The organism is Marinithermofilum abyssi, assembly GCF_014641195.1.
GTDB lineage: Bacteria > Bacillota > Bacilli > Thermoactinomycetales > DSM-45169 > Marinithermofilum > Marinithermofilum abyssi.
The window spans coordinates 57,672-173,014 of sequence record NZ_BMHQ01000006.1; the positions used below are offsets into that span (position 1 = coordinate 57,672).

Consider the following 115,343-nt stretch of genomic DNA (forward strand, 5'->3'; position numbering starts at 1 on the left):
ATCTGTTGCACCTGCCGCTGCCCGATCTTTTGGAGGCGCGTTATCGCTTAGAGGGAGTGGGCCTTCTCCATACATATGAGATGATGGAAGACGGACGGCGGGTGTATGAGTACGAGTTGGTTCCGCCTCTTTCTCCCGGCCAGTTTTTTCAAAGCGATGTGCTGAGCATTACCTTATTAAACCGTTTGGGAAGAGACGGTTACCGGGCGCTGCGAAAAGACTTGGATACCCGCACAGAGGCGGGAAGCCGAGAAAAAGGCAAAGAAGTGACCAAGTCGTTTCAAGAAGTATATGGATCACTCTCTCCGGTGGATATGGCATCGGTCGATGATTTGGAGGAGGAGATCGGTACAGCTTGGCAAGAAGGGTCGTATTCTCCTGATGTAGAAGGTGAGCTGCCGGTATTTGGCCAGGAGGAAGATGACCTGTCCATGGTACGGACACGGTTGGAGCCTCTGTTGGAAAAAGGGGCTTGGACACCGGAAGTGGAAAAGCAGCTGCGCGAGATCCGGTTTTTGTACCAATTGGATGATTGGGATCTGATTCGTGCGCTGCAAAATCCGTATGTTACGCAAAACGGACGGATTGCCGTCGAACGGTTGCGTTCGTTTGTCAAAAGCGAATACCGGATGCGCTTCGGTCGGCCCCCGGTAGTGGTGGAGCGAAAGCGGTTGGAGAAGCCGTCTGCAGCCAAGGTACATGCGTCCAATTCAGCTGCTTCCGTGGCTGAAGGGAATGGGGCTGCGGGTGAATCAAGCAAAGAGGAGCAGCATTTTCGGATGCTGGCTCAAGTATCTCCGTTGGAACTGTTGTCCCGCTTTCAAAACGGGCGGCAAATTCCCAAGGCCGACATGGAACTGATCGAGGATCTGATCCATCAGTACGGATTGCCCCATGGTGTCATCAATGTGCTGTTGGAATACGTCCTGTATTCTTATGATTACAAGTTGCCCCGTCCTTTGGTGGAGAAGATTGCCGGTCATTGGGCACGAAAAAATGTACAGACGGTGGAACAAGCTCTGGAGATGGCACGGAAAGAGAAAGAGCTTACCCGGGGCAGGTATACTCCGGATGGTGCAGCCTACAGCAAGCGAAAAAGTCAGAGGAGAGAAAGAGAAGATCAGCTTCCGTCGGCGGTGCGCCAAGGGATGGAAGAGCAGTCCAAAGAAGAGCGAAGTAAAGACTGGGAAGTGGATCCCGTTGCGGAACAGAGGCTGCGTGCGAAGTTGCAGCGAATGAACGAGCGGTTGAATCGGAAAAAGGGGAGTTCATGATGGAGCGGATTGAACGGGTCTTGCAACAATGGAAAGAGCGTCTACCCATTCAGGGCGACAAAGAGCAGCTATTGCAGAGAATATTCTCAGCTCCTCCTGTTCAGGCGTTTAGAAGCAAGCATCCCGACATTCCCCGTGAAGTGTATTTACATTCCTTGGTTCCTTTGCGGCAATACGTGAAAGAGCAAGCCAATTGCGGACGATGTCCCGGCTTGGAACACTGCCCCAACATGGTCCAAGGTCACCAGCCTGAATTGGTTCCTTACAGCGGATTATTGGAATTGCGCATGCAGCCGTGTGACAAACTAAAAAGACAAGAAGAGCAAAAGCGCCGTTCCTCATTGATTCGTAGTCATTATATTCCGAAGGACATCTTATCTGCTACATTCAACTCGCTTATTCTTAACCAGGGCCGCATCCCCGCCATCGATGCTGCTGCGGAATTTTGCGAGCAGTTCGCTGAGGGGCGCCCCCGGAAGGGATTATACTTTTATGGGGATTTCGGTGTAGGCAAGAGCCATATCGCAGGAGCAATCGCTCAGCGGCTGGTGGATCATGGTGTCGATTCCCTCATGGTATATGTGCCGGATTTTATCCGTGAAGTGAAGGATTCCATTCGAGACGGACAGGTGCAAGAAAAGTTGGATGCCCTAAAAAAAGCAACGGTGTTAATCCTCGATGACATCGGAGCGGAAAATTTGACTCCCTGGGCACGGGACGAAGTCTTGGGAACGATTCTCCAATATCGGGTGACACAAGGATTGCCTACCCTTTATACATCCAATCTGAATCTGGATGAGTTGGAAAAACATCTCGCCTACTCGGAAAAAGGCGGGGTCGAACGGACCAAAGCCAAGCGGATTATGGAACGGATTCGTCACCATGTACAGGTATTCCATGTGAAAGGCCCCAATCGGCGCGGGATGTAGGTTCTGAAGAAAAGTATCGCCGGTTGAAATTTTTTTGGAATAGCTGTTGCCATCCCTATACCAGCGTGCTATAATAGTCTTCGTCACCGCATAAAGCAAGTGGTTCGGTAGCTCAGTCGGTAGAGCAGAGGACTGAAAATCCTCGTGTCGGCGGTTCGATTCCGTCCCGAACCACCATTCTCGAGCGGAAGTGGCTCAGGGGTAGAGCACCGCCTTGCCAAGGCGGGGGTCGCGGGTTCGAATCCCGTCTTCCGCTCCATTTTTATACCTTGCCGGGGTGGCGGAATTGGCAGACGCACGGGACTTAAAATCCCGGGGTGGGTGATCCACCGTGTCGGTTCGAGTCCGACCCTCGGTACCAGCGACCTCCTGAACAGGAGGGTTTTTTTATTTTTAAACGTCCCCATCATTTTAGGGGACGTTTTTTTTACGATGAAATGTCCAAAGTTCCCAAGTATTTTGAACAAAAACTTAAGGGACAACTTCAGTATTTTTTGATACCATAAACACATGGAAATCTTGTGTATCTGCGGAGAAACATGCTGATGCCGCCGGTGAAATCGACACCGGTATTTTTTGTCTGAAGGACCCAAACGTATGTTGTTATTAAAGGAGGATGATTATGACGGGGAACACACATATGTCACTTGGCGTAGCTGCCGGTGCTGCCGCTGCTGCTATTACCGGCGTAGGCGCCGATCCGGAAGCGATGGCATGGACAGTGGTGGCGTCGTCGATAGGGGCCATGTTGCCGGATATTGATGAAGACGGAAGTATGCTGAACAACCTGCTGTTCAAATCCATCCAGTACCGTTCGGCTGCGCTGACGGTTTTGGGCGGCATTATGGTATTGCTGTATTTTCTGAAGCATGTCCCCCTTTGGACTTGTCTGGCCGGGATGTATGCGATGAGTGTCGCCTTTGTGCCCCATCGCAGTATTACGCATTCATTGCTTGCTTTGGGTATTGTGACGGGGATTACCTATCTGGCTGCCCCCGATTATTCCGTGGCGATAGCAGCCGGATATATTTCACACTTGTTGGCGGATGCGGTAACTACAGGCGGCGTGCCATTTTTCTGGCCCTGGAAAAAGCGGTGGGGGTTGAAAGACCTGGGCATCAAGGTGAGAAGCGGGGACAAAGTGGATCAGGTGACGGGAAAACTGGCCATGTACGGTGGTTCCCTGGCGATTTTGTGGATGCTGTTTCAAGGGGCGTCACCGGATGCCTTTTTGTCAGGGGCTGCAGATCAGGTGAAAAGCATAAAAGGGTTGTTTTGGGGATAACGGGAAAAAGGAGCGGATAACATGAATCTCCTAAGGTGGGCAGTGGGGATATTTTTCTTGGTAGTAGTAATGGCGTGTCAAGCCTATACAGTAGATGCTCCCGCTTTGCCGGAATCGGAAGTGACGGATGGGAAAACGTCAGTGTCAGCATAAACGGGACTCCTGTAAATGAGTACTTATCCAATAAATAAAAGGCCAGGGGCGTATTCCTCCTGGCCTATATTGGTTAAACCGCTTTCTTTTCTTTTAAAATTCGTTTCTTTTGCTCGTTCAGCTCATCATGGGTGAGGATGCCTTGTTCTTTTAAACGGGCCAAGCGCTCTAGCTCATCGAGATAGTCATCCGAGTCACCGGAACCCTGTTTGACTTCCTCCACTTTTTGTTTCAGATGGCGGCGAATCTTTTCGACGAAGGGCAGGATTTGGGTTTTGTCCACTCCGCTGATTCTTCCTTCAGAGCCGATGGAGATGATCTCTACCGCACCAAACAACAGGCCTGTTTCAAACCGCAGGGAGGTGATTTGATTGTAATCGAAGGACTCCACAAAGAGTGAGATCAGACCTTTTTCCAAGAATATCAGTCGTTGATCGGTTGCCACTACAACGCCATGGCGGTTTCGATACCGTCCATAGACCAACCCTTCAATGTGTTCGTGTTCCAACAGGATGCGAGGCAATTCGTTGATCTCCCGACGGCCCAGTACGCGACCTACCCGGTTTAGGTTCAGCTCCTCAATCTGCTGACGCACTTCCGTTTTCGAAACCATGGCCCGACCTCCTTGCAGGAAGTTCTTATTTCCCATCTTACAGGAAGGTGAAATAAAGTGTCTATTGTCTAAAGGTATTATTTTTCCGACAGTTCGGTACATTCCAATGGTGTACGTATACCCGGTCGGCAACGCCCATATACTAGGAACAAACGATGGACAAAGGAGAAGTTGGGCATGGGTGCGTACCAGATCTCGGTTCCCGGACATAATTCGGAAGAAGTAAACCATTTGCGGCGTTTGTTACAAAACAAACTGCAACATTGGGATCCCGTCGGTCAAACCATCCGGTTGGAAGAGAAGTGGGTGGGGGACCGGACAGTGTTTCGATTGTCCCATTTGCGGATGGGGAAACAGCCGGAAAAAAACCTGCGGCTGTGCCTGGGCACTGCAGTGGCCGAATACATCCTGACCGTGGATGAGCCGGAGCTGATTCGCGGGATTATCTCACGGGAATTCCATCCCAAACACCGGGAAGAGATGGATCAGGTCACCGAGTATACCTTTCATTTGCTACATGAGAACGAAACGGACGAGGGAGATCGATCCTTTGATCAGCGTAAGGAAAAAATGGTGCGTACCGTGGTACGCTATCTTTCCCAACATCGCAATCTTGCCGTGGACGGTTTTGTCCGGTTTCGGCTGAAAAAATATCATCGGGTATTGGTCAAACTGGTGGAGCATGCGATTGACGAATATCTGCTGGATAAGGAATACCAAGAATTCATCGATCTGTTGAAGTACTTTGTATTGGTACAAAAAAGCAAAGTTCCCATGGTTCATGTCATTCATACGGGCAAGCGTAAATTTCAGGTACTGGAGGCGGATGGCCGTCCGCTCCGGTTGAAGGAAATGGACGTCGTCGTTCAGGAGATGATGGATCACTCCTACTCCCAGGAGGATCTGATTGTCAGCACGTTGTTGACGGTGGCGCCGGAGCGGATCATCTTGCATACCCGCCACGATAAAGAAAATGTGATCCGGACATTGATGCAGATTTTTGAGGGGCGGGTGGTTGTCTGCCATGGTTGTCCGGAGTGTCGTTCCCGCTCTCATTCGCAATAGATCTTGACTCCGCCTGCCAGCGTTGGGTATAATACAACCAAATTTTTTATGAAACAGCGATGAAGAGGACACCATCGATCACACACGGCTTCCAGAGATCGAAGGCCGTCGGCTGCAAGCCTTCGAAGCCCTCTGGTGACCGATGACCCCCTCCCAGCTGCCGTCGGGAACACCGCAGGTCAGTATCGACGGCCGGTTGCACACCGTTAATGTGTGAGAGGGCTGCAGTGAGATGCCGAATGAGCGGCTTTCCCTGGCAGCTGAATAAGGGTGGAACCACGACGTAAACGCTCGTCCCTTTGGGTGCGGGTGTTTTTTTATTTTCTAAAGAAAAAGGAGTGAAGATGTTGAGTGTAGCGATTAAACTGCCGGATGGGTCAGTCCGTGAATTTGAACAGGATCAGGTGACGGTTGCCGAGGTGGCCCGATCCATTTCCAAAGGGCTGTACAAAAAAGCTGTGGCGGGGATGATCGACGGCAAACCGGTCGATCTGTCCCGGGAAGTACCGGATGGAGCAGAAGTGCGCATTTTGACCCTTGACGACCCGGAAGGGTTGGAAGTGTACCGGCATAGTGCCGCCCATTTGATGGCGCAGGCCGTCAAACGGTTGTACCCCGATGTGAAGCTGGGGATCGGTCCGGTGATCGAAGACGGATTCTACTATGACATGGACTTGTCCCATCGGCTGACCACCGAAGATCTGCCGAAGATCGAAGAGGAAATGAAAAGGATCGTGAAAGAAGACCTGCCCATTCGGCGCAAAGTGGTTTCCCGGGAGGAAGCCTTGAAGATTTATGAGGAAGTGGGTGATCATCTCAAACTGGAATTGATCCGGGAATTGCCGGAGGATGAGACCATCACCATTTATGAGCAAGGGGAATTCTTCGACTTGTGCCGCGGTCCCCACATGCCCTCCACCGGCCGGTTCAAGGCATTTAAGCTGCTGAGCGTGGCAGGGGCCTATTGGCGCGGGGATTCCGACAACCAGATGCTGCAGCGGGTGTACGGTACCATCTGGCCGAAGCAGTCGCAATTGGATGCGTATCTAAAGCGGCTCGAAGAAGCGAAGAAGCGGGATCATCGCCGTCTCGGCAAGGAGCTTAAAATTTTCACCACCTCCAAAGAGGTGGGACAAGGTCTCCCTTTGTGGCTGCCCAACGGGGCTACCATCCGCCGGGTGATTGAACGTTATATCGTGGACAAAGAAGAGCGGATGGGCTACCACCATGTCTATACTCCGCATCTGGCCAGCGTGGAATTATACAAAACCTCCGGCCATTGGGACCATTACCAGGAGGATATGTATCCGCCGATGAAGATGGACAATGAAGAGCTGGTCCTCCGTCCGATGAACTGTCCGCATCACATGATGTTGTATAAAAACGAACTGCGCAGTTATCGGAACCTGCCGGTGCGGATCGCTGAGCTGGGCATGATGCACCGCCACGAGATGTCCGGCGCCCTCTCCGGATTGCAGCGGGTGCGGGCCATGACCCTGAACGATGCCCATATCTTCTGCCGTCCCGACCAGATCAAAGAAGAGTTCACCAAAGTGGTGCGCCTGATCCAATCCGTTTACAAGGATTTTGGCATCAAAGACTTCTGGTACCGGCTTTCCTACCGGGATCCCGCAGACAAAGAGAAGTACGTCCAAAACGACGAAATGTGGGAAAAAAGCCAGCGCATGCTGAAAGAAGCGATGGACGACTTGGGTCTCGAGTATGTGGAAGCGGAAGGGGAAGCTGCCTTCTACGGTCCCAAGTTGGACGTGCAGGTGCAAACCGCTTTGGGAAAAGACGAGACCCTTTCCACGGTACAGCTGGATTTCCATCTGCCCAACCGGTTTGAGTTGGAGTATATCGGTGAAGATGGACAGCCGCATCGTCCCGTGGTGATTCACCGAGGCATCGTTGGCACGATGGAGCGTTTTGTCGCCTTCCTGCTGGAATACTATATGGGGGCGTTGCCGGTCTGGCTCTCCCCGATCCAGGCCCGGGTGATGAACATTACCGACGCTTCTCTCGACTACGCGAAGGACGTCGTGGAAAAACTACAAGCGGCCGGGATTCGCGCCGAGCTGGACGGCCGGAGCGAAAAGATCGGTTACAAGATCCGGGAAGCCCAGCTTCAAAAAATCCCTTACATGCTGGTTGTTGGGGAAAAAGAGAAGGAGCAGGGAGCCGTTGCCGTCCGCAAGCGTTCCGAAGGCGACCAGGGTGCCCAGCCGGTGGATGAAGTGATCGCAGATATTCAACAGGCGATTGAAGAGAAGAAGTGAGTAAAGGGTATGGCTAGCCGGGTAAAGTATGAGGGAACCTGAGGTTCCCGTAACGAAAGGCGGAGAAAGAGTTTTCCCGTGAAAAGACCGGCTAGTTTCCTTGACTGACTGCTTGACAGCCGGCAAACTACGTGATAACATACTTTGAGTAGCAAAGCAGAAGCGCCCCGCTTCTCACCTGATCGACGCACGGGCAGTCGGCAGGTTGCGATTCTGGATGACGGGATCTACAGGTGTGGGCGTGTGCCCGCACCTTTTTTATTAGAAATCTCCTTCGGAGGTGGCAGGTTATTAGCAAGGAACAGCAGCAGGTAAACGAAGCGATCCGTGCGCGGGAAGTCCGCCTGATCGATGCACAAGGCAACCAGCTGGGCATTAAGCCGTTGCGGGAGGCGCTTCGTTTGGCCCAAGAGGCGGAGCTGGACTTGGTCAATGTGGCGCCCCAGGCAAAGCCCCCGGTGTGCCGGATTATGGATTACGGCAAGTACCGCTATGAACAAAGCAAGCGGGAAAAAGAAGCCCGCAAGAAGCAAAAAACCATCCAGGTGAAAGAGATCCGCTTCAGCCCGTCCATCGAGGAACATGATGTGCAGACCAAACTGCGCAATGTGAAAAAGTTCCTGAAAAAAGGGGACAAAGTGAAACTGTCCATCCGTTTCCGCGGTCGGGAGATCACTCACCAGGAGTTGGGCCGTTCCATTTTGGACCGGATGGCGGAAGAAGTGAAAGATCTTGGAGAAGTGGAGCGCAAACCTAAGCTGGAAGGGCGCCACATGATCATGATCTTGTCGCCGAAACAGCAATAAGCTAGGAGGATGTCGTTATGCCGAAAATGAAAACTCGTCGTGCCGCTGCCAAGCGGTTCAGCAAAACCGGAAGCGGGAAAATCAAGCGCAACAAAGCCTTCACCAGCCATTTGCTGGAACATAAAACGTCCAAGCGCAAACGCAAACTGCGCAAAAGCGCCATTATGGCCAAAGGGGACGTTAAGCGCACCAAACAATTGATCGCTTACAAATAAAAATTCTTAAGTACGTTTGAAGTTGGGAGGAATTTGTCATGGCACGTGTAAAAGGCGGGACTGTGACTCGTCGTCGTCGGAAAAAGGTACTGAAGCTGGCCCGAGGTTACTTCGGTTCCAAACACACGCTGTTTAAAACCGCGAAACAACAAGTGATGAAGTCCTTGATGTACGCTTACCGTGACCGTCGTCAAAGAAAGCGGGACTTCCGTCGCTTGTGGATCACCCGGATCAACGCTGCGGCCCGCATGAACGGCTTGTCCTACAACAAGCTGATGCACGGTCTGAAGCAAGCCGGCGTGGACATCAACCGCAAAATGCTGGCTGATCTGGCCGTCAACGACGAAAAAGCCTTCGCTGAACTGGCCAAAGTAGCCAAACAAAAAGTGAACGCTTAAATAGATCAAAACCGACCCGTTCCCTGATGGGAGCGGGTTTTTGTATGGAATATAAACACATTTTCAACCGGAATGCATCTTTGCGATCCCTCCAACATATATCAAAAAGGAGGATGAGGAGGGAGTAGGTTGCACAAAGGGTGGCTGGCCAGTCTGACGATGGGCGTTTTAATCGTAACGGGAATGGCAGTGGTAATGAACCTAAAAGACGGGGAGTGGAAGCGGGAGTATCCAGTGCAAAATGGATTGCTGTTGGAGCATTCCAAGGATCAGATGCGACAGGTACATAATCCCGGCAGGGGAAAGTAGGTCGATGCGCGAACAAAACCGACAATCTGTCGGTTTTTTGTTTTCTTCGATACAATAGCCATAGAACCACCACGAAAAGGAGGAGTCGTCCATGAACGGACCTGTCCGGCAAACCCTGCGGTCCGTCTGTCCCTTGGATTGCCCAGACACTTGCGGTTTGCATGTGACTGTGGAAAATGAAAAGGTTACACGGGTTACGGGAGATCCGGAGCATCCCATTACTCAGGGTGCGATTTGTCACAAAGTGCGTCATTATCCTTCCAGAGTTCACCATCCCGAACGCTTGCTGCATCCTTTAAAACGGACGGGCAGAAAAGGCGAAGGTCGTTTTGAACGGATCTCATGGGACGAAGCTTTGGACATTATCGTCCGCCGCTTTAAAGAAACCCGGGAAATGTACGGAGCGGAAGCGATTCTTCCCTACAGCTATTATGGGAACATGGGGATCGTCAACAACGGCAGCATGGATCGACGCTTCTTTCACCGCCTGGGTGCTTCCCGCCTTGAACGAACCATTTGCAATACCGCCGGTAATCAAGGTTTTCAGTATACGATGGGGATCAAGGGAGCGATCGATCCCGAGGATACCGTACACAGCCGCTACATATGGGTGTGGGGCGGTGACATCGTTAGCACCAATATGCATCAGGTGATGTTATTTGAAAAAGCTCGAAAACAGGGGGCCAAAGTCGTTGTCATTGATGTGCGGCGGACCTGGACGGCTCGGTGGGCGGATGAGTTCGTTCAAGTATATCCAGGGACCGATGCCGCCTTGGCGATGGGCATCATGCAGGTCTTAGTTGCCGAAAATCTCACCGATGAAGCATTTTTACAGACCTATACGACAGGGTGGGATGCTCTTAAAGAGCGCATTCACTCCTATCCTCCGGAAAAAGTGTCCCGCATCACCGGTGTCGACCCGGAAACCATTCGTCGTCTGGCGCGTGAATTTGCGGCGGGAAACCCTTCACTGATCCGGATTGGCAACGGATTGCAACATCATGACAATGGGGGCATGGTCGTGCGTACCATTGCCTGTCTGCCCGCATTGACGGGAGCTTGGCTGCAACGGGGCGGCGGTGCATTAAAAGAAAACGGGCTGTCGTTCGTCGATAAGGAAAAGCTGGAGCGTCCGGATTTGCTGCCCGATCCGAATGTACGCAGCTTCAATATGATCCAGTTGGGGGACGCCTTGCTGGAAGCGGATCCCCCCGTACGCTGTCTGTTTGTCTACAATACCAACCCCGCCGCTGTCGCACCCTCTCAAGACAAAGTGGTCCGGGGATTAAAGCGGGAAGATTTGTTTACTGTCGTCCATGATTTGTTTGTTACGGAAACAGCCAAATATGCGGATTTGGTTCTCCCGGCGACTTCCCATATGGAAAATTGGGATGTATACAAATCCTACTGGCATTTATATATCCAAATGGCCCGTCCGGTCATTCCGCCTCAGGGGGAATCTTGGTCCAACTACCGTCTGTTTCGCACCCTTGCCAAACGGATGGGCTTTACGGAATCTTGCTTTGATGACAGTCCGGAGGAGATCATCCGCCAAGTGTTGGACAACCCTTCTAATCCGTATATGGACGGCCTGTCCTTTGAGGAGTTGGAGCGAAAAGGGATCATCAAGCTGAATCTCTCCAAGGCCGGGGTTTTTCCGGAATTGTTGCAGACACGCACAGAAAAGATCGCCTTATACAGTGAATCCATGAAGCGACAAGGATTGGATCCGCTGCCGGGACACGTACCGCTGAAAGAAGGACGGGATGCACAAACCTGCTTGGATGCCGATCACCCGTTGATGTTGATCTCCCCGCCCAACCATCAGTTCCTCAATACCAGCATGGGGAATATTGAAAAGCTGAAGAAAATGGAGAAGCAGCCCCAAGTGGAGATCCATCCGCAAGACGCCATGGATCGGAATATCCGAGACGGGGACTTAGTGTCGGTGTTCAATCGCCGCAGCACTGTTCATCTTCATGCGAAAGTGACGGAAGATGTCCCGCCGGGTGTCATCGTATCCCCGGGTGTCTGGTGGCCGGAAGCCTACCCTGACGGCAAAGGGATTAATGCCCTCACCCCCGACCGGGAGGCGGATATGGGTGGGGGTGCGGTCTTTTTTTCCACAGCCGTTCAGGTGAAAAAATCGTGACAAAAAAAAAAGAGCCGCCAACGCGGCTCTTTTTTCATGTTCCGAGCAGAAGGTTTCGGATAGGAACGACAGTTGGTCTCACCGACCCTTCGTCCAAATCCTTTTTGTGTACCCAAGGGAACAGGTTGCGCTATGGCTCGTTTTTTTTTTGCCTCGGTCCCACTTATCAAAGCTGGGTACGTTGTTCAAAGGTCGCTTCTTGTGAGGAAAAAGGCCCGACCCCTGGTAAGGTCGGGTTCGTGTGGCTGATTAGTTTTGGGGTGCTGTTTCCCCCATCTGCTCCTGTGAATCCCCCGCGGGTTGAGGTTCCCGGTTGCTGGTGCGAAGCGGAATCTCCTTGACAAAAAAGGTGAGCAGGAACGCCAGGATCATGAACAGTGCTCCCATGAAGAATACGCCTTCCAGGGAATAGCTCATCGCCTCCCGCAAGGCATGGATGATGTGGTCAAACATACCCGTCATCTGCGGGGGCAATCCGGAACGGATCTGCTCCAGCTTGTCAGGATTCAGGAGGGCTTGCGGATCACGGAGCTGTGAAAGTTTTTCCATTACTCCGGGGTTGGCGGCTGCGGCACTGCTTTTGGAGGCCAGGAGGCTCATTTTTTCTTCCATGCGATTAAACATCAAGGTGCCCATGATGGATACGCCCACCGTTCCCCCCATTTGCCGAAACAGCTGGGTGGAGGAAGTGGCTACTCCCAAATAGCGGTGATCCACGGCATTTTGCACGGTCAGGTTGAAAATGGGAAAGGCGATCCCCAGTCCCAGACCGACAATGGCCAGGTTGATCACAACCGTCCAGTTGGAAGTGTTCAGCCCCATCAAGGACATGGAATACATCCCGCCGGCCATCAACAGCAATCCAAACAGTGCCAGGTGTTTGTACTTCCCTGTCCGGGTGATGTACTGACCGGCAATCGTGCTGGAAAACACCATGCTCAAGGTCATGAACATCATGATAAACCCGGTTCTGGACGGGGCGGTTCCAAGCACACCCTGGATGAAAAAGGGGGTATACATCACTGCGCCGAACATCCCGATTCCCATGATGAAGCCGATCACATTGGAGAGGCTAAAGATGCTGTTTTTAAAAAGGTGTAAAGGCAATACCGGGTTGGACGTCCGGCTTTCGATCCGGATAAAGATGAGCAGGGAGGCTGCAGAAAAGGCGAACAAGCCCAAAATGCGGGCAGATGTCCAACCGTAATCTTTGCCTGCCCAGGTAAAGGCCAGCAACAGCGGAATCATCGTCAATACTAGAAACATAGATCCCCAGTAATCGATGCTTTTCTTCTCACCTTGAGCCGTGTGCGGAAACAGGCGCCAGATGAGGAAGAAAGCGATGAAGCCGAAGGGGAGGAAAATCCAGAAAACCCAGTGCCAGTCAAAATGCTCCACAATGTAGCCGCCCAGGGTGGGTCCCAATACACTGGCCAGGCCGAAGACGGCTCCCATCAGTCCTTGCCAGCGTCCCCGTTCCCGGGGAGAGAACAGGTCGCCCACGGCGGTGAAGGAGGTGGACATGATCATGCCGCCCCCCAATCCCTGAATCCCCCGATAAATGATCAGTTGAATCATGTCATCGGAGGTGCCGCAAAGGAAAGAACCGGCCATAAAGACGGCCAGACCTGATAAAATGAAGGGCTTTCGTCCATAAATGTCCGACAATTTGCCTACCAAGATGGCGGTCACGCTGGAAGTCAACATGAAAATGGTAAAAACCCAGTTAAAATATTCCATACCCCCTAATTTGGCAACGATACGGGGGAGGGAGGTACCGACGATCGTTTGATTGAGTGCTGCAAACAACATGGATGCCATGACCGCAAACATGATGGTCATCTTTGTCCGCTTATCCAAGTGCTCCATCGATGTACTCCTTTCTGATCAATGATATCGGGAGAGAGCAAGAATTCAGCAACCTCCGTCGTCTTTGCCCGATATCAGCTTTTGGAACAGCTTCAGTAAGGTTTCCATTTCGTCCGTCGTGAATGGATCAAATCGTTTCCGGAAATATTCCTTCCGTTTTTTCTCCATCTTGTAGAACATCTCTTTTCCTTCAGGGGTCGCTTTCAGAACGACGACTCGTTTATCTTTTCGGGACCGCTCCCGTTGCACCCATTTTTTCTCCACCAATCGGTCCGCTACATTGGTCACATGACTGACGGCCACCCCGAATTTCTGGGAAAGGGCGGAAACCTTTTGGGGCCCCTCGCAAGTAAGGTAACGTAAAAAGTTAAATTCTGTTGCGTTCATCTCGTCTCCCAAGGTGTCGTTCACTTCTTTTTTCAGTGTGCGAAAGACTCGGCGCAATGTATGTTCCAGTTCCTCGATGAACTGATGTCGTTTCGTCAAGGCAGTACCTCCTTTGGGAGGAAAGTGTTTGTCCATATATTTAATCAAGTGAAAGTTTTATAAACCGAATTGTATACCTGGTGAAATAAAGTGTCAATGACTGGGTGATAAAAAGCTTTTTTGTAAGGGTTTTCAATAGTTGTCAGGGTGCTTTAAACTGCGACAGGACTAGGGATTTGTCCTATTTTATCCTTTTTTTATCATTTATCAGCTGACGGAAATAAACAAGGATACCGGTAAGAAAGAGGATTCAATGGATCAGAGATTTCGTAGGAAATAATGGGGAAATGGGGATCCGGAGAAAAGCGTGTGGGATTGCCTGTCCCTCCCGCAGATACGGAAGATATTGAAAAATGAAAAAAGGGGCGTGACAATTGTTAAAATCTATTATACACTGGTTGGCAATATCGCCAAGGGGTAAAACATAAGGAGGGGCATACCATGACAGTCGATACCCAACAAGATTTGCGCATCAGAAGCCACGTGATCAGTGAAGGGGCCAATCGTGCTCCCAACCGTGCGATGTTGCGCTCCGTCGGCTTTACGGATGAAGATTTTCAAAAGCCGATGATCGGGGTGGCCAGCACATGGAGCGAAGTGACACCTTGCAATATGCACATCGACCGGCTGGCTGCCAGTGCCAAAGAAGGAGCCAAGGCAGGCGGGGGAGCACCGCTGGTGTTTAACACGATCACCGTTTCCGACGGGATCTCCATGGGTCATGAAGGCATGCGGTATTCCCTGCCGAGCCGGGAGGTGATTGCAGACTCCATCGAGACGGTAGTCGGTGCGGAAAGGCTGGACGGCTTTGTGGCCATTGGCGGCTGCGACAAAAATATGCCCGGGTGTATGATGGCCATTGGCCGCTCGGAAGTGCCAGCCGTGTTTGTGTATGGTGGAACGATCCAGCCGGGCCGGTTAAACGGCAAAGATATCGATATCGTGTCCGCCTTTGAAGGTGTGGGTCAATACAACAAAGGGGACATCGACCGGAGTGAACTGCACCAGATCGAGTGCCATGCTTGTCCAGGGGCCGGATCCTGCGGCGGCATGTACACGGCCAATACCATGGCTTCGGCGATTGAAGCGATGGGTATGAGCTTGCCCGGCAGTTCCTCCAACCCCGCCGAAACCGAGGCCAAACTGGAAGACTGCCGAAAAGCGGGAGAAGCTGTTGTCCGGCTGCTTGAAAAAGGCATTTATCCCAAGGACATCATGACCAAAAAAGCGTTTGAAAACGCGATTACCGTGGTGATGGCCCTGGGCGGCTCCACCAATGCGATTCTGCATTTGTTGGCGATCGCCCGTTCCGTCGATGTGGATCTGACCATAGACGATTTTGAGCGGATCCGGCAGCGGGTGCCGCACATTGCCGATTTGAAGCCCAGCGGTCGCTTTGTCATGAAGGACCTCTGTGAAGCTGGGGGCGTTCCTGCGGTGATGAAACGGCTGTTGGAGGCCGGATTGCTGCATGGAGATTGCCTGACAGTGACCGGCAAAACGCTGGCGGAAAACCTGGCTGAGTGGCCGGAGCTGAAAGAAGGGCAAGAGGTAATCCGTCCGCTGGATCAACCGTTCCGGGAGACGGGTCCGCTGGTCATCCTGAAAGGAAACTTGGCACCGGAAGGAGCGGTGGCCAAAGTGTCCGGTCTGAAAGTAAAACGGATTACCGGTCCTGCCCGGGTTTTTGACACGGAAGAGGAAGCGACGGAAGCGGTGCTGTCCAATCGGGTGAAAGCAGGAGATGTGGTGGTTATTCGGTATGAAGGGCCCAAAGGAGGACCCGGCATGCCGGAGATGCTGTCCATTACCGGGATTTTGGTCGGTAAAGGCTTGGGAGAAAAGGTGGGCCTCATCACAGACGGCCGTTTTTCCGGGGGATCTCATGGATTGGTCGTAGGCCATGTGGCACCCGAAGCCCAGGTTGGCGGACCGATTGCTCTGCTTCGGGAAGGAGATAAGATCACGATCGACAGCGAGAAACGGGAACTTTCCGTCGATTTGTCGGAAGAAGAACTGGAAAAGCGGAGACGAGCTTGGGTAGCTCCGCCGCTGCCCCGTTCCAAAGGCGTCCTGGCCAAATATGCCCGGTTGGTTTCCTCCGCTTCGGAAGGAGCCATCACGGATTATTAACATTTTGTTAAATGCAAAAAATCGGTTGACATCGCTTGTGAAGAGAGTATAATAGCATCTAAATCATTCAACAATTCATCCAAGTGTTACTTTTGGTGGGAGGGTGTCTAGGGTTCCGCCCGAAGATTTCGGGGATTGCGACCGAGTGACACCAGCACCGCGTAAGGCGGTGTACACCGTGAGGATAAAAGCCTCTGCGGCAGGTCCCTATCTTGTTCAAGTCGGAACAGGGAGACGTATGCCTTAGAGGCTTTTTCAATTCCGTTGGAGACAAGTGGATAATCAAGGCTAAGAAGAGGACTTGCGCCGACATCGACCCGTCTCACAGAGAGTTCCGGCACGGCTGAGACCGGAATGGCGGAATGGCGGCGTTCTCACCTCGGAGCTGAGCGTTGAAAGGCGAAAGCCGAGTAGATCGCTTCCGGAAGTCACCGTTATCGATGAGAGTGCCCGGAATCCCGGCGCACTCGCCGAGGCCGTTCACCGCGAGGGAACGGTGAAGTTGGGTGGTACCGCGAACCTTTCGCCCCAATCGTTACCGAAAGAGTGTCTCAAACGAGAGATGCCTTTGGACAGGTTGGAAGCGAAAGGTTTTTCATTTTATCAGAGAGGGAGGTTCGCTTGTCATGCCAGATACGGCGACGATGGAAAAAATGGCGGAGCGCCTGGCGGAGGCGAAGGGTGAGAAAAAGGAGTTTAGCGGTTCAGAAATATTGTTGTTGAGTTTGTTGAAAGAGGGAGTGGAATGCGTCTTTGGTTACCCGGGCGGAGCGGTGCTGCCCATCTATGATTCACTGTATTCGGGCTCCCTTCGGCATGTGCTGGCCCGTCACGAGCAGGGAGCCATTCACGCGGCCGACGGGTATGCCCGGGCAACAGGGAGAGCAGGGGTAGTCATTGCCACTTCGGGTCCCGGAGCGACCAACTTGGTGACAGGGATCGCCAACGCGCAAATGGATTCCATCCCGCTGGTGTGTATCACGGGAAATGTCGCGCAAAGCCTGATCGGAACCGATGCGTTCCAGGAAGCGGACATTATGGGAATCACCATGCCCATCACGAAACACAGCTATTTTGTCAGCGATGTGAACGATATCCCCCGTGTGGTGAAAGAAGCGTTTCACATCGCGACGACGGGGCGTCCCGGTCCCGTCTTGATCGATATCCCGAAAGATGTATCCAATGCCAAGGCGCCCTTCCATTATCCTGAAACGGTATCCATCCGGGGATATCAGCCCCACTGCGATCCGCATCCGATTCAGGTGCAACGGCTTCACCAAGCAGTAAGGGAAGCGAAAAAGCCGGTCATTCTCGCGGGCGGCGGCGTGGTGACAGCAGGGGCGGAAGAAGAGTTGATCGCCTTTGCGGAACAGGCTCGTATCCCGGTGACCACCACCTTGATGGGGCTGGGCGGATTTTCAGGGGAACATCCGCTGTGGCTGGGAATGCCGGGGATGCACGGCACCTATGCTGCCAACCATGCTTTGCTGGAATGTGATTTGCTAATCGGGATCGGGGCCCGTTTTGACGACCGGGTAACGATGGGACGGCTCGATAAGTTTGCTACGGGTGCCAAGATCGTCCACATCGATATTGACCCGGCGGAAATCGGCAAAAACGTCGACACCTTTATTCCGATTGTGGGAGATGTCCGGAAGGTGCTGCAGGCAGCCAACCGAGGAGTTCCCTGCAGCCAGTCGGAAGAATGGCTGCAGCAAACAGCAGAGTGGAAAAAACGGTATCCCTTAAAATTCCAAGATTCCGAAGAATCTGTGAAGCCCCAGTGGGTGATTCGCCACCTGTATGAAACCACTCACGGGAAAGCGATTGTTACAACGGATGTCGGACAGCATCAAATGTGGGTAGCGCAATACTTTCAATTTGCCAAGCCCCGGTCTTTTATCAGCTCCGGCGGTTTGGGCGCGATGGGATTCGGATTCCCCTCGGCGCTTGGGGCGCAGCTGGCCCGGCCGGACGAAACCGTCATTTGCGTGACAGGGGACGGGGGATTCCAGATGACCAACCAGGAGCTGGCCGTGGCCGCACTGATGAACATTCCGGTGAAAACCGTCATCATCAATAACCGTTGTCTCGGAATGGTGCGCCAGTGGCAGGAGGTCTTTTATCAAGAGCGATATAGCGAAGTGGACCTCACCGCCAGCCCGGATTACGTCAAACTGGCAGAAGCCTACGGGGTAAAAGGATTCCGCGCCAAGACGAAAGAGGAAGTCGTTCAGGTTTGGAAGGAAGCAATGAGCCATCCGGGGCCTGTGGTTCTCGATATCTGGGTAACCCCCGAGGAAAATGTATACCCCATGGTGGCTCCCGGCAGCGGATTGGATGAGATGATCATGGGAGATGAAAAGCAATGAGACACATTATTTCGGTGTTGGTGAATGATCAGCCGCGGGTGCTGGCCCGGGTGGCCAATCTGCTCGGGCGTCGCAACTTCAACATTGAGAGCATCAGTGTCGGAGAATCGGAGGAGCCGGGTTTATCCCGCATGGTGATCGTTACCAATGGGGATGAACGCATGATGGAACAAGTGTCCAAACAGCTCCACAAGCTGGTGGATGTCATCAAGGTGCAGGATTTGAGTGAGCATCCGTCAGTAGCCCGGGAGCTTCTCCTGGTCAAGGTGGAGGCGGGGCCGTCCGTCCGGCATGAGATCAGCGGGATTGTGGAACCCTTCCGGGCGTCGGTGGTGGATGTAGGGCCTCACTCGATGATGGTGCAAGCCACCGGAGAGCGAAGCAAACTGGATGCCTTGCTGGAGCTGCTTCGTCCCTACGGCATTAAGGAAATGGCCCGTACTGGCGTAACCGCCCTTTCTCGGAGTGTGGCCCGGGCGGGAGTGTAAAGCCGTTTGGCAGAAACCTGCTGAACAGGCGCGAAGCATCTATTGTGAGTAGAAATCTCAAAATGGAAGGAACCGTTTCGTTTTTCTGATTTGACTGGCAAGAAAATGAGAGGGGAAAACGACGGACCGAGTAATCCGAAAATCCTGAGGAGGAATGATTGATGGCCAAAAAATTTTACGAAAAAGATGCAGATCTGGGTTACCTGAAAGGAAAAACCGTAGCCGTTGTGGGATATGGCAGCCAGGGACACGCTCAGGCGCAAAACCTGCGGGAGAGCGGAGTCGAGGTAATCGTCGGTCTGCGTAAGGGCAAGTCCTGGGAACAAGCGGAGAAAGACGGTTTTGCTGTCTACACGGTAGACCAGGCGGTAAAACGGGCAGATGTGGTGCAGCTCTTGATGCCGGACGAAGTGCAGGCCAAAGTGTACCGAGAGCAGGTGCGACCCCATCTCAAATCCGGTGCGGCCCTCTTTTTCTCCCACGGTTTCAACATCCACTTCGGACAGATCGTGCCGCCGGAGGATGTGGATGTGGTCTTGGTGGCACCGAAAGGGCCGGGCCATCTGGTGCGCCGGGTGTATGAGGAAGGGTTTGGCGTCCCGGGCTTGATCGCTGTCCATCAGGATGCCACCGGACAGGCGAAGGAACTGGGGCTGGCTTATGCCAAAGGAATCGGAGCCACCCGGGCCGGGGTGATCGAAACCACCTTCAAAGAAGAGACGGAAACGGATCTCTTCGGCGAGCAGGCTGTGCTGTGCGGCGGAGTGAGCGAACTGGTGAAGGCCGGCTTCGAAACCCTGACCGAAGCGGGGTATCAGCCGGAGATCGCGTACTTTGAGTGTCTCCATGAATTGAAACTGATTGTTGATCTGATGTACGAAGGTGGTTTGAAAGGGATGCGCTACTCCATCAGTGACACAGCGGAGTTCGGCGACTATGTGAGCGGCAAACGCGTGATCGGGGAAGCTTCCCGTGAAGCGATGAAACAAGTGTTGAAAGAGATTCAGGACGGTACTTTCGCCAACCGCTGGATCCGGGAAAATGAAGAAGGCCGGCCGGAATTTAACCGGATCGCGGAAGAGGAAAAGGCTCACTCCCTCGAAACCACCGGGGAAGAACTGCGGAAAACGATGGCCTGGATCAACAAGGGTGCCAAAGAATCCGTCACCCAATGAATAAGTGAAAGGGAGGCAGCGGCTATGCGTACGGTACAGTTTTTTGACACCACCCTGCGGGACGGGGAACAATCTCCGGGAGTCAATCTGAGCACCGGGGAGAAAGTGGAGATCGCCCTCCAGCTGGAAAAGCTGGGCGTTCATGTGATCGAGGCTGGATTTGCCGCTTCCTCCCCCGGAGATTTTCAATCCGTGCAGGCGGTGGGCCGGGCTGTGAAAAAACCGGTGGTGGTTACCCTCGCCCGCGCGGTGGAAAAGGACATCGAAGCAGCCTGGGAGGCGCTGAAGGATGCGGAACACCCGGGGATTCACATTTTCTTGGCAACATCGCCGATTCACCGCAAGTACAAGTTGAATATGACCAAAGAGCAAGTGCTGGAGCGGGCGGAATATGCCGTCCGCCTGGCCAAAAAGAATTTCCCCCATGTGGAATTTTCCACCGAAGATGGGGGCCGGACGGAGAAAGAGTTTTTGGCCCAAGTGGCTGAGCGGGTGATTGAAGCCGGGGCGGACGTGTTGAACATCCCGGATACCGTCGGTTATATGACGCCGGAGGAATATGCGGGGATCTTCCGCTATTTGAAACAGCATGTTCCCAACATCGACCGAGTCCGTTTAAGCGCCCATTGTCATGACGATCTGGGGATGGCGGTGGCCAACTCCCTCGCAGCGATCGAAGCCGGGGTGGAACAGGTAGAAGGCACCATCAACGGCATTGGTGAACGGGCGGGGAACGCCGCTCTGGAAGAGATTGCGATGGCTCTGAAGACCCGGGAATCCTACTATCAGGTACAGACGGATCTGGAATTAAAAGAAATCGCGAAAACGAGCCGGATGGTCAGCAAACTGACGGGGATGCTGGTTCCCGGGAACAAAGCGGTGGTCGGTGCCAATGCCTTTGCCCACGAAGCCGGTATCCATCAGGACGGCATGCTGAAAAACCGCTCCACCTACGAGATTATGTCTCCTGAAACGGTGGGACAGACCGCCAGCCAACTGGTGATGGGGAAACATTCGGGGCGGCACGCTTTTCGCGACAAATTGACCCAGATGGGGTATCAACTCAACGATGAGCAAATCAATCAGTTGTTTATCCGGTTTAAAGAGTTGACGGACCGGAAAAAGCGAATTGAGGATGAAGATCTGATCTCCTTGGTGGAAGAAAAGTGGGGCGAATCCCAGGAGGTTCTCACTTTTGAAGCCGTCCATCTTTCTTACAGCAGCCAGCTTCTCCCCACCGCATCGATCCGTATCCGTGATGCGCGGGATGGGCAGGTAAAAGAAGAAGCTGCCTGCGGCAACGGATCGGTGGATGCGATATTCAAGGCGGTAGACCGGGTTGTCGGAGAGTCGATGGAGCTGGTGGATTACAAGATTCACTCGGTTACCCATGGCACCGATGCGCTGGGCGAAGTCTATGTTCGTCTCCGTCAAGGAGACGTCACCGTTCAAGGGCGCGGCGTCAGTACCGATGTACTGGAAGCCAGTGCACGGGCTTACGTCAACGCGGTGAATCGGGTACTTCTCCGTCGGGACAGCCGCCAGGAACAGTTGAAGAAGGAATTGACTCCTGCCGGCTCGTGATAACACCGTTTTGTGACACAGCGAAGACATTGCTGACAAGGTCCCTAACCTAGGAAGCAAAAAGTACTGCTGCCAATTTGAACGGTGTTACTCAAGTGGAGGCTATGTTGGTTAACGGGTGTGGCGGTACCGTTTTTCCCATCGAGCTCCTTTGACATCGGCAAGGGAGCGAGAGTGGAAAGCGACCCATCCAAGGGATAAGGCTGATGTGGTGAGGGAGACACGGTAACGCCGAGCTCAGTTGGTCAAAGCAGAAAAAGGAGGGGTTGGACCATGGCCAAAACCAAAAAAGTAGCGGTCCTTCCGGGGGACGGCATCGGTTTGGAAATCGTAGAGGAGGGGGTGAAGGTCCTTAAACAAGCAGGGGAGCAATTCGGTTATCACTTTGAAGTGGAGCATGCATTGATCGGAGGCGGTGCGATCGACCGCCTCGGCACACCGTTTCCGGAGGCAACCAATCAGTTGTGCCGGGAGTCGGATGCCGTTCTCCTCGGGGCGGTAGGCGGTCCGAAATGGGATCAAAACCCGCCGGAGCTGCGTCCGGAAAAGGCACTGTTCGATTTGCGGCAAGGACTGGGGCTCTACGCCAACTTGCGTCCTGCAAGTCTGTTTCCGGGTTTGGAGGGCAGCTCCACATTGCGTTCCGAAGTGCTGAAAGATGTGGACCTGTTGGTCGTGCGGGAGTTGACCGGCGGCATTTACTTTGGAGACAAGTGGACGGAAGAGAAGGAAGGCGGAGCCACAGCTACCGACACGTTGGTTTATCACGAATATGAGATCGAGCGGATCCTCCGGCGTGCCTTTGAACTGGCTCGGGGACGCAGACGAAAAGTCACCTCTGTCGACAAGGCCAATGTGCTGGAAAGTTCCCGCCTGTGGCGCAAAGTGGCGAAGCGGGTGGCAAAGGATTATCCGGATGTGGAACTGGAACACATGCTGGTAGACAATTGTGCCATGCAGATCATCCGTCGCCCCAAGGATTTCGACGTCATCGTAACGGAAAACATGTTTGGCGACATTTTGAGTGATGAGGCCGCCATCTTGACAGGTTCCATCGGGCTGTTGCCATCTGCCAGCCTTGGAGAAGGGTCCCGCGGCCTGTATGAGCCGGTACACGGTTCCGCACCGGATATCGCGGGGCAAGGGGTGGCCAACCCCGCAGCCACCATCTTGTCGGTAGCGATGATGTTCCGTCACTCCTTCCATGACGAGGAAGCGGCCCGGGCCATCGAACAATCCGTTCGTCAGGTGCTGGCTGAAGGTGCCCGGACGGCTGACCTAGCAACCTCGGACGAACTTGCCCTGAGCACGGATCAATTCGGCGACTGGGTTGTGGAAGTGTTGAAGCAGCACAACCCGGACCCGTCCGTGCCGATCGATATGATGGTGTAAGGAAAAAGCCCGGTTCAGGATGATCTGAACCAGCCGAGTTACTGACAAACTCGCTCTCGGAAAGAAGCACATCTCACAATAATACGAGCCATAGCGTGACCCAGAGGAAAGGGCTAGGGCACAACCTGTGCCCTATAAGTCCTTGGGCCTGGTGGGTTGCTCATAGTCTTTTCCTAATGGCTCGCACCTCGGTCATCGCACTTAGGGAGCACAATTCCTGCTCTTTGTCGCTTCGCTCCAAAGTCACGTGATGTGTCGGAGCGGACAGAATCGCATCTGTGACGGCGGAAAGGGAGCGACGGCCAAAAGAGTGAAGCCATCATACAGGTTTGTCATTCATCTGCCCGGTTCTCATGAACCGGGCTTTATTTTATAAGTATCTTATTCCACCACCAACAGGGCATGGTGGTGCTGCCAACGATAGGCTTCTTTCCAAGGGATGTTCACTGGTACCCAGGAACGGCCGCTATCTGTGGAACGACAGAGCCCGCGGTTGGAAAGGGCATAGAAGCGTCCGGGCTGGGAGGGATGCGCCGTCAACGTCGGGATGACCGTCCCTTCCGGAGCGGGCAGTCCCTGGTCTACTCGTTCCCAAGGGTGGTCCCCTTCTTTTCGATAAAGATAAGAACATGCATCCACGGGGTCGTGGGCATGGTGAGGACTTTCTGCCGCCGATACCAGTCGCAGATCTGGATTAACGGCATCCACAGCCAAGCCGTACAAATAGTGATGTTCCAATCCCTCACTCATCGGTTCCCAGGTTTCTCCTGCATCCCGGCTTTCCGCATACTCCCGTCCCGGATTGCGAAACCCATCTCCTGCTGCTGCATACAGCCTTTGCGGCGCGGCAGGGTGGGTCAACAATGTGTGGACATCGATGGGACCGCCGGACTTACGATCTTCCCAGGAGTGACCATTGTCCAGCGTGCGGATCACCGCTCCGGCTTCGATGGAGACATGGATCCGCTCTGCCTGTTTAGGTGCAGGGGCAATCCAACGGACATGGTGGGTATGGGGTCGTGGCGGGAAACTCCATGAAGAGGCGGAAGGAAGGGTGCGCAGCTCTCTCCATTCCCGCCACGTATCCCCGCCATCCCGGGAGACAAATAACCCGCTCGGTTCGGTTCCGGCGTAGACGGCTCCGAGATCCTGTCGGGATTCCGCTTTACCGACGGCGACCGCCATCACATGGGGGTGCGTGATTCCCCCTTCTGTCACCGGTTTCAACGATAAGCCGGGATCTCCAACCGGCTCCCAGGTATCCCCGCCATCTGTACTCCTCCACAGTCCTCTCCCAAACGTACCGCAATAGATCCGCTCCGGATGAAAGGGGTCCGTTGCCAGGCTGACCGGTTGCATGCCGGATAAACGGGACCAAACCGCTTCCGTTTGCTCATCCACGATCAGCAATTCCTTCTCCATCGCCAAGTACAGTTTTGTCATCGCAAGATCCGTCCTTTCCGGGGAATGCGGTTTTCATTATATCGAATATCAGAGCAGAAAAAATCGGACCATGGTCCGAGAAGGGACTCAAAATGGTCCGATGATCAAGATGTTCACTCCGATGTGATTTCTTCATATTTTGCCGCAAGTTTCTTCCGATTCACTTCACTTTCCAGTTCACCGATGCCTTTGTTCAGTGCCATGGCTGCCAGAGCCAACACGGAATCGGCGGCAAAAGCACCGACCTGCCGCGCTTCTTTCAGCAGGATTTTCAGCCGTTTGATGTCTTCCTCGGGAACGATGACGGTCCCGTCTTTTTTCATGTCGATCTTCATCTGCGGACGCCTCCACAATTTTCTCCAGTATGGTGCCTATTTTAGCATGCCCCAAGGGCTATGAGCGCCGGTAGAAAAATCGGAAAAGGACATGAAAAAACATTTCGCTAGCAAAAGGGTAGAAGGTCAGGTAGAGGTTGGAAGGTCAGGAAAAAGGGGATGGGGCGGGCAAAAGAACCGGACATACCGTTTGTGTCACAGAATCAGCCGGAAGTGAGGCGGGGAAATAGTGAATCAGGTAAGCATGATTTTGTTGTCCGGCGGCATCGGCACCCGAATGCGGCTGAATACGCCGAAGCAATTTTTAATGATCGGCGGCAAACCGATGATCGTACACGTGTTGGAAAAGGTAGAATCGATTGATGACATTGCCGAAATTATCATCACTTCTCCGCGGGACTACTTAGATCAGACAGTGGAAGTGATCCATGACCATCAGTTTCTTAAACCGATCAAAGTGATCGAAGGCGGAGCAACCAGGCAGGAGTCTGTTTTTAAGGGGTTGCAGCTGGTTACACGGGAGCTGTGGTGATTCACGAAGCGGTCCGGCCTTTTGTATTGCGGGAAGAGTTTGAACGGTTAATTCACTGTGATGAACCGAATGCCACCTATGGCTTGGACGTCCCTTTTACGGTCTTGGAAGGGGAGGAATCCATCGAGCGCAACTTGGACCGCGACCGGTTGATCGATATTCAACTTCCGCAAAAGCTGGATGCGAAGAAACTGTTGGCAGCCCATCAGTTGGCGGCCGCAGACGGCACCCGGTTTACCGAAGATGTGAGCCTCTATTTTCATTACAACCATGAGCGGATCCGGGTGTTGAGAGGGACGGAATACAATATAAAGATCACCCGGCCCATCGATCAGAAAATCGGAGAAATCATTTACAAGGATTACATACTGGGAGGAGAATGGGGATGACCACTTGTTTGATCAGCGGGGCCAGCCGCGGGATTGGCCGTGCCATTGCCGTCGCTTTGAGCCGGCGGGAAGATATCAACCAATTCGTGCTATTGGCTCGGGACAATGAAGGGATGGAGCAAACCAAAGCGCGGATGAACCCTGGAAAGCGGGTCGAAATCTATGCGATCGACTTGACTGATGCCAAAGAGGTTCAGCGTGCGGTCCAAGCAATCGGCACTACCTTCGGCACGATCGATTATTTGCTCAATGTGGCGGGATACGCCGAGCCCAAGTCCCTGCTGGAAGCCACTCTGGACAATCGGGAAACCACTTACCGGGTCAATGTGCATTCCCTTTTTATCATTACGCGGGAAGTTATTGTCGCAGGGTGAAGGATGCATGTTCCGGTTGAATATGGTCGTCTACAGATATCCCTTGTGAGGACGGCTTTCAAAACTGCAATCACGGCAAAAACAAAAGATACTCTGACAATTTTATCCTAGCGCCGGGATGAAAAGAGAAGATGAACCCCGTGTAAAGCTTTGATAAAGTTTACAAGAAATGAGGTTTGGGAGCGGTGGGGAAGCTGACTTTTATGGAGAAGCTTTCGCTTTTGCAAACGGCTTTTTTATTTTTGATTTTCAAACACCTTCACTTACAAAGCACTCCATGAAAAGAACCCGATCCGCCGGTTTTTCAAGGGCTTCGTCGTTCGCACGTAAGTGGCCGGAGAGTCTTATGTCATCTCTACCAGTGAAAAGGTTTCTTCCTACTATCCGGAGACCTTTCTTGTGAACAGGGGGAACGTTTGGGAGCTGGGCCAAGCCCGAAACGATTTGTTTTTTACAGAAACCGACGAAGAAAAGCACTTTCCGAACTGGATCAAAGAGCGAAAAATCATCACCTATATGCCTACCCACCGCAATTTTGGCCAATTGGATAAAGAGATTCATCAGGTATTGGACCTCAAGCGATTGGATGAATTTTGCCGGCAGTACGGTTGTACCTTTTTGATCAAACGTCATATGTTCAGCAAGGGAAAGCTTCCCCGCGGGCTGGAACATGTGGTGGATATCAGCCAGGAGAAACTGGAGCCCCAGCTGCTCCTGAAATACACCGATATCCTGGTCACGGATTATTCCAGCTGTTATACGGATTATCTACTGTTGAACCGACCGGTGCTGTTCTACTGTTATGATTTGGATGAGTATCTGACGAAATCAAACGAGATGTATCACGACTATGAAGAAGTGACACCCGGGCCGAAAGTAGAGACCTTTGATGCACTGCTGAAGAGTCTGGCGGCTGCCGCTGAGGGTCGGGACGCTTACGAAGCGGAGCGGAACCGGGTGCTCCATATATTCTATGCCCGAGAGAATCAGGGGCCGGTGGCGGAGAAGCAAGTGCGTCATATTTACAAGCAGATTTTGAGGATGGACCCGTCGTTTTTGGAAAGAGAGGGCGTACAAAAAGACCGGTTGGAATCCTCCGCATCGGATGTGTCCGAAGGCCGATATGTGGGTTAAAGAGACCGGTCACTTCGACCGGCTAAGGCATCGTGGGGATAGAAGAGAGCACAGCTGAACGAGTTCCTATATAAAACAAGTTGCCGGTCTTATGACCGGCAACTTTTCTGTTTAACGGTCCTGTCCGACCATGGATTGGACGGAGCCGTTTTTCTGTCTGATCAAAGTCAAGCCCATCCCGGCGGAGATGGCCAACAGTCCTGCCGCCAGAAAATAAACGGCGCGTATTCCCCATGCATCTGCAGTAGCACCGATGAGGAAGACGGACAGGCCGAAAGTAGCGTTAAGCAATGTACTGTGAGCAGCCATTACTTGTGGGAGATTTCGTTTGGAGATCATTCGCTGAAAGAGTGTACGCTGACTTACATCCCGGATTTCGTAGGCAGGTCCCATCAGGACAGCCAGTAGCAGGGAAAGCCAGGGAACCGGGACACTGGCAAATACCAAGGTGAGGAGACTGGTTGTGATGGAACCGCACGCCATAGCAGCATACAAGCGTTTTTCCAACACGCGGGAAAAGAACAGGACCAAGGCTCCTCCCAAAATGGTGCCAAGGTAGTAGCTGGCATTTAAATATCCCCACCAAGCCTCACTCTGGTGCAAAATTTCTTTGACAAAGACGAGTATAATCGCACCGATCCAAACGGTACCAGCGAGATATTCGATTATATCCATCAGCGTGATCGTGCGTAATCGCGGATCTTGCCACAATAGTATCCAGCCTGCGCCCAGGGTTGTTTGTGTACGTGGTGGTTGCTTTGTTTCTTCTTCTGTTGGAAAAGAGACAGAGGAAGAAACGAATGAAAGGGCCAATGCAGCTGCTATATACAGGAGACTGGTTAGGGCCAGGCTGCAGGGGATACCCCCAAAAGCGACAATCAACCCGCCCAGGGACCAACTGGCGAGTAACACGACTTGATCTGTAGCGGCCAACCATCCATTGGCACGGATTAACTCTTCATCAGAAACCAGCCGGGGAACCATCGCGTTGCGGGATGGGATCATCCAGCCATCCACCATGGAAGTAAACAGAAGGATCACGAGCAAGGGATAAAAAACCATTCCCGTTGGAGCCCATAACAGAACAGCCGTCAATATGGCGAGCCAGATTGCCTGGGCCCAATGGGAGAACTGCAGCAATCGAATCAAGGGTATCCGCTCCATCAGAAGAGGAGCGAACAAGCCGCTTAACATTCTGGCTCCCACACGGATGAAGGGGACCATGGCCGCAAAGGTTGCGGAATGGGTTTCCCGGTATAACCAGGTGATGGAGGCCATGATGTAAAAGCCGTCCCCCAATGTAAAAGTGGCTTGCCCTAACCACATGAATCGGAAGGAAACAGGCAATTTCATCCGATTCACCTCTCGGTGTTATTTTTTTAACCGCATCTTTGATCGGATGAATCACATCCTGAATTCCTCCCTGTACTGTTTGATGTTAGGCATTGAGCTATTTTATTTTATTACTATTATTTTCATTGAAGCAACAGTATTTCGAATATACTCGTTGGGGTGTTTTTGATTTTTTGTTTATGGAATAATGATTTATCCGGAAGTTTTTCCTTCGATGAGAAGGGAAAACGATAAAAATAGGGAACCATATATTGAAACCTACAAAATTTGGAGGGAGATTACACGATGGCAAAAGTATTGATTCTTACTGGAGATGCAGTGGAAGCTTTGGAAGTTTTCTATCCTTACTATCGTCTGTTGGAAGAAGGACATGAAGCTGTCATTGCGGCACCGAAGAAGAAGAGGCTGCAAACGGTGGTTCACGACTTTGAGGAATCGATGGACACCTTTACGGAAAAATGGGCTTATGGTTTGGATGCCCATACCGCTTTTGCCGATGTGGATCCGTCCGAATTTGACGGTTTGATCATCCCGGGCGGACGTGCTCCCGAATATATTCGGATGGAAAAAGAAGTCCCGGGAATCGTCAAGCATTTCTTTGAAAACAACAAACCGGTGGGAGCCATTTGTCATGCTACCTTGGTATTCAGTGTGGTGCCGGAGGTAGTGAAAGGCCGCAAACTGACTGCCTTTACCAACTGCCGTCCGGAAGTGGAAGCTGCTGGGGCACAATTTGTCGAGGAAAATCTTCATGTGGAGAACAACCTCGTGTCCGGGCACGCTTGGCCGGACCTGCCGGGCTTTATGAGGGAATTTCTCAAGCTGTTGAGCAAATAATGTTTTTCGCTGATGACGATATGCAGTGATTTCTCAGACCCCGCAAGGGGTTTTCTTGAGGTTGCTAATAGAGTCTTAGCACGGCAAAAAGCCCTTCTGCCGAGTCAGAAGGGCTCTCTGTTTCTATTTGTAAAGTCTGTGATGAAGGGAATTCGGTTGCGCAGCAGTCAATCCGGACTTTCGCAACCGGGCATTCGTCCACACCGGGTATACGGAGAGCTCATATCCTGTATAGAGAGCAAAAGGTAGATGGAAGGAGGTCCCCACGTGGCTAGAGCGACAACAAGCAGTTTTGTCAATTTCTTTGGATTCGGATCGTGGATTTGGATTGCCATTGCCGTGCTGGTTATTCTCTTCTTGTTCTTCGCCTTTTTCTGGTGGTGGAGCGGCTCCTTTGACGGGCCCTACTTTTAAACAAACCGGGTACTTCATTCCACCTCCTGCCTGGGAGGTCTTTTTTTGTAGATGATGAGTGACCAAGTGTTTCCCGTTGCATATGGATAAGGATAAAACGGGAGGAGAACGAGTGATGGGGTTGCGGGGAAGCTGGTTTGAGCGGATGTTGCAGGAGGAGATGACAGACTTTATAAAAGAAATGAACCGGCTTGTTCAGATGTTTCTGGCAGGAGATATTCGTAGCGATCTGTACCAAACGGCAACGGAAGTGGTGGTCACGATGGAGATTCCCCGCTTGAGTCCGGAGCATGAATTGAACGCTTGGGTCGAGTCCCAACGCATCCTCTACGTGAGTGGAGTGATTCAGGAATCGGATGAGGGTGAAGGGATGATGCGGGTCAGTAAGACCACGTTCACTACCAATCTGTTATTGCCTGTCCTTGTAGACGGGTCTCGGCTTCAAACCTCCTTGAACCAAGCGAAAAACCTACTCACCATCCGTCTGCCGAAAGTCAAGGAAGGAAGTTGATTGGGTTTATAAAGGAGGAGGAACACCCGACGGAGTGTGTTAAGATGATGACAGGATGGTTGCACTAATGGAAAGAGGTGTACATATGTCGCAAAATACGTTTCGTGATCTGTTAAAAGAATTGACGGAAGCGGCTGGACCTCCGGGGCATGAAGGTCCGGTCCGGAAAGTGATGCACCGCTGGGTAAAATCCGCAGCCGATAAGGTCACATCGGATCATCTGGGCGCGCTTATCGCCAAAAAAGAAGGATTGGCTGATGGCCCCCGGATCATGGTAGCAGGACATTTGGATGAAGTCGGCTTTATGGTGACCCGGATCACCGAGAATGGGTATCTGAAGTTCCAGCCGCTCGGGGGCTGGTGGAGTCAAGTGGTGTCCGCACAGCGGGTAGAGGTCCACACCCGCGATGAGGTCATAGTGGGTGTCGTCGGTTCAAAACCGCCCCATCTTCTTTCCCTGGAACAACGGAAAAAAGCGGTCCCGCTGGAGGAGTTATTTATCGATGTGGGGGCCGCAGACCGGGAAGAAGCCGAAGCCTGGGGGATTCGTCCAGGGGATGTCGTAGTCCCTCAATCCCCTTTTACAGAGATGAAAAACCCGAAATACTGGCTGGCCAAAGCAATGGACAACCGGATCGGCTGTGCCGTGGCGGTAGAGGTACTGCGGCGGCTGCGGGACGAAGAGCACCCCAATGTCGTGTATGGTGTGGGAACCGTGATGGAGGAAGTGGGCCGCCGAGGAGCATATACCGCAACAGCAGCCATCCAGCCGGATATCGGCTTTGCCATCGATGTGGGAATTGCCGGCGATACTCCCGGCGTTAACGGGGATCAGGCCCCTTGTCGAATGGGACACGGTCCCCAGCTGGTCCTGTATGATGCCGGGCATGTGCCTCATCGCGGGCTGGTTCGTTTGGTGGAGGAAACTGCGCAAGCAGAGAATATCCCCCTCCAGTATGAATGGATAGCACGCGGGGCGACGGATGCCAGCCATATCCACCTTCATGGAAAAGGAGTCCCTACGGTGACGATGGGTGTGGCTGCCCGTTATATTCATAGTCACACATCCATGATTCATCAGGATGATGCAGAGCAATTGGTGAACTTGTTGGTAGCGGTGATTCGCCGTCTGGACCGGGTTACCGTTCAAAAGTTGTGTAGGGTGGAGACTGCTGACAAACCATGTTTTCAGGAGTGAAGAGAACGCATCTCGCAAGTAGCGACCTTTGAACGACGTACTCAGCTTGGATCAAGGGGGACCGAGGCAAAAAGCGAGCCTTATAAAGGTTTTCCATTGGCTCGTACCACGGTCGTCGCACTCAAGGAGTACAAGTTGTGCTTTTTGTCGCTTTGCTCCAAAATCACGCTATGTTTCGAGCGATACCGAAAAGGCGACGATAGACAGAAGCGCTTTCTGTGAATAAAAGACTGCGCCCCTTGTAACAAGGGGCGGTTTTTGTGGGAAAATGAGCTTAGGAAGGGGAGACAGGCGGAGCTGCTTTCTCCCGAGGCAAATGCTCATGAAGCGTATGAATCATTTGCTTGCGTGAGTTGTCGTCGCTGTTTTCCCAGATAACCTCAAATACAACGCCAAGTCCGGGAAGCAGCTTTTCTTCCCCGCGCTGGATCGAGTCATTCACCATCTCACGCAGTTCTTGTTCACTCATATTTTGGATGTTATGATAGACAGCTCCACGAATCGGAAAGTTCACTTTGGGATAACCTCCTTTTAGTTGTAGTTTGTTCCGACATTGCCAGGTTATCCGTGAGGTCTAAAATTTGTGGTATAATAAGCTCCAATTGTCCATGGATGAGGAGGATTCGCATGAGCAAACAGTTTGCAGTGATCGGTTTGGGCCGCTTTGGCGGGAGCGTGGCGCAAACCTTGCACGATATGGGATATGAGGTGCTGGCAATTGATCGCGATCCGCAACGTGTGCAGGATTACGCACAAATTGTCACCCATGCGGTAGAGGCGGATTCCACGGACGAAAATGCGCTTCGTGCTTTGGGCATCCGCAATTTTGACGTAGTGGTCGTCTCCATCGGGGAAGATATGCAATCCAGCATTCTGACGACCTTGATTTTGCTGGAGTTGGGCGTGAAAAAAGTGGTTGTCAAAGCACGTAACGACCTGCAGGGCAAGGTGTTGTACAGGATCGGCGCCCACAAAGTGATTTACCCGGAGCGTGATATGGGTGTCCGTGTGGCACATAACTTGATCTCCCCCAATATTTTGGATTATATCGAGCTGGCGGATGATTACAGCATCCTGGAGATCAGCGCCGGCGAGTTTTTCAGAGGAAAAACACTGGAGGAACTGGATATCCGCGCAAAGTTCGGATGCAACGTTATGGCTATCAAGAGCGGGGATCGAATCAATATTGCTCCCATGGCCAATGATGTGATTCATGAGGGCGACATTCTAGTCGTGATCGGTCACAATGACGACCTGAAAAAACTGGAGGAAAAGGCATAGCAAAATGTACATACGACAGATTACCTCGTCCCGAAACGAAAAAGTGAAACGGTGGCGCAAACTGGGGACTCGAAAAGGCCGGGAAGAGTACGGCTCGATCCTCATTGAGGGGGAACACCTGCTGGAGGAAGCTTTTACTGCGGGATGGACCATTCATGCCGTGCTGGTTTCAGAAGAGGGACAAGAGGTGTTGCGTCGTTTTCAAGGGATTCGGGATGTTCCGGTTTATTCCCTGCCCACGGCAGTTTTTGCTCAACTGGTGGATACACAGTCACCTCAAGGTATCGCTGCTGAAGTGGCTGTTCCCCGTGCATCGGAGTACCGTCCCTCCGGGTCAGCTAGGCTGTTGCTCCTCGATGCGATACAGGATCCCGGCAATTTGGGCGCTATTATGCGGACGGCAGAAGCCGCAGGAGTGGAGGAAGTGTGGCTGGGAAGCGGAACCGTGGACCCTTATAATCCGAAAGTGGTTCGGTCAGCGATGGGCTCCCTGTTTCGCTTGCGTCTGCGCAGGGTCCATTTAAAGCGGGCGATCCCGGAGTTGAAGCGGAAGGGTTTTACCATCGTAAGCACGGAGCCACGGGCGGAACAGGCTCATTTTGCCGTCACCTATCCGAAACGCACAGCCGTATTGTTGGGCAATGAGGGCCGCGGCGTGTCCGAAGAGCTGGCCAAGCTGGCGGACCTGCGGGTGAGGATTCCCATGCCCGGAAAAGCAGAATCCTTGAATGTCTCCGTTACGGCTGGAATTTTGCTGTTTGAGATGGTACGGCAAGTTTGGGAGACGGAAAAAGGGGTTTGTTGACTCTGGAAAACGCGCAAAAATTGTTGTAAGATGAGGGTAAACTTTTGCTGAAGCGGTAAAGCTTTGGGTCTGGAAAACCGATAGGCTGTGATGGAGAAAAGTAGGCCATTGTCGCTCTTACAGGGAGGAGGCGCCGCGACTGGAAGCGCCTCTAAGGCTGCGAATGGCTGAAGTTCGCTCCGGAGCCGTTCTCCCGAACCGTCCCGCAAGTTGGGAATGCAAGTAAGGAGAACCGGGCGCGTCCGTTATCGCGTTTTGAGTGGGGCTGTATGCCGCTGATCGGCATCAGCTCAATAAGGGTGGTACCACGGAATCTCTCGTCCCTTGGACGCGGGATTTTTTTATTTTTACGAGGAGGGATTAAAGCATGAGGGATCGGTTGGAAGCGTTGCGGGAAGAAGCGGCTTCTTCCATCCAGGCGGCGGAAAGTCTGGAACAGCTGAAAGAGCTGCGCATCAAATATCTTGGCAAAAAAGGCGAGCTGACATCCATTTTGCGCGGAATGAAGGATGTCGCTCCCGAAGAGCGTCCAGTGATCGGCGGGCTGGCCAATGAGATCCGGTCGGCCATGGAAAAACAGCTGGACGAAAAGGAAAGCGATTTGCAGGAAGCCGCGCTAAAAGCCCGCCTGAAAGAGGAAACCATTGATGTGACGCTGCCGGGTAAACAGGCGCCGCTGGGAACGATTCATCCCATTCAGGCGGTGATCGAGCAGATCGAGGATATTTTCATCGGGATGGGCTTCGAAGTGGCAGAAGGGCCGGAAGTGGAATCGGACTACTACAATTTTGAAGCGTTAAATCTGCCCAAAGAGCATCCGGCTCGGGATATGCAGGATTCGTTCTATATCACGCCGGAAATTTTGTTGCGAACCCATACTTCTCCGGTTCAGGTGCGAACGATGGAAGCAAAGGAAGGGCAGGTGCCGGTGAAGATTATCTGCCCGGGCAAAGTATATCGCCGGGACGACGATGACGCCACTCACTCTCATCAGTTTACCCAAGTAGAAGGCTTGGTGGTGGACCGGGGTATTTCCATGAGTGAATTAAACGGGATTCTGCTGTCGTTTGCGGAGCAGTTTTTCGGCATGGAACTGGAAACCCGCCTCCGTCCCAGCTACTTCCCCTTCACGGAACCTAGTGTGGAGATGGATATCTCCTGTGTGATGTGCGGTGGTAAAGGATGCCGGGTGTGCAAGCAGACCGGTTGGATTGAGATTTTGGGAGCCGGTATGGTTCACCCCCGGGTATTGGAACATGGAGGGTACAATGCTGAGCGGTACACCGGCTTCGCCTTTGGGATGGGGCCGGAACGGATGGCGATGCTGAAATACGGCATCGATGATATCCGCCATTTTTATACCAACGATTTGCGGTTCCTGCGTCAATTCAAAACGTTGTAAGGGAGGGGATTCCATGAAAATTTCCTATGAATGGCTGAGTGAATATGTGGATCTGGAAGGCGTTACCCCGGAACAGATTGCGGAGGAGCTGACCCGGGGCGGCATTGAAGTGGATATCGTGGAACAGCGGGATGCCGGAGTGGAAAATGTGGTGGTGGGCTATGTGATGGAAGCCAAACAGCACCCCAATGCGGACAAACTCCGGGTATGCCAGGTGGACGCCGGCCGAGAAGAACCGCTGCAGATCGTATGCGGCGCGCCCAATGTCGCTCGGGGTCAAAAGGTACCGGTCGCGCTCCACGGGGCTAAGCTTCCCGGTGGAGTAAAAATCAAAAATACCAAGCTGCGGGGAGAGAAATCCCAAGGGATGATCTGTTCCGCTAAAGAACTGGGTCTGCCGGAAAAATTGCTGCCCACGGAGCAGACAGAAGGCATTCTGGTGTTACCGGAAGAGGCGGAAGTGGGCAGCGACGTGCGACCGCTGTTGGGGTTGACAGATACGGTGTTGGAGCTGGATTTGACTCCCAACCGTTCCGACTGCCTCAGTATGTGGGGTACAGCTTATGAGGTAGCGGCTCTCCTGGACCGGGAAATCTGGTTGCCGGAGGCTCCCGCCGCCCATCCGTCAGGCAAAACCAAAACGGTGGCCATCGAGCTGGATGCGGAAGAGGATTGTCCCTTTTATGCGGCGCAAGTGGTTGATAATCTGAAGCTGGCCCCTTCGCCCCAATGGCTGCAAAACCGCTTGGTGGCAGCGGGGATTCGCCCGATCAACAACGTAGTCGATGTGACCAACTATGTCATGTTGGAATACGGGCAGCCGCTGCACGCTTTTGACTACGACAAAGTGACCGACGGAGAGATTGTGGTGCGCCGCGCACAGCCCGGTGAGCAGGTCAAAACGTTGGATGGCGTCACTCGGGCTTGCGACGGGGAAACCTTGCTGATTACTGACGGCACCCAGCCCATCGGCATCGCCGGGGTGATGGGAGGAGAAAACTCGGAAGTGACCGAATCCACCACCACCGTGTTGCTGGAATCCGCCTTTTTTGCGCCGCCGTCCATTCGCAGCACGGCACGTAAACTGGGTCTTCGCTCGGAAGCCAGCAACCGTTTTGAAAAAGGGGTGGATCCCGAACGGATTGTCCCCGCTTTGCAACGGGCGGTGCAACTGTTGCAAGAGCTGGCGGGAGGTGAACCGGCATCTGAAGTGACCGTGGAAAAGATGGGGGATGTGGAAGATGTCACGGTACAGCTCCGTCATGATCGATTGAACAATGTGCTGGGAGTACAGGTGAAACCGGAAACGGTGCGGGATGTTTTCCGCCGCCTCCGGTTTGAGATGGAAGAGAGAGACGGCGTTTACCGTGTTCGGGTTCCTTCCCGCCGCCCGGACATTTCCATCGAAGTGGACTTGATTGAGGAAGTGGCCCGTATTTACGGGTATGATAAGATCCCGACAACGTTGCCCTGGGGACAACAATCTCCCGGTGCATTGACCCGGGAACAAAAACTGCGCCGGGTGGTGCGCCATACCTTGCGGGATGCCGGTTTCAACGAGGTGCTCAACTACAGCCTGACCTCTCCGGACCGGCTGAAAGAATTGCCGCCACTGGATAAAGGGATTCGTCCAGTCCGCCTGAACATGCCGATGAGTGATGAACGGAAAGTGCTCCGGACCACTTTGCTGCCGCAATTAGTGGAATCGGCGGAGTACAATGTGCATCGCCGACAGGAACAATTGGCCTTCTTTGAGTTGGGGCGTACCTATATCACGGAAGAGAAAAAGCTGACCGAGCTGCCCCAGGAACGCTGGGAGCTGGCCGCGCTGGTAACGGGGCCGTTGGCTGCGGCTCATTGGCAAGGGAACAACCAACCCGTCGATTTCTTCACTGTCAAGGGGCAGTTGGAGATGTTGCTGACCCGGCTGGGTGTCCAAGGCATTGCTTATCGGGCGGCTGAACTGGAAGGATTCCACCCGGGACGGACGGCGGAAGTGTTGTTGAACGGTCGGGTGATTGGATGCATCGGTCAGATTCATCTGCAAGTATCGGAAGCCCATGACTTGGAAGAGACCTATGCTTTCCAGGTGCAATTGGCTCCACTGTTTGAAGCCGCAGTGACCGATCCGAAATATGCGCCGATTCCCCGCTATCCCTCTACGACGCGGGATCTGGCTTTGGTAGTCCATCAAGATGTACCGGCAGCCGAGTTGGAATCCGCTATCCGTCAAGCCGGCGGAAAGCTGTTGGTCGATGCGACGCTCTTTGATGTGTTTACGGGGAAACAGGTCGGGGAAGGAAAGAAAAGTGTAGCCTATACTTTAACGTATCGGGCAGAAGACCGCACATTGACCGATGAGGAAGTGAACGAGGTTCACGGGCGTATCGTGGAACATGTGGAAGCTGCCTTTAGAGCGGTTTTGCGTCAATAAGCTGCTTACATGGAAGAGATCAGAGGCATGACAGAAGCCGTTTTTCCGCCAAGGGGTGAAAACCGCCTCAGGGAAGGACGGTTTCCCTTTTTTCTATCAAACCATGTCGATTTTTTGGGGGGTTGCAGGAGTTTGGCCCTGCAGAGAGAATAGGGTGTAGTAGCCTTCACGGGGTGAAGGAGGGAAACAACATGAGCAAGAATAAGCTGAGTGTGGAAATTTACGGACAACAGTACAACATCATCGGGAAGGCCAGCCCAGGCTACATGCGGGAAGTTGCCAGGCAAGTGGATGAAAACATGCGAACCATTGCCCAGGGCAACCCCCGCTTGGATACCACCAAACTGGCCGTATTGTCGGCGGTGAACATTACCGATCAGTATCTGAAACTGAAACAAGAGTACGAAGAGATCATGCACTTGATTGAAGACGATCAACCGTGAGGGATCTAAGGATGAATATGTTGGATCTGATCATTGTCGTGCTGGTTGCAGGCGGAGTATTTCGGGGTTATCGCAGAGGTTTCATCCTGGAAGTGGCTGCATTGGCCGGAGTCTTCCTCGCGCTGTTTCTGGCTTATCAGTTCCGTGACGAAATGGCACCCGTACTACAACAAGTAGTGCCTCTTCCGAAAGATGTCAGCGGCAATGCCTTGGTCAGCTTTTTTAAAGTGGAAGAGGCCATCTACAGCGTGATGGCCTTTGTCGTCGTCTTTTTCGGTGTGAAGTTGTTGTTGTCGCTGGGGGCTTCTTTGCTGACTTCTGTAGCCCGTCTGCCTGTACTGAACAAGATCAATCAGATTGGCGGTGCGGGGGTCGCCTTGATCAAGGTGGTATTGGTTTTGATGATTTTCATCAATTTGATGCATCTTTTGCCGATGGAGACCAGCCGGCAAGCCGTGGAGAACTCCGCGCTGAGCCAAGGTATTTTGTCCATGACCCCGGATATGAAGGAGATCCTCAAAGAATTGGTATCTCCTTCCCAATCGGCTTAAAGCCGACAAGCCTCATCAGTTGTATAGGAAGAGCGGGAAGCCTTTCTGCCAAGAGAAGCGACCTTTGAACGACATACCTGCTTTGATACGTAGGACCGAGGTAAAAAGCGAGCCTTACAAAGTATTTCCTTTGGCTCGCGCCTCGGTCATCGTACTTAAGAAGCACAAGTCGTGCTTTTTTGTCGCTCCGCTCCAAAGTCACGCTATGTTTTGGAGCGGACAGTATCACTCTCTGTTACGTCGGAGAGGGAGTGACGGGTAGAAGGGCTCTCTGCTTTCCTTGTGATGTTTTGACATCAACCTCGCACTTCTCAAAAGAGACGGGAAGCTGCTGACAAAGTTTCTCAAATTGAGCGGCAGGTTTTCATCATCCCGGAGAAGGTTTTTCGTCGTTCTTGACGCAAAATTGGACGATGAATTTATCATCGGTTTATGATAAAAGGAAGAGAGTTGGATGGAGAAAGGGAGAAACCGATGAATAATAAACAGGTGGCTTCTGTGTTGAACCAATTGGCCGATATGATGGAAGTGAACGGGGATAACCCCTTTAAAGTAAATGCTTACCGCCGAGCTGCCCGGGCGGTGGAGAACAGCCGCGCTTCCTTGACAGAGTTGGACGGAGGTCCTGAGGCGTTGTCGGGGGTTGGAAAAGGGACGGCTTCTGTCATAAAAGAAATCTTGGAGACGGGATCTTGTACTCCGTTGGAGGAGCTTCGGCAAAAGCTGCCGGAGGGATTGCCGGAGCTGCTTCAGATCCCGGGCATGGGACCCAAGACGGTGCATGCGGTCTATCACCAGCTGGGAGTCACCGACTTGGAAGCACTGGAACAGGCATTAAAGGAGAAGCGCCTGCGCTCCTTGTCGGGATTCGGTCCGAAAAAAGAAGAGAAGATCCTGGAAGGGATTCGCCGTTACCGGGAGCGGCCGGATCGGATGTTGTTGGGGCATGTGCTCCCGGTGGCGGAAGAAATTCTGAAGCGGTTGCGGGAGCATCCCGCTGTGGAACAGGCGGAGACAGCGGGTAGCTTGCGGAGAATGAAGGAAACGGTCAAGGATCTGGATTTCGTAGTGGCGACCCGCCATCCGGAACAAGTGGCGGATGCAATTGTCTCAATGCCAGAAGTGACCCGGGTGATCAATCACGGGGATACCAAAGTGAGCGTGATGTTTCACCAAGGATTTGAGATTCAGGTGGATATACGGCTGGTGTCACCGGAGCAGTTCGTTGCCGCCCTGGTCCATTTTACCGGGTCCAAGGAGCACAACGTCCGTTTGCGGCAGCGTGCCAAGGAATTCGGGTGGAAAGTTAGCGAATACGGGATTTATGATGTAAAACGGGATGAAGTGTTTACCTTTGCGGATGAAAAGGAAGTATATCAAAAGTTGCAGCTACCCTATGTCATTCCGGAAATGAGGGAAGATCGGGGAGAGCTGGATGTGGAAGAGGAGCATCCGGAGCGGATTCGGCTAGAGGATTATCGCGGCGACCTTCATATGCATACGAGATGGAGTGACGGGGCCCATTCAATACGGGAGATGGCCTTGGCTGCCGAAGAACGGGGCTATGAGTATATCGCGATCACCGATCATTCTCAATCCCTGAAGGTGGCCAGCGGACTGACTGCTGACGATTTGCGGCGTCAGCGTGAGGAGATTGCCCGGGTGAATGAAGAAGTGGATGGCATTACGGTGTTGGCTGGCATCGAGATGGATATCTTGCCCGGCGGGGAGCTGGATTTTCCGGATGAGGTCTTGGTGGAGTTGGATCTTGTGATCGCTTCTATTCACAGTGCTTTTCAGCAAGACCAAGAGACGATGACCAAACGCATCCTGCAGGCGATGGAAAATCCCCATGTGCATATCATCGCGCACCCCACCGGCCGGTTGATCCATCGGCGGGATCCGTATGCAGTGGACATGCATCGTATTTTTCAAGCAGCCAAAGAGACGGGAACGGTGTTGGAACTGAATGCCAACCCCCACCGGCTGGATCTCAATGATTACTGGCTGAAGCTGGCCCGGGAGGAATACGGGGTCGATTTCACCATCAATACCGATGCGCATTCCACTGAAGGAATGGGCGTAATCCCGCTGGGGATTGCCACCGCTCGCAGAGGGTGGCTGGAAGCGGATCACGTGATCAATACCTATTCCCTGGATCGACTCCTGGCTCGATTAAAATCGTAAAGATGAATAGAGGCAACAAATATCGGGATAATAACAGAAGAATTCCAACCTCGAAGGGCAGGTTGACGAGGCATGTACAAGCGATATTTGTTGCTCTTTTGCATATGTGCACTGGTAGCGACGCCAATGACGGGGTATGCTGCTCAAGCCCGGTCTTCCTTTGGAAAAGGTGTCCTTAAAGTAGGTGCGACCGGAGGCGATGTCTATGAGCTGCAAGGTCGCCTGAAATTTTTAGGGTACTATACAGGACCGGTGGATGGAAAGTTCCGTGACCGTACCTATCGGGCGGTTCGCCTATTCCAGTATGCCTTTGGCATCGATGTCGACGGCACGGTAGGTCCCCTTACCAAACGGAGGCTGTGGGAAGCCACGCGGGTTTGGGTTCCAGGACTGGAAAACCGCATCTACAAAAAGGGAGATGAAGGCGGGTATGTCTGGGAGTTGCAACGGCGATTGCGATTCATCGGATTTTACACCGGAAAAGTGGATGGGAAGTTCCAGGACCGAACCGAGCGAGCTGTACGTCTGTTCCAGTACGAATTTGGATTGAAAGTGGATGGACGTGTCGGCCCGGAAACCAAGCTGAAGCTGTGGAAAGCCACCCGTTATTGGAGGCCGGGTGCTAAAGTCGGGCCGGGTAAAGTCCGTAGAGCTCCGATGACCCGGATCAAACCCATGAGCAAGGTTCCTCAAAGCAATGCCGGGTTGTCCAAACAAGATATCCGCATGATGGCCCAAGCGGTCCATGCGGAAGCACGCGGGGAAAGCTTTATAGGAAAAGTCGCAGTGGCAGCGGTCATCTTGAACCGTATGGAAAGCGAAAAGTTTCCCGACACCCCATCGGCAATCATTTTCCAACCCATGGCATTTACAGCCGTGGCAGATGGACAGATTTGGCTGGAGCCGGACAAAGAATCGGAAAAAGCGGTACACGCTGCCTTAAACGGGTGGGATCCCAGCGGCGGAGCCTTGTATTACTTCAATCCGGCCACCGCAACATCGGATTGGATCTGGTCCCGTCCCCAAATTAAACGCATCGGACAGCATATCTTTACTCGATAAAAAAACTGCCGTGGAATTCCACGGCAGTTTTTTTATTTTATTTAGCTTCTCTGGGACGTATCACCCGGGAGCGAGTCGGTACAAACAAATCGACGAGACCGATGATCAATGCACCGATCAAGGCGCCGAAAATGGTTACCCGCATGCCGGGAACAAAAAACTGGGTCAAATACAACACAAATGCACTGACCAAAAAGCCGACGATGCCCCGGGCAAAAGGGGAAATATCCCGGCCGAACAGCGCTTCAATAATCCAACCGAGCACAGCGATTACCACGGCTGCCAACAGGGCGCTCCAAAAGCCGGCGACCTGAAACCCCGGGACCAATGCAGCCACAATCAAAATGACGACAGCTGCTACAATCAGACGTACCAGATGACGAAAAATGGTCATGGCAAACCCTCCTTTTTTCTTTTTAGTTTGTATGCTTTGCCGCGATGTTATTCCAGGCAACTCTCGTTTCAGCCTTTCATGGTATAATATGTGAGGATTGTTTGCGGAAAAAGGAGTGTCGTTGTTGGAGACACATATGCTGAAAACACTGGAGTATCCTCGAGTGATCCAAATGCTGGAGGATCAGGCTTCCTCTGATTTGGGCAAAGGGGAAGTCCGTCGGCTGCAACCTGCCGATGATTGGATAAAAGTGAAGGAATTGCTGGATGAAACGGCAGAGGGGATGGATTTGCTTCGTTTGAAGGGAGATCTGTCCCTGGAAGAGTTAAAAGACATTCACTCTGCTTTGCGACGTTCCGAAATCGGAGGAGTGCTGTCTGCAGGGGAATTATTGGATGTGGCTGCCACGATCCAAGCAGGCAAAAAAGTGAAACGCACAATGGAGAGCCTGAGTGAAGAAGAGGCAGAACTCCCTCTGTTGCGGGGGTTAAGCAGCCGCCTCCATGATTTTTCTTCTCTTAGAAAGGCGATTATTTCCGCGATTGACGAAGAAGGACGGGTAATGGATGAAGCCAGTCCCGAATTGGCTCGTATTCGCCGGAGCATCATGCAAATTCAGCAAAATGTTCGTGCTGCGCTGGAAAACATTTTACGGAGTCCCCATTATCAAAAAATGTTGCAAGAGGGGATCATTACGCAGCGGAACGACCGGTATGTATTGCCCGTCAAGCAGGAATACCGGAGTGCATTTGGAGGTATTGTTCACGATCAGTCGGCCTCCGGACAGACCGTGTTTATTGAGCCGGCTTCCGTTGTAACGCAAAATAATCGGCTGCGGGAACTGGAAGCGACGGAAGCCAAAGAAGTGGAACGGATCTTGGCAGCATTGACGGAAAAGGTAAGGGAGGCAGCAGATGATTTAAGGGCGGACGCAGAGGTGCTGACCCAGTGGGACGTTATTTTGGCCAAAGCTCGTTTTGGACAGGTGGTGAAGGGAGTTTGTCCCAAGTTGAACCAAGAAAGGTTCGTCCATCTGAAACAAGCGCGCCATCCGTTGATTCCTGCAGAGGAAGCGGTGCCGATTGATGTGGAATTGGGGAAAGACTACCGAGCGATCGTGATCACCGGTCCCAATACCGGGGGAAAAACGGTTTCTCTTAAAACCATCGGTCTGCTGGCTCTGATGGCCCAGTCAGGAATGCCGATTCCTGCGGAAGAAGGGAGCAGTGTCCCTGTATTTTCCGGCGTATATGCGGATATCGGGGACGAACAGAGCATTGAGCAAAATTTGAGTACCTTTTCTGCTCACATGACTCATATTATTCGTATTCTACAAAAGATCGACGAGCGAAGCCTGGTGTTGCTGGATGAGCTGGGAGCAGGTACGGACCCGACTGAGGGAGCGGCATTGGCGGTTGCCATTTTGGAGTACTTGCTGGATCAGGGCTGTCGAATCGTGGCTACCACCCATTATAATGAGCTGAAAGTGTTTGCCCATGCGCGGCCCGGCGTCATCAATGCTTCTGTGGAATTCAATGAAGAAACCCTGCAGCCGACCTATCGATTGCTGATCGGTGTACCAGGCCGGAGTAACGCGTTCAATATTGCATCCAAGTTGGGTCTGCCGCAACAAATTGTGGAACTGGCCAAAGGTCAGCTGTCCACCGAAGAAAGCCGACTGGAGGAGATGATCGGCTCCCTTGCATCGGATCGGAGGGCGGCTGAAGAGGAACGGCGGCGAGCGGAAGCCCTGCGAAAGGAAGCGGAAGCCCTTCATCGGGAGCTGGAAGGTAAGCTGGAGGCTTGGGACCAAGAGAAAAGCAAGATGCGGGAGGCAGCACGGCGGGAAGCGCGCACCATCGTGTCCCGTGCCCGTCGCGAAGCGGATGAAGTGCTGCGCCAGTTGCGTGAGTGGGCGAAGGAGCGGCAAGGCAGCATTAAAGAGCACCAACTGATCGAAGCAAAAAAACGGTTGGAAGACGCGGTTCCGGATATGGAACTGCCCCGTAAAACACCAAAAGACACCGCTCAATCTGCCCGCAAATTGCAGCCCGGAGATGAGGTGCTGGTAAAAACCATCGGTCAGAAGGGGCAGGTGGTAGAGGACTTTGGAAACGGCGAATATCAAGTGCAAATCGGCATGTTAAAGATGAAAGCCCGTCGCGAAGACTTGGAATGGAAGGCCTCACCTGCTGTTGAGAAAGCGGCTGCCACGGGAATCAGCTCTTTTTCCCGGTCCCAAAGCCATGTGAAGCCGGAGTTGGATCTTCGCGGGAAGATGGTGGATGAGGCTTTGGCAGAGATCGACAAGTATTTGGATGACGCTTTATTGGCAGGGTTTCACCAGGTATCCTTGATTCATGGGAAAGGAACCGGTGCGCTGCGAAAGGGAGTTCACCGCTTTTTGGATCGCCACCAGTCCGTGAAAGAGTACCGTCTGGGCGGTCAGGGTGAAGGCGGCTCGGGAGTCACTGTTGTTTCACTGAAATAAGCATGCTGAAGGCGGAGGGTGAATATGCTGGCGCGATTGGCACTGATTTTGGCTTCCATTGCCTTGGTATTCTTTGTGATCGGCGGCATTTGGTTTTATTTTTACGCTACCTGATCCACTCTGGTAAGGCATACTGCTTGGTTGTGACGAAAACAACAGCATAGAATGAGTGTAGAAAGATGGATCACCCAATCGATCCTGACAAACGGGAGGAGCCGGCATGGCATTTTTACAGACGGCGGCGGGTACGGGTTTGTTGGTTTTTTTGGCGGGTATGCTTCTGGTGACAGAGAGTTTGGTGAAGGCCCGCGGGTTGGCAGCCTTTTTGGGGCTGAGCTCCCTCTCTCTGTATGTGTACACGCAGAGCAGCGGCTGGGATTGGTGGATGATGGGTTTGTTGCTGGGAGGTTTGGTCCTGGTCATTTTAGATGGAAAGCTGATCCAGGATGGAACAATGGCAGGATTGGGATTGCTGTTGATACTGGTGGCGCTGGTTATGCCCACCGGAAATTGGTTAACGGGCACGTTGGTCGGTTTGATGTGGGTATTGGGAATTGTAGTCGGATTCTTCTCCTTAAAAATACTGCCCCGGCGGGAGATCTGGGACAAGTTGGTGTTGAAAAGCAGTTTTTCTAAAGAAACGGGGTACAGCTCCATCAACGAAGAATATCGGGAATTGGAAGGGAAGGAGGGGATTGCCGTCACCGATATGCGTCCTTCCGGTACAGTGGAAATCGGCGGGAAGCGTTACAGTGCGATCAGCAACGGAACCTGGGTGGAAGCAGGATCCTCCGTTCACGTCATTTCCGTGAATGGTACCCGAATGATGGTGGAAAAAACAAAACAGTCCTCATAAAGGAGAGTAGAAAAACACCGGGGCAACATAATACACCCGGTGTTTTGCAATGCAAGAAAAGTTGTCACGTTCCATTTTCAGTACCGAACGGCATCTTCTGCGTTAAGTAGCCCGTGGGACCAATAAACTCCGGTCCCGGCGACGGTGGTATCCGATGTACTTTCGATCGCTTTGCGGATTTCATCATTGTCACGTCCCTGTGCCGCCAGAAGAGCGGCAACACCCGCTACATGGGGAGCAGCCATGGACGTACCCGATTCACTTTTGTATTTGCCGTTCAAGTAGGTGGAAGTGATGTCCGTTCCCGGAGCCGCTATATCCACCCAGCTGCCGTAATTGGAAAAGCTGGCTTTGTCGTTGTTTTCATCGGTGGCCCCCACAGCGATCGCTTTCTCATAATAAGCGGGATAGCTGGGGTCGGAAGAACCGTTGTTTCCTGCGGCAGCCACTACGACCGAACCCTTGTCCCATGCGTAGTTTACTGCGTTTTTCAGAGTGGAGGATCCGGAGGAAGCACCTAGGCTCAGGCTGATCACTTGAGAGCCGTGATCTGCTGCCTGCATGATTCCTTCAGCTACATCAGATAACTTGCCGCTGCCGTTTTGGTCCAAGACCGGCACTGCGTAAATCGAAGCATTGGGGGCCATACCGGCAACACCTGCATGATTGTTGGTTTCAGCGGCAGCTACACCTGCGCAATGGGTTCCATGGCCGTTTTCATCCATCGGATCCCAGTCGTCTTCGATGTAGTCATACCCTTTTTCCACCTTATCATCCAGGTCAGGGTGGCGATAATCCACACCCGTGTCTACGATGGCGATGCTGACATCCTTGCTGCTGCGGGTGACATCCCATGCCTTGGGAGCATCGATCTGGGGCAGCGACCACTGTTCTGTGTAGTTGGAGTCATCCGGGGTCCAATAAGCATGTACATAGTAGTTCGGTTCAGCAAACTCTACCAGCGGATTGTTCCGGTATTCCTTCAACACTTCGGGTAACAGTTTCTCGTCCACACGAACGACGTCAAAGCCCAGTTTGGTATTGCGGCTGAGCAGCTCGGAGCCGAGGGTGTTATGTAATGCAGTTACCACCTTATCGACAATACCAGGTTTGAACTTAACGATGATTTCCCCGGGTGCGTGTGCCTGCTTAATGGAAGCAGGGGGGGTGGATTGCGCACCGGAAACAGAAGACACCACGACGGCAACCGCCAGTACAACAGTTCCTATTGCTGTAAGCCAACGTTTTTTCATGTGCATCCCTCCTTTTCCCATACCGCTTATAAAGCAATTTTACATCAACTTGCATCACCGTTCTACATCCTTTGTGTAAAAATCACCTAGGCTGCCGTGTTGGTCGGTTTCTGTCTATTGAAACGGATAAACACGAAGGAAGGTTGCATCATGACAGCGAAATGCCCGCCGCGGTTGCTTCGCAGCGGGCTTTTGATTGCCCGATCCATTCGGATTTTTAAGAGGGATGTTGGTATCAGTAACGAACGGCATCGTAGGCATTAATACGGCCGAAACGCCAGTAAGTACCAGTACCGGGAGTGGCATCCGCCGTGTTTTCAATGGCTGCCCGGATGTTGCTGTTGCTCCGTCCTTGGGAAGCGAGCAGACCTGCCAAGCCGGCTACATGAGGAGTGGCCATGGAGGTGCCGGACAGGGTCGCATAGGTATTGGTCGGATAGGTGGAGTAGATGCTGGATCCCGGAGCGGCTACATCCACCCAGGTGCCCCAGTTGGAAAAGTAGGACTTGTTATCGGAAGAATCAGTGGATCCCACCGCAATGGCGTTGCTGTAGTAAGCGGGATAATTGGGAGCACTGGTGCCGCTGTTGCCTGCAGCCGCCACTACGACAGCACCTTTATTCCAAGCATAGTTAACGGCATTTTGCAGGTAAGAGGCACCAGTGGTAGCACCCAGGCTCAGGCTGATGACTTTGGAGTTATTGTCGGCGGCATGGGTAATACCGTCGGCAACGTCCGTCAGGGTGCCGCTGCCGTTGTTATCCAGCACACGCACGGCATAGATGGAAGCGTTGGGAGCCATGCCTGCGATCCCCGTCGAGTTGTTGGTCACAGCCGCCGCGATCCCGGCGCAGTGAGTTCCGTGTCCGTTGCCATCCATCGGATCCCAATCGTTGTTGACAAAATCATACCCTTTGATCACTTTTCCGGACAGGTCCGGATGGTTGTACTGAACACCAGTATCCACAATGGCAATCCGGACGCTGCTGCTGCCCCGGGTGATATCCCATGCTGCCGGAGCCTGCACTTTTTGCGGACCGTACTGTTGGCTGGAGAATGCCGGGTCGTTGGGAGTCCAGTTGGCTTTCACGATGTAGTTCGGTTCGGCATATTCCACATGGGGATTGTTGCGGTAAGCTTTCATTGCTTCCTGAACAGACTGATCTTTCAGCTTAATCACTTCAAAGCCGAGATCGCTGTTGCGGGAAACCACTTTGGCATTTTCCTGGCTGTGCAGCGACGACTTGGCTGTTGTGGATGTATCCGATTTAAACTTAACGACTAATTCATCGGGAACATATTTGGCTGACGGCTGAGCCGCATCCGCCATCGGAGCCATCGGTACCACCAGTGTGACGACCAACAACAACGCAGCAAACAAAACCCACAAACGCTTCACTCAACATCCCTCCTAAAATGAACTCGTTACAAATATTCGCTGTCACAGTGGACATTCCTGCCTTTTTTCATGAAAATTTTAATAATTAAAATGAAAAATGTATGGCAAACCGGTTGGATATCCTGCAAGTCTTATTGACTATGTTTTGAAATTAATCATTAAATCGAGGATGTTAAATAACTCTGTTTAATCAATAAAGTGGGTTATATTGGTATTGAGCGGCAGTAATGACGGGCGGGTATCGAGGAGTTCTTGGTTTTAGGGCTCATGATCACGACGGATGAATATGTTTAATATTTTATCATACAAATCAAACATTTTTGTAAGTGAAAAAACCTCCACCATGGGTGAAGGCCGTACATCCCGCTATTTTCGCCCCCGGATCGTGATCTTGACGGGAGTCGCGGGTGTGGACGTCGGAGACGATTTTGGAGCCGAAAGAGCTTCTTTTTCCTCTCGGAAAAGGTGATACATCACTAGCCATTCGGGTTGGATGAATCCCATGGCCAATGGGGGGTATAGAGAAAAGCGGGGGTATCGAATATCTTTACTGAGTGACTTTGAAAGTATGGAGAACCCTCCTATTTTTCTAACCCAACCATTTGTAATGTATGGTGAAGGCTGTTGGCTCATGTCACTGCCTGTGGACAGGAAAAAAAACAAGCCCTTCCACTTTGTAAAAGGGAGGGCTCGTTCTTAGGCTGAATCTAACGGAAAAAGTTTTCGTCCCAACGCAGCCATTTGGGATAGTGGTTTTTTAACAGACCGCCGGATACTTTGCCCCAGCCCAATGAGAAACCGTTGACGGTTACCAATGTCCATCCTTTCGCCAAGTTGACGGGGATGGCTTCTCCTTGCAGATAGCGGTATAGATCAGGGTCTTCCACTTCAAAATTCAACGAGCGTTGCACTTCCTCCGGGGATAGGGCGAGGGCCCAGGCATGTGAGGGGATAAAGTGCTTTCCTTTTAGCTGCCCCAGATAAAAGCCCGGACGTTCCACTTTGATGCCCTTCACCGGCGGGAGCTCGTCCAGCATGCGGTACAGGTGATTGCCGAACAAGGTCCACTGTTCGTGGTCAGGCGGGCTGGTTAAAGTTTCTTTGATAAACGCTCGATAGGCTTGTACAGCTTGGTTGTGAACGGGAGGCAGTTTTCCGGCCCGTTGTTTGGTTCCCTCAGGACCGCCGATTTTTTTCAAAACTGCGACGAAGTGACCTTCTCCACGCAAATGATGCGGCCATAAACGGGCGGCCTTTGATAGATCGGAGGGGGCATCTGCCCACTCCGGGCGCGCGGGTTGATAGTGTTCTGCCCCGGGGACGTTCTGGACTTCAAATTCGGGATGCTGTTTCAGAAAGCGGGACAAGACTCCCTCGTTTTCCGAGGGATTAAAGGTGCAGGTCGAATAGGTTAAGATGCCGCCGGGCCGAAGCATGGGGGCGGCGGCATCCAATATTTCCAACTGAAGATCGGCGCACTGGTCGGTGGCCTTCGGGCTCCACCGTTCACAGGACTCCGGATCTTTCCGGAACATGCCTTCTCCCGAGCAAGGGGCATCAATCAGGATGCGGTCAAAGAAACCGGCAAAGCGATCCTTCAAATGGCGTGGATCTTCCCCCAGCACCACGGCGTTGGGGACGCCGCATCGCTCCAGGTTTTCCACCAGAGCCTTTCGGCGTTGGGGGCTGATTTCGTTGGAAACCAGCAAACCCCGTCCTTGCAGTTTGGCAGCAATTTGCGTCGACTTCCCGCCGGGAGCGGCGCACAGATCCAATACCTTTTCACCGGGCAGGGGAGCCAAAGCTTCCACCGGTGCCATGGCGCTGGGATCCTGGATATAATAAAGGCCCGCGGCGTGGAAAACATGTTTTCCAGGCCGGTCCCGGTGGTGATCGTAAAAATATCCGGTTTCACACCAAGGGATCGGCTCCAGGTGAAAGGGAAGAAGCGCTGCTCCCTCGGCTGCAGGCACTTTCAGGGTATTGATCCGGAGACCTCGTGCGGGCGTTTCCCGGTAGGTCCGGATAAAGTCGGTATATTCCGTTCCAAGCAGCTTCTCCATCTGCTCGAGATATTCGGAAGGAAGATGGTTCACCGAAAATCCTCCTCGTTCGTTTTCCATATCCCATTATTGTAGCAGAACTTCCTCGGGAAAGGAAAAAAGGAAAAATGGGGGTACATGGCACTGGTCAGGGGGTATTATAATAAGTAGACATACTCAATACTTGTTCATAGAGGTGATTATCCATGGAGAAGACCTACAAAGTCAGCATTGAATTTTGCATGAAATGAAACTACGCCCCTTATGCCGCCCGTGTGGCGGAAGAATTGTTCTCGGAGTTTCGCCATCAAATCGAAGAGATGCGTCTCATTCCCTCCGGGGGAGGCGTATTTGAAGTGGAAGTGGACGGTCAATTGATTTTCTCCAAAAAGAAGCTGGAGCGTCATGCCGAAGAAGGGGAAGTCGTCCGCCTGATGAAAGAAGCCGTTCAGTAAATAAGGGCTGCCGGAAACGGGAAGTGAGGCTGCTGACAAAGAAAGAAGGTCAGCAGCCTTTTTTGTTGAAGTAGTAGAAAAGGCTTCAACAAGAGGACGGATCGCCTGTTTGAAACCAACCCCAACGCCAGGTACGGGAAGAAAGTGTCCTGTTGGTTAAGTTTGTCCAGCCGAGATCATTCATTGCCGACAAATATCTAAAGCTGTTTCATGGAGTCATGCAATAGGTTTTACTTGGATCTGCCCGGTTGTGAGGCCTCACGTTGTCGTGCCAGTACCTGCTCAGCTGCACTCTTCCCCGCCGTATAGCCCGTGCTGAAGGCAGCGGTGATGTTGTACCCCCCGGTATAACCGTGAATATCCAGAATCTCTCCGGCGAAGTACAACCCTTTTTTCAGTTTGGACTCCATCGTTTTCGGCACGATTTCTTTCAGATGAACACCGCCCCCGGTGACAAAGGCTTTCTCCAAAGGAAGTGTGCCGTTCACGCGGATGGGGAATGCCTTCATCAGACGGCACAGGTTGGTAAAGGCTTCTTTCGACAGGTTGGCAAAGGTGAGAGAATGATCCACCCTGGCTTTATCCAGCAAAATCGGAAGGATGCGTTCCGGAAGCAGCTGGGTCAGGGCGTTTTTGACGGTTTTTTTTCGATGGGTTTGCAGCAGGCGGAATGTTTCTTCCTCCACTTGTCCCGCATGCTTGTCCGGAAACAGATCCAATTGGATCAAGACGTGATCCGTTTGGAATTTTTGCAGGGTCTTGACGACAAATTGACTGCATCGAAGTGCGATGGGGCCAGACAATCCGAAGTGGGTAAAAAGCATATCCCCCCGATGGGTCACGAGGGTTTTCCCCTTGGGATGGATGACGCTTAACGTTACGTCCCGCAAGGAAAGGCCCTGAAGTTGCTTTTCACGAATAAAGGGTTCCTGGGATGTCAGGGGTACTTCTGTAGGAAACAGAGGAGTGATCGTGTGACCCGCAGCTTTTGCCCAGGGATATCCGTCACCTGTGGAACCGGTATGAGGGACCGACTTTCCGCCGACGGCCACGATAACGGCCCCGGCTTTCAAGGTTTCACCCGAAGAAAGGCGTACTCCCTTCACCCGCTCTTCGTCCATGCACAAATCTTGAACCGGAGCATGGGTCCGGATCTCTACACCCTCCTCGCGAACTTTCCAGATCAACGCATCCACTACTGCTTGGGCTTTGTCCGATACAGGAAACATCCGGCCATTGTCTTCTTCTTTAAGCGGAACTCCCAGCTCTTCGAAAAAACGGATGATGTCCCGGTTGTTGAATACGGAAAACGGACTGTAGAGAAACCGGCCGTTTCCGGGGATGTGTCGGATGACTTCTTCCGGTTCCTTATTGTTCGTCACGTTGCAGCGGCCTCCGCCGGAGATGGCCAGTTTTCTTCCTAAGCGATTTCCCTTATCCAGGAGAAGTACCCGAGCTCCGTGAAGGCCGGCGGCGGCACTGGCCATTAAGCCGGAAGGTCCACCACCCACAACGATTACATCATATGGCATAGAATAACTCCTTTTTTGCATTGAACTCCGTGCTTTATTGTACCGCAACCAGCTGGATATAAAAAAAGGCAGCTTTGTTACACAAGGAGCTTGATGAAAAAGTCCGCCTCTGGGAAAGAAGAGTTTTTTACTGGATTCCGGAGGATGGTCATCAAGCTGATTTTGTTAAAGCTTCCTGAACGATTTATAGAGGATGAATCGCTGTACCGAAGGCCATACTGATTAAGAAGCATAGTTCAAGGGTGGATGGCTTGTGGACCAAAAGGAACGCCAAGAGTTAAAGAAGATGAAAGTGGATCGCTCCCTGCAAAAAAATATCCAGTATTTGAACCGGGTGTTGGGAGTGAAAAAGAGTTTCGATGTGATATGCCGGGAGCTGACTTACGGGGGAAAAAAATTTGCCCTGTACTTTGTGGACGGGTTTGCAAAGGATGATATTCTGAACCGGATTATGGACCATTTGGCGGAACTGGACCGAAAGGATATTGTTCCGGATCCGGTGCAGCATTTGCTCCATACCCATATCAGTTATTTGGAAGTAGAAACCGTCGAGGAGATGGACAAGATTGTGACGGCGGTGCTTTCCGGCCCACTTGTCCTGTTGATCGAGGGGGAAGAGCAAGCTTTGCTCATCGATGCCCGTACCTATCCCGCCCGCAACCCGGAAGAGCCGGATAACGAACGGGTTGTACGGGGCTCTCGGGACGGCTTTGTGGAAACATTGATTTTCAATACGGCACTTACCCGCAGACGGCTGCGGGATCCTTCCCTGCGGATGGAATACCATCAAATCGGAGAACGTTCCAAGACGGATATCTGTATTTCGTATTTGGAAGATGTGGCAGATCCGGATCTGGTGAAAGTGATTCGGGAATCGGTGGAACATGTAGAAACCGACGGGCTGCCGATGGCTGAAAAAAGCCTGGAAGAATTTCTGTTCAAGCGGCACTGGAACCCCTATCCCATGGTACGTTATACAGAACGTCCGGACGTGGCTGCGGTTCATCTGTTGGAGGGGCATGTGCTCTTGTATGTGGACACCTCTCCCAGTGTGATGATCACCCCTACCACCTTTTTTCATCATGTCCAGCATGCAGAGGAATACCGACAAAAACCAGCAGTGGGAGCCGTGCTCAGATGGGTACGGTTTATCGCCATGTTTTCTTCGATCTTTTTGTTGCCGCTGTGGTATTTGTTCGCGATACAACCGGAAATCGTGCCGGATTTTCTACAGTTTATCGGTCCGAAAAAAGCGGGAGAAATCCCGCTGTTACTGCAATTGCTCATTGCTGAGGTGGGAATTGAGGTATTGCGGATGGCCTCCATTCACACTCCGTCTCCCCTCGCTACGGCGATGGGGCTGATTGCAGCCATCTTGTTGGGAGAAACGGCGGTGCAGGTCGGTCTTTTTACCCATGAAGTCATCCTGTATCTGTCGGCGGCAGCTATCGGAACGTTTGCTACGCCCAGTTACGAGATGGGAATGGCGAATAAACTGGTGCGGGTGGGGTTTCTGCTGTTGACCGCGGTATTTCATGCGGGCGGGCTGATCCTTGGCATGGTGATCTGGTTCATGGTGCTGGCCGCGACCCGTTCGTTGAATACGCCCTATCTCTGGCCGCTCGTTCCGTTGAATCTTAGAGCTCTTTGGGATGTACTGGTGCGCTCTCCTATGCCGCTCAAAGACAAGCGCCCCCACATCCTGTCTCCCGAAGATCCAGACCGTAGTCAAAAATAAGAAGCAGATAGCTCCCCTTCCTGCAAGCAGTGAGTCGAAAAAGGCCGTTTAATGTCAAAAGCGGAGAACTAGTCCTTTATAGATAGATAGAAGGGGGCTTTCTATTGCTTTTTGCTCTACAGGCAAACGAATGATGATTCAAAAACAATGAAAAGTTCGGTAAAATAGAGGAAACCAATATTGCTCTTGGTCCGTTTGCCAATGAATGATTACTCATTCATGGATAGGAGGGATATCATGACGGAAAAAGAAAAAATATGGTTGCGGCAATATCCGAAAGCGGTTCCAGCGAACCTGGATTATCCTGACAAGCCACTCACCGACTTTTTGGCAAGGTCTGCCGCCGATTTTCCGGACAAAGAAGCGATTATCTTTATGGGCAAACGGATAACATTCCGCGAGCTGTTGGAGGAAGTCTGCCGCTGTGCCAATATGTTCAAGGATTTGGGAATCAAACAGGGAGACCGTGTTTCGGTGATGCTTCCCAACTGCCCTCAAGCTGTTATCGCCTACTACGCAGCCTTGTGGGTTGGAGCGATCGTGGTGCAAACGAACCCGATGTATGTAGAGCGGGAATTGGAACATCAGTTGGTGGATTCCAAAGCGGAAACCATTGTCTGTTTGGACATGGTCTATCCCAAAGTGGCCAAAGTGAAAGATCGGACCCAGTTAAAACGGGTGATTGTGACCAGTATCAAAGATTATCTGCCTTTTCCAAAGAATTGGCTTTATCCATTAAAATTGATGAAAGACGGAATCAAGGTGCAGATTCCCTATGATACAGGGGAAGTGCACCGTTTTTCCAGTCTGTTGAAGAAAGCGCTTCCGACCCCGGTGGATTCCCCGGTGAAATCCATGGACGATGTGGCGTTGCTGCAATACACGGGGGGAACCACTGGGCTGGCCAAAGCGGCGATGTTGACCCACCGCAACTTGGTCGCCAATGTCGTTCAATGCAGTGCTTGGATGTACAAAAGCGAGCGTGGGCAGGAGAAGATGTTGGGAATTGTGCCGTTTTTTCATGTCTACGGCATGACAACGGTGATGAACTATGCCATCTACCAAGCGGCTACGATGGTGTTATTGCCCCGGTTTGAACCGGAGGATGTGCTGAAGACGATCAGCCGGGAGAGGCCGACATTGTTTCCCGGAGCCCCCACCATCTATATCGGGCTGTTAAACCATCCCAATTTGGAGCGATATGATTTGTCCTCCATCAAAACCTGTCTCAGCGGATCGGCCCCCCTGCCTTTGATGGTACAGGAGAAGTTTGAGCAGGTAAGCGGAGGGCGATTGGTGGAAGGGTACGGGCTGACAGAATCTTCTCCGGTTACCCATGCCAACCCGATCTGGGAACGCCGAAAAAACGGAAGTATTGGATTGCCTTGGCCGGATACGGATTGCCGAATTGTCGATCCAGCGACCGGAGAAGAGCTTCCCCCGGGTGAAGTTGGGGAGATCCAGGTGCGGGGACCTCAAGTGATGAAAGGATACTGGAATCGGGAGGAAGAAACGGCTCAGGTATTGCGGGACGGTTGGTTGAGCACGGGGGACATCGGAACCATGGATGATGAGGGATACTTTTACATTATGGACCGGAAAAAGGACATGATTATCGCCAGCGGATACAACATTTACCCTCGGGAAGTAGAGGAAGTGTTGTATCAGCATCCTGCCGTGAAAGAAGCAGCTGTAATCGGTGTTCCCGATCCCTACCGCGGCGAGACGGTGAAAGCGTTCATCGTGTTGAAACAAGGGGAAGAAGTCGGCGAAGCGGACATGAACACCTATTGCCGGGAAAAACTGGCCAGTTATAAGGTGCCCCGCTTGTATGAATTCCGGGAGGAACTGCCGAAAACCACCGTGGGCAAAATTTTGCGCCGTGTGTTGGCAGATGAAGAACGGAAAAAGGCGGCACATTCCAATACCAAAAACGGATCATAAATAAAGGTTGCTGACAAGTTCCAGACTTGAATGAAGAATCGCCCCTCTGCCAAGAGTGATAGATCCAGCGACAAAACATGGGACGAGCCAAGCAACGAACCCTAGTACAAACGGGGAGAAAAGCGATGTGACATGTGCTTGCGGCGAGCCGAATTTTCTTTGGAATTCGGCAGGAAACAACCTCGGGGACGGGACGATTCCTGGTATAATACAAAAGGAAAATGGTTCGCTTCCCCTTCGGGTTATTCCCGCAAAAAGTTGACAGCTTCCGTCTAAACATCATACACTAGATATTGAATGAATGGTCATTCAATAGAGGATCTAATCTTGGACAGAAAGGGACACACATCATGGCCAAACGAACAGGGGAAAAGTATCAAGCTATCATTGATGCTGCTGTTCGGGTGATTGCCGAATACGGATATCATCATGCGCAGGTTTCCAAAATCGCCCGCGAAGCAAAAGTGGCCGACGGGACGATATACCTTTATTTCGAAAATAAAGATGATGTTCTCATCTCCTTGTTTAACGAGAAGATGGGCAATTTCATCCGAGATGTGAAAACGACTCTCGCCAACATCGCTTCTCCGGCGGAACAGTTAAAAGAGCTGATCCGTCTGCATTTTGAATATCTGGAAAAAGACCATCAGCTGGCGATTGTAACCCAGATTGAGCTGCGTCAATCCAATCCGGAAGTCCGGCAGCAAATCGGGATTATCCTGAAAAAGTATTTGGATGTGATCGATTCCGTTGTGCAAAAGGGTATCGAGGAAGGTATCTTTCGCCCGGATATTGATATCCGGACTGCTCGCCGCATGATTTTCGGGACGATCGATGAGACGGTTACTTCCTGGATCATGAAAGATTGCAAGTACAGTCTGATGGAACAGGCGGAGGCGATTCACCAATTGTTTTTACGAGGCATTGCCCGGTGACGGGCTTGCCTTTTACAACTTCATACATGACCTGATTACAGGAATAAAAGGAGGAACCGGCATATGAACATTTTGGTGTGCCTCAAACAAACCTTCGACACCGAGGAGCGCATCGTGATCGAGGATGGGCAAATCAGTGAAGAGGGTGTTGAATTTGTGATCAACCCCTACGACGAGTATGCCGTAGAGGAAGCCATCAAACTGAAAGAAGAGCATGGAGGAGAAGTGACGGTGATCACGATCGGTCCCGACCGGGCGGAACAAGCCCTGCGTACGGCCATGGCGATGGGGGCAGACAAAGGAATTATCGTGGACGATGAAGATTTGGAATCTGCTGACGAATTCACGATTGCCGAAGTTTTGGCCGCAGTGATCAAGGACCTGGATTATGACATCATCCTGGGCGGATATATGGCGGTAGATGACGGGTCGGCTCAAGTAGGTCCCCGTTTGGCAGAATTATTGGATATTCCGCACATTTCCACCATCACCAAACTGACGATTGACGGCGATACCGTTGAGGTGGAAAAAGATGTGGAAGGCGATGTGGAGTACATTCAATCCAAACTGCCGATTCTGGTGACGGCGCAGCAAGGATTGAACGAACCCCGCTATCCCTCGTTGCCGGGAATCATGAAGGCCAAGAAGAAGCCGTTGGAGCGATTGGACATCGACGACCTGGATCTCGATGAAGATGAAGTGGCTGCCAAGACAGAAACGCTGGAAGTCTTCCTGCCGCCGGAGAAAGAAGCGGGCAAGGTCTTGGAAGGCGACTTGGAAGATCAGGTAAAAGAATTGGTCGATCTGCTCCGAAACGAAGCCAAAGTGGTCTGAAGACGAGAGAGTGAACAAGGGGGAGAACCATCATGAGCAAAAATGTGCTGGTACTGGCGGACGTACGAGACGGAGAACTGCGCAACGTATCCTTTGAATGTCTGGCAGCGGCGCGCCGGGTGGCAGACGGGGGAATGGTGACGGCGGTGGTTCTGGGAAGCAAAGCCGCGGGGTTAGCGGAACCGCTGGGGCATCACGGTGCGGACAAAGTGATTGTTGTTCCGGGAGAACATTTGGACCAGTACACAACCGATGCCTATTTCCAAGCCTATAAAAAAGTGATTGAAACGGTAAATCCAGATGTGATCTTTACCGGACACACCGCGGTGGGACGGGATGTGAGTCCCCGATTGGCGGCCCGTTTGCAGATCGGTTTGGTTTCGGATTGCACCGATGTACAGCTGACAGATGGTAAGGTGGTCTTTACCCGACCGATCTATGCGGGGAAAGCCTTTGTCAAAAAAGTAGTCAAAGAAGGATTGATCTTTGCCACGCTTCGGCCGAACAATATTCCCGCAGATGAAAGCGATACCAGCCGCAGTGCCGAGGTTGAAGAGCTCCATGTGGAAATCCCGGCGGACTCTCTGCGCACACTGGTGAAGGACGTGGTGCGCAAGACTGCAGAGGGTGTGGACCTTTCTGAAGCTCGGGTGATCATTTCCGGGGGCCGTGGGGTGAAAAGTGAGGACGGCTTTAAACCGCTGCAGGAGTTGGCAAATGTCCTGGGCGGAGCCGTGGGTGCATCCCGGGGAGCCTGTGATGCGGGCTATTGCGACTATGCCTTACAAATCGGCCAAACGGGGAAAGTAGTGACCCCGGATTTGTACATCGCTTGCGGTATCTCCGGTGCCATTCAGCATTTGGCGGGGATGTCCAACTCCAAGGTGATCGTAGCCATCAACAAAGATCCCGAGGCCAACATTTTCACCGTGGCCGACTATGGCATTGTGGGCGACTTGTTTGATGTGGTGCCGCTGTTGACGGAGGAATTCAAAAAAGTACTGGCCAACAAGTAACTAACGTCTTCCCATGGCAAAAAAGGGCGGCAATGAAAGAAATGCCGCCCTTTTCGGCGTCTATATACCCTCAGGGGTATAAAACGACTTATTTCGGTAGCCGAAACGCTTGGAACTTTTTCGGTGTGAGTGGTATACTGTGTGTGTGACATTTGGAGATATTGAAGGAGGAAGAAGCGTATGGCCATCCAAAATGTAACCGACCAGACCTTTGACAAAGCAGTCTCCGAAAATCTGGTCTTGGTCGATTTTTGGGCTCCATGGTGCGGACCGTGTAAAATGATCGCTCCGGTGCTCGATGAAATAGATCAAGAAGTCGGGGATAAAGTGACCATCGCCAAGGTGAACGTGGACGAAAACCCGGACACCGCCGGCCGTTACGGCGTGATGAGCATTCCGACGCTGATGATCTTCAAAAACGGTGAAATGGTTGATAAACTCCACGGATTCCAGCCCAAGGAACAACTGATGGAGTGGCTGAACCAACACATGTAATCGTACAAAAAAAGAGATGCCCATGCAGCATCTCTTTTTTCATTAGATGGGTTCAATTCCAGTGCGGATCCTGCGGGAATTGAGGATAAGCACCCTTTGCCTGGTTGGATGGGGGGATGTCCTTTGCATCTGCATCCGGAAACAAAACCGGGCGTAAGTACCATTTATACCGCAAGAACTGGATCAGCAAGTTAGCTGCGGTTACGTAGAAAATAGCCAGGAAAAAGGCCAATGTAGTGATCAGCTGCAGGGAGGCGCCTAATGCTCCTGGTTTGTCACTGGCGAAATCCGGTACCAGAATGGTGATCATTCCGCCGATGAGGAAGCTGACCGCAATAAAGCCGAAAAAGATAAGCAGATTGTACAACAGGGTCATAAACACGGTCCCGAAACGGCGGAAAACCAGTTTATGAGACAAAAGAATCGATCGAAACGCTCCTACATTATCCGTTACCATGATCACCGGAGAGTACATGGTAAAGAAGGCATAAATCAGCAACAGCACGTAAGTGCCAATCAGAAAAACAATGCCAAGCGTCGTGTCCGGGTTTTGTTCGATCAATACCAATCCGATGACAGCCGGGATAAACGTCGGAAGGGCGAACAGGGCAACGAGGAGATGCCACCAAAAAGCCCGGAGCCAAAAGCGGAACCCTTGGGTAAAGAAGGTTGTAAACCTTGTTCGGTTATCAAAGACCGTCTCTCTAACCATCCCGTACATACCTGCATAATAAAAGGCTGACGGCATCATCATGACGATGAAATAAACGATGAACAGCAACACGAGAGCGACAATAATAGCCACTCCGGAATCGGCCAAACTGTTCATTGCTGCTTCCGGATCCGCCTGAGTCAGAGCCAATCCCAATCCGCCAAATGCTCCCAGCAATACTCCTGCGATGACAAACAGGAGATAGATGACGATTGAAATAGCAATGTGAATTAAGACCCCTAGTAAAAACGTCCCCCATAACTTTAGACCGTGACGGGAGAAGAGCAGATTAAAAAAGGTCCCCATCCAACAGCCTCCTTATCACATAATTTCTTACACTTCTACTACTATATAAGAAAATGATGCAAAATGGGCGGAGAATGACAAGATTTCCGCCGAAAGCATTAGAAAAGCACAGGTCATTGGAATGACCTGTGCTTATATGATAGATCTTTTGTTTAAAAGGTGCGGGATTTTCGCTCCCAATTCCGTTCGTTTCGTTCGACATCTTGGCGGTCTTCTCCATGCCAATTTTCCGAGTCCCAATCCTCTTCGGGGCGCGAAGCCTTCTCGGGATACGAATTTTCTTCTTCATACCAATCGTCTTCCAGTGTAGGAGCAGGCTCTTGATCCCGCCAATCATCATGAAAAGCCGATTCTTGCGGCTCCCAATGTTCATCTGGTACCGGTTGGGGACGGGTGTTCTCTTCCGGAAAAAGATAGGGTTGGATTGCGATAATGTACTGGGAAAAGAGTACCCCCAAAGCCAACAGAGGCGGAACCATGGAGAATACACTGTAGAACAAAGCACCCAAGGCGGCTCCGACGATCAGTGCCACCGCTCCATCCTCAAACCATTGCAGGAGGAACCATGGAAACATGGCGAGGAAGCCGACCAATGCTGCACTGACGATACTGATCAGGACTGCGCCGAGGAAAGCGGTCATGGACTGCACAGGTTTCACGATTGCTGCCTGAAAACCGTATCGAAGACCTCGAAACAAAGGGAACTCTTCCGTGTACAATACGATCAGCGATTGTGTGACGGCGGACAGCCAGATCAATCCGATCAACCCGCCTGCAATATACAGCACAATATCCACACCGGTCCCGGATTGCAGGGCACCCCAGTAAATCAAGCTCCCGGACAAAGCAATTCCCAGACCTTTGACGATGCCCAGTGCCATGATGCGCATCATAAAACGGATGCCAAAAGAAAAGAAAGCACCCAAGGAAACTTTGTCTTCCACAACGGCTCCACGGACCGTACCGATAACCCCTGCTGCGAGGAAAAAACCGGAAAGCAGGGTGATAATCATGATGCCAATCATATACACGAGGGCAAACCCTTGAGCCTCTGCGAAAATATGGCCCGCCAACTGAAAGAAATGGGTCATTTTTTCCGTCAGGGTGGGGAGGGTGAGCAGACGGGACGCCTCGCTTTGGTAAGGAGCCAATTGGGGCGCCAGCATCATGCCGATGAATAAGTGCGGGACCAACAGCAGTGCTGCCACGATCAGACCGCCGATGACATTGGTAAACCATAGCTTGATCCCGTGCCGTTTAAGCAGTCGGAATGATTCTTCCAAGGAATACCCCCCTTATGTAAAAGTGAAGGACATGCGGTCTTCCCCATTAAGTATAACGTATCAAGGGTGTTTGCGTTTCCCGTTATTTCGACAGAAGCGAAAAATCAGATAGAAAGTGTTGTTGCAGATCCCTGTATTTCAACTTACTGGATGAATTTTCATCGATCGGTGGTTTGCTTATAAGGGGTTGGACAGATGTGGTAACATAATGAAGGGAGGGAAGATGGATGAAAAAAACAATCCGGGACAAGGTCTCTCTCCTTCCGGATCAACCAGGTTGCTATTTGATGAAAAACAAGCAGGGAGACATCATTTATGTAGGAAAGGCCAAAAGTTTACGGAACCGGGTGCGTTCCTACTTCACGGGAAGTCATGATGGGAAAACCCTGCGTATGGTATCGGAAATCGAGGATTTCGAATACATCGTTACGCAAAATGCAACCGAAGCATTGTTGTTGGAATGCAATCTGATCAAAAAACACCGGCCTCGATACAATGTATTGATGAAGGACGACAAGTCTTATCCTTATATCCGGCTGACCAAAGAGAAGCACCCTCGTTTGGAGGTTACGCGCAATGTGAAAAAAGACGGGTCCAAATATTTTGGGCCCTATCCCAATGCCATGGCGGCCCAGCAGACGAAAAAGCTGTTGGACAAGTTGTATCCGTTGCGCAAGTGTCGTACACTGCCAAAGCGTGTTTGTCTTTATTATCATATGGGGCAGTGCCTGGCTCCTTGTGAATTTGATGTCGATCCTTCCCAATATGAGGAGATGACGCGGAAAATTGCCCGATTTTTGGGAGGCGGCTACAAAGAGGTGCAAAAAGACTTGCGCCTGAAAATGGAGCAGGCGGCAGAAGCGCTCGACTTTGAGCGGGCCAAGGAGCTGCGGGATCTCATCCGTCATATTGAATCGGTGATGGTGAAGCAGAACATCACGTTGAATGACAATACCGACCGGGATGTATTCGGCTACGCGGCGGATAAGGGATGGATGTGTGTGCAGGTCTTTTTTGTCCGTCAAGGCAAACTGATGGAGCGGGATGTTTCCATTTTTCCGCATTATGGTGAGGCGGATGAGGACTTTTTATCTTTTGTGACCCAGTTTTATCACGAAAAGCCTGCATTGCCCAAAGAAATCAACCTGCCCGAGGGTGTCGATGCGGATCTGTTGGAGAATTGGCTGACGGCCGTGCACGTTCATATTCCTCAACGGGGGTTGAAGAAGCGGCTGGTTGAGATGGCGGTGGAAAACGCCCGCATCGCCTTGACAGAACGGTTCCAACTGATGGAACGGGACAAAGAGCGTACATTCGATGCCGTCCGTAACTTGGGGGAAGCGTTGAACATCGGGCATCCCCGCCGGATCGAAGCCTTTGATAACTCCAATATTCAAGGTGCAGATCCTGTGTCGGCCATGGTGGTCTTTACCGATGGAACACCGGACAAAAAAGAATACCGCAAATTTAAGATCCGGACGGTGAAAAAGCCGGATGACTATGAAACGATGCGGGAAGTGATCCGGCGTCGCTATACACGTGTACTCAAAGAGGATCTGCCCCTGCCGGATTTGATCATTGTGGATGGGGGACGAGGGCAGATGTCGGCGGCGATCGATGTACTGGAAAATGAACTGGGTTTGTACATCCCAGTGGCGGGCCTAGTGAAGGATGAGCGCCACCGGACGGCGCGTCTGTTAATGGGCGAACCGCCGGAAGTGATTGATCTCCCCAGAGGAAGCCAAGAGTTTTATCTCTTGCAGCGGATTCAGGAAGAAGTTCATCGGTTTGCTGTCACGTTTCACCGGCAAACCAGGGGAAAATCCATGGTCAAGTCCGTGCTGGACGATATTCCGGGAGTAGGACCCAAGCGGAAGCAACAACTGTACAAGCATTTCGGCTCAGTGGAAAAGATGCGGCAAGCTTCTGTAGAGGAGTACCGGAAAGCCGGGGTCGGTGATAAACTGGCCCGGGAAATCCTTCGCGTGTTGCGCGGCGAAGCTTCTCAGACGGAGAAGGACACTTGATGGATTGGGGATTGATTTTGCTGGCAGGAGGAGCGTCTCGAAGGATGGGGCAGGATAAGGCGCTCCTTTCCTTCTGCGGTGAAACGTGTATAGAACGCATCCTCCGCCGTCTTCCTGGAGCCGCTTACCGTTGCCTGGTTGTGCGTCAACCCGAGGAGTATGAAAGGTTTCCCATCCCGAAGGCGGTAGACCGTTTTCCAGGGAAAGGACCGTTGGCCGGGATTCAGGCGGGATTGGAGGTTTCTCCCTGCGCCGTTAACCTGGTGGCAGCCTGCGATATGCCGTTTGTGTCGGAGGATTTGGCGATGCATCTGCTGAATCAAATAAAGCACTGGGATGCGGTAGTCCCTCATATCCGGGGACGAGCCCATCCTCTGTTTGCTGTTTATGACCAAAGCTGCCTTCCTTGGGTGGAAGAAGCTTTGCGAAGCGGAGACTTGCGCGCAGGCAGCCTTCTCAAACGGCTTCGCACCCGTTATGTGAAGGAGAATGAGATCCCGCCGGCGGTGGATGTGGATCAAGCCCTTTTCAATATGAATCATCCGGCGGATTACCAAACGGCGCTTCGCTGGTTGAAGGAAAAGTCGTAAGAAGAACCTCCTGTGTCCGGATTTCCCACTCCTTGCTGACGACTTGGAATATGAAACCTCTCGAAGCTGGCATTCCTTTGCTTAGACATTACGTATTTTCCCCTATAAAAATATCCCCTTTGAGTGAACAAGGTTGACATCTTCCTGTTCGCCTAAAGGGGATTCTATCAATAAAGCCGGCATCAATTTTTGGTGTCGTTCTTTTCTTCTTTTTCATCCTTGCCCGATACGGAGTCCTTAAACTCCCGCAAGGTACGGCCGGCAGCCCGGCCCAGCTCAGGCAGCTTGTTGGGTCCGAACAAGATCAGGGCAACCAGCAAAATCAGGATCAAACCCGGGATTCCGATATTTGCAATGGGGTATCACACTCCAAACGACTTAGCCCATCTTAGGTTGTCTTCATTATACTTCTTTCTCCAAGTTTCTGCCAAGCGATCTCTGGTTGTGGCCCTGCTTTTTTCTGCTCGTTGTCTCGAAAATGGATAGTTCAGTAAAAAGCAACGGGATCCCCAAGCCCAATATGAGGGAGTACAGGGGAGTGTAGCCTGAGTACTGACCACGACGATGAACAGCATCCCTACAAGAAAGGCCAGCAGGGAGGAACGGGGCAACCGCATTAAGGTTTGCAGTCCTTCAACGACAAAACGATATTATCACGAACTTCACTTCATTGTTCGAATCATGGTGTTTTTCCACTTTTGGGGGATGGCCGCTCACGGCCAGGTGCGGAGTGGGAATCCGGCTGTCCTCCGCAGTTTTCTGCCTTAAGCAGACTACGCGCACAGCACAGATTGGAGGATGGCCAGATTGGCCTGTTCGTTCAGTCGGAGTTGATCGGCGTAACGCCAAGTGTCAGCAGGGGGTACCGGCAGTTCTCCGCAGACGTCGATACCAAGGACGTTCTTCTGACGGACGAGTGTTTGCAGTGCTACGAGCAGTTCCCGCAGATGCATGTTTCCATGATCCCAGTTGGTTACGGCAAACTCACGATCCAATACATCCTTGTCGATACTGATGTAAACGTCTTCGGTCGGGATTACGGAAAGCAGCTTCTGCGGTTCACCTGTGTTTGGCCAAAGGACGATTTTACTATGCGATTCAGAGGGATAGAGATTTTGCTCCGCGCAAACCCCGACGATCAGCACTTGCCGTAGATGCGGAAAGCGCGCTGCTGCCTCGGCCACCCACGATCCGCACGACAACAGCCCGGACATGCCGTCCGAAAGCTTCGCATCGGTGTGGTTGTCAAACAGCACGAGGCTGAACGGCCGGTTGATTTCGCTGAGCAAAAGATATGTGACATAGTGATAATTTCCGTTTCCGATAAACGTAATCCCGTGACCAGTCCGGCCGGACAGCCTGTGGCCAATTTCTGCCAGCGCCTTGTGCGCGCAAAAGAGATTGGCCTCTGTGATGTCCGTAAGCTCGATCCATTCGTCGGCAAAGCCAGACAGCTTACGTTGCCAGGGATAAGCGTCTCCAAAGTTCAGCAACGTCACGTCATGATGAAGGAGTCCCATGATCATCAGTTTCCTTTCCTTGCGAAAACGAAATGAACGATCTGGTTTCCTTTCATTATAAACTTTGGTCAATATTAATATACCAATATGACGCAAGGGAGTTAAGAGAAGGTGGGCAGACTAGTGAGAGGCAGAGAAGAGATCTCTTTTTTCTTCTACACACTTCCAGAACCGTCCTATGCGGGTTCGTCACCAGGGTGAATTCACATGAAAAGTGGTTGGATATCGCCAACGCAGGAAAATCATTTGCTTCAAGGATTTAATGAGGCTGGAAGAGGCACAGGAGGATCTGTAAGCGGTACGGTAACCAAAAGCGAAAAGAGGGCATAAAAACAACCCAGCAAAAAAGCTGGGCAATTAAAATCCACAATGTGGTGTCCAATCCCTCTACTATCTTAACAGTAGTAACAGACAGTGCCTGTTACCCACCCAAGCGAACCAGCTTCAAACAACAAGGATGCCCCCTGCTCTCATGTAATCAAGCCATTCCTCCAACCCTTAAGTTCAAAATTCCCTCTGCTTGTCTTGTCAGTAAAAATATTTTAACATCCATGTTGTCGAAGCGCATCCAGTTGGAGATCCAAGTTTTGTTCATGTGTCGAGATCCGTGCGTATCCGACGAGCATTTTATCCTACCTCCCCTTGTTGATTCTTCCCTTACTGTCTAATAACTCATCACAATAGTCACCAATGAGACTTTGATTTTGATAGTGTATTTCGAAAAAGGGGCAAAATATTCTGTTCGTTTTGGTCAGGAGTTTAAGTTGAAAACACATTATGTTTTCCCATGAAAATAAAGACCGCCCTCCCATTTCCACAATATAGTCGCGCATCGAATCTTCACAATACCCTTGCGCCCTCCCATGTCTCACGGGGTCTTCGCCCTTACATTCCTTCGTTCAACCTGTCAAGGGGTGGAGGCCAGGGGGATGCTTAGCGACAGGGTCGTGCCCGTATGACTGAATTGGTCCCGACTCTCGCGCTTCGTTTGTCCATAAAATACGGAACGATCAAAGCTCAGCAGCAGTTTGTAACTGTGAACGACGAATGTTTCCCAACATCCTGTGGGCATCATAGGTTCTCTGCTTTTTCCCTAAAGTGAACAACATTCGAACAAACTTACAACACAGAGCAATCAGGGATTGCATCTTCTTCAGTGGGTTTTCCGGTCGGGTCGTTAGATACCGGTGGAGTGCCCGAAATTCCGGATTGTGGGCCGTCAGCGGCAGAAGAACCACATGGCTTTTCACCCCCAAATATCGGAGAAAACCACCCTGGCTCTTCCTTACGTTTTTCCTCTCCCTTTTTAGTAAGGGAAAAACGCCTGCCTGAAATTGCCCCAAGTCTGACCGTAATTCATCCTATTAGGGAAAGGCTTCAGCCTCCCCGACTTGCGGGTTTGGACTATGCATCCGGGTCTTCAAACAACTTCTCTCCCCGATGGAGACGCCAGGCGATCCGCGCGGTGTGGGGCAGCTCCCGGGAGGTGGGAGCGTGGGCCGCCAGGTAACGGGTGGTGGCCAGAATCATGGTTCGTGCCGCATCTTCCGCCAAGGGAGTATTTTCCTCTGCCCAGCGATCGTGTTCCGCCAACGCCGCCTCCACCATCTGAAAGGAATGAAACTCGGCATCCTCCCTGAGCAATGCATGCCCCAAGGTATTGAACAACGCTTCTTTATCCCCGCCCCGGTCCAGATAGACAGCCACCCAATCCGCCGCCTCCGCGACCTGTTGTTGTTTATCCAGTATCGTGAGAAGTTCATTTGGATCCCTGGGTTGACCGTTCATGTCCGCATCCCCTTTGGGTCCTTTGGCAGCGGGAATATTGAGGAACCGGTCCAAATAAACGCTCATCGCCCCGTGAAACACGCCGCGGACCAAATCCCGTGAAGGAGATCGGCGCAGGCTTTCATGAACTGCGTGAGCGTGGGTGAAAGTGTGCAGCACGGTGATCCAGTCCCCGAAATCGTTTTGCACATGGAACCGCTCCACCCGTTCTGCGGCGGCGAGAGTAACCAGTTGCGCCAACCGCACCGGAGACATCCCCTTTTCAAGAGCCGCCGTCATCTCTTCCACCGTTCGAAGGGGATCATCCCCCAGGATGCGATCAACCAGCACCCGTTCGTTTGTTTCCCTGTTTCCTTCACCAATCGCCATCTCCTTCAGCCGGGAAAAAGCTGTCTGGAGAGGCGTCACCAGATCGACAGGTGACTGCCAGTTGTGAAGCTCTTCGCTCCGTTCTGCCCCCGCCAGCTGCGGCAGCAACGATGTCAGGGTTTGCTCTCGTAAATCCGGACCGATCCGTTCCAGCACTTCAAAGGCTTTGTTATGAAAATCCAACACATGACCGGTATTCATGTAAAAATGGTCCGTCACTGCCGCTGTCATTAAGTCTGCCAGCTGTTTCTCCGTTGCACCGGCGCGAATGGCGGTCAATAGGATCCGCTCCGCTCCCCGCACATCCCGAACCTCCACCGATTGCCGATACCACCGGGCCAATTGCTCCTGGTCCGCTTCCTCTCCCGGGAGGGCATCCAGCAGAAAACGGGTTCCCGCCCCCACGCTTTCCCGCGCCACATGAACTAAGCCATGGTACAGTGCGAGCACTTGCCCGCGCCGGTCCAGTCGGGGCAGCAAGTTCAACATCGCCGTCAGGATGGTGAGGCCCGACTGCCAACCTGCCTTCCGGTGCCGGGTACCGAATTCCACACCGATCCGGGCGATGGCTTCCGGGTTTTCCCCGCCTTCCAATAAGGCCACCACCGATTTGGCGATCACCAGGCTCAGGTTTTGTTCCAAACCCTCCCGCAACCGCTGCCGGTATTTTTCCACGCTGCGATCCTGTCGCGGGACCGTCTCGACCCAGACTTCCCCTTCCCGAACCTCCGTCCGGTAAACAGGCACGTCATCCGCCCAGGGATCCAGGGTTCCCCCGGTTTTCACATCAAAGCGGGCATGGTGCCAGTGACAGGTGAGGATCCCGTCACACAAACTCCCCGAGTGAAGGGGAAAGCCCATATGGGGACAGCGGTTATCCACCGCCCGATATTCCCCGTCATGATAGAAAACCACAATTCCCGACCCTCCCCCTTTTACCACACGGGGGCGTTCCCGCAGCTCTTCCGTTACACCCGCACTTATCCATTCGGACATGAAGCCTACCCCTTTTCTTTGGCTTAATGCATAAAAACTTTCCTGTCCGTCGCCGTGATTTCTTATATTTTCCTTGGCGAAGGGAAACTGATCTCACCGACTTTACCACCTAATTGCCTCCCGCTTTGCGGTTACATCTTCATTTTACCGGAAGAAGAACGCATTCTCTTCAGCAACGGGGCCGAAATCCTTACAGAAAAAGTCCCACTCTTGAAGTGGGACCCGACCTAAGACTTTCGTCTGATTTCAGCTTTCCAAAATCTCCAGGTACCGCTCCGCCGAGGACAGGGCGATTGACTTGCCATCCCCCCAGATCGATTTTCCTGACCAGGCTGCGTGAATGTTAGCAAAATCCCATGTTTCCAATACCGAACGAATCCGTCTAAGCTCCCGGGCAGGGAGGGGAATGAGGTTGGGAAAGCTGTACATGAAACTAACCCGGTCATTGCCAGCGGTCACGTAAAGGGTATCCCCGGTTAAAATGGCTCCCTCTCCCCCAGCGCCACCCTGCCAGTGGAGAAAGGCGCTGCCTGGAAAATGACCGCCCAGACGAACCGCGGTCACTCCTGGTACCACCTCTAACGTTTCCCCGGACCAAAGCCGGACACTCGTGCCGGGACCCATCACCCATTTCCGGTCCGCTTCATGCAGATAGACAGGGCAATCGAAAGCCTCCGCCCATTCGTGGAAATTGCTGTAGAAATGGGGATGGGAGATGACGATAGCTTTCAGTCCGCCCCGATCCCGAATATACTCCACGGTTTCTTCATCCAGATACGTGATGCAGTCCCAGAGAATGTTCCCTGCGTCCGTCTGGAGTAGCATCGCCCGCTGTCCGATGCCGAACCTCGGAATCGTCACGATTTCGTCCAAACCCGGCTCCACTTCACGCCAGAGGTTTTTGTACCCCTGTTGTTTCAACTCCTCCAAGGTAGTCCACTGCTGTCCATCGGGATGGATATACTGACGATCGTCCTCGCACACCGGACAAGACTTGGGGGTGGATGCCGAAGACTGGTAACGGGTGCCGCAGGTGACACAAATGTATGTGTTCATACTCACTCTCCTCCCTTTCTTTTTCAATGTACCAAAAAGCGGAGGAATCCACCTCGGGCAATAGACCGGTTTTCTATACACCTGTAGGGTGCCTATTTCGTTTGGAGGAAATCGGCGGTGGTTTGGTATCCTTCCGCATCCCTAATCCCTACTTCCTGTTCTTGATTCTCTTCCTCTAGATTTTCTCCGGGTTTTATCTCATGATCAGACATAAAAAACTCCATTATGATTTGATATCCGGAGCCATTTCAGTTGTCAATGCAAGGGATCATAACCGCCAGAATGACGAATTCCACAATCAGATCAGGAGTTGTACTCTTTACAAATCGGCGGGCAGACACTATGGTAATGATGAATGAACAATCATTCATATACTGGGAGGAACGACCATGAGCCGAGTGATGGATGCTCTTCAATCGTTGAAGAAAAGAATGGACCTCGATCCCGAGAGGATTTCCGGCAGTCCCGCGGTGTATCAGTTTCATGTCAGTGGGGAAGAAGGGGGAACCTTTCAAGTCCGGCTGGAGAATCAACAGGCGGAGATCAGTGAAGGGACACCCTATAAGCCGGATTGTACCTTGGAAATGTCCGCCGAGCATTTGATTCAATTGATCAAGGGCAAATTGAATCCGACCACTGCTTTTATGATGGGCAAGCTGAAAGTGAATGGGAGCTTACAAACTGCAGGGGATTTTGAAAACAGTACAGTATGTGAGCGAGCAATGTTCCGAGAAGCCGCGGCTGAAACCGTGGAAGAAGTCACCCAAGGTCCTACCCGGCTGAATATTTGCCAATCCAAACGTATATTTTTGCTTGAGCTTTCTCTGTGATTGTGCTAAGATCGTTATCAAATATTCACCGGAAAGAAATTTGAACAAAAAACACGTTTAAATGACTCTTTCCAAAGGTATATCCTCACTGAATGCATGTGAATAGAGGCGCAGGAGATCATGAGTACCTGCTGGAAGGTGCGGTGCCGTTGACCAGCAGCAAAAGGGATCCCTGCCGAAGTTTTTCCGTCTGCCGCGGGCGGGAAAGCTGGGCCCGTATCCGAACAGGGGCGGGACTGTCACGAAAAGCAGCAGCTTTTCGTGGAGCACTATCACAGGGGGCGAGTGAGGCTGAGATGTGCCGTCAAGGCCGCAGCTGGAACCTTCCTGCTGTGGCCTTTTCTGTTTTTTTCCTGAACCGGGTACAACCAAAATTATGGGAGGCTTACCAATCACAATGGGACTTGTTGTTCAAAAATTCGGCGGAACCTCTGTGGGCAGTACGGAACGGATCCGCAAAGTGGCTGATATCGTTGCTCGGACCCAAGCTGAAGGAAACCAGGTGGTGGTGACAGTATCAGCGATGGGGAAGACCACGGATCAGCTGGTTTCTCTCGCCAATGAGCTAACGACCAAGCCGCCGCAACGGGAAATGGATGTGCTTCTCACAACGGGTGAGCAGGTATCGGTGGCGCTGTTGACAATGGCTCTGATGGAAAAAGGATTAAAGGCCCGTTCCATGACCGGATGGCAGGCGGGGATTCTGACGGATAAAGTTCACGGTAAAGCCCGAATTGAAGAGATTGACACGACACGGTTGCGCCAATCCCTGGAAAACGGGGAGATTGTGGTGGTTGCCGGTTTTCAGGGAGTGTCCTCCAGCGGAGAAATCACGACGCTGGGCCGCGGGGGCTCTGACACGACAGCCGTGGCTTTGGCGGGATCGTTGCAGGCGGATCGCTGCGAGATTTACACCGATGTGACCGGTGTCTTTACCACGGACCCGCGGGTGGTGCCCAAAGCGCGTAAGTTGGCTGAAATCTCTCACGAGGAGATGCTAGAGTTGGCCAACTTGGGAGCGGGTGTTCTCCATCCGCGCTCAGTGGAATGCGCGATGACGCACAAAGTGCCCTTGGTAGTTCGGTCCAGTTTTGTTGAGGAAGAAGGAACCTGGGTGAAGGAGGCCGACAAAATGGAAGAAGAACGGAATGTACGCGGAATTGCCCATGATATGCAAGTGGCGCGGATAAAGGTTTTGGGCCTGCCGAACAACACCGAATCCTTTACGCGGCTGTTCGGCATTTTGGCTAAAAAACACATCAATGTCGATATGATTGTGCAGAGCGAACACGAAGACGAACGGATGGATGTGGCTTTCAGTGTGCACGAAGATGAGCTGGACCAGGCGCGGGAAGCGTTGCAGGAACATGAGGAAGAGCTCGGGTATATCAAGGTGTTGTCCGAAACCAACCTGGCAAAAGTCTCTGCAGTGGGCGCCGGCATGGTGACCAATCCGGGTGTGGCAGCGAAAATGTTTACCACATTGAGCGAAGCGGGTGTACGGATCAAAATGGTTTCCACCTCCGAGATCAAGATTTCCTGCGTCGTGCCCAAGGATCAGGCGGCCGAAGCCGTGCGGGAGCTGCATACCGCATTTGACCTGGATGTAAAAGAGCCCGCTAAGGAAAAAGCATTGGTGTAGGGTGAATCGTTTCTTCGTCGAAGGAAAAACGTGCTGTTTTCAAAGAAAGCCCGGCAGGCCGGAATGTTCCGGTCGCCGGTTTTTCTTTTTGGTTAGAAATTTTGGACTTTGGAAATTGAGGAAAAATTACTTTATCAAGCAGGATTTTTTGAATGGAAGCGGAATATAGTTTAAGTGGTATAAGCTCTAGTCGTCCGAAAGGGTTAGTACATTATCTTTTTCCTCCTATTCGGAAGGCGGACTATAGCTTAGCCGGTTTTCGGTTTAGATCAACCGGAAAGAATACAGAAAGCTCAGGGGGGGTTATTGGATGAAGAAGTCCAAATGGATGCCACGGGTGGTGGCTGTGTTCACTGTACTTAGCATGGTGTTCCTGGCTGCTTGCGGTGGTGGAAGCAATGCCGGCGGTGAACTGGCAGATAAGCAGGTTCTGACAATTGGAAACGTTGCATCAGAACCGCCGGGTGTGGATCCGATGAAAGCTCAGGACAGCCAATCCGGTCTGCTCGTCAACCAGCTGATGGTGGGGCTGGTGAAGGTGGATAAAGAGGGGAACCCTCATCCGGCCTTGGCTACCAAATGGGAGAGCAACAAAGAGCAAACCGAGTTCACCTTCCATTTGCGGGATGCCAAGTGGTCCAACGGTGACCCGGTAACCGCGCACGATTTTGAATATGCTTGGAAGCGGATGCTGGATCCCAAAAATGCAGCGGTCTACGCTTACCAGCTGTTTTACCTGAAAAACGGGGAAAAATACAATGCCGGGAAGGCCAAGGCAGAGGACGTCGGCGTCAAAGCTGTCGACGACAAAACGCTGAAAGTGACTCTGGAGCGGCCTACGCCCTACTTTGTGAACCTCACCAACTTCTACGCATTGTTGCCGGTGCCGAAGAAAGTGGTGGAAAAGAACAAAGATTGGGCCACCGAAGCCAAATCCTTCGTCTGTAACGGTCCGTTCAAGTTGAAGTCTTGGGAACACGACTCCAAGATGGTCCTGGAGAAAAACCCGCATTATTATGATGCCAAGAAAGTGAAACTGGACGAAATCAATGTACCCTTTGTAAAGGATCAGCAAACCGGCTGGCAAATGTACCAAGCAGGCGAGCTGGACTTTGGTGACAAAAACATCATTCCGTTGGATTTGGTTCCCAGCAAGTTGAAATCGGGAGAAATTACTGCTCCGAAGCAGATTGCCAGCTACGGGGTCGAATTCAACACCAAGAAAAAACCCTTTAACAACAAAAAGGTTCGTCAAGCCTTCTCCCTGGCGATCGACCGGGATTCCCTGGTGAAAAATGTGACCAAAGGCGGTCAAGCACCCGCTAACGGCTGGGTTCCCTGGGGCATGTACAACCCGGTAACGAAGAACGAGTGGATCAAAGAGCACGGCAAATATATCGATCCGAAACCGCAAGTAAACGAAGCGAAGAAGTTGCTGCAAGAAGGTCTGAAAGAGGAAGGGCTCAAAGAGATGCCGGAAGTGACCTACATCTACAACACCGACGACGGTCACAAGAAAATCGCGGAAGCCCTGCAACAAATGTGGAAGAAAAACCTGGGTGTTGATGTGAAAGTAAACAACATGGAGTGGAAAGTCTTCCTGGAGAAGAAACATTCCGGAGACTTCGACTTCTCCCGTACGGGATGGCTGCCGGATTATAACGATCCGATGACCTTCCTGGATATGTATCAAACCGGCTCCGGTCAAAACGATCCCAAATTCAGCAACAAAAAATATGACGAACTACTCAACAAAGCCAAAAATACGGGTGACCAAAAAGTACGCTTCGACGCTATGCACAAAGCGGAAGACATCCTGATGGATGAGCTGCCGGTGGCTCCGCTGTATTGGTATACCGACCTTTCCGCGCAAAAAGACAATGTGAAAGGCGTTGTACAGTTGCCGGATGACAACACCTACTTTGAGCACGCCTATATCACGGAAGAATAAAGGCCGAACCAAGGCTCGGCGATAGGCAGGCAAAGTCACCCTTTGGGGTGACTTTGCCATGCCTTCCTTTTGACAAGTCAGGGGAGGTGGGAGAAATGCTGCGTTACATTGGAAAACGATTTGTTATTATGCTTGCTACTTTGTGGTTGATCGCCAGTTTGACGTTTGTTTTGATGCACTCCATTCCCGGTGATCCCTTCACATCGGAAAAAAAATTTCCCAAAGCAACCCTGGAGAATTTGAAGAAAGAGTATAACCTGGACAAGCCGATTCCGGTGCAGTATCTGCTGTATTTGAAAAACCTGGCTACCTTTGATTTAGGAATTTCTATCAAAACTCCCACCCGCACGGTAAATGAGATGATTGAGGATGGTTTTCCCAACTCTGCGCAACTGGGTGTACAAGCGCTGGCTATCGCTGTGAGCGCGGGAATTTTGATGGGAATGGTGGCGGCCATTTATCAAAGCCGTATGCCCGACTATATCATGATGGTCTTGGCGGTGATCGGGATTTCGGTCCCCAACTTCGTGCTGGGTCCGCTCTTTCAGAAATATTTGGGATTGGAGTGGGAAATATTCCCCATCGCCGGTTGGGGCGACTTTGAACAATCGGTAATGCCGTCGATTGCCTTGGCCTTCTTGCCTTTGGCTTTGGTGACCCGGTTGATGCGGTCCAGTATGTTGGATGTTTTGGGGCAGGATTATATCCGTACGGCCCGAGCCAAAGGGTTGCCTCCCTTCCGCGTGTTGTCCCGCCATAGCTTGCGAAACGCCATTATTCCGGTGGTGACGATTATTGGTCCCTTGTCCATCGGGATTTTAACGGGAAGTTTCGTGATTGAAAAAATTTTCTCTATTCCCGGAATCGGGAAGTATTTTGTGGAGAGCGTGACCAACCGGGATTATTCCGTCATTATGGGAGTAACCATCTTTTACGCCGGTTTGCTGATTTTCATGAACTTCCTGGTTGACTTGGCATACGGGTTAATTGACCCGCGGATCAAACTGGGCAGCAAGGAGGCGAGATAACATGGCGATTCCCGCACACAAATTTGAACGGGTGGAACGGAAGGTTGAACAAGCGGAGACGATTCGCAAACCCAGCATTTCCTACTGGAAAGATGCTTGGCTCCGTCTGCGGAAGAACTGGCTGGCTATGCTGGGGCTGGGATTAATCATCTTTTTAGTCATCATGGCCATATTTGGGCCGGTGTTTTCGAAATACACGTATTACCAGCAAGATTTGGGCGCCGGGCAAAACATGGAGCCCTCCAGCGAGCATTGGTTCGGGACGGATGACCTGGGCCGGGATGTATTTGTCCGTACCTGGGAAGGGGCTCGCATCTCTTTGCAAATCGGTTTTTTTGCCGCGCTGATCGACCTCGTGGTCGGAGTGCTCTACGGGGGTTTCTCCGGATATAAAGGCGGACGCACCGATGAGGTTATGATGCGGATCGTCGACGTATTGTGGGGACTGCCCTACTTGCTGGTCGTCATCCTGTTTTTGGTGGTTTTTGAACCGGGGATGTGGACGATTATTATGGCGCTGTCGGTGACAGGCTGGCTCAACATGGCCCGACTGGTCCGGGGACAGGTGCTGCAATTGAAAGAACAGGAGTATGTCATGGCAGCCCAAACGTTGGGGGCTTCCACCAAACGGCTGTTGTTTAAACACTTGATACCGAATACGATGGGCCCGATTCTCGTCATGCTGACCTTTACGGTCCCCAACGCCATTTTCGCCGAAGCATTCCTCAGCTTTCTGGGCTTAGGGGTGCAGGCACCTGTTGCCAGCTGGGGTACCATGATCAACGATGCTTTGGTTGTCGTATTGTCTGAAGAATGGTGGCGCCTCTTTTTCCCGGCCTTCTTCCTGAGCTTGACCTTGTTGGCGTTCAATGCCTTTGGTGACGGGCTGCGGGATGCGCTGGATCCAAAGATGCGGAAGTAAGGGGGGAACCGAACATGAAAACGATCTTGGAAATCAAAGATTTGCACGTAAACTTCAAAACCTACGCAGGAGAAGTGCATGCGGTCCGGGGTGTAAACCTTTATCTGAACAAAGGGGAAGCCCTCGCGATTGTAGGGGAATCGGGAAGCGGAAAAAGTGTGACGGCGCAATCGATCATGCGGTTGCTTCCTTCCCCGCCTGCGGAAATCAAACAGGGAGAAATTTTGTTTGACGGCAAAGACATTCTGAAGCTATCGGAAAAAGAGATGTTTCAAATCCGCGGTTCGGAAATCGGGATGATCTTTCAGGATCCGATGACCTCCCTTAACCCGACGATGACGGTTGGGAAACAGATCATGGAAGGGTTGAAATGGCACCAAAAGCTTTCCAATACAGAAGCGCGTCAACGGGCGATCGAAATGCTGCGGCTCGTGGGTATTCCCACGCCGGAAAAGCGGGTGAATCAATATCCCCATGAATTCAGCGGCGGGATGCGTCAGCGGGCCATGATCGCCATCGCTCTTGCCTGTAATCCCAAGATCCTGATTGCCGATGAACCCACAACAGCGCTGGACGTGACCATTCAGGCGCAAATTCTGGAATTGATGAAAGAATTGCAGCACAAAACGGAGACAGCGATTATCCTGATTACTCACGATTTGGGTGTAGTGGCGGAATTCGCTCAGCGTGTCGCCGTGATGTACGGAGGCAAAGTAGTGGAAACGGGAAAAGTGGACGATATCTTCTATCGTTCCCGCCATCCGTATACGTGGGGCTTGATGGGGTCCATGCCGCGTTTGGATCTAAAGCAGGAGGACGCCCTTACTCCCATTCCGGGTTCGCCGCCTGATCTGTTTGATCCGCCGAAGGGATGTCCGTTTGCCGACCGGTGCCCTCATGCGATGCATATTTGCCATGAGGAGATGCCGGAAGTGATGAATGTATCCGACTCGCATCAGGTCTCCTGCTGGCTGGAGCATCCCCAAGCGCCGTCTGTTCATGAGGGTGTGCGTGTCAATTTGACGACCAAAACGGTGTGAAACGGTTGACAGAAGTTTCAGTTCATCATAAGATAAGACCAATCACAATGGAATACGAACAACTTCTTCTTATCCAGAGCGACGGAGGGACTGGCCCGATGATGTCGCGGCAACCACCCGGTTGAGGGAATGGTGCCAATTCCTGCAGGGGAGAGCCCTGAAAGATGAGAAGAGGTGTGAATGAATAACAGGTTGACAGGCCTGTCTGTCAAATCACTCCTCTTCACTGGATAGGGGGAGTGATTTTTGTTTTGTGATAACTTTTGTACGGGAGGCGAATGTGGATGCCGGCAATCGTACACACCGCGGCCAAACAAACGGTGGACATCGGCCCTTTCACATTGGAATGCGGAGATACACTGCCTCAAGTGGAGATAGCGGTGGAGACCGCCGGCACGTTGAATGCCGCTAAAGATAATGTGATCCTGGTTTGTCATGCATTGACGGGCGATGCACATGCGGTGGGAGATGAAGAACAGCCGGGCTGGTGGGACGGTCTGATCGGTCCTGGTCGGTTTGTGGATACCAGCCGCTATTTTGTGGTGACGATGAATACTCTTGGCGGATGCCACGGCAGTACAGGTCCTGCTTCCATTTCACCGGATACAGGCAAGCCCTATGGGGGAGACTTTCCCTTGGTCACGATCCGGGATATGGTAAGAGCTCAGCGACGATGTTTGGATCGGTTGGGTTTGGGTGAACTGCACACCGTGATCGGGGGCTCCATGGGCGGGATGATGGTACTTGAGTGGGCGGTGATGTATCCCGGTCATGTGAAAAAAGTGGTGCCGATCGCCACTGCCGCCGCTCTGACTTCTGTCGCCGTCGGATATAATGAGGCAGCACGCCATGCGATCCAGTCGGATCCCGGATTCCAAGGAGGCCATTATTATCCGGGACCAGGTCCTGTCAACGGGTTGGCAGTAGCCCGGATGATCGGCATGATTACCTATCGGACAGAGGCGTTGTTTGAAAAAAAGTTTAGCCGTCGATTGCAAGAGGGAACGAATAGCGACATTCCTTCACTGGATTCCCTTTTTCAAGTGGGCAGTTATCTTCGCTATCAAGGGGAAAAATTGGTCCATCGTTTTGATGCCAACAGTTATCTTCGTTTACTGAAGGCAATGGATACCCACGATTTGGCACGAGGGAGAGGCAGCTTGGAGGCGGCTTTATCCCGTGTAAAGGCCGAAGTCCTGACAGTAGGGATTCGGGAAGACCTTTTATTTCCCTATCGGCAGCAGGAAGAGCTGCATCGGGAGTTGGTGGCAGCGGGGAAATCCTCCCGTTTGATCGGCATTCATTCGGATTATGGTCATGACGCCTTTCTGGTGGAATATAGCGATTGGGGTCCACAGTTGCAACAGTTTTTGGAGGAATAAAGGAAATCGATGGCCGATGCGCTGTATTCACTTGCGACCGTAAACGCCTTTGGAGACACGTTTGCTCCCATACTTGCCGCGGTTCGGTTTTTTGCCTCGGCCATCCGGTTCGTCTCTGGGTACATCGATCGGGGCTCGCGATTTGGAAAAAACGCATAGAAAGGTTGTAAGCGGCTCGCTTCGTCCCAGACGAGCCCATTTTTTATGTCTGAATGGTTTGTCTTCATCCCAAGCGGATTGTGAAAAGTTCAACAATAGGAAGAAACGCCGCTTTCAAATACCTCCTCCCGCTTAGTTCTTCCGTAATAAGGAAGCGCTGTCATTAGGTCAACTTGACGCTTTGCAAAGCTTGGGAGTACAATAGTTGTGATCATACAGTGAAACTTCTTTCCGCAAAAATATTCAAACTTTTTCCAGCATACCGGCGTCAGCCGGTACTCCTTTTGGGGGAAGAAGAGACATTACCCTTGAATTCCTAGGGATATGGGGGGCAAAAAATGGGCAAGCTCGACAATTTTTTCAACAGGCGGCTGCACTCCCTCATGGGCGTCATCCCGGTCGGCTTTTTTTTGCTTGAGCACCTTTACACAAACTATCATGCGACCAAGGGTGCAGGCGCTTTCCAAGAGCAGGTGGAGTGGATCTGGAACATCCCGTTCCTTGTGGTACTGGAGATTTTCTTTATCTTCCTTCCGCTCTTGTACCACGGCATTTATGGACTTTACATTGCATTTATGGCCGAAAACAATGTGAATCGCTTCAGCACCCAGAACAACATTCGGTTTCTGCTGCAACGGATCACCGGTGTCATTACGTTGATTTTTGTCACCATGCACGTATGGGAAACCCGGGTCCAGGTAGCACTTCGGGGCATGTCGATTCAAGATATGACCCAGCATACCGCTGAAGTATTGTCCAACAATCTCACCTTTGCCTGGTACATCATCGGTATCCTGGCTGCGGTCTTTCATTTCTCGAACGGGATGTGGTCGTTCCTCATCAGCTGGGGGATTACGGTCGGTCCTCGGGCGCAGCGGATTTCTTCTTACGTATGGCTGGCTGTATTCCTGTTGGTGTCTTATATGGGGATCAGCGCCTTGTGGGCATTTCACGATCCGCAATTTATCAATCAGTTGGCTCAACGCTAAAGGAGGGCACTGCCAGATATGAAGGAAAAAGTCATCGTAGTGGGCGGCGGCCTTGCCGGCTTGATGGCCACGATCAAAGTGGCGGAAGCGGGAGCCGACGTCGACTTGTTCTCAATTGTACCTGTCAAACGTTCTCACTCGGTTTGTGCACAAGGTGGTATCAATGGAGCCGTAAACACCAAAGGGGAAGGGGATTCTCCTTGGGAACACTTTGATGATACCGTTTACGGCGGCGACTTTCTTGCCAACCAGCCGCCGGTGAAAGCGATGTGTGAAGCGGCTCCCGGAATCATCTATCTGATGGATCGGATGGGGGTTCCTTTCAACCGGACCCCGGAAGGATTGCTGGACTTCCGACGTTTCGGCGGAACCAAACACCACCGGACGGCTTTTGCCGGCGCCACCACCGGACAGCAGCTCCTGTATGCTCTTGACGAGCAGGTACGTCGCTGGGAAGTGGCGGGCCGTGTGAAAAAATATGAGCAATGGGAATTTACTTCCATCGTTCAGGACGATGAAGGGCGTTGCCGCGGGATCGTAGCCCAGGATCGGCGGAGCATGGAAATCAAATCATTCCGGGCGGATGCGGTGATTTTGGCTACCGGGGGACCGGGGATCATCTTCGGTAAATCCACCAACTCCATGATCAACACCGGTACGGCAGCCAGTGCGGTGTATCAGCAGGGTGCCATTTATGCCAACGGAGAATTTATCCAAGTGCATCCCACGGCCATCCCCGGCGACGATAAACTGCGCCTGATGTCCGAATCGGCCCGCGGGGAAGGCGGCCGCGTATGGACGTATAAGGACGGAAAGCCCTGGTACTTCCTCGAAGAAATGTACCCGGCTTACGGCAACCTTGTGCCCAGGGATATCGCCACCCGGGCCATCTTCAAAGTTTGTGTGGACATGAAGCTGGGGATCAACGGCGAAAACATGGTCTATCTCGACCTGTCTCACAAAGATCCGAAAGAGTTGGATATCAAACTGGGCGGGATTATCGAGATCTATGAAAAGTTCATGGGTGAAGATCCGCGGAAAGTGCCGATGAAGATCTTCCCGGCGGTTCACTACTCCATGGGCGGTCTTTGGGTGGATTACAACCAGATGACCAATATCCCGGGTCTGTTCGCTGCCGGAGAAGTGGATTATCAATATCACGGCGCCAACCGTCTCGGAGCCAACTCGCTGCTCTCCTGTATTTTCGGCGGTATGGTGGCTGGTCCGAAAGCATTGGAGTACGTCCGCGGCCTGGACAAATCGGCAGAAGATCTCCCTTCGGCGCTGTACGAAGCCCAGCAGAAAAAGGAACAAGAGAAGTACGACGCCATTCTCAAAATGGACGGCGACGAAAATCCGTACCAGCTTCATCAAGAACTCGGTTCCTGGATGACGGACAATGTGACCGTGGTTCGCTACAATGATCGTCTGAAGAAAACGGACGAAAAGATTCAGGAGTTGATAGAACGCTGGAAACGGATCAATGTCAACGACGCCAGCGGCTGGAACAACCAGACGGCTTCCTTTGTGCGGCAGCTGTGGAATATGTTTGAGCTTGCCCGGGTAATCACCTTGGGTGCTCTGAACCGGAACGAAAGCCGTGGTGCCCATTACAAGCCGGAATTCCCGGACCGTGACGATGAGAACTTCCTGAAAACCACCAAAGCCAGTTATACCGAAGACGGTCCGAAGCTGGATTATGAAGATGTGGATACCTCTTTGATCAAGCCCCGTCCGCGTCGTTATGACGTCGCCAAGCAAGTAGAAAAGGGGGCGGAGAAATAATGAGCGAACAAACGGCACAGCAAGAGACGCAAAAGGAAAAGCGAACCGTCAAGTTCATCATCACCCGGCAGGATTCGCCAGAGAGCGAACCCTACACGGAAGAGTTTGAGCTGGAGTACCGTCCCAATATGACGGTCAACTCTTCGCTGATGGAAATCCAGCGGAATCCGGTGAACGCTAAAGGGGAAAAGGTGGCACCGGTCTGCTGGGAAGCCAACTGTTTGGAAGAAGTGTGCGGTGCCTGCTCCATGGTGATCAACGGTACGCCGCGCCAAGCTTGTACCGCATTGGTGGATAACCTGGAGCAGCCGATCCGGGTGGAGCCGATGAAGACCTTCCCGGTGATGCGGGATCTGGCTGTGAACCGGGAACGCATGTTTAACACCCTGAAACGGGTGAAAGCATGGGTGCCGATTGACGGTACGTACGATTTAGGACCCGGGCCCCGGATGCCGGAAGTGGATCGCCAGTGGCGATATGAGCTGTCCAAGTGTATGACTTGCGGGGTATGCTTGGAGGCTTGCCCCAATGTCAATGATCGTTCCGACTTCTTTGGTCCTTTTGCCGTGGCTCAAGTGGATCTCTTCAATTCCCATCCGACTGGGGCCATGAACAAGCAAGAACGGGTGGAAGCCTTGCTGGACGAAGGCGGCCTGCAGGAATGCGGAAACTCCCAAAACTGTGTGCAAGCCTGTCCCAAAGGCATCCCGTTGACCACAGCCATTGCCCGGATGAACCGGGAAGGTACCAAATACCTCTTCAAAAAATGGCTGTCTGTCTGATAAAACAAAAGCATCTCCGTCATGCGGCGGAGGTGCTTTTGTTTTGGAAAAAGTTAATCCAATGAGAAAAGGGACCTGTCGGAATGAAGTTGAACTCGATTTGAGAAAGCGGGTAAAGTTTTCACTGCAAATCAAAAAACCCGCCGGGGTGTTCCATCCCCGGCGGGTTTTTTGATGATCATTGAGAAGCCAAAGCGGATTTGATGCTGTTCCACAGCTCTGACAGCCAGGCAAACAGTTGTTCCAGGAAGTTTTGGGTCTCCGGAGAGTTGAGGACTTTGTCCAATTGCCCCTGGAGCTTGTTGACTTGACTGGTCAAGGCATCCCAGTCGATGTTCAGTTGGGAGAACTTGTTCATCAATTGAGTTAGTTGGTTGATATCCTGATCGTTCAAGTTGATATTCAAATCGCCGGCTACGTTCACGATGATGTCACGGACTTCTTCCGCAGTTTGCGGTTGCTGTTTGGCGATTTCCTCTTTTACTTTCATCATGAATTCGGCTGCTTTTTGTTTGTCGCCGATTTTTTCACCCAGTTCGGAGGTCCGCACCATTTCTTCGTTGGCCACTTGTTTTTGTTCTTCGCTGACCTGTTGGCCTGTTGCGGTTTCAAAGGCTTTAATGATCCCGGTAAGCCCGGCGGTACCGGATACTTTCATCGGAGCGGTCACATACACGTCCGCATCCTTCACACCGGCGGTGATCAAAGCGTTGGCGTACATGGTTTCCGTAATGGTGGTGATGTTGTGGGTTTTTACCTTGATGCCGGTGCCCGGATCAGCCAGCGTGATCTTGGCCGAGGACAGGGCGCGGGTGCCGATGGTGGATGCATCCAAATAGTTTCCGAGATATTTATGTTCTTCTTGGTTCGTCACTTCAATCACGCGAGCGTTATTGTCAACGCCCATTTCCTGCTTGATCTGCTCTTTTTGTTGCGGGGTCAAATCCTGCCCCAAAGTCACCACTGTTTCACCAGCAACTGCATCGGCAGAAGCAGCAGTTGGCATCACAAAGGAAAACAACAAAATCCCCATCAGGGCGGTGAATGAAAACAGATGAATCTTTTTCTTTCTGATCATGCTTATCATGAGCAAAAACCCCCTTCAACTTATATTGACGACAGATCCATCCCAGATGTTTCACCTTCAAGTTGTCATTTCTTTCCTTGCAGAGAAACACCTCCCGCAATATGGAGGGAGGTGTTTCATTTCCTTTCATCATATCCCCTTCCGGCTTGGACGTAAATGGGGAAATAACGAAGGGTCGAATATTTATTTTTGCCTTACTGATATCTGGCTTTCAACATCTTTTTGATTGTGGGGAAGATATAGTGACTGCCCCCTCGATCTTGCACTTCATCCACCATGGTCGCGGTGATTAGATCGGAAGCTTGCCCTTCTTTTCCGGAAATAGTCGCCAACCATCCCAATTGACGCTGGTCTTTGTCGTCCTTGCTCTTTTTGAGCTCAGCCGTACCGGTTTTGGCTCCCAAGCGGACACCTGCGGTTTTTAGATCATGGGCGGAACCTTTGGGACGAGTGACAACACCAGTCAAGAGCTCATCCACTTTTTTGGCGGTTGCCGGAGCAATGACGTCCTTCTGCCATATTTCCGGTTTGACTGATTTCCCGTCTTTCATGATCAGCTGGGGTTTCAGCATATCCCCGTCATTGCTGAACGTAGTGTACATAGCAGCCAAATGCAGCGGGCTGATCAGAAGCTGCCCCTGTCCGTAGGCCGTATCCGCCAGCAAGATTTCGCTTTGGATTTGGCCGTTGTTGGAATACTGGGAAGGGGGTGTATCCAACGGGAAGTCCATCTTTTTGCCGAAACCGTACCGTTTCAGGTAGTCGATCATCGTATTTGCCCCGAGTTTGACACCCACGCGGGCAAAATAAATGTTGTCCGACCAGGCCAGCGCTTCACCGAGGTCAACCCCGCCTTCCGGGTTGGGGACGCGGGTGACAAAATATCCACCCCAGCTGGAATCCTTCTGCCACTTGCCGGAATCGGTGTTGTAGGTAGTCTGGGGAGTGATCTTCTTCGTATCCAGACCGATCGAAGCCGTAATCGGCTTCATCGTGGATCCAGGGGAGTAGGGAATCAGCGTCCGGTTGGTCAACGGATAGGTGGGACCGTTCAGTCGTTTCCATTCGGAGCTGCTCAACCCAGTGACGAATTGGTTCGGGTCGTAGGATGGTGCGCTGACCATCGCCAGCACTTCGCCGGTTTTGGGATGGAGTGCAACTCCAGCCCCTTTGTCTTTACGGATACCGTCATACAACTGCTTCTGTGTCTGAAGATCGATCGTAATCTTGAAGTCTTGACCATCCTGGGGATTTCGCTGATCGATCACTTTTTTTCGTTTGCCGTCGGGACCGACGGTCACGATCTGCCAGCCGGGTTTTCCGCGGAGTTTGTCCTCCAAGGCGTATTCCAACCCTTTTTGTCCCAGCCAATCCCCTTGCCGGTAGCCTTCCCCTTTGTGTTTTTTGAGCTCCTCCACAGTGATTTGACGCACATAACCCACTACGTGGGCGGTCAGATCTTTTTGCGGATAATAGCGGGTAGAGTGATCCTGAACAACCACGCCTGGGATCTTGACCAGAGATTTTGTCTGATCCGCATCTTTCCCGGTAAACGTTTTTACCGGAATAAACTGGTCGGCTTTTTTCCCTTTAGCACTCTCCAGTTTTTGCTGGAGTCCTGCCGCGTCCATATTCAGCTCTTTGGCAAGAGCTTGGGTGGTTTTGGACAAATCATGGGTCTGATTGGGAATGATGCCGATGTCCACTTTTCGGTTGTTGACGGCCAGGGGTTCCCCGTTGCGGGCGAAAATCTCTCCCCGCTCCCCGGGAGGTATCCGAGTGACCCGGACCTGATCCCCTTTTTCCAACTCGGGAAAGATCATCGACGGTTGCCAATCAATCCGCCAACCGTTGTCCTCTTTGGTCAGGTTGGCTTTGTTTTGAAAAGCGATTTTGCCCACGATCTGTGTGCCGTAAGAAGCTGAATAGGAAGCGACTGCCTTTTCTTCGCCAAAGGGCAGAGCAGAAGTCTTGGTTTTCCGGACTTTCTTCACGTCCAGATCGATCTTTTCCTGTTTGATCCCATCAGCGATTGCTTTGTGCCGCTGAACGAAGGTTTTCTTGTCCACTTGCTTTTTGGCGTTTTCGCTCAACAGGGCATACATCTGGTCATACCGGCCTTTTTCCCAGTCCTTCATGTATTGGTTCATCACGCTGCTGGGACTGGGCTGGGCCGAGTCCGCCTGATAAGCCCATGCGATGCCGATGACGGCAGTACACGCCACAGCAACACCAATACCGGCTGCCAGCAACCGCTTGTTGCCGGAGAGTCGCGACTTCCATGTCGAAAGGTGCTCTTTCAGTTTCCCCGACTCCATAGTTTCCCCCACCTTGATTGGTTGATTGAAATACGTGATGAACACTCACCATTCTACCGTTTCTGCGGCCGCTTGTGAATGAAATTATTGTAAGGGGGCAGAAAAAAGGAAGTGAATCGTGACGAAAAAACCGATGGAGGAATGGTCCAATTTCAATATAATAAATCTATCAATATGTCCTATGAAATGGAGCGAATGGATGTGTCGAGTGAGAAAAGCAACGAAAAAGCGGTTATAACCGGTCTGTTATTGGGAATCCTGATGGCCTCCATGGACAATACCATCGTGGCGACGGCGATGGGGACCATTGTGTCCGAGTTGGGGGATTTCGACCAATTCGTGTGGGTAACTTCCGCCTATATGATTGCCAGCGTGGCGGGAATGCCGATCTTCGGGAAGTTGTCGGATATGTACGGGCGCAAAATTTTTTACATACTGGGATTGACGCTGTTTCTGGTCGGATCGGTTTTATGCGGAACCGCTCAAAGCATGCTCCAGCTGAGCCTTTACCGTGCGATGCAGGGTTTGGGAGGAGGGGCGTTAATGCCTATTGCCTTCACCATTATCTTTGATATTTTTCCGGCCGAACGCCGAGGGAAAATGTCGGGTCTGTTTGGAGCGGTCTTTGGAATATCCAGCGTGTTCGGACCTTTATTGGGGGCTTTTATCACCGATGCGATTGATTGGCGCTGGATTTTTTATATCAATGTCCCGCTGGGTGTTCTTTCCTTATGGTTTATTTACCATAACTACCATGAAGCTTTAGAGCATGAGAGACAGCAAATCGATTGGTGGGGAGCCGGACTACTGGTTGTTTCCATTGTCAGCTTGATGTTCGCTCTGGAGTTGGGCGGCAAACAATATGCATGGGATTCTCCCCAAGTGGTTGGATTATTTACGGTCTTTGCTGTGTTTTTGGCGGTCTTGTTATGGGTGGAAAAGCGGGTGCCGGAGCCGATCATCTCTCTGAACCTCTTTAAAAGGCGACTTTTTGCCGCGAGCCAGGGAATCGGCTTCTTTTATGGAGCGGTGTTTATTGCGGCTACAATGTTTATCCCCATTTTCGTTCAGGCGGTGTACGGCGGTACGGCGACCCACAGCGGGATGATTTTAACCCCGATGATGTTGGGAAGTGTTGCAGGCAGCCAAATCGGGGGGAGATTCGTCATGAAAACTTCCTACCGCAACATGATGATCGGCTCGGGCCTGCTCTTTTTGCTGGGAATTTTGCTGCTGGGGACATTGTCTTCGGATACGCCTCGCTGGCTGGTGACGATCTATATGGTAATCACCGGAGTGGGGGTAGGGATCTCCTTTCCCATATTAAGTATGAGCTCCATTCATAATTTGAAGATGTATCAACGCGGTACGGCAAACTCGTCCATCGCTTTTTTCCGGGCGATCGGCATGACACTGGGCATCACCGTGTTTGGGGCCATCCAGAACCATATCATGCTGCAAAAAATACGGGAAGCATTGCCAAATTTTCATCCGTTTCTATCTGGGAGGGAATTGCAGCCCCAGGCCTTGTTCCAACCGGAGGTAAGGGAGCAAATTCCTCCGCAGGTGTTGCAATCATTGACAAAAGCCTTTGCGGATTCGATCGCGCAGGTCTTCCAATGGTCGTTGATTGCAGTAGGAATCGCGTTGGTGCTCATTTTCCTAATGAGTGATGACAGGCTGGAAACGACCGACTCCGCTGCAGCTTCATCACTAAAGTAACGGGAGGAAAAGATCTTGTCCATGAAGCTGGAACAAACATCTCAGTCTCATCCATCGATTGCACACGGTTTGTGTTCAACCATTTTTTAAGCCGTACAAACGGGGAAAGGGCTGAGCTACGTCGCTTGCTCCCAAAAATTGACGAAATTGACCAGGGAGATTCTCGGCAAATCGCAAAAGTGCTGGAACGAAGGCTCGCGATGGTGGAGGAAAAATCCAGTCAGTTGCAGGCATTGTATGAGGAGCATATCCCCATCGTATCCCGGGCGGCTTTAAATATAATGCTGGGGACTTTGGAGCATTGCAAAACGGAGTTTGCATGGCTAAAACGCCCGGCTTAAGATGCGAGGGAGGACAGGCTGAAGGAAAAAGGGAGTCCCCGATCGCCGAAGATGCATAACCAAGGCCTTCGGGGGTACCGAAGGCCTTGGTTGTTTCCCGTCAGGAGAAGACCGGCGCTTTAAACTGGGCTAGCTTGTCGAGGGAGCTTTTCTCCACATCTTTATGCAGGCTGTTGCCGTGGGCATCCATTGTGACGATGGCCGCGAAGTTTTTCACCCGCAGGTGCCACATCGCTTCCGGCACACCGAATTCCATAAAGTCGACACCTTCGACGCCCGTGATACAATTAGCATAATACTGTGCCGCACCGCCGATGGCGTTCAGGTAGACAGCGCCGTACTCTTTCAGCCCTTGCAGCGTTTTGGCTCCCATGCCTCCTTTTCCAATGACGGCGCGGATGCCAAACTTTTTGATGATGTCTGCTTGGTAGGGTTCTTCACGGATGCTGGTGGTAGGGCCGGCGGCTTTGACTTCCCAATTGCCGTCCTTGTCTTTCAGCATAACCGGGCCGCAGTGGTAGATGACTCCACCGTTCAAATCGACAGGGGAATTATGGTCCATCAGATATTTGTGCAGCGCATCCCGACCGGTGTGGATCAATCCGTTCAGGATCACCACATCGCCCACTTTCAGATCGCGGACTTGTTCTTCTGTAATCGGAGGAGTCAGTACCACTTCCCGGGTATCGAAGTTTTTCTTTAGTTGCTCCGGTTCGTTCACGGTTACCTGAGGGGCCGGCTGCTCATCCTTATACAACCACTCTTTTATCTTTCCGGTCGCCGGATCGACGGTCACTCCTTGGCGGCGGAAAGCCCAGCAATTATAAGCCACCGATACGTAGAAGCTGGCCGGGATCCGGTGCATCGAGCCGATTTTGCAACCCAAAAGGGTGGTGTTTCCGCCGAATCCCATCGTACCGATAGAGAGCTTGTTGGCGTTCTCCATAATGTAGTCTTCCAGCTTGGCCAATTCCGGGTTCGGGTTGGTGTCGTTCACTTTGCGGAAAAGCTGCTTTTTGGCCAGTTCATATCCGGTGGTTCGGTCGCCGCCGATGCCCACTCCGATGAAACCGGCGCTGCATCCTTGTCCCTGGGCTTGATAGACACTGTGAAGGATGCATTTGCGGATGCCGTCCAAGTCTCGTCCGGCCCGGCCCAGCCCTTCCAGTTCACAGGGCAGGCTGTACTGGATGTTTTTGTTCTCACATCCGCCGCCTTTCAGGATCAGGCGGATGTCGATCTCATCTTTATCCCATTGTTCATAGTGGATCACCGGCACGCCTTCTCCCAGGTTGTCTCCGCTGTTTTCCCCGGTCAGAGAATCGACGGAGTTGGGCCGGAGCTTCCCGGTTTTGGTGGCTTCCACTACGGCTGCTTTGATGGCTTTGGTCATCTCCAGCTGGTTGACACCTACCGGCACTTTGATTTTAAAGGTAGGCATTCCGGTGTCCTGACAGATCGGGGAGACGTTTTCTTCTGCCATTGCAATGTTGTCGGTGATCGTGCTCAATGCCAGCGCTGCCCGGGTGCCGGCATCTTCCTGTTGCTTGGCTTTCCGGATCGCTGCCCGCACGTCCGGCGACAGGTTGGTGGATGTCTCGGTAATCAGCTCAAGAATAGTATCTTTGAGTGCTTCCATAAAAAGAACCCCTTTGAATCGTGGAATCGTGAATCGCTTTCAATTTCTATTATATCTGAAGCGTCAAAGAGGTTAAGGGGAATCTTTTCCATTGGAAAGCGCCCGGGAGCATGGCGACCCTGGGCGCAAAGGTTGCAGAAGTCTATATTTGCAAGCCTCTTTGGGCCGTCTTGATGAACCGTTCTTCTGCTTCTATCAAACCACATACAGCGCATTGCACACGATAAGCTTCTCCGGTGTAGGGAATGTGAAGGGGATCGTCTTCTGCTATAGTGGCTGTGATTTCTCCGGTGTGAGGATCTTTTTTGACCGACTGGGCTACTTGCTGGATCAGGTTAAAACGGGTGCGATTCGTGCCGCAGGACGGACACAGATAGGGAGATTCCATATCGGCAAACACCTCCTTATGACTAAGCCTGTCCAGAACAGGAGGGGACATACGAAGAAAAGGGATTGTGTAACCATGGGGATGGGTGTATTTTGAAAATGAGGATCCTTTTGAAAATGGAGGCCATTAGCTATGGGCAACAAAGTGAAAGATTGGCTGAAAAAAACGGTGCCAGTGGTGCAATCGTTGGAACGTCGGGTGGCGGAGTCTTATTGGCAGGCGGCTACTACCGGTGACAGCCGGTATGAAGAGGAATATACAACCGCATTGGGGGGACTGCGTCGTTTTTATGCCGATCCTCAACTCTTTTCCCGGTTGCAGTCTTTTCGGGAGAGCAACATAGAGGATGCGCAGCTTCGCCGTCAGTTGGATGTGTTGTACATGGAAGCGGCGATGGTGCAGATGCCGGAAGAGGATATTCAAGCGATCACCCAGCTGGAAGCGCAAATCGAAAGGTCTTTTATTCATCATCGGGCAGAGTTTCGGGGAACACCGGTGACGGATAATGAATTGAAAGAGATATTGAAAGATGAGACAGATACATACAAGCGAAAAGACGCCTGGAAGGCCAGCAAACAGATCGGGAAGCGCGTAGCACCCCTTTTGAGGGAGCTGGTGAAGCGGCGGAATCAGGCGGCACAAAGACAAGGATATCAGGATTATTACGAGATGGCCCTGAAGTTGAGTGAGTTGGACGAGGGGCTTTTATTCTCCTTGTTGGAGGATCTGAAAATCAAAACCGATCAACCCTTTGCCGATCTGAAAAAAGAGTTGGATAAACAGGTGGCGGACCGGTTTGGTTTGTTGCCGGAAGGTGTTCGTCCCTGGCATTATGTCGATCCCTTTTTCCAGGAAGCTCCGCCTGTGTTTTCACGGGAGCTGGCGTTGGATGCGCATTTTGAAGGGCGCTCCCTGGAGGAACTGGCGATTCGTACTTTTCGGGAAATCGGACTGTTTGTGGAAGAGATACTGGATTGCAGCGATTTGTATGAGCGAAAGGGTAAATCCCAGCATGCGTTCTGCTTGGATATAGACCGGGAAGGGGATGTCCGAATCCTGTGCAATTTGCACGGCAATGGGTATTGGATGGGAACCCTTCTGCACGAATTGGGTCATGCGGTCTATGATCGATACCACAACCAGTCTCTGCCGTATTTGCTCAGGAAACCGGCTCATATCGCCGTTACCGAAGCGGTCGCCATGCTGATGGGGCGTTTGGTCCGGGATCCGGAATGGTTGACGAAAGTGGCGGAGTTCCCCAAGGACCAGATGGAAGCGGTGAAGGAAGCGCTTCAGAAACAGACCGCTTTGGATATGCTGGTCTTCCTGCGCTGGTGTTTGGTCATGGTTCATTTTGAACGGGAGCTCTACCGGAATCCTGACGGCGATCTCAACACGTGCTGGTGGGATATGGTCGAGCAGTATCAGTTTGTCCCCCGTCCAGAGACGAGGAATGCTCCGGACTGGGCGGCGAAAATTCATTTGGGGACGGCGCCTGTCTATTACCAGAACTATTTGCTGGGTGAATTGACGGCGTCACAGATCTTCCATGCGATGCAGAAGGAAACCGGTGCTGAAGGTCATCCTTTGGTCAACAACCCGGATGCAGGGGCATTTTTACGTGAACGGATTTTTCATCAAGGAGCTGCACTGCCTTGGGGGGAAATGCTCAAAATGGCAACGGGCAGTAAGCTGACCGCCCATCATTTCATTCAGCAATTTGTACCGGAGCCGGCGGACGAGGCAAAGCCCAGAAGAGTGCCGAAGGAAAAAGCAGACAGATAAAAACGGCTCTGCTAGCAAACTTATCCTTTCACTTCCCCTGCGGGGGAAGTTTTTTTAATGGAGTGCCCACGGCAGTGGATTGGGCCGCAAAAAAATCTGCAGATAAATTCCCAGGCCGGCACTGAGAAAGCCCGCCAGCCAAAATGTGGTGACCACCCGCCATTCGGACCATCCGCTCAACTCAAAGTGGTGATGAATCGGGCTCATCCGAAACACCCGTTTTCCCCGCAGTTTAAAAGAGGCGACTTGAATTATAACGGACAAGGTTTCCAACACAAACACCAACCCGATGATCGGCAACAGCAGTTCCGTTTTGGTGATCACGGCCAGTGCAGCCAATCCGCCGCCCAAGGCGAGCGATCCGGTATCTCCCATGAATACCTTGGCAGGATGAGCGTTAAAGACGAGAAAACCCAACAGTCCCCCAACGACCGAGGCGGAAAAAATAGCCACCATGTCGTTATGTTGATACAAACCGATGATGGCATAGGCACCATAAGCAATTGCCGCGGTTCCAGCCACCAGCCCGTCCAGGCCGTCTGTCAGATTAACTGCGTTGGAAGCGGCGATCATTAAGAAAACGAGAAAGGGGAGATACAGCCAGTTCAACTCCCATTCCATATGAGTTCCCGGGATTCCGATGGAGGAGATGGAAGGGTATTCCCCCCGCAATACCCGCACCTCAAGCAAAATCCAAAACAATATCAGCCCGATCAGCAATTGTCCCCCTAATTTTTGTGCCGCAGTCAGTCCTAAGTTCCGTTTCAACACCACTTTGATGTAATCATCCATAAAGCCGATCAAACCATACCCCATGGTAGCAAAAAGAAGGAAAAATAAGTCCGACATCGATGGAGAGATCCCGAGCCAGCGATGGGTGATGGGAACTGCGGCGAGAAAGGCGGCGCTCAAAAACAGCACCCCGCCCATGGTGGGAGTTCCCGCTTTTCTTAAATGGGCCTGGGGTCCCTCAGCCCGAATCGACTGGCCTGCTTTCAGATGCTTTAAGAGTGGAATCACCACGGGTCCCAGAATCAAGACCAAAAGCATGGCTGCGATGAGCGGCAGCAGAATGGTAAGCATATCCGGTTTCTCTCCTTTAGGCCATCTGGACTCAAAAGCTTATATCAATATACTATAAATCCTCTTGATCGGACATAACATGAAAAAATGAATGAAGAAGGAAAAACATGAGTTTGTCCGATAAGAGATGAAAAAGAAAAGAGCATTTGCGCTCCGGATCGGCATCAAGTATCCGGGATGATCGGGTTTTCGTCTGGATCCGATTGGGAAGACTGCATCAATGCTTTGTAACGATCATTCATCTCGGCAAAATGATCTCGGATCTCCGATACGGACCAGCCTTTTTCTGTCAACAGCAACAAATAATCCAACAGTAGCGGGCTCCAGTTCAAGTTCATCGCTTTCTGTGTAAAGGCATGGGCTGCAATTTCACGGGTACGGCGGATAGGCTGACGGAAAGTGATGGGACCCCATCGCTTTTTGACAGCGCGCGGCAGGCGCAAATCGACCCTTCCTAGGCGGGTGGTTTCCAGGTGGTGAAACCACTCGTGATAGAGGTGCAATGCGATAATGTCATCCTCCCGAACACTATCACCGGAACGTTCGAAAAACCGACGCAGCTGATCAAGAGATGCACGGTTGATTTCGATGATCTTAAGTTTGGCCAGATATTGCGCCCGAACCCAATGGTCCTGACCGTTCGGGTTGTCAATAAAACGGACACGTACACCGGATTGAATCATCCGGTTCATTAACCGTGCCAGATCTCCCCCATACTTCCGGTTGTCTCCCGCATGTTCCCCCAACTTCAATGCTCGATGCAATAAGTGAAATTTCAGGTGAGCAGAGAGAAGCGGGTGGGTTTCATCTTGTTCCAACTCAGCCAGTGCCAGTGCCGGGATGCTTAGTGAGGGCCATTTTCGTTCCAGATGGACCTGGTTTAGGGGTTGCAGTATTTTTGGTGAAGGCGATTTCTGCGGGGGTACCATTTTCTTCGTTTTTGATCCCTCCTTCCGGCGGCAAAACACAGTTTCTCCACACATATGATGCCGTCGGCTTGACCCATGACATAAAAACAACCCCCTTTGGAAAAATGGGGGTTGTTTGGAGGCTTGTTATTTCAACGGATCATTTGACCGCCGGCCAGCTGTTGCTCAGTGATCGCGATCAGCGGTTTGGTAATTTCTCCACCTAGGGAACCGTTGGCACGGGAGGTTGTGTCCGGTCCCAGCTGTACACCGAATTCCTAGGCAATTTCAAATTTGAGTTGATCCAAGGCTGCTCAGGATTGAGGAGCAACCAGACGGTTGGTGCGACGAGCCATTCAAACCACCTCATTGCTGTTTTATATTGGAAATCTATATCTAGTTTGGATATCTATGACTCCGATTTGAAGCCCGGTTAAACCTAGATCTGCTTGTTCAAACTAACCTTGATTCCGCAGGTCCAACTATATGGTATGCGGAGGATGAGCAAAAGCGATGGAAAAAAGGAGATCGAAAAAACCAGATGGAGCAAGCAAGTTCTTTTTCTGAGGTGAAGCATGGTGTATTTTCATGGCATTCCCTTTGTCCATTTGGCCAAACAGTTTCCCGTTCTGAATCCGGGCCGCCCCCAGAAGCGAAAGCCTCCTTCCAAGCGGAAGGATGCGCGTCATTTGACAGAACGTATCGGCTTTGAACCGGTTCACTTGCTGAAAGCCTCCCCTGCTTATCCCGCCCGTCGATGTCTTGATGAATGCTTTCAATACGGTGATACGGTACTGGTATTTCAAGATCTTCCTTTTCCCCGAGTGCAGTTGAGTGACCATGAGTGGGGGGTTCGGCACCTGGATTCCCGACAAGCGATCTGGATTATGACGAAAAGAGCCTGGGGTGCCGTATGGATTCGCCGGCATTTGCCGGAAGTTTCTCTGTTGTATCCGTCCCGTTAGAGATAGGAGCGGCGAAATGGGCCGATGTGGATCAAGTAAAACGTCACTCCGACCATTGTTCGCGCATAGGATACACCGTCCCCAAGGTTCTTTCACCCAACTGAAAGAACCGCCTAAATTTCCCTCTCATCAGCACCACCGAATAAGCCCGTTCATACAATAACCTGACTGAGTCCCTGACCCTCGTGTTCTAAGAGTCCGAGCAAGGAGGGGTGGCGCATTTGACCAGCAACCAGAAGGGAAAGCCCTTGTTAACCAACAGGGAAAGGGAAGTATTCGAATTATTGGTACAGGACAAAACGACCAAGGAAATCGCGCAGCAACTGTTTATCAGTGAGAAAACCGTCCGTAATCATATTTCCAATGTGATGCAAAAGCTGAACGTTAAAGGACGGTCGCAAGCTGTGGTGGAATTGGTCCGGCTTGGGGATTTGATAATCTGACCAGCCAGCTCTGCAAAACCCTACCCCGGAGTAGGGTTTCTTTGCCTTTGTGTACCATTGACATAACAGGGATATGAGCAAGATCCGGTGTTCCCGGAATCCCCAGCCGGGTAACAGGGAGTCGTCAAATATTTTTGGCGGCTTTTTTTATTCAGATTACGGGAAAGAAGGCAGTAAATAAGATATGGTGAAAGGTTATCTTTTACATGGAGGGGAGAGGGTGGAGAAATACTTGTTAACTGTGTGGGATTTGAGTACCATGATTAAAAAAACAGAATGTCGGCTTTACAGCTGGACATTGGGGGAAAAATGAGTAGAAAATCCGGATAGAACCCTAAAGGAGTCTCGATATGAATAAGGAACAGCTTTCTCCTGAACTGGTGAAAGAGATTGAACATCTGGTTCGGGAAATCAGTGTGATCATCAAACGCAAAGGTCGGGATATCCTCACCAACTTTCCGATTACGCCTCCTCAATTTACCGCTTTGTTGTGGCTGCATGAAGAGGGCGATATGACGATCGGCGAGCTGAGTCAGCGGATGTATCTCGCATGCAGCACTATGACAGATCTGGTGGACCGTATGGAGAAAAACGGTGTGGTCGAGCGAATTCGGGACGAGCGGGACCGCCGTGTGGTACGGATACACATGCTGGATAAAGGAAAGGCGATTATCCAGGACGTTCTTGCAGCGAGACAAGCCTACTTGGCCGAAGTACTCACCCGGTTTTCCGGCGATGAATTGAAGGAGCTGGAAAAATATTTGTCTCTGTTGTATCAGGAGATGAAAGATTGACTCTTCGCTTTCGGGCGGAGAGCTTGTCTTTTTTTCCATGTTGAATGAATCGTTTTCATTTGAATCCGCCTCTGGTACAATAACGCCTATACGAACAAGGGTTGAATCATTTATCTTTTTGCACTCATATGATAAAAGATGGAAAATTGGTTAACCCAACAGGTACTTTTGTGCTCAGTTGACACAAGGACTGGAGGACTGAACAGGACTCATGGGATTTGATTCTTCACCAAAAGCAATCGGGATACTGGACTCTGGCGTGGGCGGCTTGACAGTAGCCAAGGAAATCATGCGGCAGTTGCCCAAGGAGCGAATGATCTACTTCGGGGATACGGCCCGTTGTCCCTACGGTCCCCGTTCGCCGGAGGAGGTTCGTCAATTCACCGATGAGATTGTCGCTTTTCTGACACGATTCCCTTTAAAAGCACTGGTTATCGCATGCAACACCGCCACAGCGGTGGCGCTGGGGAAAGTACGCGAGTGGCTGTCGATCCCCGTCTTCGGTGTGGTGGATCCCGGGGCTCGTGCCGCGATCAAGGCTTCGAGCCAAGGCAGAATCGGGGTGATCGGCACCGAAGGCACTGTCCGTAGTGAGGCCTATGAAGGGGCCCTCAAACGGATTGATCCCCACCTGTTCGTGGTCAGCTTGGCCTGTCCGACCTTGGTGCCGCTGGTGGAAAGCGGCGAAGGGGATACGAAGCGCGCCCGCCGCATCGTCAGACAGGCTTTGGCACCGATTAAGCAGTACGACTTGGATACACTGATTTTGGGATGTACCCACTATCCTTTGATCAGCGATCTGATTAGGCGGGAAATGGGTCCGGATGTCACCTTGATCAGTTCCGCCGAAGAGACTGCCCGGGAGATAAGTACCGTCTTGCATCATAAAGGCTTGCTTCACTTGTCTGATGCAGTAGATCACGGGCATCGCTTTTACACAACAGGCCACCCGGGTGCTTTCCGCCGTATCGCAGAACAGTGGCTGAATCAAGAGGTCGAGGTGGAGCAGGTAGCACTGGAACCGGCGGTGCAAAATCCGATTGGGTGACAACCTATATAGCAACAATTGAACTTACCCCGTCAAGTAGACAATAAAACAACAGCATTAGGCAACCTGATATTATCCCCTTTAAGTGGACAGTAAGAAGCAAGCCCCTTACTGTTACTTGAAGGGGATTTTTTATGGGAAATATTCGTAAGACTTATTTAAAAGATAAGAAGTTGAATGCCGGCGACTATATTTAGATGAAGGATACGGCTACAAAGCGGTGGCAAAGGAGTTAGGGATTCCGGATCCTTCAACGATTTCAATCCCGTTTAAACCATCTCAGCCCGGTAGATTACCGGGCTGAAACGGCTTGATCATGGTAGCTTCTTTTTATTTGTCTCCTTGATGCGAAAGGGAGTGATATTTTGAAACAAGCCTCGTATATATGTACTAGACTTTGTCCAAGGAGGGAAAACCATGCGCAAAGGCCTATTCAGGGCTGCCCTTGTGCTGCTGCTCTTCCCCCTCGTCCTGACGGGATGTCTGTTCGGGCCGGAGGAGAAAGCGTCTGCCCCGATTGATCCGCCTCCCAAGCAGGAGATTCCGGAGGGGAAAATCAAGGGAGACGAGCATAAAACGGAAGCCAAAAAAGGAGATGATCTCGAGCTTTATTTTCTGTCGGATTCGGGGTATGTGGTGCCTTACTCACTCAATGTTCCCAAGGTGGAAGGGATCGCAAAGGAAGCAATTTCTTACATGGTAAAAGGCGGCTCGGGTGAGCCGATGCTTCCGGAAGGGTTCAGCGGGATTTTGCCCAAGGGAACCAAGGTGAAGGGACTCAGCATTCAGGGCAAAACGGCGACGATCGACTTCTCCAAAGAGTTTCTTTCCTATGACCCCAAAATGGAAGAAAAAATCTTAAGCGCGGTTACCTGGACCTTGACCGGATTTGACTCGGTGGAAAAGGTAAACATTTGGGTGAACGGCAAACCCCTGAAAATCATGCCAAAAGGGAAGTCGCCAGCCCAAGAATTGACCCGCAATCAGGGCATCAACCTGGAAATCGCTCAGGGAGTCTCTGTCAGCCAAAGCATACCGGTCACTCTATATTTCCTCGGCCAATCCAGCGATAATACGATCTATTACGTTCCGGTTACGCGCATGATCAACCGGAAGGATGACATAGCCAAGGCGACTTTGCAAGAGCTGGTGAAAGGACCGCAGCAGGGTTCCACATTGAGCAGCGCCCTGACACAAACGCTGCAGGTAAACAGCGTGAAAATGAAAGGGGACTTGGCGGTCGCGGATTTCGGCAAACAGCTGTTGCAATTCGGGGAGGGAAAACAAGCGTCCAAAGATGCCATTAACACGATCGTACTTTCCCTGACCGAAAATACTGCCGCCAAAAAGGTGAAAATTACAGTGGACGGGAAGTCCGGAGCCGTTAGCCAAGGGAAGACATTGAGCAAACCGGTCAATCGGCCGGCGATGATTAATCCAGGCGAGTATTGAAAGAAATCGGAGCAGCCTTTCTTCTCAAGGGGGATCGGGAGCTGTCAGAGGTGTTGATCACCTCTTTTTTCTTTGTACCGTGCAGTTTTATGTTATAATAATAAAACTTCATTTTGGAGGGAATCGCATTGAGAGTAGACGGGCGCAATCATAATGAACTGCGGCAAGTGGAGATGGTTCTGGATTACATCAAGCACGCGGAGGGTTCCGTCTACATATGTGTCGGTGATACCAAAGTAATCTGCACAGCTTCGGTGGAGGAGCGGGTTCCTCCGTTTTTGCGCGGTTCAGGTAAAGGCTGGGTAACGGCAGAATACGCCATGCTGCCCAGGGCGACGCAGACCCGGTCCATTCGTGAATCCAGTAAAGGAAAAGTCGGCGGCCGCACCATGGAAATTCAACGTCTGATCGGCCGCTCTTTACGGTCGGTAGTGGATTTGGAACGCTTGGGAGAACGAACGGTCTGGCTGGACTGCGATGTGATTCAGGCAGACGGCGGGACTCGGACGGCTTCGATTACCGGGGCTTTTGTGGCGATGGTGAGCGCCTTGCATCGTTTGGTCAAAGCGGGAACCCTTCCGGCATTGCCAGTAACGGATTTTCTGGCGGCTACCAGTGTCGGCATTGTCAACGGGCAGCCCAGTCTGGATCTGTGTTATGACGAAGACTCCCAGGCGAAGGTGGATATGAACGTGGTGATGACGGGGAGCGGAAAATACGTGGAAATCCAGGGAACCGGCGAGGAAGCCCCTTTTTCGCCGGAGGAATTGACGGAGCTCTTGGCATTGGCCAAAGAGGGAACCGATCGTCTGATCGAGAAGCAGCGGGAAGTGCTGGGGCGAGCAAGCGAACATATTGGGGGAAAGACAGATGGATTACGGCAAGCCGATGTGGCAGTGGACTGAAATGGTCTTTGCCACCCGAAATTCCCACAAGGTAAAAGAGCTGGATGCGATGTTTTCCGCGCACTTGGGGGTTCGGGTCAGAGGGTTGGCCGACTTTGAAGGGGTTCCGGAAGTGGTGGAAGACCGGGACTCCTTCGAAGGAAATGCGGTGAAAAAAGCAGAGACGATCGCGCAGGTGTTGAATCGTCCAGTGGCCGCAGATGATTCCGGGCTGACGGTGGAGGCACTGGGTGGTGCCCCCGGTATTTACTCGGCCCGGTATGCGGGTCCGGATGCCACCGATGAGGAGAATAACCGCAAGCTGTTGGCGGCATTGCAGGATGTGCCTGCGGGGGATCGGCGGGCAGCCTTTGTCTGTGTGTTGGCTTTGGCTGTACCGGGAGAAGAAACGGTGACCGTCCGGGGGGAAACCCCCGGGATGATCGCGGAAGAGCCGAAGGGGAAGTATGGCTTTGGGTATGATCCTCTTTTTCTCCTTCCGGATCGGGGATGCACCATGGCGGAAGTGCCCCCCGAGGTAAAAAACCGGATCAGCCATCGTGCCAAGGCGGCAGAAAAACTGATCCGGCTGTTGCGGGAAAAATACCGTTTTGATGGGTGAACCGTGGAAAGGATGAGCAACATGCGGGTATTGGTCATCAGCGATTCCCACGGAGAGGACCGTTTGCTCAACCGGATCGTGGAGCAGGCGGATTGTGATCATGTGATTCATTGCGGTGATTTTTGCACCGATACCGATCGGCTGCCTGATCGGTCACTGACTGTTGTCAGGGGAAACTGCGACTGGGAGCTTGTTCCCGAAGAGCAGATCTGGGAAGGGGCAGGACGTCGCTTTTTTGTGACTCACGGGCATCGGTATCAGGTGAACACGTCGCTCATGTCGATAAAGTACAAGGGGAAAGAGGCGGAAGCTGATATTGTGTGCTTCGGCCATTCCCATTTTCCGCTGTGTGAGCAGTCTGAAAACATGCTCTTTCTCAACCCGGGGAGCATCACGGCTCCACGCGGATTTCCGGAACCCACCTATGCTGTGGTGGAACTGAAGAGAAACGGCGACATCCGTGTGACCTATTACAACCCCAATGGAAAGGTGGTGTCCCGTCTGGGAGGCAGCTACAGCCTCGCTTGACGGGACAGCCGTTCCCTGAAATTACTCCTTGACGCATCGGCGGGGTGTGATATAATAGAAGCCACAACTTTCGAGTGTATGATCGTGTCCCAGTAGCTCAGTTGGATAGAGCAACGGTCTTCTAAACCGTTGGTCGGGGGTTCGAATCCCTCCTGGGACGCCATGCACCATATGCTCGGCTGTAATCGGATGCAGGGGCGGGTTTAATCACCGTTTCTGCTTTTTTTATGGGGTTTTTCTAGACTGCCATCCTTTTCCTAATCCCTTGCAAAGGCCTTGCCATATGGTATAATGAAATGGTTGTAAAAGAGCGAGCATCCGTTGGGTTGGGGAAAAGCCTCGCCCCATAACCAGGAATAGAGTTCGTCAGGAGGGAAAGACCAGAATGAAGGCAACATGGGAGAAGACAGAAAAAAACCAAGGTGTACTTACCGTTGAAGTGGAACCGGAAAAATTGGACAAGGCCTTGGATCAAGCTTTCCGCAAAGTTGTGAAAAAAGTGAGCGTGCCGGGTTTCCGCAAAGGGAAAGTCCCTCGTCCGATTTTTGAAAAACGTTTCGGAGTGGAGTCCCTGTACCAGGATGCATTGGATATCCTGCTTCCGGAAGTTTATCCCGAAGCGGTGGACGAAGCGGGTATCGAACCGGTGGATCGTCCGGAGATCGATGTGGAACAGCTGGAAAAAGGGCAACCTTTTGTATTTAAAGCAATCGTTACAGTGAAACCGGAAGTGAAGCTGGGTGAATACAAAGGGCTGGAAGTACCGGAAAAAGACTTCTCCGTCAGCGCCGAGGACGTAGACGCCGAATTGAAACGGATGCAGGAACGGCAAGGTCAGCTGGTGGCTGTTGAAGATGGTAAAGCGGAAAACAAAGACCGGGTCATCATCGATTTTGAAGGGTTCATCGACGGCGAACCCTTTGAAGGCGGCAAAGCGGAGCGCTACACGTTGGAGTTGGGCTCCGGCCAATTTATCCCCGGCTTTGAGGATCAAGTGGTCGGCATGGGCGTCGGTGAGGAAAAAGATGTGGTCGTAACTTTCCCCGAAGAGTACCATGCTGAAGAACTGGCCGGCAAAGAAGCCACTTTCAAAGTGAAGCTCCATGAAATCAAGCGTCTGGAACTGCCGGAGCTGGATGATGAGTTTGCCCAAGATGTCAGCGAGTTCGACACCTTGGATGAATTGAAGCAGGACATCGAGAATAAACTGAAAGAAAGCAAAAAGCAGGAAGAAGAAAACTATCGTCGCAACACGCTGGTGGAAAAAGCTGCTGAAAACGCGGAAATCGATCTGCCGGAAGTGATGATCGAAAACGAAATCGACCACATGATGGGTCACTTCGAACAACAGCTCCGCATGCAGGGCTTGACACTGGATCAGTATGCACAATTCACCGGTCAGGAAAAAGAGGCGCTTCGTGAGCAGTTCAAAGAAGACGCTGAAAAGAAAGTACGGGCCAACCTGGTGCTGGAGAAAATCGCTGAAGAAGAAAACATCGAAGTAACCGATGCCGAAGTGGATGAAGAAATCAAAAAGCTGGCCGAACAAATGGATCGGGATGAAAAAGAAGTACGCCGTCTGTTGGAAGCTCAAGGCGGTCTGGAACAAGTAAAGAACGAATTGCGTACTCGAAAAACGATTGACCTACTTGTATCCAATAGTAAAAATGCGGCATAATGAGAATAGGACGGAAAAAAAACGAGGCACGTTTTTATAGCGTGCCTTGTTTTTAAAAACAGTCCGAAAGGGGGTCAACAACCGGTGAATCTGGTTCCCATGGTGGTGGAACAGACCAACCGAGGAGAACGGGCATATGATTTGTATTCCCGTCTTTTGAAAGACCGCATAATCTTTATCGGAGGGCCGATCAACGATCAAGTGGCCAACGTGGTAGTGGCACAGTTGTTGTTTTTGCAGGCGGAAGATCCGGATAAAGATGTCCATCTGTACATAAATTCCCCCGGTGGTTCCATAACAGCGGGGATGGCGATCTATGATACCATGCAGTACATAAAACCGGACGTGTCTACCATTTGCGTCGGTTTGGCTGCAAGCATGGGGGCATTCCTGCTGGCGGCCGGAGAGAAGGGCAAACGCTTTGCTCTGCCCAACAGCGAGGTGATGATTCACCAACCGCTGGGCGGTGTGCGTGGCCAGGCAGCGGATATCCAAATTCACGCCGAATGGATTTTGCGCACTCGCCAAAAGATTAATGAAGTCCTGTCGGAACGGACGGGACAGCCTTTGGAGAAAATTGAGCGCGACACCGATCGCGATCATTTCATGGGTGCACAAGAAGCCAAAGAATACGGTTTGGTCGATGATGTGATCACCCGGCAAGATACTCGAGAGGGGTGATACGCTTGTTTAAGTTTAATGAGGAAAAAGGTCAACTCAAATGCTCTTTCTGTGGAAAATCCCAGGATCAGGTGCGCAAGCTGGTGGCCGGCCCGGGGGTATATATTTGCGACGAGTGCATTGAACTGTGCAACGAAATCGTTGAGGAGGAGCTGGGCGGCGAAGAAGACATCGATCTGCAAAATCTGCCTAAACCTGTGGAAATCAACGAGATTCTGGACCAGTATGTGATTGGACAGGATCAGGCGAAGAAATCGTTGGCAGTTGCTGTTTACAACCACTATAAACGGATTAACACATCCCAAAAAATGGATGATGTGGAGCTGCAAAAAAGCAATATCATCATGATTGGGCCGACGGGGAGCGGGAAAACGCTGCTCGCACAAACGCTGGCCCGGATTCTCAATGTTCCCTTCGCCATCGCGGATGCTACCTCGTTAACGGAGGCCGGCTATGTCGGGGAGGATGTGGAGAACATCCTGCTCAAACTGATCCAGGCGGCCGATTACGATGTGGAAAAAGCGGAACGCGGCATTATCTACATCGATGAAATCGACAAAGTGGCCCGGAAGTCGGAGAACCCTTCCATCACCCGGGATGTCTCCGGTGAAGGTGTACAGCAAGCCTTGTTGAAAATTCTGGAGGGTACTGTTGCCAGTGTACCGCCCCAAGGCGGCCGCAAGCACCCTCATCAGGAATTTATCCAAATCGATACCAGCAACATTCTCTTTATATGCGGCGGTGCGTTTGACGGTCTGGAGCAGATCATCAAACGCCGCATCGGAAAAAAGGTGATTGGTTTCGGTGCTGACAGCAGCACTGCCGATCTGAAGCCGGGTGAATATCTCCAGATGGTATTGCCGGAAGACCTTCTCCGCTTTGGTTTGATTCCAGAGTTTGTGGGACGGTTGCCGGTTATCTCTACCCTGGAACCCCTGGATCAGGAAGCGCTGGTACGAATTCTCACTGAGCCGAAAAACGCATTGGTCAAACAGTATCAGAAACTCCTGGAAATGGACAATGTGAAGCTCAGCTTCGAGGAGGATGCGCTGAAAGCGATCGCCGACGAAGCGATCAAGCGGAAAACGGGGGCTCGCGGTTTGCGGGCGATCATCGAGTCCATCATGCTGGATGTCATGTTCGATCTGCCTTCGCGGGACGATGTCACCGAATGCGTGGTGACAGGCGAAACGGTTCGTAACAAAGTGGCTCCTCAGCTGACCACATCTAAAGGTCGTTCGACGAACAAGAAAGAGGAGAGCGCATAAAGCGGAGAGCAAAAAGCACCTGTCAAACAGGTGCTTTTTTTCTTGGATGGAGAAGTGGATATATTGCGGAAATCTTGTGGAGTACTACTTTCCACATAGGTGAAATCCGTTCAATGTACCATTGAGATCCCGGGAGCATGTGCGGCATATGGTCGGAAACCTTCATTCCCCATAGATTGAACCTCTTTTCATCCTGCCATGGTTGTATTTACGCGCATTGCATACCATTTTTCCCACACGAGAACCGGTTTTGTGGTAGAATACTAACGACGATCAAGACCTTATTCATTACTATTTGCACGTTGACGAGATCACAGGAGAACTGGAGTGTCGGTTTTCATGATGCACGTTGAAACAGTGTCGCGTGAGGATTATTTATCCTTCATTGAAAAGCAGGAATTGGGAAACTTTTTGCAGTACCCTTCGTGGGCAGAAGTGAAGACCGAATGGCGTAACGACCTGTTGGGCTGGTTTAATGAACACAAGGAAATGGTGGGCTGCGGACTGGTTTTGTATCGTAAACTGCCGGGTTTGAACAAATATCTGGCTTACATACCGAGAGGGCCCATCATCGATTGGCGGACCAAAGATATCCAGCAATGGTTTGAACCCCTCTTCGAATATCTGCGGGGGCAAAATGTATTCTCTGTAAAAATGGATCCGCCCGTGGTACGCGCCCGTTGGAAAACCCCGACCATTAAGCGGTACTTGAAGGAAGTGCGTGAACACAACCTCAAAGATAAAACGTTGTGGGACGTAGGCCCGGATGAAGTGGATCCCCATGTCGAATATTTGCAGCAAGCTTTGAGTGATATGGGTTGGAAGAAAAAAGGCGGAGACGGCGACGGTTTTTCTGCTGTTCAGCCGCAATTCGTTTTCCGTTTGCCGTTGAAGGGCCGCACGTTGGATGACGTGTTTGCCGGTTTTCATACCAACTGGCGCCGGAACGTGCGCAAGGCGGAAAAACAAGGCGTGGAAGTTACCGTCGGCGGGGCAGAGGATTTGCAGGAGTTCTACGATTTGCTGAAAGTGACTGCGGAGCGGGATAAATTCATGGTCCGCAACTTCGCTTATTTTCAGCGGATGTACCAGGCGTTGAAGAAAGAGGATCCGAACCGCATCAAACTGTACATGGCCCGGTATGAAGGTGAATTGTTGGCCAGCACTTTGGCCATTCATTCCAATGATCATACATGGTATTTGTATGGAGCCAGCAGCAACGAAAAGCGGGAAAAGATGCCGAACCACGCCATTCAGTGGCGGATGATTCAGGACGCTCATGCCCTTGGAGCACATACGTATGACTTCCGGGGTATTAGCCACACCCTGGATGAATCCTCTCCGCTCTTCGGATTGCTGCGGTTTAAACTGGGCTTTGGCGGGGAAGCCTGTGAGATGATTGGTGAATGGGACTATCCGCTGCAGCCTTTGTTGCATTGGGCGTTTGAAATGTACATGAAAAAACGTTGAGGTGTTATTTCCGTGAGTCTCACCCTTTATGTGAACCGAAAGGATTGGTTAGCACATCTGGTGAAAATGGAGCATCGTTTTCCGGATTACTTGCCTGTGATCAAAGGAAACGGGTATGGATTCGGAAATGAGTCCCTGGCGGATGCAGCCAAAACTGTGGGAAAAACCCGGATTGCCGTTGGGACGGTGGAAGAAGCACGAGAGTTGGAGGATACGCATTCCTTTGACCAAATGATCATCCTTACACCCGTGTTGTCCGCGTTGGATTATTCAGACCTGGAGTCCAATCGGGTGTTTACGGTAGGAAGTCAGGCCCACCTTCAACACCTCTTAACCCAGTTCGAGCATCTGATCCGGCAACAAGAGAATGTATGGGCCAAAAGCGATGGCCCGATTCCGATTCGGATATTGGTTAAATGTCAGTCCTCCATGAAACGGTACGGATTTTCACCATTGGAGTGGGAAAAGACCCGTGGATGGCTGGATGAACACAATCGCACAGGCCGCTTCCGATTTGAAGTTCAAGGGTTTTCCATTCACTTCCCAAAAGAGGGCATTGGCCAAGCGGAGAAGGACCGGGAGATCGAAGAATGGCTGAAAGTGATTCAAAAGGATGGAGCCCAAGTGTTCTATGTCAGCCATCTCTCATCGGATCATTATTTGCAGCTGCGTAATCGTCATTCCGATGTTCAGTTTGTCATGCGATTGGGTACCGACCTTTGGCTGCATGACAAGTCCTTTTTTGAGATCCGCAGCCGGGTGTTGGATATTAAACCTATTCGCAAAGGAGAGCGGTTCGGTTACAAGCAGCGGCCCGCCCGTCAATCAGGCTATTTGGTCTATGTCTCCGGCGGAACGGCCAACGGCGTAGGCCTGGAAGCTCCGGCCATCGTCAAAGGCCTTCGGGGCTGGTTCAAGGCGACAGCCTATTGGCTATTCGGCCTGATAAACCGCCACTTGAGTCCTTTTCAATATAAAGGGAAACGGCTGTGGTTTGCTGAGCCGCCTCATATGCAGACATCCGTACTCTTTTTCTCATCAAAAGATTCTCTTCCTGCGGTTGGGGAAGAAGTTTCCATCCACATGCGGATGACGACTGCTTCCTTCGACCGGTATGTGGAGACGGATTCAAAACCGGCGGAAACCACCGGATCGGAAGTGGAAACATCTGCAACTAAAGAGCAAGATGATGTGAAGGAAAAGCCAGTAGGTGCCCTGCTGCCGTCATAAACGTTTATCCCGCCCTCCGCAATGATGCGGTTGGAGCGGGATTTTTACTGACTATCCCCCTGAAGCGAAGGTCATACTATAGACGATTCGGCGGTCACCCGCCAAAGACCAGCAACGGGGAGGAAACAGCAGTGAGTTGGACTGTCTTAATCATGATTCTCCAAGTGTTTTTCTCGATCGTCATCGGGTTGTATTTTTGGAATCTGCTCCGTAATCAGCAGACCAATCGATCAGCCGTAGACAGAGAGTCCAAAAAAGAGATGGATAAACTGCGCAAGATGCGCAAAATAGCGCTGACGGAACCTTTGTCCGAAAAGACACGTCCCTCTTCCTTCCAAGACATTGTCGGTCAGGAAGAGGGGTTGAAAGCCTTGAAAGCAGCCTTGTGCGGTCCCAACCCGCAGCATGTACTCATTTATGGCCCCCCGGGGGTAGGTAAAACGGCTGCGGCCCGCGTGGTCATGGAAGAAGCCAAAAAAAGCACTCACTCGCCGTTTACCCAGGAGTCCCGTTTTGTAGAAATAGACGCCACCACTGCCCGCTTTGATGAACGGGGAATTGCCGATCCCCTGATCGGCTCGGTTCATGATCCTATTTACCAAGGTGCGGGTGCCATGGGGATGGCAGGAATCCCGCAGCCCAAGCCTGGAGCCGTATCCAAAGCCCACGGAGGCATCTTGTTTATCGATGAGATTGGGGAACTTCACCCGGTGCAGATGAACAAGCTGCTTAAGGTGCTGGAGGATCGTAAGGTATATTTTGAGAGTGCCTATTACAGTTCGGAAGATACCCAGACTCCCAGTCATATCCATGATATTTTCCAGAATGGTTTGCCTGCGGACTTTCGGTTGGTAGGAGCCACCACGCGGACTCCGGAGGAAATCCCCCCGGCGATCCGTTCCCGGTGTATGGAGATTTATTTCCGCCCGCTGTTGCCGGAAGAGATCAGCCGCATCGCACACCGCGCGTTTCAGCGGTTGGGCTTTCATTATGAGTCCAAAGCGGTAGAAGTGATCCAGCGATATGCCACCAATGGAAGAGAAGCCGTCAACATCGTTCAGACTGCGAGCGGGTTGGCATTGACGGATCAGCGAAAAAACATCCATGCTGCTGATGTGGAATGGGTGGTGCACAGTTCCCAGCTCACCCCTCGTCCGGATAAAAAAGTGCCCCCCGTCCCCCAAGTCGGCCTGGTCAATGGATTGGCGGTTTATGGTCCCAACATGGGGACGCTGTTGGAAATCGAAGTGACGGCGGTTTCGGTGCAAAATGGAGAGCAAGGCACCGTGCGCATCACCGGTATGGTGGATGAAGAAGAACTGGGTGGAGGATCCCGTACTTTGCGCCGGAAAAGTATGGCTCGCAGTTCCGTAGAAAATGTATTGACGGTATTGCGCCGAACGGATATCGATCCTTACCGATACCATTTGCATGTGAATTTTCCGGGTGGGGTGCCGTTGGATGGTCCTTCTGCCGGCATCGCGATGGCCGCCGCTATCTATTCGGCCATCAAAAAAGAGCCGGTGGATAACCGGTTGGCAATGACCGGGGAGTTAAGCATCCACGGTGGAGTCAAACCCGTCGGCGGCGTTGTGGCCAAAGTGGCGGCAGCCAAACAAGCGGGGGCGACCCGCGTATTGATTCCGGAAGAAAACATGCAGGCCATTTTCCGTGAAATGAAGGGTATTCAAGTGATTGCCGTGCGACACATTGACGAGGTGCTGAAACAGGCATTTCAAGAGCAGGAAGAAGCAGAAGCCGGATTTGTCACGGAGACGAACATGCTGTCCGCCTCTTCGGCTCCTGTATGAAGGCGAGGCTTTATGACGGGGACCTTTGCCATCGGCAAGAGCGCGAATAGAAATGGGAGACTCCAACGTCAATGGCCGCTATGCCTTTCCTATTGGCGAGCACTGTCATGGACAAAAAAGAGCGAATAAGATAAAATCGTACAAAGTTCAACCCTAAAATTCGACCTGTAGCAGCATCGGGGGTGCATACATGGCTGTTAAAGAGGAGGAACGCATTCTGCCATTGCTGCCGCTCAGGGGGCTTCTCGTATACCCTAACATGGTACTGCACCTGGACGTAGGCCGGGAGCGATCCGTAAAAGCCCTGGAGCAGGCGATGGTGGATGACGACACTATTCTCCTTGCGACGCAGAACGAGGTTCAACTTGAAGAGCCGACACCCGACGACATTTATAAAATGGGGACGGTGGCCCGGGTTCGGCAGATGCTGAAACTACCCAACGGGACGATCCGTGTGCTGGTGGAGGGGCTGCGTCGGGCACGGCTGTTGGAATTTGTGAAGACGGACTCGTTTTATCAGGTGCGCGTAAAGGAGATTTTCGAAGCAGAAGTTAACGAAATAGATGTAGAAGCCTTGATGCGTTCGGTGCTGGATCACTTTGAACAGTACCTGCGCTTATCTAAAAAAGTATCCCCGGAAACCCTCTCTGCGGTTTCGGACATTGATGAACCGGGCCGATTGGCGGATGTGATCGCTTCTCATCTGCCCCTCAAGATGGAAGATAAACAAAAAATCCTGGAGACGGTGGACATCCGTAACCGACTGGAAACCTTATTGACGATCTTGAATGACGAACGGGAAGTACTGGAACTGGAACGGAAGATTTCCCAGCGCGTCAAAAAACAGATGGAAAAAACACAAAAAGAGTACTATCTGCGGGAGCAGATGAAAGCCATCCAGCGAGAACTGGGTGAAAAAGAAGGGCGTATGGGGGAAGTGGAAGAGCTCCGGAAAAAGCTGGAGGAGCTGGATGCGCCCGATTATGTGAAAGAGAAAGCGGAAAAAGAGATCCAGCGTTTGGAAAAAATCCCGACCTCTTCTGCGGAAGGCGGAGTCATCCGGACGTACGTGGAGTGGTTGTTGGATCTGCCGTGGAATAAGCAGACAGAAGATGACCTGGATCTTAATAAGGCGGAACGGATTTTGGATGAAGACCATTACGGTCTGGAAAAAGCCAAAGAGCGGGTCTTGGAATACCTGGCCGTGCAAAAAATGGTCAAGCGCTTGAAAGGGCCGATTCTTTGTCTGGCAGGTCCGCCGGGGGTGGGGAAAACATCCTTGGGACGGTCGATCGCCCGTGCCTTGAACCGCCAATTTGTCCGGGTCTCTTTGGGCGGTGTTCGGGATGAAGCGGAAATTCGCGGTCACCGCCGTACCTACGTCGGAGCGATGCCGGGCCGGATCATTCAGGGTATGAAATCCGCTGGTTCCGCCAATCCGGTATTTTTGCTGGATGAGATTGATAAAATGTCGATGGATTTCCGTGGAGATCCCGCTTCTGCTTTGCTGGAAGTACTGGACCCGGAGCAAAACCAGAACTTCAGCGATCATTACATTGAAATCCCTTACGACTTATCCAAGGTGATGTTTATCACCACCGCCAACGCGATCCATCATATTCCGCAACCGCTCTTGGACCGGATGGAAGTGTTGTACATCTCCGGATATACCGAACTGGAAAAAGAGAAGATCGCCAAAGAGTACCTGATTCCCAAACAGATTAAAGAACACGGGCTGTCCAAAGAGAAGCTGCAGATCAATACGGATGCCATACAAAAAATCATTCGGCAATATACTCGGGAAGCGGGTGTTCGCAACCTGGAACGGACAGTGGGGACACTGTGCCGCAAGGCGGCCAAACAGCTGGTTACCAGCGATAAGAAAAAAGTGATTGTGACCGCCAAGAATTTGCCGCAGTTTTTGGGCCCGGAAAAATTCCGTTACGGCAAAGCGGAAGAAGAAGATCAGGTGGGGGCCGCCACCGGTTTGGCCTGGACCGCTGCAGGCGGCGACACGTTGACAATCGAAGTCAGTGTGCTGCCCGGCAAAGGGAAGCTGACGTTAACCGGAAAGCTGGGAGATGTCATGAAAGAATCGGCCCAAGCCGCATTCAGCTATACCCGTACCCGTGCCAAAGAGTTAGGGATCGACCCGGAATTTCATGAGAAAAACGATATCCATATCCATGTGCCGGAAGGCGCCATTCCCAAAGACGGACCCTCTGCGGGAATTACCATGGCCACCGCTTTGGTATCCGCCTTGTCGGGTGTACCTGTGTCCAAACAAGTAGGGATGACGGGAGAAGTGACTTTGCGGGGCCGTGTGTTACCCATCGGCGGACTGAAGGAGAAGGCGTTAAGCGCCCATCGGGCGGGATTGACGCACATTTTGGTGCCTAAGGATAATGAAAAGGATCTGGAAGACATCCCGAAAAGTGTGCGCAAGGACTTGAAGATTTCCTTGGTCGGCCATATGGATGAAGTATTGAAGCTGGCTTTGGTGAGGGATCCCGATGAAAATAAAACAAGCTGAATTTACGATGAGTGCTGTACAACCCAAGCAGTACCCCGCCGACGCCCTGCCGGAAATTGCTCTGGCCGGGCGTTCCAATGTAGGCAAATCCTCCTTGATCAATAAACTGATCAACCGCAAAAATCTGGCCCGGACCAGCTCCAAACCGGGAAAAACACAAACCATCAACTTTTACCGGATCAATGAGGATCTCTATTTTGCCGACATGCCCGGTTACGGTTTTGCCAAAGTATCCAAGGCAGTCCGTGCTTCCTGGGGACGAATGACCGAGAAGTACCTCACAAGCCGGGAAACATTACGCGGAGTTATTCAGGTTATTGACCTGCGCCATCCTCCGACCAAGGACGATAAACAAATGTACGATTGGCTGAAGCATTTCGGTATTCCAACCATCGTCGTGGCCACCAAGCAAGATAAGATCGCGAAGGGAAAAAGGGCCAAGCATTTGAAGCAGGTACGAGACGGGTTGAACATCCATGGAGAAGATCCGCTGGTTGCTTTTTCTTCGGAAACGGGGGAAGGGAAAGAGGAACTTTGGAGCGCGATTCTCCGTTTCTTAGAAAAGGAGCCTGCTTCTTAAAGACGGGGACCATTCCGCAACGACCGGAATAGGTTACAACCGGCTAAGATTTTTTCATCAGATGAGAGAAGGACAGGAAAGGTCGGGAGAGGACTTGAATAAAAAATTGCGCGTAGCTGTATTGTTTGGAGGCAAGTCGGGAGAGCACGAGGTTTCTCTGCAGTCGGCGGCTTCCGTGATCCAGGCCATAGACCGGGAACGATTCGAAGTCATTCCCGTTGCCATCAGCCGGGAAGGAGTCTGGCGAATTGGAGAGCGGGCATTGCCGGCTCTGAAAGGGAAAATGGAACAGGATCAACTGGATCAGTTGGCTTCCCAACTGCCGGTGGTCCGAGCCGAAGAGGAGGCTTCCCAACTGCCGGTGATGGATTGGGATGCCGTCGATGTAGTGTTTCCCGTTCTGCACGGAACTTATGGGGAAGACGGAACAATTCAGGGATTGCTGGAAATTGCGGACATCCCTTATGTAGGAGCCGGTGTTTTGGCCTCTGCAGTGGGGATGGACAAGGTCATGATGAAGAAAGTGTTTGCAGATGAAGGGCTTCCTCAAGGCCGTTTTACGTACTTCTTGCGCAGCCGGCTGGAAAAGGATCCAGAGGGTGTATTGAACGAAGTAGAGAAAGCTTTTGGCTATCCCTGTTTCGTCAAACCGGCCAATCTGGGCTCCAGCGTGGGTATCTCCAAGGCGAAAAGCCGGGAGGAACTGTTGCATGCGATGAAGCTCGCTGCTAAATACGACCGCAAAATCGTCGTGGAAGAGTTCATCGATGCGCGGGAAGTGGAAGTGGCCGTCTTGGGCAATGATGAACCCGAAGCCTCCGTTCCCGGTGAAATCGTTTCGTCCAACGAGTTTTATGACTACCGGGCCAAATACATTGACGGCAAATCGGTCATGCGGATCCCGGCTGAACTTCCGGAGGAAACGCTGGAGGAAATTCGCCGGCTGGCGGTCCAAGCGTATCGGGTAATCGATTGCACCGGCTTGTCCCGGGTAGACTTTTTCGTTCGGCGGGCAGACGGGAAAGTGTTGATCAACGAGATCAACACGATGCCTGGATTTACCCCGTTCAGTATGTACCCCACTTTGTGGGAGAAATCGGGGCTGCCCTATTCCCGGTTGATTACCAAGTTGATCGACTTGGCGCTGGAACGCCACGAAGAGAAAAAACAGCTGACCACACAGGTTGACGTGGAGTAAAGGAGAGCCCGCACCATGATCGGTGCGGGCGAAGCTGTTCTCAGTTGATATACCCAACTCGGCATCATGATGGGTTTTGAGTTTTCTTTATTGCTCCGTCAACACGAGCGGTCCGTTGCGGGTAATGGCCACCGTGTGCTCATACTGGGCCGAGAGGCTTCCGTCCGCGGTGCGGGCTGTCCAGCCATCCGGATCTATCCGTACCTCAGGGGAACCGATATTGAGCATGGGTTCAATCGTGATCACCATTCCCTCCAACAACATGATACCGCTGTTTTGTTCGCCGAAATGAGGGACGGGCGGATCTTCGTGAATCCGTGTCCCGATGCCGTGGCCGATAAATTGCCGGACGACGCTGTACCCTTTCGATTCGGCCAGAGATTGAATGGCGTGGGAGATATAACCGATCCGGTTGCCTACCCGGGCTTGTCGGATCCCCGCTTTCAGCGCTTCCAGGGTTGTGTCCAATAAGCGTTGTTTTTCCGAAGAGATGGTGCCTACGGAGTAGGACCAGGCAGAATCGGCCAGCCATCCATCCAGGTTAACGACCATGTCGATGGTAACGATATCGCCATCCTGCAAGGGGGAGGTGTTCGGCATCCCGTGGCAGACCACATCATTGACAGAGGTGCAGGTGGCGTAGGGATACCCCATATATCCTTTTTGTTCCGGAGTAGCCCCATGCATCGCCAAATAGGATTCAACAAACTGATCAATTTCCTGTGTTGTGATTCCCGGCCGGATCCGGCGGGCGATTTCACGGTGACAAGCGGCCAGCAGCTTGCCTGCTCGGTGCATTCGTTGAATTTCCTCGGCGGATTTGATCAGATCGGACACTTCCTTTCACGAAAGTGTTGGTACAGTTTATTTTTTGAGTGTGAGCAAAAGACCCAATAGAATCAGAAACAAGGGCCATACTCTATTCATCTCAGCGGAAAAAGAACCGAGAAGCGGGAGGCGTTGCAGCACAGGCAGGGCAAAAAATCCGGCCAGCAGCATTAGGATGCCGATCCACAGATTTCGTCGATTGCGTTTGAAGAGGCCGTCCATGAAAAAGGCAGCCCCGAGAATCATGGGGAGCACACTCCAGTGCTCCGGCCAGCCGTGGATATAATGCAGCCCCCATAGATGAACACCCAGTCCGCTGACGATTCCTCCCCACAGGAGCAGCCGGGGATGCGTACTTCGCTTGCCGGCATAAAGCATGACGGCAAACCCTGCTGCGATCAGCATCATTTCCGGGTTCAACCATAACTGCTTATATGGCCAGTTCAACTCTCTCATCAACAATACGATACCGGCAACAACAAGAATCAAGCCGGCTGTCTTTCCACGCATGTATCATTCCTCTTTCTGCTAGTTTCGGATGTCCCCGGATGCGGGAAGAGATGGAGGATCCTCCCGTTGGTCATTTTTTTCGTCATGGGAGGTCCCTTTCCACTCCGCCAACACCATGCCGGCAAAGATCAGCGCACATCCTGCCAAGGAACGGGGGGTGAGCGGGACGCTCATCCACAGAAAATCGGTGAGTGCAGCAAAGACCGGCTCCATGGTGAAAATGAGGGCTACCCGAGTCGGAGGGATGAATCGCTGAAAGTAAGTCTGCCCCACATAACCGAGCACGGTCGCCAACAGGGAAGTAATCAACAGCGCAGCGGCTACTTCCGGCGTCCACCACAGCTCGGGTTGAAGCAGACGTTCCCAAGGCTCATACAGCCAAGTAGCTGCCAGACTCAGCCCGGAGACGACTCCCACTTGCCAGGTAACCAGCGCCAAGGTGTTGGAATGGGGTACAAACTTGGCGGTAAAGACAATCTGCAGCCCGAAAGAAACTGCGCACAAGAAGGCAAGAATGTCCCCGCGGTTAATGCTGTTCCACTCGGTAAAAGCCAATAAATACAGGCCTGCCACAGCCAAACCCGTTCCCGCCAAGGCACTTTTCGCGGGCTTAATACCCAGGATAAAAAAGCTGAGTAAGGGGATAAGCGCGACAGAAATTCCGGTAAGAAAGCCGGATTTGCCGGAAGTCGTATAGATCAGGCTGTAGGTTTGGAACGCATACGCCAAAAAGAGCCAGACTCCCAGCAATATTCCGCCTCTGCCGGATGGGTTCCGGAGGGACTCTGTAGGTTTCTGGCGGGATTGCCATCCCAGAATTGCCGCTAAAGAAAGAAAAGCGATGCCGAAGCGGACCGCAAGAAAGGAAAAGGGCGGAAGGACGGTGATCGCATTCTGGACGACCACAAAGGTGGCTCCCCAGATAAAAGTGATTCCCAACAACGAAAGTTCGGCGACCCATCTGTGTCTACCCATACGGCAACCCCTTTCCTATGTATCTTTATATAATAGTATAATATAATACAACATGAAAAATATTTTTCCGATTCTATCAGCAAAAAACCTTGTGTGAAAAGGGGTATTTTGCTATCCGTAAAAATAAGGTATGGTAGTATTAGACTAAGTTTTACATAGCTTTATTTTTATTTGACATAAGTCTTGATGGGGGGATGGAGGATTTATTGGAAATCATCATCAATGGAATGGCGGGTTGAAGCATGAGTTGGCATAACTGGTTGGAACGGGTGTGCCGTTGGTCTGTCGTATTGCTTGCGTGGAGTTTGGTTGCTGTATCGCTGATGACGAAAACCAGCTTTGCATGGAGTTATTTTCATCTGTTTACATTG

General features: G+C 51.8%; 103 protein-coding genes, 4 tRNA genes, 2 pseudogenes, 2 riboswitches and 2 other annotated features (2 of these 113 cut by a window edge). Of the genes and pseudogenes, 80 read left to right on the plus strand and 29 right to left on the minus strand.

Going from position 1 to position 115,343, the window contains the following annotated elements; all coding sequences use genetic code 11:
* The 7 genes from IEW70_RS09340 to IEW70_RS18140 form a co-directional block, all read left to right on the plus strand.
* A protein-coding gene (locus tag IEW70_RS09340) for a replication initiation and membrane attachment family protein (RefSeq protein ID WP_188647667.1) crosses the window boundary here: on the plus strand, positions 1-1,274 show its 3' portion. It extends 211 nt beyond the left edge of the window; only the last 1,274 of its 1,485 coding nucleotides appear in the window; its start codon lies beyond the left edge, outside the window; its stop codon occupies positions 1,272-1,274.
* On the plus strand, positions 1,274-2,203 hold the full coding sequence (gene dnaI / locus IEW70_RS09345) for a primosomal protein DnaI (RefSeq protein ID WP_188647668.1): 930 nt from the start codon (positions 1,274-1,276) through the stop codon (positions 2,201-2,203). The genes IEW70_RS09340 and dnaI overlap by 1 nt, the downstream gene beginning before the upstream one ends.
* Before the next feature lie 101 nt (positions 2,204-2,304).
* Positions 2,305-2,380, plus strand: a tRNA-Phe gene (locus IEW70_RS09350).
* Between the two features lie 7 nt (positions 2,381-2,387).
* Positions 2,388-2,462: transfer RNA gene (locus IEW70_RS09355), tRNA-Gly, on the plus strand.
* Positions 2,463-2,474: 12 nt separating this feature from the next.
* A tRNA-Leu gene (locus IEW70_RS09360) sits at positions 2,475-2,564 on the plus strand.
* Positions 2,565-2,825: 261 nt separating this feature from the next.
* Positions 2,826-3,488: a metal-dependent hydrolase gene (locus IEW70_RS09365; protein WP_188647669.1), complete on the plus strand. Its 663-nt coding sequence runs from the start codon at positions 2,826-2,828 to the stop codon at positions 3,486-3,488.
* A gap of 21 nt (positions 3,489-3,509) precedes the next feature.
* Positions 3,510-3,641, plus strand: coding sequence for a hypothetical protein (locus tag IEW70_RS18140; protein ID WP_268234853.1), 132 nt, complete (start codon positions 3,510-3,512; stop codon positions 3,639-3,641).
* Positions 3,642-3,714: 73 nt separating this feature from the next.
* On the opposite strand, the gene IEW70_RS09370 is transcribed toward IEW70_RS18140, so the two are convergent.
* On the minus strand, positions 3,715-4,254 hold the full coding sequence (locus IEW70_RS09370) for a PH domain-containing protein (RefSeq protein ID WP_188647670.1): 540 nt from the start codon (positions 4,252-4,254) through the stop codon (positions 3,715-3,717).
* Between the two features lie 177 nt (positions 4,255-4,431).
* Here IEW70_RS09370 and ytxC point away from each other — a divergent pair, with 177 nt between their 5' ends.
* From ytxC to IEW70_RS09405, 7 genes are all read left to right on the plus strand, one after another.
* Positions 4,432-5,319 (plus strand): putative sporulation protein YtxC, encoded by an 888-nt coding sequence (ytxC, locus tag IEW70_RS09375; protein WP_188647671.1) that lies wholly within the window; start codon positions 4,432-4,434, stop codon positions 5,317-5,319.
* A gap of 347 nt (positions 5,320-5,666) precedes the next feature.
* Positions 5,667-7,598: a threonine--tRNA ligase gene (gene thrS, locus IEW70_RS09380; protein ID WP_373285949.1), complete on the plus strand. Its 1,932-nt coding sequence runs from the start codon at positions 5,667-5,669 to the stop codon at positions 7,596-7,598.
* A gap of 148 nt (positions 7,599-7,746) precedes the next feature.
* Positions 7,747-7,863 (plus strand) — a sequence feature (ribosomal protein L20 leader region).
* Positions 7,864-7,888: 25 nt separating this feature from the next.
* Positions 7,889-8,404: a translation initiation factor IF-3 gene (infC, locus tag IEW70_RS09385; protein WP_188647842.1), complete on the plus strand. Its 516-nt coding sequence runs from the start codon at positions 7,889-7,891 to the stop codon at positions 8,402-8,404.
* Between the two features lie 17 nt (positions 8,405-8,421).
* The gene (gene rpmI, locus IEW70_RS09390) at positions 8,422-8,619 is read left to right on the plus strand and encodes a 50S ribosomal protein L35 (protein ID WP_188647673.1); all 198 of its coding nucleotides are present in this window, start codon (positions 8,422-8,424) and stop codon (positions 8,617-8,619) included.
* A 38-nt stretch (positions 8,620-8,657) separates the two neighbouring features.
* The gene (gene rplT, locus IEW70_RS09395; RefSeq protein WP_188647674.1) at positions 8,658-9,017 is read left to right on the plus strand and encodes a 50S ribosomal protein L20; all 360 of its coding nucleotides are present in this window, start codon (positions 8,658-8,660) and stop codon (positions 9,015-9,017) included.
* A gap of 129 nt (positions 9,018-9,146) precedes the next feature.
* Entirely contained in the window at positions 9,147-9,326 is a 180-nt protein-coding gene (locus IEW70_RS09400) for a hypothetical protein (RefSeq protein ID WP_188647675.1), read from the plus strand.
* 91 nt (positions 9,327-9,417) lie between these two features.
* The gene (locus IEW70_RS09405; RefSeq protein WP_188647676.1) at positions 9,418-11,478 is read left to right on the plus strand and encodes a molybdopterin-containing oxidoreductase family protein; all 2,061 of its coding nucleotides are present in this window, start codon (positions 9,418-9,420) and stop codon (positions 11,476-11,478) included.
* A 249-nt stretch (positions 11,479-11,727) separates the two neighbouring features.
* On the opposite strand, the gene IEW70_RS09410 is transcribed toward IEW70_RS09405, so the two are convergent.
* Both IEW70_RS09410 and IEW70_RS09415 read right to left on the minus strand, forming a co-directional pair.
* Positions 11,728-13,347: an MDR family MFS transporter gene (locus IEW70_RS09410; RefSeq protein WP_188647677.1), complete on the minus strand. Its 1,620-nt coding sequence runs from the start codon at positions 13,345-13,347 to the stop codon at positions 11,728-11,730.
* 45 nt (positions 13,348-13,392) lie between these two features.
* Positions 13,393-13,833, minus strand: a complete 441-nt coding sequence (locus tag IEW70_RS09415) for a MarR family winged helix-turn-helix transcriptional regulator (protein WP_188647678.1) — start codon at positions 13,831-13,833, stop codon at positions 13,393-13,395.
* Positions 13,834-14,274: 441 nt separating this feature from the next.
* On the opposite strand from IEW70_RS09415, the gene ilvD reads away from it, so the two are divergent.
* From ilvD to leuB, 6 genes are all read left to right on the plus strand, one after another.
* Positions 14,275-15,966 carry a dihydroxy-acid dehydratase gene (ilvD, locus tag IEW70_RS09420; protein ID WP_188647679.1) on the plus strand — a complete coding sequence of 564 codons (1,692 nt, stop codon included), beginning with the start codon at positions 14,275-14,277 and terminating at the stop codon, positions 15,964-15,966.
* Between the two features lie 644 nt (positions 15,967-16,610).
* On the plus strand, positions 16,611-18,338 hold the full coding sequence (ilvB, locus tag IEW70_RS09425; protein WP_229751924.1) for a biosynthetic-type acetolactate synthase large subunit: 1,728 nt from the start codon (positions 16,611-16,613) through the stop codon (positions 18,336-18,338).
* Entirely contained in the window at positions 18,335-18,826 is a 492-nt protein-coding gene (gene ilvN, locus IEW70_RS09430; protein ID WP_188647681.1) for an acetolactate synthase small subunit, read from the plus strand. Before ilvB ends, ilvN begins: the two co-directional genes overlap by 4 nt.
* 161 nt (positions 18,827-18,987) lie before the next feature.
* On the plus strand, positions 18,988-20,001 hold the full coding sequence (ilvC, locus tag IEW70_RS09435) for a ketol-acid reductoisomerase (protein ID WP_188647682.1): 1,014 nt from the start codon (positions 18,988-18,990) through the stop codon (positions 19,999-20,001).
* Positions 20,002-21,585, plus strand: a complete 1,584-nt coding sequence (locus IEW70_RS09440) for a 2-isopropylmalate synthase (protein ID WP_308423152.1) — start codon at positions 20,002-20,004, stop codon at positions 21,583-21,585.
* Positions 21,586-21,858: 273 nt separating this feature from the next.
* Entirely contained in the window at positions 21,859-22,977 is a 1,119-nt protein-coding gene (leuB, locus tag IEW70_RS09445) for a 3-isopropylmalate dehydrogenase (protein WP_188647684.1), read from the plus strand.
* Positions 22,978-23,358: 381 nt separating this feature from the next.
* Here the strand turns inward: leuB and IEW70_RS09450 are convergent, their stop codons facing one another.
* Positions 23,359-24,420, minus strand: a complete 1,062-nt coding sequence (locus IEW70_RS09450; RefSeq protein WP_188647685.1) for a WD40/YVTN/BNR-like repeat-containing protein — start codon at positions 24,418-24,420, stop codon at positions 23,359-23,361.
* A 113-nt stretch (positions 24,421-24,533) separates the two neighbouring features.
* Positions 24,534-24,755 (minus strand): hypothetical protein, encoded by a 222-nt coding sequence (locus IEW70_RS09455; RefSeq protein ID WP_188647686.1) that lies wholly within the window; start codon positions 24,753-24,755, stop codon positions 24,534-24,536.
* A gap of 229 nt (positions 24,756-24,984) precedes the next feature.
* Here IEW70_RS09455 and IEW70_RS18145 point away from each other — a divergent pair, with 229 nt between their 5' ends.
* The 4 genes from IEW70_RS18145 to IEW70_RS09475 all read left to right on the plus strand — a co-directional run bounded on the left by IEW70_RS18145 (position 24,985) and on the right by IEW70_RS09475 (position 27,184).
* The gene (locus IEW70_RS18145; RefSeq protein ID WP_188647687.1) at positions 24,985-25,287 is read left to right on the plus strand and encodes an IspD/TarI family cytidylyltransferase; all 303 of its coding nucleotides are present in this window, start codon (positions 24,985-24,987) and stop codon (positions 25,285-25,287) included.
* A complete protein-coding gene (locus IEW70_RS18150; RefSeq protein WP_188647688.1) occupies positions 25,284-25,676 on the plus strand; it encodes a 2-C-methyl-D-erythritol 4-phosphate cytidylyltransferase in 393 nt (130 codons plus the stop codon). Before IEW70_RS18145 ends, IEW70_RS18150 begins: the two co-directional genes overlap by 4 nt.
* Positions 25,673-26,050 carry an SDR family NAD(P)-dependent oxidoreductase gene (locus IEW70_RS09470; protein ID WP_188647689.1) on the plus strand — a complete coding sequence of 126 codons (378 nt, stop codon included), beginning with the start codon at positions 25,673-25,675 and terminating at the stop codon, positions 26,048-26,050. Before IEW70_RS18150 ends, IEW70_RS09470 begins: the two co-directional genes overlap by 4 nt.
* 330 nt (positions 26,051-26,380) lie before the next feature.
* The gene (locus tag IEW70_RS09475; protein ID WP_188647690.1) at positions 26,381-27,184 is read left to right on the plus strand and encodes a CDP-glycerol glycerophosphotransferase family protein; all 804 of its coding nucleotides are present in this window, start codon (positions 26,381-26,383) and stop codon (positions 27,182-27,184) included.
* A 111-nt stretch (positions 27,185-27,295) separates the two neighbouring features.
* Here the strand turns inward: IEW70_RS09475 and IEW70_RS09480 are convergent, their stop codons facing one another.
* Positions 27,296-28,537 carry an MFS transporter gene (locus IEW70_RS09480; protein ID WP_188647691.1) on the minus strand — a complete coding sequence of 414 codons (1,242 nt, stop codon included), beginning with the start codon at positions 28,535-28,537 and terminating at the stop codon, positions 27,296-27,298.
* Between the two features lie 285 nt (positions 28,538-28,822).
* On the opposite strand from IEW70_RS09480, the gene IEW70_RS09485 reads away from it, so the two are divergent.
* The 4 genes from IEW70_RS09485 (at position 28,823) to IEW70_RS09500 (ending at position 31,497) form a co-directional block, all read left to right on the plus strand.
* Complete coding sequence (locus tag IEW70_RS09485) at positions 28,823-29,374, plus strand: DJ-1/PfpI family protein (protein ID WP_188647692.1); 552 nt, start codon at positions 28,823-28,825, stop codon at positions 29,372-29,374.
* 267 nt (positions 29,375-29,641) lie between these two features.
* Entirely contained in the window at positions 29,642-29,788 is a 147-nt protein-coding gene (locus IEW70_RS09490) for a hypothetical protein (RefSeq protein ID WP_188647693.1), read from the plus strand.
* 115 nt (positions 29,789-29,903) lie between these two features.
* Positions 29,904-30,299 carry an Hsp20/alpha crystallin family protein gene (locus tag IEW70_RS09495; protein WP_229751925.1) on the plus strand — a complete coding sequence of 132 codons (396 nt, stop codon included), beginning with the start codon at positions 29,904-29,906 and terminating at the stop codon, positions 30,297-30,299.
* 85 nt (positions 30,300-30,384) lie between these two features.
* Positions 30,385-31,497 carry a M42 family metallopeptidase gene (locus IEW70_RS09500; protein WP_188647695.1) on the plus strand — a complete coding sequence of 371 codons (1,113 nt, stop codon included), beginning with the start codon at positions 30,385-30,387 and terminating at the stop codon, positions 31,495-31,497.
* 274 nt (positions 31,498-31,771) lie between these two features.
* Here IEW70_RS09500 and sspI read toward each other — a convergent pair whose 3' ends face one another.
* Positions 31,772-32,011, minus strand: coding sequence for a small acid-soluble spore protein SspI (sspI, locus tag IEW70_RS09505; RefSeq protein ID WP_188647696.1), 240 nt, complete (start codon positions 32,009-32,011; stop codon positions 31,772-31,774).
* A gap of 113 nt (positions 32,012-32,124) precedes the next feature.
* Between sspI and IEW70_RS09510 the strand changes: the two genes are divergently transcribed.
* The 8 genes from IEW70_RS09510 (at position 32,125) to sleB (ending at position 41,662) form a co-directional block, all read left to right on the plus strand.
* A complete protein-coding gene (locus tag IEW70_RS09510) occupies positions 32,125-32,778 on the plus strand; it encodes a potassium channel family protein (RefSeq protein ID WP_188647697.1) in 654 nt (217 codons plus the stop codon).
* A gap of 4 nt (positions 32,779-32,782) precedes the next feature.
* Complete coding sequence (locus IEW70_RS09515) at positions 32,783-33,583, plus strand: TrmH family RNA methyltransferase (protein ID WP_188647698.1); 801 nt, start codon at positions 32,783-32,785, stop codon at positions 33,581-33,583.
* Positions 33,584-33,661: 78 nt separating this feature from the next.
* Positions 33,662-33,911: a binding site (T-box leader), on the plus strand.
* Between the two features lie 39 nt (positions 33,912-33,950).
* Positions 33,951-34,985, plus strand: coding sequence for a phenylalanine--tRNA ligase subunit alpha (pheS, locus tag IEW70_RS09520; RefSeq protein ID WP_188647699.1), 1,035 nt, complete (start codon positions 33,951-33,953; stop codon positions 34,983-34,985).
* A 13-nt stretch (positions 34,986-34,998) separates the two neighbouring features.
* On the plus strand, positions 34,999-37,419 hold the full coding sequence (pheT, locus tag IEW70_RS09525) for a phenylalanine--tRNA ligase subunit beta (RefSeq protein ID WP_188647700.1): 2,421 nt from the start codon (positions 34,999-35,001) through the stop codon (positions 37,417-37,419).
* A 191-nt stretch (positions 37,420-37,610) separates the two neighbouring features.
* Positions 37,611-37,862, plus strand: coding sequence for a cell division protein ZapA (gene zapA, locus IEW70_RS09530; protein ID WP_188647701.1), 252 nt, complete (start codon positions 37,611-37,613; stop codon positions 37,860-37,862).
* A gap of 11 nt (positions 37,863-37,873) precedes the next feature.
* Entirely contained in the window at positions 37,874-38,413 is a 540-nt protein-coding gene (locus IEW70_RS09535) for a CvpA family protein (RefSeq protein WP_188647702.1), read from the plus strand.
* Between the two features lie 474 nt (positions 38,414-38,887).
* Positions 38,888-40,600, plus strand: a complete 1,713-nt coding sequence (polX, locus tag IEW70_RS09540; protein ID WP_188647703.1) for a DNA polymerase/3'-5' exonuclease PolX — start codon at positions 38,888-38,890, stop codon at positions 40,598-40,600.
* A gap of 72 nt (positions 40,601-40,672) precedes the next feature.
* Positions 40,673-41,662, plus strand: a complete 990-nt coding sequence (gene sleB, locus IEW70_RS09545; protein ID WP_229751911.1) for a spore cortex-lytic enzyme — start codon at positions 40,673-40,675, stop codon at positions 41,660-41,662.
* A gap of 37 nt (positions 41,663-41,699) precedes the next feature.
* Here the strand turns inward: sleB and IEW70_RS09550 are convergent, their stop codons facing one another.
* Positions 41,700-42,056 (minus strand): phage holin family protein, encoded by a 357-nt coding sequence (locus IEW70_RS09550; protein ID WP_188647704.1) that lies wholly within the window; start codon positions 42,054-42,056, stop codon positions 41,700-41,702.
* Between the two features lie 124 nt (positions 42,057-42,180).
* Between IEW70_RS09550 and IEW70_RS09555 the strand changes: the two genes are divergently transcribed.
* Both IEW70_RS09555 and IEW70_RS09560 read left to right on the plus strand, forming a co-directional pair.
* Positions 42,181-44,547, plus strand: coding sequence for an endonuclease MutS2 (locus tag IEW70_RS09555; RefSeq protein WP_188647705.1), 2,367 nt, complete (start codon positions 42,181-42,183; stop codon positions 44,545-44,547).
* A gap of 220 nt (positions 44,548-44,767) precedes the next feature.
* Positions 44,768-45,403, plus strand: coding sequence for an NfeD family protein (locus IEW70_RS09560; RefSeq protein WP_188647706.1), 636 nt, complete (start codon positions 44,768-44,770; stop codon positions 45,401-45,403).
* Between the two features lie 77 nt (positions 45,404-45,480).
* On the opposite strand, the gene IEW70_RS09565 is transcribed toward IEW70_RS09560, so the two are convergent.
* The 3 genes from IEW70_RS09565 to IEW70_RS09575 all read right to left on the minus strand — a co-directional run bounded on the left by IEW70_RS09565 (position 45,481) and on the right by IEW70_RS09575 (position 50,151).
* On the minus strand, positions 45,481-46,656 hold the full coding sequence (locus tag IEW70_RS09565; protein ID WP_188647707.1) for a S8 family peptidase: 1,176 nt from the start codon (positions 46,654-46,656) through the stop codon (positions 45,481-45,483).
* A 235-nt stretch (positions 46,657-46,891) separates the two neighbouring features.
* Positions 46,892-47,995, minus strand: coding sequence for a S8 family peptidase (locus IEW70_RS09570; RefSeq protein ID WP_188647844.1), 1,104 nt, complete (start codon positions 47,993-47,995; stop codon positions 46,892-46,894).
* A 767-nt stretch (positions 47,996-48,762) separates the two neighbouring features.
* Complete coding sequence (locus IEW70_RS09575) at positions 48,763-50,151, minus strand: RsmF rRNA methyltransferase first C-terminal domain-containing protein (protein ID WP_229751912.1); 1,389 nt, start codon at positions 50,149-50,151, stop codon at positions 48,763-48,765.
* A gap of 209 nt (positions 50,152-50,360) precedes the next feature.
* Between IEW70_RS09575 and IEW70_RS09580 the strand changes: the two are divergent.
* Positions 50,361-50,552 (plus strand): annotated as a pseudogene (locus tag IEW70_RS09580) (SelT/SelW/SelH family protein); the annotation flags it as partial.
* Positions 50,553-50,782: 230 nt separating this feature from the next.
* Here the strand turns inward: IEW70_RS09580 and IEW70_RS09585 are convergent.
* Positions 50,783-52,084, minus strand: a complete 1,302-nt coding sequence (locus IEW70_RS09585) for a BaiN/RdsA family NAD(P)/FAD-dependent oxidoreductase (RefSeq protein ID WP_188647710.1) — start codon at positions 52,082-52,084, stop codon at positions 50,783-50,785.
* 286 nt (positions 52,085-52,370) lie between these two features.
* On the opposite strand from IEW70_RS09585, the gene IEW70_RS09590 reads away from it, so the two are divergent.
* The 6 genes from IEW70_RS09590 to trxA all read left to right on the plus strand — a co-directional run bounded on the left by IEW70_RS09590 (position 52,371) and on the right by trxA (position 59,046).
* The gene (locus IEW70_RS09590; protein WP_188647845.1) at positions 52,371-53,822 is read left to right on the plus strand and encodes a spore germination protein; all 1,452 of its coding nucleotides are present in this window, start codon (positions 52,371-52,373) and stop codon (positions 53,820-53,822) included.
* A 237-nt stretch (positions 53,823-54,059) separates the two neighbouring features.
* On the plus strand, positions 54,060-55,766 hold the full coding sequence (locus IEW70_RS09595) for a long-chain-fatty-acid--CoA ligase (protein WP_188647711.1): 1,707 nt from the start codon (positions 54,060-54,062) through the stop codon (positions 55,764-55,766).
* A 350-nt stretch (positions 55,767-56,116) separates the two neighbouring features.
* Positions 56,117-56,701, plus strand: a complete 585-nt coding sequence (gene fadR / locus IEW70_RS09600; protein ID WP_188647712.1) for a fatty acid metabolism transcriptional regulator FadR — start codon at positions 56,117-56,119, stop codon at positions 56,699-56,701.
* Positions 56,702-56,764: 63 nt separating this feature from the next.
* The gene (locus IEW70_RS09605; RefSeq protein ID WP_188647713.1) at positions 56,765-57,535 is read left to right on the plus strand and encodes an electron transfer flavoprotein subunit beta/FixA family protein; all 771 of its coding nucleotides are present in this window, start codon (positions 56,765-56,767) and stop codon (positions 57,533-57,535) included.
* A 32-nt stretch (positions 57,536-57,567) separates the two neighbouring features.
* Positions 57,568-58,551, plus strand: a complete 984-nt coding sequence (locus tag IEW70_RS09610; RefSeq protein WP_188647714.1) for an electron transfer flavoprotein subunit alpha/FixB family protein — start codon at positions 57,568-57,570, stop codon at positions 58,549-58,551.
* A 180-nt stretch (positions 58,552-58,731) separates the two neighbouring features.
* On the plus strand, positions 58,732-59,046 hold the full coding sequence (gene trxA / locus IEW70_RS09615) for a thioredoxin (protein ID WP_188647715.1): 315 nt from the start codon (positions 58,732-58,734) through the stop codon (positions 59,044-59,046).
* Positions 59,047-59,098: 52 nt separating this feature from the next.
* Here the strand turns inward: trxA and IEW70_RS09620 are convergent, their stop codons facing one another.
* Both IEW70_RS09620 and IEW70_RS09625 read right to left on the minus strand, forming a co-directional pair.
* Positions 59,099-60,064, minus strand: a complete 966-nt coding sequence (locus IEW70_RS09620; RefSeq protein WP_188647716.1) for a hypothetical protein — start codon at positions 60,062-60,064, stop codon at positions 59,099-59,101.
* A gap of 152 nt (positions 60,065-60,216) precedes the next feature.
* Entirely contained in the window at positions 60,217-61,347 is a 1,131-nt protein-coding gene (locus IEW70_RS09625; RefSeq protein ID WP_188647717.1) for a hypothetical protein, read from the minus strand.
* A 227-nt stretch (positions 61,348-61,574) separates the two neighbouring features.
* On the opposite strand from IEW70_RS09625, the gene uvrC reads away from it, so the two are divergent.
* Both uvrC and mobA read left to right on the plus strand, forming a co-directional pair.
* The gene (gene uvrC / locus IEW70_RS09630) at positions 61,575-63,374 is read left to right on the plus strand and encodes an excinuclease ABC subunit UvrC (protein ID WP_188647718.1); all 1,800 of its coding nucleotides are present in this window, start codon (positions 61,575-61,577) and stop codon (positions 63,372-63,374) included.
* Positions 63,374-63,964, plus strand: a complete 591-nt coding sequence (gene mobA / locus IEW70_RS09635; protein WP_188647719.1) for a molybdenum cofactor guanylyltransferase — start codon at positions 63,374-63,376, stop codon at positions 63,962-63,964. Before uvrC ends, mobA begins: the two co-directional genes overlap by 1 nt.
* Before the next feature lie 182 nt (positions 63,965-64,146).
* On the opposite strand, the gene tatA is transcribed toward mobA, so the two are convergent.
* The 5 genes from tatA to IEW70_RS09660 all read right to left on the minus strand — a co-directional run bounded on the left by tatA (position 64,147) and on the right by IEW70_RS09660 (position 69,693).
* Complete coding sequence (gene tatA / locus IEW70_RS09640) at positions 64,147-64,320, minus strand: twin-arginine translocase TatA/TatE family subunit (RefSeq protein ID WP_188647846.1); 174 nt, start codon at positions 64,318-64,320, stop codon at positions 64,147-64,149.
* A 417-nt stretch (positions 64,321-64,737) separates the two neighbouring features.
* Entirely contained in the window at positions 64,738-65,490 is a 753-nt protein-coding gene (locus IEW70_RS09645) for an arginase family protein (protein WP_188647720.1), read from the minus strand.
* A gap of 536 nt (positions 65,491-66,026) precedes the next feature.
* Positions 66,027-66,110 carry a recombinase family protein gene (locus IEW70_RS09650; RefSeq protein WP_229751926.1) on the minus strand — a complete coding sequence of 28 codons (84 nt, stop codon included), beginning with the start codon at positions 66,108-66,110 and terminating at the stop codon, positions 66,027-66,029.
* A gap of 778 nt (positions 66,111-66,888) precedes the next feature.
* The gene (locus tag IEW70_RS09655) at positions 66,889-68,637 is read right to left on the minus strand and encodes a Rieske (2Fe-2S) protein (protein WP_188647721.1); all 1,749 of its coding nucleotides are present in this window, start codon (positions 68,635-68,637) and stop codon (positions 66,889-66,891) included.
* Between the two features lie 246 nt (positions 68,638-68,883).
* Positions 68,884-69,693 carry an MBL fold metallo-hydrolase gene (locus IEW70_RS09660; protein WP_188647722.1) on the minus strand — a complete coding sequence of 270 codons (810 nt, stop codon included), beginning with the start codon at positions 69,691-69,693 and terminating at the stop codon, positions 68,884-68,886.
* 389 nt (positions 69,694-70,082) lie between these two features.
* Here IEW70_RS09660 and IEW70_RS09665 point away from each other — a divergent pair, with 389 nt between their 5' ends.
* The 10 genes from IEW70_RS09665 to sdhB all read left to right on the plus strand — a co-directional run bounded on the left by IEW70_RS09665 (position 70,083) and on the right by sdhB (position 82,203).
* Positions 70,083-70,523 (plus strand): SCP2 sterol-binding domain-containing protein, encoded by a 441-nt coding sequence (locus tag IEW70_RS09665; RefSeq protein ID WP_229751914.1) that lies wholly within the window; start codon positions 70,083-70,085, stop codon positions 70,521-70,523.
* A gap of 95 nt (positions 70,524-70,618) precedes the next feature.
* Positions 70,619-70,803: riboswitch (Lysine riboswitch) on the plus strand.
* Positions 70,804-70,920: 117 nt separating this feature from the next.
* Positions 70,921-72,165, plus strand: a complete 1,245-nt coding sequence (locus IEW70_RS09670) for an aspartate kinase (RefSeq protein ID WP_188647723.1) — start codon at positions 70,921-70,923, stop codon at positions 72,163-72,165.
* A gap of 310 nt (positions 72,166-72,475) precedes the next feature.
* The gene (locus tag IEW70_RS09675; protein WP_188647724.1) at positions 72,476-74,116 is read left to right on the plus strand and encodes a peptide ABC transporter substrate-binding protein; all 1,641 of its coding nucleotides are present in this window, start codon (positions 72,476-72,478) and stop codon (positions 74,114-74,116) included.
* Positions 74,117-74,211: 95 nt separating this feature from the next.
* Entirely contained in the window at positions 74,212-75,144 is a 933-nt protein-coding gene (locus IEW70_RS09680) for an ABC transporter permease (RefSeq protein ID WP_188647725.1), read from the plus strand.
* 1 nt (position 75,145) lies between these two features.
* Positions 75,146-76,066 (plus strand): ABC transporter permease, encoded by a 921-nt coding sequence (locus IEW70_RS09685; protein ID WP_188647726.1) that lies wholly within the window; start codon positions 75,146-75,148, stop codon positions 76,064-76,066.
* Positions 76,067-76,080: 14 nt separating this feature from the next.
* A complete protein-coding gene (locus tag IEW70_RS09690; protein WP_188647727.1) occupies positions 76,081-77,106 on the plus strand; it encodes an ABC transporter ATP-binding protein in 1,026 nt (341 codons plus the stop codon).
* A 66-nt stretch (positions 77,107-77,172) separates the two neighbouring features.
* Positions 77,173-77,277, plus strand: a riboswitch (SAM riboswitch).
* A 113-nt stretch (positions 77,278-77,390) separates the two neighbouring features.
* Complete coding sequence (metX, locus tag IEW70_RS09695) at positions 77,391-78,488, plus strand: homoserine O-acetyltransferase MetX (RefSeq protein WP_188647728.1); 1,098 nt, start codon at positions 77,391-77,393, stop codon at positions 78,486-78,488.
* A 497-nt stretch (positions 78,489-78,985) separates the two neighbouring features.
* Entirely contained in the window at positions 78,986-79,636 is a 651-nt protein-coding gene (locus tag IEW70_RS09700) for a succinate dehydrogenase cytochrome b558 subunit (RefSeq protein ID WP_188647729.1), read from the plus strand.
* Positions 79,637-79,654: 18 nt separating this feature from the next.
* A complete protein-coding gene (sdhA, locus tag IEW70_RS09705) occupies positions 79,655-81,421 on the plus strand; it encodes a succinate dehydrogenase flavoprotein subunit (RefSeq protein WP_188647730.1) in 1,767 nt (588 codons plus the stop codon).
* Positions 81,421-82,203, plus strand: a complete 783-nt coding sequence (gene sdhB, locus IEW70_RS09710) for a succinate dehydrogenase iron-sulfur subunit (protein ID WP_188647731.1) — start codon at positions 81,421-81,423, stop codon at positions 82,201-82,203. Before sdhA ends, sdhB begins: the two co-directional genes overlap by 1 nt.
* Positions 82,204-82,381: 178 nt before the next feature.
* Here the strand turns inward: sdhB and IEW70_RS09715 are convergent, their stop codons facing one another.
* Entirely contained in the window at positions 82,382-83,290 is a 909-nt protein-coding gene (locus tag IEW70_RS09715; RefSeq protein WP_188647732.1) for a DUF1002 domain-containing protein, read from the minus strand.
* A 194-nt stretch (positions 83,291-83,484) separates the two neighbouring features.
* Positions 83,485-85,608: a penicillin-binding transpeptidase domain-containing protein gene (locus tag IEW70_RS09720; RefSeq protein ID WP_188647733.1), complete on the minus strand. Its 2,124-nt coding sequence runs from the start codon at positions 85,606-85,608 to the stop codon at positions 83,485-83,487.
* A 186-nt stretch (positions 85,609-85,794) separates the two neighbouring features.
* Here IEW70_RS09720 and IEW70_RS09725 point away from each other — a divergent pair, with 186 nt between their 5' ends.
* The gene (locus tag IEW70_RS09725; protein ID WP_188647848.1) at positions 85,795-87,330 is read left to right on the plus strand and encodes an MDR family MFS transporter; all 1,536 of its coding nucleotides are present in this window, start codon (positions 85,795-85,797) and stop codon (positions 87,328-87,330) included.
* A gap of 125 nt (positions 87,331-87,455) precedes the next feature.
* The gene (locus IEW70_RS09730) at positions 87,456-87,671 is read left to right on the plus strand and encodes a hypothetical protein (RefSeq protein ID WP_188647734.1); all 216 of its coding nucleotides are present in this window, start codon (positions 87,456-87,458) and stop codon (positions 87,669-87,671) included.
* A 100-nt stretch (positions 87,672-87,771) separates the two neighbouring features.
* On the opposite strand, the gene IEW70_RS09735 is transcribed toward IEW70_RS09730, so the two are convergent.
* Together IEW70_RS09735 and IEW70_RS09740 are read right to left on the minus strand one after the other, a co-directional pair.
* Positions 87,772-89,310, minus strand: coding sequence for a fumarate hydratase (locus tag IEW70_RS09735; protein WP_188647735.1), 1,539 nt, complete (start codon positions 89,308-89,310; stop codon positions 87,772-87,774).
* 142 nt (positions 89,311-89,452) lie between these two features.
* Positions 89,453-89,698, minus strand: coding sequence for a hypothetical protein (locus tag IEW70_RS09740; protein WP_188647736.1), 246 nt, complete (start codon positions 89,696-89,698; stop codon positions 89,453-89,455).
* A 132-nt stretch (positions 89,699-89,830) separates the two neighbouring features.
* Between IEW70_RS09740 and IEW70_RS09745 the strand changes: the two genes are divergently transcribed.
* Positions 89,831-91,483, plus strand: a complete 1,653-nt coding sequence (locus IEW70_RS09745) for a M2 family metallopeptidase (protein WP_188647737.1) — start codon at positions 89,831-89,833, stop codon at positions 91,481-91,483.
* Between the two features lie 54 nt (positions 91,484-91,537).
* Here IEW70_RS09745 and mraY read toward each other — a convergent pair whose 3' ends face one another.
* Positions 91,538-92,566 carry a phospho-N-acetylmuramoyl-pentapeptide-transferase gene (gene mraY, locus IEW70_RS09750; RefSeq protein ID WP_188647738.1) on the minus strand — a complete coding sequence of 343 codons (1,029 nt, stop codon included), beginning with the start codon at positions 92,564-92,566 and terminating at the stop codon, positions 91,538-91,540.
* Positions 92,567-92,730: 164 nt separating this feature from the next.
* Positions 92,731-93,495 (minus strand): hypothetical protein, encoded by a 765-nt coding sequence (locus tag IEW70_RS09755; RefSeq protein WP_188647739.1) that lies wholly within the window; start codon positions 93,493-93,495, stop codon positions 92,731-92,733.
* Here IEW70_RS09755 and IEW70_RS09760 point away from each other — a divergent pair.
* Positions 93,465-93,701: a hypothetical protein gene (locus tag IEW70_RS09760; RefSeq protein WP_188647859.1), complete on the plus strand. Its 237-nt coding sequence runs from the start codon at positions 93,465-93,467 to the stop codon at positions 93,699-93,701. The genes IEW70_RS09755 and IEW70_RS09760 overlap by 31 nt on opposite strands.
* Here the strand turns inward: IEW70_RS09760 and IEW70_RS09765 are convergent.
* Positions 93,627-93,782: pseudogene (locus IEW70_RS09765) on the minus strand (alpha/beta-type small acid-soluble spore protein). The gene IEW70_RS09760 and the pseudogene IEW70_RS09765 sit on opposite strands and share 75 nt — an antisense overlap.
* 267 nt (positions 93,783-94,049) lie before the next feature.
* Here IEW70_RS09765 and IEW70_RS09770 point away from each other — a divergent pair.
* The 18 genes from IEW70_RS09770 (at position 94,050) to IEW70_RS09855 (ending at position 112,659) form a co-directional block, all read left to right on the plus strand.
* On the plus strand, positions 94,050-94,439 hold the full coding sequence (locus IEW70_RS09770; RefSeq protein ID WP_188647740.1) for a hypothetical protein: 390 nt from the start codon (positions 94,050-94,052) through the stop codon (positions 94,437-94,439).
* Between the two features lie 221 nt (positions 94,440-94,660).
* A complete protein-coding gene (locus tag IEW70_RS09775; RefSeq protein WP_188647741.1) occupies positions 94,661-94,882 on the plus strand; it encodes a helix-turn-helix domain-containing protein in 222 nt (73 codons plus the stop codon).
* 350 nt (positions 94,883-95,232) lie between these two features.
* Positions 95,233-95,676 carry a MarR family winged helix-turn-helix transcriptional regulator gene (locus IEW70_RS09780; protein ID WP_188647742.1) on the plus strand — a complete coding sequence of 148 codons (444 nt, stop codon included), beginning with the start codon at positions 95,233-95,235 and terminating at the stop codon, positions 95,674-95,676.
* Positions 95,677-95,887: 211 nt separating this feature from the next.
* Positions 95,888-96,724, plus strand: a complete 837-nt coding sequence (gene racE / locus IEW70_RS09785) for a glutamate racemase (protein WP_188647743.1) — start codon at positions 95,888-95,890, stop codon at positions 96,722-96,724.
* Between the two features lie 417 nt (positions 96,725-97,141).
* Positions 97,142-98,176: a GerMN domain-containing protein gene (locus IEW70_RS09790; protein WP_188647744.1), complete on the plus strand. Its 1,035-nt coding sequence runs from the start codon at positions 97,142-97,144 to the stop codon at positions 98,174-98,176.
* Positions 98,177-98,304: 128 nt separating this feature from the next.
* On the plus strand, positions 98,305-99,081 hold the full coding sequence (gene rph, locus IEW70_RS09795; protein ID WP_188647745.1) for a ribonuclease PH: 777 nt from the start codon (positions 98,305-98,307) through the stop codon (positions 99,079-99,081).
* A complete protein-coding gene (locus IEW70_RS09800; RefSeq protein WP_229751915.1) occupies positions 99,047-99,682 on the plus strand; it encodes an XTP/dITP diphosphatase in 636 nt (211 codons plus the stop codon). Before rph ends, IEW70_RS09800 begins: the two co-directional genes overlap by 35 nt.
* A gap of 21 nt (positions 99,683-99,703) precedes the next feature.
* A complete protein-coding gene (locus IEW70_RS09805; protein ID WP_188647746.1) occupies positions 99,704-100,210 on the plus strand; it encodes a metallophosphoesterase family protein in 507 nt (168 codons plus the stop codon).
* Between the two features lie 86 nt (positions 100,211-100,296).
* Positions 100,297-100,373: transfer RNA gene (locus IEW70_RS09810), tRNA-Arg, on the plus strand.
* Between the two features lie 222 nt (positions 100,374-100,595).
* Positions 100,596-101,888: a trigger factor gene (tig, locus tag IEW70_RS09815; protein WP_188647747.1), complete on the plus strand. Its 1,293-nt coding sequence runs from the start codon at positions 100,596-100,598 to the stop codon at positions 101,886-101,888.
* Between the two features lie 84 nt (positions 101,889-101,972).
* Positions 101,973-102,569, plus strand: coding sequence for an ATP-dependent Clp endopeptidase proteolytic subunit ClpP (gene clpP, locus IEW70_RS09820; RefSeq protein WP_308423149.1), 597 nt, complete (start codon positions 101,973-101,975; stop codon positions 102,567-102,569).
* 5 nt (positions 102,570-102,574) lie between these two features.
* On the plus strand, positions 102,575-103,837 hold the full coding sequence (gene clpX, locus IEW70_RS09825; protein ID WP_188647748.1) for an ATP-dependent protease ATP-binding subunit ClpX: 1,263 nt from the start codon (positions 102,575-102,577) through the stop codon (positions 103,835-103,837).
* 339 nt (positions 103,838-104,176) lie between these two features.
* Complete coding sequence (locus IEW70_RS09830) at positions 104,177-105,307, plus strand: lipid II:glycine glycyltransferase FemX (RefSeq protein WP_229751916.1); 1,131 nt, start codon at positions 104,177-104,179, stop codon at positions 105,305-105,307.
* 12 nt (positions 105,308-105,319) lie between these two features.
* Positions 105,320-106,537: an alanine racemase gene (locus IEW70_RS09835; protein WP_188647749.1), complete on the plus strand. Its 1,218-nt coding sequence runs from the start codon at positions 105,320-105,322 to the stop codon at positions 106,535-106,537.
* 131 nt (positions 106,538-106,668) lie between these two features.
* Complete coding sequence (gene lonB, locus IEW70_RS09840) at positions 106,669-108,348, plus strand: ATP-dependent protease LonB (RefSeq protein ID WP_188647750.1); 1,680 nt, start codon at positions 106,669-106,671, stop codon at positions 108,346-108,348.
* Between the two features lie 190 nt (positions 108,349-108,538).
* Positions 108,539-110,881 (plus strand): endopeptidase La, encoded by a 2,343-nt coding sequence (gene lon, locus IEW70_RS09845; protein ID WP_188647751.1) that lies wholly within the window; start codon positions 108,539-108,541, stop codon positions 110,879-110,881.
* The gene (gene yihA / locus IEW70_RS09850) at positions 110,862-111,461 is read left to right on the plus strand and encodes a ribosome biogenesis GTP-binding protein YihA/YsxC (RefSeq protein ID WP_188647752.1); all 600 of its coding nucleotides are present in this window, start codon (positions 110,862-110,864) and stop codon (positions 111,459-111,461) included. The genes lon and yihA overlap by 20 nt, the downstream gene beginning before the upstream one ends.
* A 94-nt stretch (positions 111,462-111,555) precedes the next feature.
* Entirely contained in the window at positions 111,556-112,659 is a 1,104-nt protein-coding gene (locus IEW70_RS09855) for a D-alanine--D-alanine ligase (protein WP_188647753.1), read from the plus strand.
* An 87-nt stretch (positions 112,660-112,746) separates the two neighbouring features.
* Here IEW70_RS09855 and map read toward each other — a convergent pair whose 3' ends face one another.
* From map to IEW70_RS09870, 3 genes are read right to left on the minus strand one after another with little or no spacing between them, the layout of a single operon-like run.
* Complete coding sequence (map, locus tag IEW70_RS09860; RefSeq protein WP_268234860.1) at positions 112,747-113,487, minus strand: type I methionyl aminopeptidase; 741 nt, start codon at positions 113,485-113,487, stop codon at positions 112,747-112,749.
* A 36-nt stretch (positions 113,488-113,523) separates the two neighbouring features.
* A complete protein-coding gene (locus IEW70_RS09865; RefSeq protein ID WP_188647755.1) occupies positions 113,524-113,997 on the minus strand; it encodes a hypothetical protein in 474 nt (157 codons plus the stop codon).
* Positions 113,998-114,015: 18 nt separating this feature from the next.
* On the minus strand, positions 114,016-114,972 hold the full coding sequence (locus IEW70_RS09870; protein ID WP_188647756.1) for a DMT family transporter: 957 nt from the start codon (positions 114,970-114,972) through the stop codon (positions 114,016-114,018).
* A gap of 242 nt (positions 114,973-115,214) precedes the next feature.
* On the opposite strand from IEW70_RS09870, the gene IEW70_RS09875 reads away from it, so the two are divergent.
* A protein-coding gene (locus tag IEW70_RS09875; RefSeq protein WP_188647757.1) for a GAF domain-containing sensor histidine kinase crosses the window boundary here: on the plus strand, positions 115,215-115,343 show its start. The gene runs 1,713 nt beyond the window's last position; only the first 129 of its 1,842 coding nucleotides appear in the window; its start codon is at positions 115,215-115,217; its stop codon lies beyond the right edge, outside the window.

Bases quoted from the DNA above. Each gene is read 5' to 3' on its own strand.
- dnaI (WP_188647668.1), top strand. From the start codon at position 1,274: ATGGAGCGGATTGAACGGGTCTTGCAACAATGGAAAGAGCGTCTACCC.
- IEW70_RS09365 (WP_188647669.1), top strand. From the start codon at position 2,826: ATGACGGGGAACACACATATGTCACTTGGCGTAGCTGCCGGTGCTGCC.
- IEW70_RS18140 (WP_268234853.1), top strand. From the start codon at position 3,510: ATGAATCTCCTAAGGTGGGCAGTGGGGATATTTTTCTTGGTAGTAGTA.
- IEW70_RS09370 (WP_188647670.1), bottom strand. From the start codon at position 4,254: ATGGTTTCGAAAACGGAAGTGCGTCAGCAGATTGAGGAGCTGAACCTA.
- ytxC (WP_188647671.1), top strand. From the start codon at position 4,432: ATGGGTGCGTACCAGATCTCGGTTCCCGGACATAATTCGGAAGAAGTA.
- rpmI (WP_188647673.1), top strand. From the start codon at position 8,422: ATGCCGAAAATGAAAACTCGTCGTGCCGCTGCCAAGCGGTTCAGCAAA.
- rplT (WP_188647674.1), top strand. From the start codon at position 8,658: ATGGCACGTGTAAAAGGCGGGACTGTGACTCGTCGTCGTCGGAAAAAG.
- IEW70_RS09405 (WP_188647676.1), top strand. From the start codon at position 9,418: ATGAACGGACCTGTCCGGCAAACCCTGCGGTCCGTCTGTCCCTTGGAT.
- IEW70_RS09410 (WP_188647677.1), bottom strand. From the start codon at position 13,347: ATGGAGCACTTGGATAAGCGGACAAAGATGACCATCATGTTTGCGGTC.
- ilvD (WP_188647679.1), top strand. From the start codon at position 14,275: ATGACAGTCGATACCCAACAAGATTTGCGCATCAGAAGCCACGTGATC.
- ilvB (WP_229751924.1), top strand. From the start codon at position 16,611: ATGGAAAAAATGGCGGAGCGCCTGGCGGAGGCGAAGGGTGAGAAAAAG.
- ilvN (WP_188647681.1), top strand. From the start codon at position 18,335: ATGAGACACATTATTTCGGTGTTGGTGAATGATCAGCCGCGGGTGCTG.
- ilvC (WP_188647682.1), top strand. From the start codon at position 18,988: ATGGCCAAAAAATTTTACGAAAAAGATGCAGATCTGGGTTACCTGAAA.
- leuB (WP_188647684.1), top strand. From the start codon at position 21,859: ATGGCCAAAACCAAAAAAGTAGCGGTCCTTCCGGGGGACGGCATCGGT.
- IEW70_RS09450 (WP_188647685.1), bottom strand. From the start codon at position 24,420: ATGACAAAACTGTACTTGGCGATGGAGAAGGAATTGCTGATCGTGGAT.
- IEW70_RS09455 (WP_188647686.1), bottom strand. From the start codon at position 24,755: ATGAAGATCGACATGAAAAAAGACGGGACCGTCATCGTTCCCGAGGAA.
- IEW70_RS09470 (WP_188647689.1), top strand. From the start codon at position 25,673: ATGACCACTTGTTTGATCAGCGGGGCCAGCCGCGGGATTGGCCGTGCC.
- IEW70_RS09480 (WP_188647691.1), bottom strand. From the start codon at position 28,537: ATGAAATTGCCTGTTTCCTTCCGATTCATGTGGTTAGGGCAAGCCACT.
- IEW70_RS09485 (WP_188647692.1), top strand. From the start codon at position 28,823: ATGGCAAAAGTATTGATTCTTACTGGAGATGCAGTGGAAGCTTTGGAA.
- IEW70_RS09495 (WP_229751925.1), top strand. From the start codon at position 29,904: ATGGGGTTGCGGGGAAGCTGGTTTGAGCGGATGTTGCAGGAGGAGATG.
- IEW70_RS09500 (WP_188647695.1), top strand. From the start codon at position 30,385: ATGTCGCAAAATACGTTTCGTGATCTGTTAAAAGAATTGACGGAAGCG.
- IEW70_RS09510 (WP_188647697.1), top strand. From the start codon at position 32,125: ATGAGCAAACAGTTTGCAGTGATCGGTTTGGGCCGCTTTGGCGGGAGC.
- IEW70_RS09515 (WP_188647698.1), top strand. From the start codon at position 32,783: ATGTACATACGACAGATTACCTCGTCCCGAAACGAAAAAGTGAAACGG.
- pheS (WP_188647699.1), top strand. From the start codon at position 33,951: ATGAGGGATCGGTTGGAAGCGTTGCGGGAAGAAGCGGCTTCTTCCATC.
- pheT (WP_188647700.1), top strand. From the start codon at position 34,999: ATGAAAATTTCCTATGAATGGCTGAGTGAATATGTGGATCTGGAAGGC.
- zapA (WP_188647701.1), top strand. From the start codon at position 37,611: ATGAGCAAGAATAAGCTGAGTGTGGAAATTTACGGACAACAGTACAAC.
- IEW70_RS09535 (WP_188647702.1), top strand. From the start codon at position 37,874: ATGAATATGTTGGATCTGATCATTGTCGTGCTGGTTGCAGGCGGAGTA.
- polX (WP_188647703.1), top strand. From the start codon at position 38,888: ATGAATAATAAACAGGTGGCTTCTGTGTTGAACCAATTGGCCGATATG.
- sleB (WP_229751911.1), top strand. From the start codon at position 40,673: ATGTACAAGCGATATTTGTTGCTCTTTTGCATATGTGCACTGGTAGCG.
- IEW70_RS09550 (WP_188647704.1), bottom strand. From the start codon at position 42,056: ATGACCATTTTTCGTCATCTGGTACGTCTGATTGTAGCAGCTGTCGTC.
- IEW70_RS09560 (WP_188647706.1), top strand. From the start codon at position 44,768: ATGGCATTTTTACAGACGGCGGCGGGTACGGGTTTGTTGGTTTTTTTG.
- IEW70_RS09565 (WP_188647707.1), bottom strand. From the start codon at position 46,656: ATGAAAAAACGTTGGCTTACAGCAATAGGAACTGTTGTACTGGCGGTT.
- IEW70_RS09570 (WP_188647844.1), bottom strand. From the start codon at position 47,995: ATGGCTCCGATGGCGGATGCGGCTCAGCCGTCAGCCAAATATGTTCCC.
- IEW70_RS09585 (WP_188647710.1), bottom strand. From the start codon at position 52,084: ATGCCATATGATGTAATCGTTGTGGGTGGTGGACCTTCCGGCTTAATG.
- IEW70_RS09590 (WP_188647845.1), top strand. From the start codon at position 52,371: ATGAAAGTGGATCGCTCCCTGCAAAAAAATATCCAGTATTTGAACCGG.
- IEW70_RS09595 (WP_188647711.1), top strand. From the start codon at position 54,060: ATGACGGAAAAAGAAAAAATATGGTTGCGGCAATATCCGAAAGCGGTT.
- fadR (WP_188647712.1), top strand. From the start codon at position 56,117: ATGGCCAAACGAACAGGGGAAAAGTATCAAGCTATCATTGATGCTGCT.
- IEW70_RS09605 (WP_188647713.1), top strand. From the start codon at position 56,765: ATGAACATTTTGGTGTGCCTCAAACAAACCTTCGACACCGAGGAGCGC.
- IEW70_RS09610 (WP_188647714.1), top strand. From the start codon at position 57,568: ATGAGCAAAAATGTGCTGGTACTGGCGGACGTACGAGACGGAGAACTG.
- trxA (WP_188647715.1), top strand. From the start codon at position 58,732: ATGGCCATCCAAAATGTAACCGACCAGACCTTTGACAAAGCAGTCTCC.
- IEW70_RS09620 (WP_188647716.1), bottom strand. From the start codon at position 60,064: ATGGGGACCTTTTTTAATCTGCTCTTCTCCCGTCACGGTCTAAAGTTA.
- uvrC (WP_188647718.1), top strand. From the start codon at position 61,575: ATGAAAAAAACAATCCGGGACAAGGTCTCTCTCCTTCCGGATCAACCA.
- mobA (WP_188647719.1), top strand. From the start codon at position 63,374: ATGGATTGGGGATTGATTTTGCTGGCAGGAGGAGCGTCTCGAAGGATG.
- IEW70_RS09645 (WP_188647720.1), bottom strand. From the start codon at position 65,490: ATGATCATGGGACTCCTTCATCATGACGTGACGTTGCTGAACTTTGGA.
- IEW70_RS09650 (WP_229751926.1), bottom strand. From the start codon at position 66,110: ATGCTCGTCGGATACGCACGGATCTCGACACATGAACAAAACTTGGAT.
- IEW70_RS09655 (WP_188647721.1), bottom strand. From the start codon at position 68,637: ATGTCCGAATGGATAAGTGCGGGTGTAACGGAAGAGCTGCGGGAACGC.
- IEW70_RS09660 (WP_188647722.1), bottom strand. From the start codon at position 69,693: ATGAACACATACATTTGTGTCACCTGCGGCACCCGTTACCAGTCTTCG.
- IEW70_RS09665 (WP_229751914.1), top strand. From the start codon at position 70,083: ATGAGCCGAGTGATGGATGCTCTTCAATCGTTGAAGAAAAGAATGGAC.
- IEW70_RS09670 (WP_188647723.1), top strand. From the start codon at position 70,921: ATGGGACTTGTTGTTCAAAAATTCGGCGGAACCTCTGTGGGCAGTACG.
- IEW70_RS09675 (WP_188647724.1), top strand. From the start codon at position 72,476: ATGAAGAAGTCCAAATGGATGCCACGGGTGGTGGCTGTGTTCACTGTA.
- IEW70_RS09680 (WP_188647725.1), top strand. From the start codon at position 74,212: ATGCTGCGTTACATTGGAAAACGATTTGTTATTATGCTTGCTACTTTG.
- IEW70_RS09685 (WP_188647726.1), top strand. From the start codon at position 75,146: ATGGCGATTCCCGCACACAAATTTGAACGGGTGGAACGGAAGGTTGAA.
- IEW70_RS09690 (WP_188647727.1), top strand. From the start codon at position 76,081: ATGAAAACGATCTTGGAAATCAAAGATTTGCACGTAAACTTCAAAACC.
- metX (WP_188647728.1), top strand. From the start codon at position 77,391: ATGCCGGCAATCGTACACACCGCGGCCAAACAAACGGTGGACATCGGC.
- IEW70_RS09700 (WP_188647729.1), top strand. From the start codon at position 78,986: ATGGGCAAGCTCGACAATTTTTTCAACAGGCGGCTGCACTCCCTCATG.
- sdhA (WP_188647730.1), top strand. From the start codon at position 79,655: ATGAAGGAAAAAGTCATCGTAGTGGGCGGCGGCCTTGCCGGCTTGATG.
- sdhB (WP_188647731.1), top strand. From the start codon at position 81,421: ATGAGCGAACAAACGGCACAGCAAGAGACGCAAAAGGAAAAGCGAACC.
- IEW70_RS09715 (WP_188647732.1), bottom strand. From the start codon at position 83,290: ATGATAAGCATGATCAGAAAGAAAAAGATTCATCTGTTTTCATTCACC.
- IEW70_RS09720 (WP_188647733.1), bottom strand. From the start codon at position 85,608: ATGGAGTCGGGGAAACTGAAAGAGCACCTTTCGACATGGAAGTCGCGA.
- IEW70_RS09725 (WP_188647848.1), top strand. From the start codon at position 85,795: ATGGAGCGAATGGATGTGTCGAGTGAGAAAAGCAACGAAAAAGCGGTT.
- IEW70_RS09735 (WP_188647735.1), bottom strand. From the start codon at position 89,310: ATGGAAGCACTCAAAGATACTATTCTTGAGCTGATTACCGAGACATCC.
- IEW70_RS09740 (WP_188647736.1), bottom strand. From the start codon at position 89,698: ATGGAATCTCCCTATCTGTGTCCGTCCTGCGGCACGAATCGCACCCGT.
- IEW70_RS09745 (WP_188647737.1), top strand. From the start codon at position 89,831: ATGGGCAACAAAGTGAAAGATTGGCTGAAAAAAACGGTGCCAGTGGTG.
- mraY (WP_188647738.1), bottom strand. From the start codon at position 92,566: ATGCTTACCATTCTGCTGCCGCTCATCGCAGCCATGCTTTTGGTCTTG.
- IEW70_RS09755 (WP_188647739.1), bottom strand. From the start codon at position 93,495: ATGGTACCCCCGCAGAAATCGCCTTCACCAAAAATACTGCAACCCCTA.
- IEW70_RS09770 (WP_188647740.1), top strand. From the start codon at position 94,050: ATGGTGTATTTTCATGGCATTCCCTTTGTCCATTTGGCCAAACAGTTT.
- IEW70_RS09780 (WP_188647742.1), top strand. From the start codon at position 95,233: ATGAATAAGGAACAGCTTTCTCCTGAACTGGTGAAAGAGATTGAACAT.
- racE (WP_188647743.1), top strand. From the start codon at position 95,888: ATGGGATTTGATTCTTCACCAAAAGCAATCGGGATACTGGACTCTGGC.
- IEW70_RS09790 (WP_188647744.1), top strand. From the start codon at position 97,142: ATGCGCAAAGGCCTATTCAGGGCTGCCCTTGTGCTGCTGCTCTTCCCC.
- IEW70_RS09800 (WP_229751915.1), top strand. From the start codon at position 99,047: ATGGATTACGGCAAGCCGATGTGGCAGTGGACTGAAATGGTCTTTGCC.
- IEW70_RS09805 (WP_188647746.1), top strand. From the start codon at position 99,704: ATGCGGGTATTGGTCATCAGCGATTCCCACGGAGAGGACCGTTTGCTC.
- tig (WP_188647747.1), top strand. From the start codon at position 100,596: ATGAAGGCAACATGGGAGAAGACAGAAAAAAACCAAGGTGTACTTACC.
- IEW70_RS09830 (WP_229751916.1), top strand. From the start codon at position 104,177: ATGATGCACGTTGAAACAGTGTCGCGTGAGGATTATTTATCCTTCATT.
- lon (WP_188647751.1), top strand. From the start codon at position 108,539: ATGGCTGTTAAAGAGGAGGAACGCATTCTGCCATTGCTGCCGCTCAGG.
- yihA (WP_188647752.1), top strand. From the start codon at position 110,862: ATGAAAATAAAACAAGCTGAATTTACGATGAGTGCTGTACAACCCAAG.
- IEW70_RS09865 (WP_188647755.1), bottom strand. From the start codon at position 113,997: ATGCGTGGAAAGACAGCCGGCTTGATTCTTGTTGTTGCCGGTATCGTA.
- IEW70_RS09870 (WP_188647756.1), bottom strand. From the start codon at position 114,972: ATGGGTAGACACAGATGGGTCGCCGAACTTTCGTTGTTGGGAATCACT.